Genomic DNA, 115343 nt, shown 5'->3' on the forward strand with positions numbered 1-115343 from the left:
GGGCCACCCCAACTTGCCAAAAACCCACAACAGTTGAGCCTCGCAATATGCGGAAGCTGAACCGGACAGCCGTGGGCCTGACCCGGCCATCCATCTCTTCGGTGCTTCAGAATGTGGATGCCCGGGTCAAGCCCGGGCATGACGAGAGACCAAAGATGCTCGCCTACCGCGACTGGGGATCCTCGCGCTGCTCGATCCGGTCCTTGTTGTTGACCTGCTCGTCTTCCGGCTTCACCACGTCGATGGTCTTGCCGGACTGATTGCCCGGATTGTAGTGATACTGGCCTTCCTGCTTCTCGCCGGGCTGCTTCTGGTTCGGATTGACGGTGTCGGCCATCGGACTCTCCTCGGGACGTGCCTGTTGTCCCGACGACAACAGTCCTGCACGAGCCGGGTTCCGCGGCCCCGTGCCGCAGGCGCGCACATCTCCCGCGCGGTTGCCGTCTTACCGTTCTGTGCGCGCCATCACTTAAACCGCGAGCCGTTTTTGTCATGATCCCCCGCATCGGCTGCATGGGGCAGCCTCACGCAATAAGGGACACGGTCATGACCACCAGCCTTCGCCTTCTCGCCGCCGCTGCCATCGTCGCCGCCACCGGCCTGCTCGCGTCGGCATCGACCTCGCCGGTCCAGGCGGGATGGGAGTGGCTCGGCAACAAGGACTACGTCCGCTGCCTGCAACTGTTCTACACCGGGGACTTCCTGATGCCGGCGAACGCCACCCCGGCCCAGCGTGCGGCGAAGCACGAAGCCGGCCGCCGCTATTGCAATCGCCAGTATTACGGCCACGACTGAGCTTGGCAGCCCAGGCGCAAGGCCGGAGCGAACGTCGCCCCGGCTCCTCTTGCGCGCCGCCTCACGCCCCCGTCACGCGCCAGATGCAGTTGCCGACATCGTCGGCGACCAGCAGCGAGCCGTCCGGGCCGATGACCACGCCGACCGGGCGGCCATAGGAGAAGCTCTCGTCCGGCGCCAGGAAGCCGGACAGGATGTCGCGCGCAGGTCCCGACGGCTTGCCGTTCTCGAACGGGATGAACACGACCTTGTAGCCGGACAGCTTGCTGCGGTTCCACGAGCCGTGCTGGCCGATCACCATGCCATCCGGAAAACCCGGGAGCGTGCCTGCGGGCAGCCAGCACAGGCCGAGCGAAGCCGTGTGGCCGCCGAGCGCGTAGTCCGGCGTCAGCGCGGTCGCGACCAGCTTCGGATCCTGCGGCACGCGGTCGTCGACCGTCCTGCCCCAGTAGCAATAGGGCCAGCCATAGAAGCCGCCCTCGCGCACCGAGGTCAGGTAGTCCGGCGGCGTCTCGTCGCCGAGCCCGTCGCGCTCGTTGACGACGGTCCACAGCACCTTGGTCGACGGCTCGAACGCCAGCCCCACCGCGTTGCGCAGGCCGGCCGCGAAGATGCGGCTCGCGCCGCTCGCGATGTCCAGCTCATAGATGCAGGCACGTCCCTCCTCGACCTCGAACCCCAGCTCGGCGATGTTGGTGAGCGAGCCGACGCCGGCATAGATCTTCGTGCCGTCGGGGCTGACCAGCAGGCTGCGCGTCCAGTGCCCGCCCGGCTTGAAATTCGTCAGCCGCTGGCCCTGCGCGGTGATGCGCTCGGCGCCCGCGCTATAGGGAAAGGCTGTGATGCCGTCGGTGTTGCCGACATAGAAGGTGCCGCCGACCAGCGCCATGCCGAACGGCTGGCTGAGATTCTCCATGAACGCATTGCGGCGCTCAGCGGTGCCGTCGCCGTCGGCATCGACCAGCCGCGTGATGCGGTTGGCGCTGACGCCGAGCGCGGCGGCGCGGCGCATCGTCGCCTGCATCGCGTAGCCGAACATGTTGCGCACCGGGCTCGGCACCTGCGTCGCTTCCGCGATCAGCACGGACTTGTCCGGCATTGCATAGATCCAGCGCGGATGATCCAGCCCGGTGGCGAACGCATTCACCTTCAGCCCCGCCGCGGCTACCGGCTTCTCGCCATCGCGCCAGCCGCGCGCCGTCGGCATCTTCAAGGTCGGCAGCATCCCCTGCGGCTTCGCTAGCGGAATCTGCGGCTGCGCCCCCCACGCCGGCGCCGGCGTCTCCCCCTGCAATTTGCGCCATTGCAGCGCCGCATTGCCAACCAGCGCGACACCGCGCGCGACGATCGAGGAGAGCGTGGTCATGGGAGTCCTGTGCGGCTTGGACAAACAGTGGGTGAGGGCCATCGCGAGACGGCGAGAAGGTCAAGCGGTTATGATCTACGATGCCTGTCGTGACAACTGCGTAGGCCGCGGACGGGGGCTGCGGAAACCCGGCGGACTTCAGCCATCAAGTGAGATGCCGGGCTCCCCTCCCCCTTGCGGGGAGGGGTTGGGGGTGGGGGGCCCCACGAGCGATGTGAGACGTTCAGAAGATATCCGCCTCTCCGAGATCCGCTCGCGAGCGGCCACACTGGCGAGCTTGGCCGCAGCAGCTTCGCGCACCGCATCGATCACTGCTTGGCGGAGACGTCCGCCTGCGGCAGGCTCCTCAGGGTGAGAGAGTGCGGAGGTCGTGCGGGGCGGCAGGAACGGGATTGGTGCAAAAGCTCTCACCATGCCGGAAAAGATTCGTATTGCGATTTTCCCGAAATCATGTTCTACTCCCCGCATCCCGTCCTCATGCAGAGGGGCGTACGCGTCGTCACGATACGTAGAGGCGGGGAGTGGTGGCCGCGGGCCTGTCAGGTGCTGATGCGCTGGACGATTGGCAGCTCGCGGACGGTCAAGCCGTGTGGTCCTGGCGCCCCGACGCTGGCGCCAAGCCTGGATGACATGACGTGTCATCAGGCGACGGGGGCAAACAAGCCGGTCCCCGGGGAGAGCACGGAGCAGCCGTTAAACCCATCGCGCAGGGAGGGCCGGGTCTGTCCGGCTGAACCTGTGGTTCCTGCCCCGTGCAATTTTTCCGCACGGGGGCCACGGGCCTCAGTCGAGGTCCGGCCTTCCCTGCGCCCTCGGCATTTCCGGAGGGTTCGTTGAGATCAATCCCGGGTGCGATCGCGCCGCGGGAGGTGTTGGTGTGTCTGCGTGCATCAGGGTCGACGTGCGGTGGCGCCGAGAGAGCCGCCGACGCGCCCGACATGGCCGCGGCCGTGGCGCCGTCATCGAATTGCGCTACACTGCTGTCACACGCTGCCGGCGCGTCGGCGGCCGGGCGACAATGGACGTCAGGAGGATGGACGGCATGACGGGGGTGATCAATTCAGGCGCAGCGCGATCATCTGCGTCAGGTGTCGCTCTCAACAGCGGACTCTCCCGATGACGTCGCTCGACAGGTCCGCCTTCACGCCGCATGCCTTGCGCGAGAGCGTGCTGAACGAGGTGCATGCGCGGCCGTTCACGCCGCTGACGCAGCCGGTGCTGGTGATCCGCTTCGCCTTCATGGCGAAAGGCGACAGTCCGGCGGTCGACCGCGCCAGCCTTGCCGCGTTCTGCGCACAGCATGGCGCGCCGGCGCCGGAGCCGGGCGTCAAGCATCACCAGGTCGATCTCGGCCCGGTCAGGCTGCGCTTCGAGCAGCATTCGGAATTCGCCACGCTCACCTGGATCTGGAGCCCGCCCGCGGACTCAGGCCCGCGCCGCTTCGGGGCCATCGCGCCCGAGCTGCAGGCGCTGATCGCGGCGCTGCCGCAGGCCGGCGAGCTCTTGGTCGCGGTCAAGCTGGAGGTCGAGAACGCGGCCGATCCGGTGGCGCGCGCCGAGGAGATCTTCGACAAGAGCAGCCTCGCCATCGTGACGATCAAGGGCAGCGCCGGCGCGGTCGCCTCCGATTTCCGTCTCGACGATGACGGCTTCACCCGCATCCTGGTCTGCGCCGAAGGCCCGACCCCGGAGCGGCTCGGCGCGCTGGTGCAGCGCGTGCTGGAGCTCGAGACCTACCGCACCCTGGCGCTGCTCGGCCTGCCGGCGGCGCTGGCGCTGGCGCCGGACGTCGACCGCATCGAGCGGCGGCTGGTCGAGGTGCTCGCGGAGATGCAGGGCGCGCAATCGTTCAAGCTCAACAACCACCTGCTACGCGAGCTGACCGAGCTCGAAGCGCTGCTGGAGCGCGGCGCCACCGGCAGCCTGTTCCGGTTCGGCGCCAGCCGCGCCTATTACGACCTGGTGCAGGCCCGTCTGGCGGTGATCGAGGGCGAGCCGGTTGCGCCGTATTCGAGCTGGTCGTCGTTCCTGGCGCGGCGCACCGCGCCGGCGATGCGCACCTGCAACGCGCTGGAGGGCCGGCAGTCCAACCTGTCGCTCAAGCTGGCGCGCGCCGCCGATCTGCTGCGCACCCGCGTCAATGTCGAGCTGGAGCAGCAGAACCGCGATCTCCTGCGCTCGATGAACGAGCGCACCAAGCTGCAGTTGCGCCTGCAGAGCACGGTCGAGGGCCTGTCGGTGGCCGCGATCGGCTACTACGTCGTCAGCCTGTTCGGCTATCTCGCCAAGGGCGCGCACGACACCGGCCTGCCGGTCGAGCCGACGCTGGCCACCGCCGCCTTCGTGCCGGCCGCGATCGCGCTGATCTGGTTCACGACCCATCAGATCCGCAAGCGGCACCTCAAGGAGGATCACGAGGCGGAGAAGGCCGAGCAGGAGTGAACGGCGGGGCGGCTTGCCAGCGCGCGGCCGGACGGCTAAGCGGCGGGCTGGTCAGCAAGAGGCGATGAGACGATGAGCGGTGCGACGATCGATGTCCTGGTTCACGCGGATGGTGCGGCGACGCGGCAGCGGATCAAGCTGAGCCGCCTCGTCATCGCCGGCTGGACCGGGCGCGATCCGGTCGCCCGCGACAAGCACATCGCCGAACTGGAAGAGCTCGGCATTCCCAGGCCCGCGACGACGCCGATCTATTACGAGGTCGCGGCCAGCCGGCTGACGACGTCGGACAGCATCGAGGTCAGCGGCGGCGACTCCTCCGGCGAGGTCGAGTTCGTGCTGGTGCAGGCGGGCGGACGGCTGCTGGTCGGCGTCGGCTCCGATCATACCGACCGCAAGGTCGAGACCTACAACATCACCGTGTCCAAGCAGATGTGCGACAAGCCGGTCGCGCCCGAGCTGTGGCTGGTCGACGACGTCGCCGCGCATTGGGACCGGCTGACGCTGCGCGCGTTCGCGACCATCGACGGCGAGCGCGTGCTGTATCAGGAGGGCGCGCTGAGCGGCATGCTGGCGCCCTTCGACCTGATCGCCCGCCGTTATGGTGAGGCCGGCCTGCCCGAGGGCACCGCGATGTTCGGCGGCACCTTTGCCGCCAAGGGCGGCATCCGCCCGGCCGACCGCTTCGATTTCGAGCTGGTCGATCCCGTGCTGAACCGCGCCATCCGCCACGGCTACGCGGTCGAGCAGCTCGCCATCGCCGGCTGATCGCGATCACGTTCGTGTGCGGCGGCAGAGGTTAACGAACGGGCCGCGGCGCGTCGTCGCGGTTTGGCTCCACCGATCACGGCGCGCGCGGGCGTTGCAATCGGCAAGGGCCTGTTAAGCAAGACCGCCTAGGGTGCCCGAGTGTGCCGAAGCGGACCAAAGCTTTGTTTCGCGTTCTGGTCCGGCACACGCCTGTCACGATCTGAGGCGCGATGCGTCTTGCCGATCCTTAACTGATCCTTACTTGTTAGCAGCGGATTCGACGGGTCGGAGGAGAAGGGCGATTAACTAGAAGTTTAGGATTGGGTTTGTGCGCGTGAACGTCTCCCTTAAGGGTTTTATTAAATACCCCGGGAATTGGGAGAGTGCGATGCGCGTCGCGATCGTCCACGATTGGCTTTACGTTCTCGGCGGCGCCGAGAAGGTCCTTCAGGAGATCCTGCGCTGCTATCCCGGCGCCGACGTCTTCACGCTGTTCGACTTGCTGCGTCCCGAGGACCGCGCCAAGCTGGGATTCGAGATGTCGCGCACCAGCTTCCTGCAGAAGATGCCGCTGTTGCGGAAGTATCACCGCTCCTATCTGCCGCTGATGCCGCTCGCGATCGAGCAGCTCGACCTGTCGAGCTACGACCTGGTGATCTCCTCGAGCTGCGCGGTGGCCAAGGGCGTTCTGACCGGGCCGGAGCAGCTGCACATCGCCTATGTGCATTCGCCGATGCGCTATGCCTGGGATCTGCAGCACCAGTATCTGCAGGAGAGCGGCTACGCCACCGGCGTCAAGGGCCTGATCGCCCGCGCCTTGCTGCACAAGATGCGGATCTGGGATGCCCGCACCGCGCACGGCCCCGACGCCATCTTCACTAATTCGCAGTTCGTCGCCCGCCGCATCAAGAAGATCTACGGCCGCGACGCCAAGGTGATCTACCCGCCGGTGACGATCGCGCAGCGCGCGGCGATCCTCCCGGTCGGCAACCACTTCCTCGCCGCGAGCCGGCTGGTGCCCTACAAGCGCATCGAGCCGATCGTGCGCGCCTTCAACACCATGCCGGACCTCGAGCTGGTCGTGGCCGGTGACGGTCCGGAAGCCGCGCGGCTCAAGGCGATCGCGGGGCCGAACGTGAAGTTCGCCGGCTTCGTGCCCGACAAGCAGTTGCGCGACCTCATGACCACCGCCCGCGCCTTCGTGTTCGCGGCGGAGGAGGATTTCGGCATCATTCCGGTCGAGGCGCAGTCCGAAGGCGCACCGGTGCTGGCGCTCGGCCGCGGCGGTGCGCGCGAGTCGATCCTCACCACGGGGCCGCGCCCGACGGGCATGTTCTTCGAGTCGCCCGAGCCCGAGGCGATCGCGTCTTGCGTGCGTGCGTTTGTGGCCAAGGAGAAGTCGATCTCGCGTCTCGATTGCCGCCAGCGCGCCGGCTTCTTCTCGGCCGAGCGTTTCCGCAGCCAGTTCGTCGCGGCGGTCAACGAGGAGATCGACAGTTTCCGTGCGGGACATCAGGGCCGCGCGACGCGGCTGATTGCGTAGTGTTGGATGTGGCGCGGGTGCAGATCATGAGGCAGGCGGCTCTTGGCGAGGCCTTGTCCGGCATTGACGTCGTCGCCCGGATCTGGCGCCGCCGCGGCGTGTTCGCCATCGTGGCCGGCGCCGTCCTCGCGCTCGCCGTGGCCGCACTCGTGCTGCTGCCGGTGCGCTATCTCGCCACCGCTTCGGTGATCATCGCCGAGCAGGAGCCGGGTGCCAACACCTCGGCGGCGTGGGCGCAGAAGATCGGCGATCCCGCCGACATGGAAAGCCAGCTCCTGGTGATCCGCTCGCCGCGCCTGCTGCGTCAAATCATGTCGTCGCCCGGCGTGGTCGACGCCGTGGTTGGCGAATGCGAGCGCGGCCGTCTCATGGGCTCGGCCGATGCGTGCCAGCGCCTCAAGACCGATCCGGGCGCGTTCATCGATCATGTCGACAGCCGCTTCAGCATCGCCTCGGCCGGCCGCTCGCGCGTCATCAACATCTCCTATCAGTCGAGCAGTCCCGAGGTCGCGAAGACGCTCGCCAACGCGTTGACGCAGACCTTTCTCGAGGACCAGCGCACCGAAGGCGCCAACAGCCGCGAGGTCGCGAGCTCCTGGCTCTGGAAGGAATTGAAGCAGCTCGACCAGCAACTGCGTGAGGCCGACGACAAGATCCAGAAGTTCCGCCGCACCAAGGGTCTGATGCGTGGCGCCAATGCGCCGATCTCCTCGGAGCGGCTGACCAGCATCGGCCAGCAGCTGTCGCAGGCGGAGGCCGCGCGCGCCGACGCTGCCGCGCGGCTGCAGGAGATCAAGTCGGAGCAGGAGCGCGGGCCGACCGACGCCCCGTCGGTGCTGCAGAGCCGCACCATCGCCGACCTCAAGCAGCAACTGACGACCGTGAGCGCGCAGCTCGCCAGCGCGACCGGCGTGCTCGGGCCGAAGCATCCCTCGATCCTGGCGCTGACGCGCGAGCAGGCGATCATCCAGCAGCGGCTGGTCGCAGAGATGCAGAGCATCGCGGCGAGCGCGCAGAAGACGTACGATGCCAACACCGCGCTGGTGGCCTCGCTGAAGAAGCAGATGGACGCGGCGAAGGCGGAGGCCGGCTCGGCCACGCTGGACGAGGCCTCCATCGAGAGCATGGTGCGCGACACCGAGATCAAGCGCCAGCAATATGCCGAGCTCTACAAGAAAGCGAGCGAGCTCGAGACCGAACGGCGCGTCCTGCGCGGCAGCACGCGTCTCGTCAGCCTCGCTGAGCTGCCGAGCAAGCCGTTCTTCCCGAAGAAGATCCCCTTCCTCGCCGCCGGCATGACGCTCGCGTTGATCTTCGGTGTCGGCGCTGCGCTGCTCGCCGATAAGCTCGGCGCGCGCCTGATCAGCCCGCCCGTGCCCGTCGCTCCGGAAGCGCCGGCCGAGCAGGTCGAGACGCCCGCTGTCGACGAGGCTCCCGCCATCGTCCCTGAATTGGCCGAGCGTGTGACCGCACCGGAGGCGGCGAAGCCACCGGCAGCGCCCGAACGAGGGTCTCATCTCCCGAGCGTCGCCGACGTTTCGATCCTGGCCTGCCTGCCGCGCCTGAAGAGCCTGCGTGAGATGTCGGCGCTCGGCGCGATCCTGCAGGGCCATCAACCGCTGGCGATCCCGCGCGTCTTGCGCCTCGCCTCCGAGGACGCTGATTTTCAGCACACGCTGCATGAGCTCGTCCACGAACTCGGTTTGAAGCGGTCCGCCCGATCGCAGCGCATCGTCGTGACCTCTCCTGATGCAGCAGATGGCAAGACGACCACGACCTGTGCGCTGGCAGAGCACCTCGCGGCCGCAGGCCGGCGCGTGCTGGTCGTCGAGTGCGACGTCTCGCATCCCGCCTTTGCCGAGATCATGGCGCTGCCGGCAAACCCCGGATGGGTCGGCGCGCTGGAGCGCGGGACGCCGCTCCGGGACATGGTTCTGCCCACCGCGCATCCCTCGCTCGACGTGCTGCCGGTTGGTGAGGCGACCGGTCCGGTCGGCGACATTCTCGACGCGATCAGCCTCGACGGTCTCCTCGCTGGTCTCGATGGCTATGATGCCGTGATCGTCGACACACCATTGCCGTCGCAACGGAACGACTTCCTTGCCGGTACGGACTGGGCGATCGTCTGCGTTCGCAGCGACCGGTCGTTGATCGAGCCGGCGGTCGCGACGGTGAACAGGAGCAGGGCGCTCGGAGCCCGCGATGTCGGCATCGTCGTCACCATGACCGACGTCGAGCACCGCAGCGCGCCTGTGGTCCAGACCGCGCCCGTGGCAGCCTACGCCGGAGCCGGGTGATGTCGACCGAGCGTGTCCTGTTCGTCGATCATACCGGGCAGATCGGCGGCGCCGAGCTGATCCTGCTCGATGTCGTCCAGGGCCGCAGGGATTCCGCGGTGTTCCTGTTCGAGCCGGGCCCGCTCGGCAAGGCGCTGGCTGAGCGTCGCATGCCGGTCATCACGTCGCGCTGGGGCCGCGGCCTGGGGCAGTTCAGACGCGACAGTTCGTGGCTCAAGGCGCTGCCGCTGTTCGGCAGACTCGCGGCGATCACCGCGGAGCTCGCGCATGTCGCACGCAAGCATGACGTCCTCTATGCCAATTCGCAGAAGGCCTTTGTCCTGTCGGCCATCGCCAACATCGCGGCACGGCGGCCATTGATCTGGCATCTGCACGACATCATCAGCCCGGCTCATTTCGGCGTGCTGCAGCGTCGCATGCAGATCTTTCTCGCCAACCGCTTTGCGGCGAAGGTCGTCGTCCCCTCCGAAGCCGCCGCAGCCGCCTTCATCGCGGCCGGAGGTCGACGCTCTCTCGTCGAGGTCGTGCCCAATGGTCTCGCCGTCGAACCCGTGCCGGCGTCGCGCCAGGAGCTGAGGCAGCGGCTCGGCCTGCCGTCGGGACCGCTGGTCGGCGTGTTCAGCCGGCTCGCGCGGTGGAAGGGACAGCATGTTCTGATCGAGGCGCTGGCCGATTTGCCGGGCGTGCACGGTGTCATCGTTGGCGACGCATTGTTCGGCGAGCAGGACTACGCGGCTGAGCTGAGACGGCTCGTTGCCGATCTCGGCCTCGGCGACCGCGTTCATTTCCTGGGACATCGCAGCGACGTGCCGCTGCTGATGCAGGCGATGGACGCGATGGTGCATCCGTCGATCGATCCCGAGCCGTTCGGCCGCACCCTGGTCGAAGCGATGCTCGCCGGCGTGCCGGTGATTGCCACTGACGCCGGCGCTGCGCCGGACATCCTCGAACATGGCCGGGCCGGTCTGCTCGTGCCGCCAGGTGATGCGCGTGCGCTGTCCGAGGCTTTGGACGCGGTGCTGGCTGAACCCGAGATCCTCGCGCCACAGCTCGACTACGCGTCGCGCCGCGCGCGCACCCACTACAGTCTTGCACGCATGCTGGACTCGATCGGGCTTCTGATCCGCAATGTCGGCGCGGGAGCGGCGGTGTGAGCACGATCGTTGCATCTGCCCCGTCCTCCGAGCGGTGTACGGTCGATCTCGTCGCAGACTGCGATTCGCTCGGCCCGACCCTCGCCATTCTCGCGCCAGTGCTGCCGTGGCCGAAACTGCTCGAGGACGGACAAGTCCCTGCGCGGTGGATAGGGCCGCAGGCCGTATCGGAGGGGATCGCATGAGCGCCTCCGGTCCTTCGCTCAAGCGCTTCAGTGCGCTGCTGATCAGCGGTGCGCTGGCCAGCAAGATGCTCGGCTTCGGTCGCGAGGTGCTGATGGCGCATGTGCTGGGCGCCTCGCTCGTCGCCGACGGCTTCCGCGCCGCCATGGCGGCCGTGCTCATCCCGCTCGCGTTCCTGCAGAACGAGAGCGTGCCGGCGATCATGATCCCGATGCATCGCGAGGCGCTGCAGCGGCCCGATGCCGCGCGCAGCCTCGGTGCGCTGACGATCGTCATTGCCGTCGTCTCGAGCCTGGTGACCGCGATCATCCTGCTGCTCGGTGAGCTCTGGGTGAACGCCGTCGTCGGCGGCTTCTCGGCGGAGGGGCGCGAGCTCACCTTGCACTTCGTGCGGATGATGGCGTTCGGCATGCCGGCCTCGGCGGTGCTCAACGTGCTTGCCGCCGGCGAGATCGCGCTCGGCCGCACGCGGTTGACCAATGTCCGTGCCAGCCTGCTCAACGTCGCGGTGATCGGCGGCATCGGCCTGCTGGTTCTGACCGGCGACGCCTACATGCTCGCCTGCGCCTTCACCGTTGCTTTCAATGGCCTCGCCGCCTGGGGCCTGTTGACGCTCTGGCGCGACGGCGCGCTGAGCGTCTCCGGCCTGACCGCCGGCATGGTGATCGAGAAGGGGTTCGAATTCTTCCGCCGGCTGCGCGTCCTGCTGGCGTTGCCGCTGGCGGAGCAGGGCAACGTCTGGATCGAGCGCTTCACGGCATCGCGGCTGACGACCGGCGCCGTTGCGTCGCTGGACTACGCGCGCTCGCTGACCGAGAGCGCGCTGCTGCTGATCAGCCAGCCGCTCGGCATGGCGGTGCTGTCGCAGCACGCCCCGCGCGATCCGCGCGCGCAGACCGAGGCGCTGCTGCGGCCGCTGCTCGCGCTGACCTTGCCGGCCTCGGCGTTCCTGCTGGTCTTCTCGACCGACATCGTCCGCTTGATCTATTTCCGCGGCGCGTTCGGCGACGAGGCCCTGCTGCTGACCTCGCATGCGCTCAAGGGCATCGCCTGCGGCGTCTGGGCTGCGACCCTCGGCTGGATCCTGATCCGTCTGCTCAATGGCGCGGGGCGCAACGGCGTCGCTGCGGTCATCATCGTCTCGGCCTATCTCGCCAACATGGGCTTCAACCTGCTGATGCCGCTGTTCGATCCGTCGCCGGCGGCCGGCATGCAGCTGCTCGGCGTTGGCGAAGCGATCCGCAGCCTCGTGCTGCTGTCGGGCGTGGTGTTCGTGCTCGGCGATGCGCGAAAGCTCCTGCTCGTGATCGGCCTGGCCCTGCTGCCGACCGCATTGATGGTCGTGCTCGGCCTGATGATTCAGACTTCCGTGCCGGGCCTGCTGCCGCGCCTGTTCGCCGGCGGATTGGCGTATCTGCTCTGCCTGGCCTTTGCGATCGGCATCCTGCTGCCGGCCGTGGTGGGCACGGCGCTCCGTCATGTTCGTCGTACGTTCAAGATGAAGGGAGAGCTGAGTTGACCCTGCTGGCCCTCGCTGCCGCCAAGGCGATGATGGCATCCGGTGCCTTCGTCCTTCCTGTCGCCAAGGCCGTCGATCGTGTGCTCGGCCCGCGCGGCTGCTGTTTGACGTTCCATCGCACCGCGCCGGCAGAGCAGTGGGAGCGTCTGCCCAATCGCGACTTCTACGTCGATGTCGACTTTCTCGATCGCTTCCTCGGCTATGTCCTCGACCAGGGTTGGGATATCGTGACGATCAGTGAGGCGCTGCGCCGGGCTGCAAGCGCCGAGCCGTCCGGCCGCTACGTCAACTTCTCGATCGACGACTGCTACCGCGATACGTGCGAGCTGCTGGTGCCGGTGTTCCGCAGGCACAAGGTGCCGGTGACGCTGTTCGTGACGACCGGGATTCCCGACGGCACCTTGCCGCTGTGGGCCGCTGGCTTGGAGGATACGCTGCGGCACAGGGGCCATGTCACGGTCGACGATGAGAGGATCGCGCTGTCGAGCGACGAGCAGCGCCGCGCGGTGTTCGCGCAGGTCGTCTCGCGCTGGGATGGCCCGCAGGCCGCGGATCGTTACGCCGCGTTCTGTGCCGCCAACGCCATCGACATCGAGGCGATGCATTGGAAACATGCGATCTCCTGGGACATGCTGGAAGGGCTGGCAGCCGATCCCCTGGTCGAGATCGGAGCTCACACCGTGTCGCATGCGCGCATCTCGTCGCTGTCTTCCGAAGACGCCCTGCGCGAGCTGGCCGGCGCGCGGCTGCGATTGAACGAGCGGCTCGGCATCGACGTCCGGCACTTCGCGTTTCCCTACGGGCGCGCCGCCGATTGCGGACCGCGGGACTTTGCGCTGGCGCGGCAGGCCGGATTTGCCAGTGCTGCCACCACCCGCAAGGGCCTCGTCAAAGCCGGGCAGGATGCGTTCTCGATTCCGCGAAACACCATGAATGGCGCGCATCGGACGCTGGCGGCGATGGAGCTGCATCTCACGGGCTTCAGCGGGACTGCAGCGAAGGTGATGGGCCGTGTCTAGCAGGGGACGCTTGCGGATCGTCTCGATTGCGCATCCGGCCACCAGCAGCGAGGCCGGCCGGCTGCGCTACCGCCATCTCGCGTCCCGGCCCGACGTCGAGCTGCATCTCGTGGTGCCCGAAGTGTGGAAGGAGTTCGGCCGCACCATCACTGCGGCTCACTCCAATGAAGGGTTTCCCATCCATCGCCTCCCGATCCGGCTCCCCGATGCGGGTCCGATGAAATGGTACCTGCACTTCTATCCGGCGCTGCGCCGCCTTTTGCGCGAGCTCGATCCCGACGTGATTCACCTTTGGGAGGAGCCCTGGAGCATCGTCGCGCTGCAGGCGCAGATGCTGCGTGGCCGTGCGGCGCTCGTGCTCGAGGTCGACCAGAACATCCTGAAACGGCTGCCGCCACCATTCGAGGCGATCCGCAAATTCGTCCTCGGCCGCACCGCTCATATCCTGTCACGCAGTCCCGATGCGGCCGAGGTCGTGAGGGCGTGTGGCTATACGGGTCCGGTGACGCCGATCGGCTATGGCGTCGATCTCGCGACCTTCATGCCGGCGGATGATCGATCGAATGCGACGGCCGGCTCGCCGCTGCGGCTCGGCTATGTCGGCCGGCTGGTGGTCGAGAAGGGACTCGACGATGCGCTCGAAGCGCTCGCGCGCAGCAAGTCGGCGGCGACGCTGAGCATCATGGGCGAAGGTCCGCACGAGCCGCATCTCCGCCGGCGCGTCGCCGAACTTGGCTTGGTCGGGCGCGTCACCATCCAGGGCTGGGCTGCACCCGCTGCGGTTGCGGCTTTTCTGCGCGGCCTGGACGCATTGCTGCTGCTGACGCGCACCACGGACGCGGTGCGCGAGCAGTTCGGCCGGGTGATCATCGAGGCCCAGGCCTGTGCCATCCCGGTGATCGGATCGACCTGCGGAGCGATTCCGGATGTCGTCGGCGACGGCGGCTGGATCGTGCCGGAGCGGGACCCCGGCAGCATGTGTCGGCTCATCCATGAGCTCAGCGGCCGGCGGGCGGAGCTCGCCGTTCGCAGTGAAGCGGCCCGCGCGAACGTGCTCCGGCGCTTCACCTATGAAGCGGTCGCGGCGGCGATTGAAACGGCATGCCGTGCGGCGCATCAGTCGAGAGCCGCATCCGGCCTCGCCCGCCCACAGCGGCTGCAGACGAATTAGCTAGGCCTTCACCGGCAGCGCCATCGCTGCGTGGCCAGGCTGTCGCTTGGCGGCATCGATCTGCTTGAGCAGTTCGATGTATTGCAGTCCGATCTGGTCCCAGCCATAGGTCTGCGCGGTCGCCCGGGCGCCGTCCTGCAGCCGGCGCATCAGCGCGGGATCGGCGAAGACGGAAGCGAGCTTGGCCGCGATATCGACGGCATCGGCCGTGATGCGGAAGCCGTCGACGCCGTCGTGCAGATAATCCTCGATGCCACCGACCGGCGTTGCGAACACTGGCACTCCGCAGGCCATGGCCTCCATGCAGACCAGCGAGAAGGTCTCATAGCTCGTGGGAAGCACGAAGGCGTCGGCCGCCGAGTACAGCGCGGGCATGTCCGAGCGTGAACCGGCGAAGATCAGTCGTTGCTGGGCGTTGCGCGTCAGCCTGCGGTAGGGCGCGGGATTGTCCGAGCCGACGACCAGCAGCCAGACGTCGTCGCCGAGCCGATCGAGCGCGCCGATCGCATGCGCCAGTCCCTTGCGGTTGAATTCGTGGCCGGCGAACAGCAGCAGGCGCGCATTGTCCGGGATGCCGAACTCACGCCGGATCGCCTGGCCGCTGGCGGTGTCGCGCTTGAAGCGCGCGAGATCGATGCCGTTGGAGATGACGTGGATGCGGGCGGCCGGCACGCGGAAGAAGCGCTGCAGCTCCGCGGTGACGCGGGAGGACACCGCCACGAACGCCCGATACCGCAGGCCTCCGATCATGAACCGGTCGCGCAGCGCGACCCACAGATGCATCGGGTTGAGCATCCAGCGCCAGCTGCCGGCGGCGCGCTTCTCGGCCAGGCTCTGCGCATTGACGGCATGCACGATCAGCACGTCGCCCTTGAGACTGTCGCCGTGGCTGACGACGACGGCGTCGGGGTGCCGCGCCAGCGCCCGTGTCGCGGCCACCGTGAACAGCGGCACGACGATGGCGCGGCCGATGTGCCGGAACAGTCCGCGCGTCGGAATCCGCGCTAGCCATGGCGCGACGCGCTCGACCCTGATCGTGTGCTCGAGATTGTCCGCGACGGTGCTTGCGAGCACGACGTTCGATAAACCATTCCGGCCGAAAACGCGCGCCAGCTCGATAGCGACGGTTTCCACGCCGCCGGCATTGCTTATCTCTTGAACGACCTGGACGATCTCAAACGTCATAACGGACATCTAAGGGATCAGACATTGCGACTTCGTTCCAATCTGCTGGTCATTAGCACAGCCCTTTTAACGTTTTTCACGTCGCCATGGCCGAGCGCTGTCCGCGCCGGCGAAACGAACGCCTCGGCACTGCGGATCGACGAGCGCATCGGCGGCGGCAATCTGGTCACGCATCTGGCCGGCAGGAGCAAGCAGATCTATCAGGCGCTGCACGGCGTTGGTGCCAGGATGGGGCGAATGGACTCCTATGGCTGGCGGACGCTGGCGCGGCTGCCGACACCGCACGATTTCGATGCCGCCATGCTGGAAGCGCACAAGAACGGTATCATGCCGCTGATCCTGCTGGAGTATGAAGGCAGCTATCAGAGCCTCGATCCACCGCAGCCGATCGGGTCCTATCAGGACTGGTTCGCGGCTGGGCAGGCGATGGCAAGACGTTTCCGTCCCGGTGGCGCTTGGGGCCGCGAAAACGGTATTCCCGATTGGGGTGCTACGGTCTTCACCGCAATCAACGAGCCCGATGTGCAGGCCACGATCCCGCGCCAGGACTATCACGACGCGCTGGCCGGACTTGCCGACGGTGTTCACAGCGTCGACCCCAAGCTGCGGGTGGTTCCCGGAGGCTTCGCCACCTGCAACTCGCATGGCGATGCGACGTTGCGCGGCTACGGTCCGGCGATCGCCGATCTGCTTGAGGACGGCCGTCTCGACGGCATCGACCTGCATACCTACTACAATGACAAATGGTATCCGATGACCCACGGCCGCGAGTTCTCGGTGCAGACCTGCTTCGACCGCATCAAGCGGGCGATGGGGCTGAGCCGCGACATCAACTTCTACGCCACCGAGTTCAACGTCGCGCGCGCCGGCGCGTGGGACAGCGAGCCGGACGCGGCGAGATTGTTTCTCAATGCGATCTGGGACCAGCTCGCGGTGGTCGGCAAGGACGGCCGCTCGCCGGTATCCGTGCTGGCGTTTCCGTGGAATCTTGGCGACACGCCCGATGTCGACGGCCTGGCCTATGCGATGGCGACGGGCAAGGATCCCTGGACCCCGGAGGCGCGCAGCCTCGTGGTGAAGACGGTGCTGCAGCTCGCCGGCCACATGAAGATCGTGTCCATCGACCGGCGGCTGGCGCTGTACACGCTGCGCGGAGCCGACGCCGATCTGATCGTGTGGCAGAACATTGCCGGCTGGACCGACCAGCCGGGGCGCGCGGTCGAGCTCGACCTGCCGACATGGACGCGCAGCCTTGAGGTCTGGGGCTGGGATGGCTTGCGGCGCCGGATCGAGGCGAAGCCCGGCCGCTTCTTCGTCGACGGTCTCAATGCCGATGAAACCTACATGTTTCGCATCCCGCGGCCGTGAGCGGCAGCGCCGTTCGCGACGATCATGTCGACGCTGATCGAAGCGTGACGGGTATGGCTCGCGCATTCCATTAACTGAAAAGTAAGGCCAGCAAGACGTGGTTCACTGCCGCCAAAGCCTTTTACGATAATTGCCGCCATGACGATCCCGCCACGCGACGGTGTGCTGGACCTCTCTCGGGTGATGCTGGAATGCAGCCAATCAAAAAAGCTGAGATTGCAAACGACAGGCCGGCGCCCGCGCGGGCCGTGACCGGCGTTCGCATCCGGGAGATCGGCGCGGCGGATCTGCCGGCGGTCGCCGCACTGCTGACGCGCGGCTTCGCCTTTCGCAGTGAGGCCTATTGGTTGCGCGGACTCGAACGCCACGCGGCGCGCCCGCGGCCGGCCGGCTATCCGGCGTTCGGCTATTGTCTCGACCATGGCGGGGTCCCCGTCGGCGTCATCCTGCTGCTGTTCTCCGCGCTCCGCATCGGCGGTGAGCCGATCGTCAGGGCCAATGTCTCGAGCTGGTATGTCGAGCCGGCGTTCCGTGCCTTCAGCTCGATGCTGGTGCGCGCGGCGACGCGCGACAAGACGGTGACCTATTTCAACATCACGCCGGCCCCGCACACCTGGCCGCAGGTCGAGGCTCAGGGCTTTTCGGTCTACTGCAAGGGACAGGTCTATGCCGCGCTGGCGCTGTCACGACCGCGCCCGGATGTCCGTGTCGATGAATTCTCCGCGGACAATCTGCACGGGCTGTCTCCCGACGAGGCCGAGCTGTTGCGGCAGCATGCGGAGTGGGGATGTCTCAGTCTCGTCGCGCGTGCGGCCGATGCGGCGTATCCGTTCGTGTTTCAGAAGCACCGGGTGATGAATGCGCTGCCGGTGTATCGCCTGCTGTATTGCCGGGATGTCGCCGACCTCGTGCGGCTGGCAGGCAACATCGGCTGGCTGCTGCTGCGGCGCGGCGGCCTGCTGGTGCGGCTCGATGCCAATGCGCCCATCGCAGGGCTGGCCGGCTGGTACTCGGACAAGCGCGGACGCAAATACGCCAAAGGGCCGCATCCGCCGCGTCTCGGCGATCTCGCCTTTACCGAGGCCGCGCTGTTCGACGGCTGAGAGGTGGCAATCGATTGGTTTGCGCGGTCCCGCTGCGGAGGCCGGGATACTGGCTCGCGTGGACCATGGGACCGATGTGACGGCACGCACAGTCTGGGCTTCCGGCATGCGCCATCCTCCTGGCAACGGAGGAGGTCATCCATGTCTTACGTTTTCGAACTCGCGCTGGCGGCGATGCTGCTGTTCTTCCTGTTCCTGCCGATCACCGATCGCAGGACGGTCATGATGAAGCTCTGCATGATCATGACAGTCGCCATCCTGTTCACGGTTACGCTTGCCATGCCGCATGGCGGCGCACCCTCCGCCCAGGCCCTGCTGCTGACGGCGAACTGATGCGGCGCGGGTGAGCTTGGGCCTTGGCGCTCCCTCATGAAGTTTGGACGAGGCGATCCGGACGGCATGGCTCGCCGACCGAGCGGCCGGTGGTTGGCAGTCCGGCCCTCATCGTGTAGCACCGGCTGAACGTCACGCTACGCTCAGGGGATCCGGATGCCTGCTCTTGCCCATGCGCTGCTTGCCGCCCTGAAGGACCACGGCGCCCGCGAGATCTTCGGCATTCCCGGCGACTTCGTGCTGCCGCTGTTTAAGGTCATCGAGGAGAGCAACATCCTGCCGAGCGTCACGCTGAGCCATGAGCCGGCGGTCGGCTTCGCGGCGGATGCGGCGGCGCGCTATCATGGCGGCCTCGGCGTCGCCGTCGTCACCTATGGCGCCGGCGCCTTCAACGTCGTGAACGCGGTCGCCGGCGCCTATGCCGAACGCTCGCCGGTCGTGGTGATCGCGGGCGCGCCCGGTGCGCGTGAGCGCGTCTCCGGCTTCCTGCTGCATCATCAGGCCCGCACCGTCGACACGCAGCTCGCGGTGTTCAAGGAGATCACCTGCGATCAGGCGGTGCTGAGCGATCCGGCCACGGCGCCGGCGCAGATCGCGCGCGTGCTGCGCAGCGCCAAGGAGATGTCGCTGCCGGTGTATCTCGAATTTCCGCGCGACATGGTCGATGCCGAGGTCGAGCCGGTGGCGCCGCTGCCGCCACGGCGGGCCAGCCGCGAGGCGCTCGACGAGTGCGTCGAGGAGATCCTCGCCCGCATCGCGCAGGCAGAGCGTCCCGTGATCGTCGTCGACGTCGAAATCCGCCGCTACGGCGTCGAGGACAGGATCGCCGCGCTGGCGCGCAAGCTCCGCCTGCCGCTCGTGACGACCTTCATGGGTCGCGGCCTGCTCGACAGGGCCGACGATGTCGTCGCCGGCACCTATCTCGGCGCCGCGGGCAATCCGGCGATCACGGAGCTGGTCGAGAATGCCGATCTTGTGCTTATGCTCGGCGTCATCCTCTCGGACACCAATTTCGCGCTGTCGAACCGGGCGCCGGACCCGCGCCGCATGATCCTGGCCGCCAGCCGCGAGGTCCAGATCGGCCATCACACCTATCGCGACATGCCGCTCGGCGATCTGATCGATGCGCTGGACGAGCGCGCGGCACCGCAGGCTGCGGCTCCCGGTCTGCCGCGGCAGCGCTCGGCGTATCCGCGTGGCCTGGCTGCCGATGGCGCGCCGATCGCGCCTTCGGACATCGCGACCGCGATCAACGACATGTTCGATCGCCATGGCCGGATGCCGATGACCTCCGATATCGGCGACTGCCTGTTCACGGCGATGGAGATCGACAACACGGCGCTGGCAGCGCCGGGCTACTACGCCGGGATGGGCTTCGGCGTGCCGGCCGGCATCGGCGTGGCCGCGACCGGGCTTCGTCCGCTGATCCTGGTCGGCGACGGCGCGTTCCAGATGACCGGATGGGAGCTCGGCAATTGCCGCCGCTACGGCCTCGATCCGATCGTCGTGCTGTTCAACAATTGCAGCTGGGAGATGCTGCGCGTGTTCCAGCCGGAGTCGCGGTTCAACGATCTCGACGACTGGCACTATGCCGACATCGCCAATTCCATCGGCGGCACGGGCGAGCGCGTCGCCACCCGCGGCGAACTGGTCGCCGCGCTGGAGCGCGCGGTGCATCGTCGGGGACGGTTCTCGCTGATCGAAGTGATGCTGCCGCGCGGCAAGACCTCGGACACGCTGGCGCGCTTCGTGGCGGGCTTCAAGTCGGCGCGGGAGCGTATGGCGCAGGGCTGAGGATCGGTCCAGGGGCCGCTTCGAACGCGCGGCCGTCAACCGGTTGCCGACCGCAGCACCGTCTTGATCGCATCGCGGCCCTTCCAGGCGAAATAGGTGAGGCGGCCGCCGAACGTGCGATGGCTGCGCAGCCTGTTCGAGCCGAGCACGTGTCCGACCTCTTCGGGGAAGCGCTTGACCTCGGCCTGTACCATCTTGTCGGTATTGGCCATGATGGCGTTCAGGCGCGTCCCCCAGTCCGAGTCCTCGATGCGATCGATGCGGACCTGGATCGCATATTCGATGTCATAGATGCTGGTCAGGATTTCCTTGGCGGTCACGACGCGGTTGTTCTTCAGCGCGATCCGGAGCGCGAGCCGCTTGTCCTCCAGCTGGTCGAGCACCATCGGCACGGTCATCGCGTAGGGTGCCGCGATGACGTCGGCGATGTTCTTCGAACGCGCCGCCTTCGTCGCCAGCCGCATCACCTGCCACGGCTCCTTCAGACGCTTGGCGACGAGCGTCAACGCAAAGGGCACGGCTTCCGGCTGCTTCTTGCGCAGCGCATCGAGCAGCAGCACCATCTTCTTCACCTGCGGATCGTCGAACTCCGCGATCCGGTCCGGCAACGAATCGGCGAACTTTGCAAGTTCCTCACGGGCGCGCAGCGCCTTCATCAGCTTCACGACGTCGTCGAACACCGACGGCGATGCCGTATAGGCCTTCAGCTTGCTGCGGACCTGCTCGATGCCTTCGGCGCGCGCCAGCGTGCCTTCCAGCGACTTCGTCACCTTGGTCTGGAACGCGCTCGCCGTCTGGCGGATCTCGCGCTGCTTGTCCGCGGCGATGAGGTCCTTCATCTGTGCGTTGTAGTCGCGCGCCATGGTCGGCAGCAGATCGCGCGAGATCCATTCCCAGATCGGCGTGAGGGAGCCGCGGGCAATGCGGCCCTCATTGGCATGCTCCGGCGATCCGTCGATGAGAAGCTGCTCGACCGGCATGAAGAAGTAGCGCGACGGATTGATGGTGCGGTGGCCGCCGGCGCCGTTGTTGTTGCGGATCTCGGCGCGCAGCCGCGCCTGGAGGTCGGCGGATCCCGGCATGTCGACGCCGCTCAGCTCCAGCCGTTCGAGCTCGCTGAGCAGACAGCTTCGTGTCAGCGGTGACAACCGCTGCAGGAATTCCCAGATCCGGTCGACCGGTCCCATTGGCGTCAGGCTGTCAGCTACATGTCAAGGTCGCTCGTCTCCACGGACGGGCACGGAACGCATGGAAGCACGAAACAGTTGGTGCGAAATTAATGTCAGTAAACAATCGTAGGAATGCGCGGCGTCTTGGACAGGCGCCGCCGCGCACGCCGGGGACGGTCTTCCGAAGCCCGGCATCGCGCACCGGCTTAACTATTTCGGCTTGCAACTTTCGGGAGAAAGTATCGACGGTTGCGCGAGTTGCCGGAGAAGCCCGTATTGCTACGGGCGGCAGAATTAACCATGTTAAAGTCGCTGTGGCGCCAGAATGAGGCATGGCACAGCTGAACAACAGCCTATCCGACGATCACGTCGCACCTGCTCCCGGCGGCCTGGAGGTTAACGACCCGGGCCTCCCGGCGCCCCGGTTGCGCGCCCCGGCCCCGCTTGCGGTGGGACAGCAGGACGACCGGGGCACGCTCGCCTTGGCTCGTCAACTGAACGGTTCGCTGACCGCGCTGATGCTCTACATGGAGGAGATCAAGCAGCGCAGTGACGAGATTGCCAGGACGCCCGGCGAGCGCCGGCATGTCCAGGTGGTCGTCGACAATGCGCTGCTACAGACCGAGCGGGTCTGCGCCCTGGTCAACCAGATGTCCGGCGCGCACGGGCAGTTCGGACCGTTGTCGCGGGCGGTGCCGGCTCACGAGCAGGGCGCGGCGTCCGCGCGACCGCCCGGCCGGGCCAGCAAGTCGCTGACCCCGCGCGAACACGAGGTCCTCAAGCTGATCAGCGAAGGCCATTCGAACAAGGAGGGCGCCTTGCGCATGGGCATCAGCCCCCGCACCTTCGAGAGCCATCGCGCCGAAGCCATGCGCAAGGTCGGCGCGCGCAACACCGCCGAACTCGTCCGCGCAGCACTCCTCAACCAGATCGGATGACGACGGACGAGCGCGAATGCCGCGCTCGCGCCTTCCACCCCGCGGTGCCCCCGCAACGCAGACAACGACAATTGGCGTCCGACCGGCTCGGTCGAACGCGCTGATTGCGGACGCGGACGTCCGTGCTGTCAGAAATAATCCTCGGCGAAGGGGCGAACCCGGGAGGTCGGTCGCAGCGGCGCTTGGGCTTTGGGCGGCGTCGGCACAATCGTAATGGTCCAGCGCGGCGGGACGCTCGCTTCCTTTTCCATGACTGAACGGACGTGGCCGGTGATCGTGGATCCGCCGGATTTCACGGTCGCGGTCCGGCCGTTGAACTGCGCAATTCGGAAACGCCTGACTTCCTTCTGGTCGGCGGTTTCAAAAGTAAACATGGGACACATCTCCTATGTGACCCCAAGTCTGGCAGCTCATGATTAGTTGATTGTGAAAATCGTGAGCCGTAGAAGTACGGCGTCAACCCATTGTAAGGGAATATGAAGATCAGGTTCGGCGAATCCGCGTCGTGAACGTCTCGTTTGCCATCTCGATCGTCCGAGCCCGTCCTCGTCGCCGCGGTGCGCCGTACGGGGACGTCGCGCCGATCGGCATGCGCCATGGAGGCCTGCGGCCTCCCCGCTTCAATATTGCAGCTCCTGGGCGCGGGCGGCGGCGTAGGCGGCCTCGATGTTGTCGAGCAGCTCGGCATACTCCCTGGCGGACAGGCGCGGCGCGCTCTTCTCGAGCGCGAGTGCGTAGGTTGCGAGCCGGCGGTACCCGAAGGTGCCGGCTGCGCTCTTCAGCGAGTGCGCCTCGCGGCCGATCTTGATGCGCTCGCCGTCGAGCGTCAGCTGGCGGAGCTGCTTCAGCCGCGCATCCGTTTCGCTGAAGAACACGTCGCGGATCTCCTGTGCTGCCTCGTCGCCGATCTCGCCGACCAGCTCGGCATAGGCTTCGCGGTCCAGCGCAGCTTCGGGAGCAATTTCGGTGTCGGCGGCAACGTCGGCGGCCGCGGCATCCGGCTGAGCCGGCACCAGCGGGGCGTCCGACGCCGCGGTTTCCGGCACCGGCACCGGAACGGGCAGGGGCAGCACGCGCAGGATCGCCTCCACGAGCGCTTTCTTGCGGGCCGGCTTGACGACGAAGTCGTTCATCCCGGCTTCCCGGCAGGCTCGGATATCCTCCATGAAGGCGTTCGCCGTGAAGGCGATGATCGGCACGTTGGAGCGGCGCTCGCCTCGCGCGCGAATGGTCCGGGTCGCCTGGAAGCCGTCCATCTCCGGCATGCGGACGTCCATCAGGATCAGGTCGTAGTTGAAGCGGCTGGCGGCGGTGACGGCCTCGGCGCCGTCGCAGGCCGTGTCGGTCTGGATGTCGAAATCCTTGAGCATCTTGGTCGCAACCAGGCGGTTGGTCGGATTGTCGTCGACCACGAGGACGCGCAGCGGCCGGCCGAACGCCGCGATCCGGTTCTGCAGCGAGGCGTAGATGCCGTCGTCGTTCTGCTCTGGCACCGCGACGGTCTCGGCAATCGGCAGCGTCAGGCGGAACGAGAACGTGGATCCGCTGCCCAGCGTCGAGGTGACCTTGATGTCACCCCCCATCTGCTCGATCAGTCGCTTGCAGATCGCGAGTCCGAGTCCGGAGCCGCCGAACCGGCGGCTGATCGAATTGTCGGCCTGGACGAAGTTCGCGAACAGCGAGCTGATCTTGTCGGCGGCAATGCCGATTCCGGTATCGGTCACCGTCCATTCCACGGTCGCCTTCTCGTCATCCTGCTCGATGCAGTGCGTCGTGACGACCACTTCGCCGGACGAGGTGAACTTGACCGCGTTGGAAACCAGGTTGAGCAGGATCTGGCGAATGCGGCCGGCGTCGCCGACCAGCGCCGGCGGCACGGATGGGTCGCCGACGCTCCTCAGCTTCAGGTCCTTGGCGGAAGCCCGCGGCCCGATGATGCTGAGCGTGTTGTGGACCAGGGCCTCGGCGGAGAAGGCGATGTCCTCGAGCGAGAGCTGGCCGGATTCGAGCTTGGAGAAGTCGAGAATGTCGTTGAGGATCTCGAGCAGATTGTCGCCGGCATTGTGGATCGCCACCACCGAGCGGCGCTGCTCGGGATCGAGATTGGTTTCCAGCAGCGTCGTGGCGAGGCCGAGCACCGCGTTCATCGGCGTGCGGATCTCGTGGCTCATCATGGCGACGAAGGTGGACTTCGCCGCGTTCGCGGCCTCGGCGGCCTCGATCAGGTGCTCGTGGCGTTCCCACCAGCGGGAGATCAGGACCGCGGCCGCGAGCACGGCCATCGCGCTCACCAGCGACACGATGACCAGAAGCGTCGCCATGTCACGCCAGGCCTTCAGGACGTCGTGCTCGAATACCGACACCACGATCATCGCGGGATAGTTGGGCAGCATCTTTGCGGCCCGCAGGCGCATCTCGCCGGTTCGTGCGGAGGGCTCGCGCAGCACGCCGCCGGCCGACAGCGCGCGCTGACCGAAGCCGGAGGTCGGCTTGCCGATCTCGCTCGTGGGCGGAAAATGCGCGAGCAGCGTACCGTCCTCGCGGACCAGCGATACCGCGGCATCGAGACCCTGCGCGGTGGAGCCGAAGAAGTTCTCCAGATAGGGCACGGACATGGCGCCGAGCATCATGCCCATGAACTTGCCATTGGAATCGTCGAGCCGGCGGGCAAAATAGATGTTCCAGGTGCCGTCGCCGCGGTTCTGAACCGGTGTGCTGAGGAACGTCTGCAGCGCAGGGTCGGCCTTCAGCGCCTTGAAGTAGTCGCGGTCGGCGATGTTGACGTCCGGGATCGGCCAGTAGCGCGAGAAGTTCAGGAGCCTGCCTTGTGCGTCGATCAGCGTCACCGCATCGATCTGCGGCAGTCCCGCGATTTTCTCCTTGAGCAGGAGGTGGGTCTGATGGTCTGACGCGACATTGCGATACGTCGCAGCGTCGATAGCGCCGCCGCGCACGAGGTAATCGCGCACGCTCGTGAGCACGAGGTCGACGGACTTCACCGAACGGTCGGCGTTCTCCGCCAGCGTGAGGCTATGGCGGCTGAGATCTTCCTCGGCGTGCTGAAGCGCGTTCTCGCGCAGGTTGGTGAGGAAGAAGAGGTTGCTGCCGGCAATGACGCAGATGAGGATCAGCGCGATCGCTGCAGGCGCTCCCAGAAAGCGCTTCTTTTTGCTCATCGCCTGCTACCAGCCTGCCGCTCTGAAAGCCGCCGGCGATCGGTCTCCTGCGCGATCTGCTTGAGAGCTTGCCGGAACCGCATCAGGCCGATCGGCGTCGAGAAGGGGGGAGCTATGTCGAGCTCGAGAACCCTCGGTGCCGGAGCGGTCGCCCAGGGAGGGGTAAGGCGTGACGCAGTCGAAGTCCCTCTTGTGCAGGACGAGCGAGGCGGCGTCGACCGAGCTCACGCCCGTCGTGGCGAGGCCGGCCTGGGCTGCAATCTTTCGCAAGATGGAAAGATGCACGGCGGCATCTTCGATCACGAGGAGTTCGTTGCGCATGAATTCCCTGTCCCGTTGCCACCCTGACATGGTCATCGGCAAGCAGGATTACGTCTATCGGCCGGCTCTGACCCCCTCGTAAATTTTGGTTTCCGTACGACTACGGGGAGAGGGCGGCGATGTATGCGTCCTACCGACGTCAACCGCGCGGAGTTCGTCAGCCAAAGAGAAAGCGGCCGGACACCGGTCCGGCCGCCGCGCAGGGCATTCAAAGGGAGTTCGGCTATTCGGCCGGGCCGAACACGGCTTCCATCTTGGTCTTGAGCGTCGCAGCATTGAACGGCTTGACGATGTAGTTGCTCACGCCGGCCTTCTTGGCGGCGATGACGTTCTCGGTCTTCGACTCGGCCGTGATCATGATGAACGGGGTCTTCGACAGTTCCGGGCTGGCACGCACCTCGCGCAGCAGGTCGTAGCCGGTCATCGGCTCCATGTTCCAGTCGGAGATCACGAGGCCATACTTCTTGGCCTGCATCTTGGAGAGCGCGGCCGATCCGTCGCTGGCGTCGTCGACGTTCTCGAATCCGAGCTGCTTCAGCAGGTTGCGGATGATCCGGATCATAGTGGCGTAGTCATCGACCACCAGGATCGGCATCGACAGATCAAAGGCCATGTCATTACTCCGCGCGTCTGGTCAAAAGCCGAACACGGGCGAGATATATCAGCACGAAGATTATTCGACGCTTCTTGGAACTCGCGCTCGTCAGCACGTCGACAATTATCAGCGCCCGTTGAACAGCGCGTTAATTCCGTCCGCATCGGTGATGGGGATCATGCGATGGGCCGTAGTTGTACGGAGGCAAGGGCGTTCGGCGAGGCGCCGGCGCGCGACGGCCGGAACGACGCCTGCCTACGGCAGGCTGCGTGGCCGGACCAGATTCTCGTAGTGGGCCTTCACGGCGCCGTAGCACTCACACGCCGTCCTCTTCAGCCCGTCCAGATCGATGATCTCGATATGGCCGCGGCTATAGTGGATGAAGTCGGCCTGCTGCAGCGTGCTCGCCACCAGCGAGACGCTGTTGCGACGGGCACCGATCATCTGCGCCAGGGACTCCTGGGTGATGTAGAGCTTGTTGCCGCCTGAAAGGTCATGCGTCTGCAGCAGGCAACGGGCGAGACGCGACTCGACGGTGTGGGCGGCGTTGCAACCGGCGGTCTGCTGACACTGCACGTATATGGCGAGTGCGTGGCGCAACATCAGCGCGCGAAACGAGGGGCTCTGTTCGGCGGCTGCCCGGACCCTGTCGATGTCGACGACCGATGCAGCACCGGGAACGAGGACCGCCGCGCTGTTCAGCACCACCGGATCGCTGCCTGCGAGCAGGGACATGCTTCCGAAGAGACTATCGCGACCGATCATGGCCACCTGAACGCGCTCTCCGCGCGCGAGGTTCACGACCAGCGAGATGACACCGCGATGGGGGAAGTAGATGCGTGTCAGCTTTTCGCCGACCTCGGCGAGAACGGAGTCTTGCACCAGATCCACGGTCCGCAGATAGGGTCGGATCAGCTCGAAATCATCGTCGGACAGCGACGACAGGAAGCCGTTCGGAGAACGCAAGCTGGGGTCCAAAGCCATCTCCTGCATTGCAGTAACGAAGCCTCGCAGATCTCAATGCCCTCATGGTTCCATAGAACTGCGTCCCATCCGCTGACAAGAAGAATCGCGGGTAATATTCCCAGTAAAGACCATTCGCTCCTGCTGTGTGCGTTGTCGTGCAGACGGGCGCGAATGCGCGTTGCGGATTCAAGCCATCAACGTGTGTGCGATGTGCTGGTCTGACCGCGCGCGGTTGTATACAGTCGGCACGCATCGGCCCCCGCTCGGCTCGTGAAGGCAGCGCAGCACGCTTGCGGCGAATGTCTCGTTGCTCCGGGCGCCGCAGCTCCGCCGGGCACGGCACCACGTAGCAAGCGCCGCAATTGACAGCGGACATCTTGAAGCCAAAATCGCTAATAAGCGCGCTGATTCGTTGACGGATCTTTTTCTGTCGGATGCAACTCTCGTCGCGAGTGGAGGCATCGGCCGGTGTCCTGCGACTGGCGGTGACGAGGTTGTCGTCATGGCAGGAGCAGGAGTCCGACTGATGCTGCATCCAGCCGGGGCGCGATCGATGGTCAGCGATGAGACTGAGCGCCAAGGCTGAGCGTCAAGACGAAGCTGAACATTGCAGCGGCGTCCGTTCATTTGCGTTCCGATAGCCCCGCCGTCCTCCCCCCCAAACAGGTATTGCAGGATTCATGGCTTCTTCCACCTACCAGCGGTCCAATCAGTCGCTGCCGAGCCCGAGCGCAGACATTCCGGCTGCAGCGACGCCCGACATCCATCCAGGGATGGCCATCGTCGGTCAGGTTGCCGGTGGCCTGCTGCACGACTTCAACAACATTCTGACCGTGATCACGGGGACCATCGACATCCTCGCCGAGGCGGTCGAGGACAAGCCCGAACTGGCGGCCGTCGCGCGTCTGATCGACGAGGCTGCGACCCGGGGCGCTCGATTGACGTCGCAGCTTCTGTCGTTCGCAAGGGGCCGGCCGCCGCAGCCATGTGCGGTGGAGTTGAACGAGCTCCTGGTCGACGTCGCTCGCCTGCTTCGTCCGACATTGGGCACCGGGGTCGAGGTGACGACATCGGTGAGCGCGGACGTGCCGGCCGTCTTCGCCGATCCGGGTCAGCTGATGGCGGCACTGCTGTGTCTTGCGATCGGTGCGCGGCATCGACTGGAGCATGGCGGCCGCATCGATATCCAGGCCAGGCGCATGAGGGCCGACGGCTCGGGCGCCGGCGGCAACTCCTCCGACGTGCAGATCGTGTTGACGGCGTCAGCGAGCGCGGCGGATGCGGCTCCAGCCGATGCGGTATTCTCGGAGATCCGGCTGGTCGAGGACTTCGTCAGGCGCTCGAATGGGCGACTGGAGCTGAAGGAGCCGCACGGCCCGGCCGCCAGCGTCGAGATCGTCCTCCCGTGCGCCGACCGCGCCCCCTCCTGACCTGCCACCCTTCCCCAAGCTCTTGGTTAGCGCTGCCTTAACGGTCGCACCGCGCATTGGCGTGGGCCGGCCGCAAGGCCTGCGTTTGCACGCCATTTTACCGCGAATTCCGGCGATCTGCGCGCATTTGATCGAGCTGATTAGCGGCCAATTAGCATTAACGGCGGCAGCGGACGCCCCGAGGGGCCGTTCCGAAGTCAATTTAACGAACGGGTAGGATTCCGCGGACCAGTCTGCGCCATCGCCGACAGAACGGTGCGGCGATGTCTACTCATGTTCATCCAGAAGGGAATGACAATGTCAGGTATCGTACTCTCTGCGTCGGTTCGCCAGAACCTGCTCTCGCTCCAGTCGACGGCTCAGCTCCTCGCGACCACGCAGAACAACCTCTCCACGGGCAAGAAGGTCAACTCGGCGCTCGACAATCCGACCAACTTCTTCACCGCCCAGGGTCTCGACAACCGCGCTTCCGACATCTCCAATCTGCTCGACGGCATCGGCAACGGCGTGCAGGTGCTGCAGGCCGCCAACACCGGCATCACCTCGCTGCAGAAGCTCGTCGACAGCGCCAAGTCGATCGCCAACCAGGTGCTGCAGAGCGCGGTGGGCTACTCCACCAAGTCGAGCGTGACCTCGGCAGCTCTGACCGGCGCGACCGCCACCGACCTGCTGGGCTCCAGCTCGACGGCGGTGACCGGCTCGGTCGTGCAGAACGACAACACGACTCCGGCGGCGATCACCGGCTCGACCAAGCTGTCGGGTACGTCGGGCAGCTCGTCGAACGACCTCGCCAGCGGCATCACCTCGGGTGAGACGCTGGTCGTCAACGGCACCACCTTCACCTTCGTCACCGGCACGTCCTCGACCGGCACGAACATCGGCATCGGCGACAGCGTCAGCAACCTGCTGTCGGCGATCCAGACCCAGACCGGCGTGACGGCGTCGATCACCGCAGGTGCGATCACCCTGACGCCGCCGGCGGCGGGATTGACGCTCTCGGGCAGCAGCGGCACCTTGGCCAAGCTCGGGCTGACTGCCGTCGGCGACGGCTTGTCGGGTCAGACCTTGACGGTCGGCGCCACAGGAGGTGGCACGGCGACCAGCATCACGTTCGGCCTGGGGACAGGGCAGGTCAAGTCGCTGAACGATCTCAACGCCAAGCTCGCAGCCAACAACCTGCAGGCCACCGTTGACTCGTCCACCGGCAAGATCTCGATCACCACGACCAACGACGCGGCTTCGGCCACGATCGGCGCGATCGGTGGTACGGCGGCTGCTTCCAGCCAGTCCTTCAACGGCCTGACGGCGGCGGCTCCGGTGGCGGACGCGACTGCTCAGACGCAGCGCGCGAGCCTGGTCTCCCAGTACAACAACGTGCTGGCGCAGATCAACACGACCGCGGCTGACGCCTCGTTCAACGGCATCAACCTGCTGAACGGCGACACGCTGAAGCTGACCTTCAACGAAACCGGCAAGTCGACGCTGTCGATCACCGGTGTCACGTTCAACTCGGCGGGCCTCGGCCTCTCGACGTTGACCTCGGGCACCGACTTCCTCGACAACAACTCGGCGAACAAGGTCATCGGCGTGCTCAACTCGGCGAGCTCGACGCTGCGCAACGAGGCCTCGACGCTGGGTTCGAACCTCTCGGTCGTGCAGGTTCGTCAGGACTTCAACAAGAACCTGATCAACGTGCTGCAGACCGGTTCGTCGAACCTGACGCTGGCCGACACCAACGAGGAAGCGGCCAACAGCCAGGCGCTGTCGACCCGCCAGTCGATCGCGGTGTCCGCGCTGTCGCTCGCCAACCAGTCGCAGGCGAGCGTGCTGCAGCTGCTGCGCTAAGGCGCGGACGGCACCCACGAATATCGGAGGCGGCGGGGCTTGCCCCGCCGTTTTCGGCTCTAGACTATTCGCAAATTGACGCCGCTCGGCTGCGGCGCCGGATCAGCCGGACAGCGAGCACGAGAGCAACGTCGTGTCGACGCGAGTGCAGCCTGCCGACGACGCCGCTCCCGAGAGGAGACTCCCGAGAGGAGCCTTCTGAGAGGAGACTGGGCCATGCCCCTGCGGGTCGAGCTGAAGCCTTTCGAGCGCATCGTGATCGGCGACAGTGTCATCGTGAATTCGAACACGCGCGCCCGCTTCATCGTCGAAGGCGACGCGCCTATCCTCCGCGAGCGTGACACCGTCACCGCCGAGACCGCCGATACGCCGGCCAAGCGCCTCTACCTCTGCGTCCAGACGATGTATCTGAAGAACGACGCGATCCGTTATCGCGCGTCCTATCTCGCCTGTATGAACGAGTTGCGCAGGGCGATTCCGGAAGCCGCCGGCCAAGCCGAGATGGTGGATCGCCATGTCACGGAAGGAGCGCTGTACAAGGCGCTGAAGGAGATCAGGGCGCTGATCGAGCGAGAGGATCGCGCAGTCGCGCCGGCAGAAGCGATGCCTTGACATTCCGGCCGCGGAAAGGGGCCGGGCTCACCTCAGCCTGAGAGGTCGGTGCTACGTCCGTATTAGCACGGACGATAAAATTAACGGGACGGATAAAAGCCCCACCTAACGATGGCTTGGACGAAAGTCTGTTCAGCCGAGTCGGCGAGGGCCGGGTATCGATCCGCGCTGCTGGTGAAGGCCGGGACCGACCGTCGCTCTGACAGGATCAGCGGTCGCCCCGTGACCGCGGCGCCAATTCTTGGAAGGCCAGTTTCATGGACGATCTGTTGCGTGAGTTCCTGACGGAGACCAGCGAGAGCCTGGATACCGTCGACAATCAATTGGTGCGGTTCGAGCAGGAGCCGAACAACGCCAAGATCCTCGATAACATCTTCCGGCTGGTGCACACGATCAAGGGGACCTGCGGTTTCCTCGGCCTGCCGCGGCTCGAGGCGCTGGCGCATGCCGCCGAAACCCTGATGGGCAAATTCCGCGACGGCATGCCGGTCACCGGCGAGGCCGTGACGCTGATCCTCACCACCATCGACCGCATCAAGGACATCCTGGGACAGCTCGAGGCCAACGAGGCCGAGCCGGAGGGCGAGGATCGCGACCTCATCAGCGAGCTCGAAGCCATGGTCGAGCGCGGCATGGCGGCCATGGCCGCCGGCGAGGCCGCGCCACCGCTCGCGCCCGCGGCGCCCGAACCGCCGCCCAAGCCCGCGGTGACGCACGGCTCGCTGATCGACCAGACGCTGGAGCGTCCGCTGCGTCCGGGCGAAGTGTCGCTCGACGAGCTGGAGCGCGCCTTCCGCGAGACCGCGATCGAGATGCCGCCCGCGCATGAGAAGGCGCCTGAGCCCAAACCCGCTGCCCCGGCGCCGGTCGCCAAGGCCGGGCCTGCCAAGGCGGAAGCAGAGAAGGCCGAGCCGAAGAAGGCGGCGCGGCCGAAGGCCAATGCCGACGGCGAGGTGCACGAGAACGACAAGGTCGCCAACCAGTCGATCCGCGTCAACGTCGACACGCTCGAACATCTGATGACGATGGTCTCCGAGCTGGTGCTGACGCGCAACCAGCTGCTCGAGATCGCCCGCCGCAACGAGGACACCGAGTTCAAGGTGCCGCTGCAGCGGCTGTCCAACGTCACCGCCGAGCTGCAGGAGGGCGTCATGAAGACGCGCATGCAGCCGATCGGCAATGCCTGGCAGAAGCTGCCGCGCATCGTCCGCGACCTCGCGACCGAACTCGGCAAGCAGATCGAGCTCGAGATGCACGGCGCCGACACCGAGCTCGACCGCCAGGTGCTCGACCTGATCAAGGACCCGCTCACCCACATGGTGCGCAACTCCGCCGATCACGGCCTGGAGACGATGGCCGAGCGCGCCGCGGCCGGCAAGGCCGAGCAGGGCACGATCCGGCTCTCCGCCTATCATGAAGGCGGCCATATCATCATCTGCATCGCCGACAACGGCCGCGGCCTCAACACCGAGCGCATCAAGGCCAAGGCCCTGGCGAACGGCCTCGTCACCGAGGCCGAGCTCGAGAAGATGACGGAAGCGCAGATCCACAAGTTCATCTTCGAGCCGGGCTTCTCGACCGCGGCCGCCGTCACCTCGGTCTCGGGCCGCGGCGTCGGCATGGACGTGGTGCGCACCAACATCGACCAGATCGGCGGCACCATCGACATCAAGTCGGTGGTCGGCGAGGGCACCTCGGTCACCATCAAGATCCCGCTGACGCTCGCGATCGTCTCGGCGCTGATCGTCGAAGCCGGCGGCGACCGCTTCGCGATCCCGCAATTGTCGGTCGTCGAGCTGGTGCGCGCGCGCGCCAACTCCGAGCACCGCATCGAGCGCATCAAGGACACCGCGGTCCTGCGCCTGCGCAACAAGCTCTTGCCGCTGATGCATCTGAAGAAGCTCCTGAAGATCGACGACGGCTCGTCGACCGATCCGGAGAACGGCTTCATCGTGGTGACGCAGGTCGGCAACCAGACCTTCGGCATCGTGGTGGACTGCGTGTTCCACACCGAGGAAATCGTGGTCAAGCCGATGTCGACCAAGCTGCGTCACATCGACATGTTCTCGGGCAACACCATCCTGGGCGACGGCGCCGTGATCATGATCATCGATCCGAACGGCATTGCGAAAGCGCTCGGCGCCGCCGGCTCGGCCTCGCAGGCGGTGTCCGACGAGCACGCCGCGCATCACGCCATCGGCGGCGAGCAGCTCACCTCGCTCCTGGTGTTCCGGGCCGGGACGGCGCAACCCAAGGCGGTGCCGCTGGCGCTGGTCACGCGGCTCGAGGAGATCGCGGCCGACAAGATCGAGATCTCCAACGGCCGCTACATGGTGCAGTACCGCGACCAGCTGATGCCCTTGGTGCAGATGGAAGGCGTGTCGGTGCAGACGTCGGGCTCGCAGCCGATCCTGGTGTTCGCCGACGAGACCCGCGCGATGGGCCTTGTGGTCGACGAGATCATCGACATCGTCGAGGAGCGGCTCAACATCCAGGTCTCCGGCGCCAAGGACGGCATCCTCGGCTCGGCGGTGATCAAGGGCCAGGCGACCGAGGTGATCGACGTCGGCCACTTCCTGCCGATGGCGTTCGCCGACTGGTTCATCCGCAAGGAGATGGCCACCGAGTCGCAGACGCAGTCGGTGCTGCTGGTCGATGACTCCCCGTTCTTCCGCAACATGCTGGCGCCGGTGTTGAAGTCGGCCGGCTACAAGGTGCGCACCGCGGCCTCGGCGCTCGAGGGCCTGGCCACGCTGCGCTCCGGGCACAGCTTCGACATCGTCGTCACCGACATCGAGATGCCGGAGATGAACGGCTTCGAGTTCACCGAGGCGATCCGCGCCGACCAGAACCTGAACCAGATGCCGGTCATCGCGGTGTCGTCGCTGGTGTCGCCGGCGGCGATCGAGCGCGGCCGCCAGGCCGGGCTCTACGACTACATCGCCAAGTTCGACCGGCCCGGCCTGATCGCGGCGCTGAAGGAACAGATCGAGGAACGGGCCCGCGCCGAAGCCAACCGGCGGGCCGCGTGACAGCAAGCGGACAGGAGTAGCGTGCGATGAGCAGCAAGATCGAAACCACCGAGGGCGCCGCCGTCGAATACGTCACCGCGATGATCGGCGGCCAGCTGTTCGGCCTGCCGATCTCCCGGGTCCAGGACGTGTTCATGCCGGAGCGGGTGACGCGGGTGCCGCTGTCATCGGCGGAGATCGCAGGCGTCCTGAACCTGCGCGGCCGCATCGTGACCGTCGTCGACATGCGGGCGCGGCTCGGCCTTGCCCGCGCCGAGGACGGCAAGCCGCCGATGGCGGTCGGCGTCGATCTGCGCGGCGAGTCCTATGGTCTCCTGATCGACCAGATCGGCGAGGTGCTGCGGCTGCCCGAGGAAGGCCGGGAGGAGAACCCCGTCAACCTCGACCCGCGCATGGCGAAATTCGCCGGCGGCGTGCACCGCCTCGACGGCCAGCTGATGGTCATTCTCGACGTCGATCGCGTGCTCGAGCTCCTGCCGAAGGCAGCAATCGCTGCCTAGCCCGTCAACCGTCCCATAGGGGAGACAACAATGAAGAGCTGTCTGGTCGTGGATGACTCCAGCGTCGTGCGCAAGATCGCACGCCGTATCCTGGAGGAGCTGGGCTTTTCCGTCGTCGAGGCGGAGGATGGCGAGCGGGCGCTCGAGATCTGCACCAAGAGCCTGCCGGACGCCATTCTGCTCGACTGGAACATGCCCGTCATGGACGGTTATGATTTCCTCGGGCGCCTGCGCCGGCTGCCGGGCGGCGAAGGCCCGAAGGTGGTGTTCTGCACCACCGAGAATGACATCGATCACATCTCGCGCGCGCTCAACGCCGGCGCCAACGAATACATCATGAAGCCGTTCGACAAGGAAATCGTCGCCGCCAAATTCCAGGAAGTCGGTCTCATCCAGGCGCTGTCAGCCGAATCCGCCTGATCCCTTCGTCTGCCCAGAAGAGGCCGCCCGTGAACCAGCCCGATTATGAGTTCCTGCGCAAACTGCTTCGAGACAAATCGGGTCTCGATCTGTCTGCCGACAAGCAATATCTGATCGAGAGCCGCCTGCTTCCGCTCGCGCGCAAGGCCGGCCTGGCCAGCATCAGCGATCTCGTCCAGAAGCTGAAGGACGGGTCGAGCGCCTTGATCAGCCAGGTCGTCGAAGCGATGACGACCAACGAGACGTTCTTCTTCCGCGACAAGGTCCCGTTCGATCATTTTCGCGACGTGATCATGCCGGAGCTCCTCAAGGCGCGCGCCAACCGCAAGTCGATCCGGATCTGGTGCGCCGCTTGCTCGACCGGCCAGGAGCCGTATTCGCTGGCGATGTCGCTCAAGGAGATGGGATCTGCGCTCAGTGGATGGCGCATCGAGATCATCGCCACCGATCTCTCCCAGGAGGTGCTCGAGAAGTCCAAGGCGGGTCTCTACAGCCAGTTCGAGGTGCAGCGCGGGCTGCCGATCCAGCTTCTGGTCAAATATTTCAAGCAGGCGGGCGAACTCTGGCAGATCAATTCCGACGTGCGCGGCATGGTCCAGCATCGCCAGCTCAATCTGCTGCACGACTTCTCCCAGCTCGGCACGTTCGACGTCGTGTTCTGCCGCAACGTGCTGATCTATTTCGACCAGGACACCAAGATCAACATTTTCGGCCGGCTCGCCAAGTTGATGGAGCCGGACGGCTTCCTCGTTCTCGGCGCCGCGGAGACCGTCGTCGGCCTCACCGACGTGTTCAAGCCCCTTACGGACCGGCGTGGCCTGTATCGCCCGAGCGGGATCGTTTCCGCGGCGAAGGCGCCGGCTCCGGGAATGCCCAGGATCGCGGCCGCGGGCAACTAGATGTTTCGGCAGCCCAATAGAGCAGGACGCGAAGATGTCTGACGACAACAAAGGTACGGAGCGCGTCACCTTCAGCCGCGGCTACGATGTCTGCATCATGGGCATCGACGGGACCTGGCGCAGGGACTGCCAGCTCAACGCCATCTCGGACAACGACGCGGTGCTGACGGTCGAAGGATCGATCCAGGGATTGAACCTGAAGGAGTTCTTTCTGCTGCTGTCCTCGACGGGGCTCGCCTACCGCCGCTGCGAGCTGGTCCGGGTCAACGGCTCCGAGATGGACATCCAGTTCATCAAGGGAAAGAACAAGAAGAAGCGCGGCAACGCCTCCGCCGGCCAGGAAGCGACCGTCAACTAGTTCGCCTTCCGGCGGCACGGCGCATTGCTCGCCCGCTGCTTGAGAAGCTTCCGCGCGCGGAGCGACGAAGAGACGCGCCAGCCCGGGTCCTGCGCAAGTCCTAAGACGGGTGGCGGCTTTTCGGAGAGCCGCTTTACGTCGCCGCAGGGTCGGACGTGTATGACAATGACGTCGGTCAAATTTCCAGGGACGGCCAATGCCGGTCATGAGTTCGGAACTTGCATCCAGCCGGTCGGAGCGCGCCGATGATGGCGAGCGGCGCGCGCTGCAGCTCTTGGTCGTCGACGACGACGCCGCGCAGCGGACGCTGATCGCGCTGGCGGCCAAGCAGGCCGGCCACGCCGTGACGGTCGCGGCCACGTGCAGCGATGCGATCCGCGAGGTGCGCAACAAGCGCTTTGACTGCGTCACGCTCGATCTCATGCTCGAGGACGGCGACGGGACCGAGGTCCTCAAGGTCATCGCAGATACCCGCTTCGCCGGTTCCGTGATCGTGATCAGCGGCATGGACGCGGCCAAGCGAATTGAGGCCCGGCTGTTCGCGCGCTCGCTCGGAATCGACCTGCAGAGCCTGCCGAAGCCAGTCGATCTGGCGGCGCTGCGCATCTGCCTGGCCAATCTCGGCAAGACTGCGCTCGGCCTGCCCGTGGTTCACACCTGGGGCGGCGTCGCAGCCGAAAGTGTTGCCGCGAAGCATCGGTCCTGAGAGAGCCGCATCGGCGCAAGCCGCCGTCCGGAGTGCACAATCCTGTGCAACGTCCAAATCCCGCCGATCTCTGATCAAAACGAGGGCAAGGCCGGCTGACGCCTGTACGTCTTGTGTCAAATGCCGTGCAGATTTTCGTGGACAGAGAGCCGTGCACGCGTCTGGCGCCGAGCATGTCTGTTCGGCGTGGTGCACGTCGGCAACGCTGATGCGATCAGAGTTTGATGTCGATCATGATGCTGTCGGCGTTGATGTGTTTTGCAAGGCAGCATGCTGCTCGAGACGACTGCCTTGAGATCGTGTCCAGATCGTGGTCTCGTGAAGGCGATCACCGATCTGCAGCTACTACTTGTGGGTTAGGATCATAAACCGTACAAATACGGGTGCCCAAAGCACCCGACGAGTATGGTATCATAAGACGCGCTTTCATTGTTTCTTCTCCTTTGCAAGAGCAATCGCCCATGGCCGAACAAACAACTTCCCGCGGTGAGATTTTTGTCGTCGATGACGACCCAGCCGTGCGCGACACCCTCTCGATGGTCTTGTCGGCAGGTGGGTATGAAGTGATCTGTTTTGCGGACGGCGCCGCGCTCCTGGCGGTGGCGCGGAGCAGGACACCGGCCTGCATCCTGCTCGATGTGCACATCCCCGGAAAGTCCGGTCTCGACATTCTCAGGGAATTGCACGGCGAGGACTATCCGGCTCCGATCTTCATGATCTCAGGCCAGGGCGACATCCCGATGGCCGTGAATGCGATCAAGAACGGGGCGCTCGACTTCATCGAGAAGCCGTTCCGCGGCAGTGAGATCGTGGCCCGTCTGAACGAGGCGATTGGCGCGTTCGCGCGGCGGCAGAAGGAGAATGCCTCGCCGAAGATCGGCTCGCTGCATTTCCCCGGCCGCGAGCCGCTGACGCGGCGCGAGCGCGAGGTCCTGGAACAGTTCACGGCGGGGGCCTCGAACAAGGAGGCGGGGCGCACGCTGGGCATCAGCCCGCGCACGATCGAGGATCACCGCGCCAACATCATGAAGAAGCTCGGCGCGCGCAACGCGGCCGATCTGATCCGCATCGTGATGACGGCGTCGCGCGCCAATTGAGCCGATGGCCGGGCCGCCCGCACGTGGCCGCGCTCTGGAGCAGCGGCAATCGCAGGCGCAGGCCGCGTCGGTCAGGCCGCATTGGTCAAGCCTCGCTTTTCAAGCCTCGGTCGCGGCGAGCGCCTTGCGGATCATCCTGGCCAGCTCGGATTTGCGGTACGGTTTCGGCAACAGAAGAATTCCTTCGTCGAGCCGGCCGTGATGCACCACGGCATTCTCGGTATAGCCGGAGGTGAACAGGACCCGCTGCGTGGGACGAAGCCGCTGGATCTCGGATGCGAGCTGGCGGCCGTTCATCGTCCCCGGCATGATGATGTCGGTGAAGAGTAGATCGAACGGCTCTCCGGCATTGGTGATAGCCAGCGCTTCGGCGGCATTGGCCGCCTCCAGCGTCGCGTAGCCCAGCGCATGGAGCTGGGCGAGAACGTAGCCGCGCACCAGCCGGTCGTCCTCCACCACCAGGATTGTCTCCTGGCCGCCCTGGATCGCCGGCGCGGCGCCCGATGGCTGCGTGATCGCTTCTTCGCTGCCCGGCGGCAGGTACATCCGGATCGTGGTGCCGTGGCCCTCTTCGCTGTAGATCCTGATGTGGCCGGCCGATTGCTTCACGAAGCCGTACACCATCGACAATCCGAGCCCCGTCCCCTTGCCCGGCCCCTTCGAGGTGAAGAACGGATTGAACACCTTGTCGATGATGGCGGCGGGAATGCCGCTGCCACTGTCGCTCACCGCGATCATCGCGTAGCGACCGGGCCGCACGTCGTCGTAGAGACTTGCGTAGTTCTCGTCGAGGTCGGCCCAGCCGGTCTCCAGGATGAGCTTGCCGCCATTCAGCATCGCGTCGCGGGCATTGAGCGCGAGGTTGATGACCGCCGTGGCGAGCTGGTTCGGATCGACATGCGCCACGCAGGTCTCATCCTGGAAGACGGACTCGATCTCGATCTGCTCTCCGAGCGTCGGCCGCAGCAGCTTGGCCGTGTCGATCATCAGCGTGTTGACGTCGACCTCGCGCGGCTGCAGCGGCTGTCGGCGCGCAAAGGCGAGCAGATGCTGGGTGAGATCGGCCCCGCGCGCGGCGGCCTCGTCGATCATCCTGGTGATCGCGGCGAGCTGCGGCTCCTTGGCCACGGCAGCGGCGAGAATCTCGATCGTGCCGGTGATCACGGTGAGGATGTTGTTGAAGTCGTGTGCGATGCCGCCGGTGAGCTGGCCGATCGCCTCCATCTTCTCGGACTGGCGGATCCGCTCCTCGGTCGCGATCTTGTCGGTGAGGTCGCGGAAGAAGCCGTTCAGCACGACACCGTTGCGGGTCCTCAGCGCGGTCACGCTGAGCTCGGCCTTGAACTCGCGGCCGTCGCGCCGCTTCACCATGACCTCGCGTCGGCGGCCGCCCCCGAGCGCGCTCGCTTGTCCGGTCATCAGGATACGGCCGAGCGCGGCGCGCAGCTCCTCGCCGACATCCCCGACCGTGATCACGTCGAAGACGTCCTTGCCGATGATCTCGGCGCGCGACCAGCCGAAGATCTTCTCGGCCTGGGAGTTCCAGTTGAGAATGGCGCCGTTGTCGTCGACCTGGACGAAGGCATCGAGCGCGGTCTCGATGATGTTGCGGGCGAGCTGTTCGCTTTCCCGCAGCGTCTCCTGCGCCAGCCGGCTCTCGGTCATGTCGCGGCCGATGAAGAAGTGGCGCTGCACCGGCTCCGACCAGTTCGAGGTCCAGGACAGCGTCACCACGCGGCCGTCCTTGTGGACGTAGCGGCAGTCGGAGGTGCGCGCCCGAAGGCCGAGGCGCGAGGCACGCAGCTCCTCGCGTGCTTTGAGCAGATCGTCCGAGTGGATGAAATCCGCGCCGCTGCGGCCGATCATCTCGGCTGGCGTATAGCCGAGAATCGTCTCCACGCTCGGTGAGACCTGAATCAGGATGCCATTGCGGTCGGTGATGAGGATCAGGTCCTGCGACGTCTCGAAGATGCGCCGCCGCTCCTCGGTCTGCTGGCGCAGCGCCAGCTCGGTCCGGCGGCTCTCGGTGACGTCGCGTGCGATCTTGGAGGCGCCGATGATCTGGCCCGTCGGTGATTTGATCGGCGAGACGCTGAGCGAGACCTGGACCAGCTCACCGTCCTTGCGGATCCGCACCGTCTCGAAATGCTGGATCCGCTCGCCGCGCGCCACGCGCACGAGGAAGTCCTGGGCCTCGGGCATGCGCTCGGGCGGCACGAGGAAATCGGCAAGGCGGCCCACGGCCTCCTCGGCGGAGTAGCCCAGCATGGCCTCGGCTGCCGGATTCCAGGCGGTGATGGTGCCGTCCAGCGACAGCGTCACGATCGCGTCGTTCGACGATTCCACCGCGGCACTGTAGAGCCGTTCGCGGGCGGCGAAATGGTCGCGCGCCGCTTCGGTCAGGTAATGCTCCTGGACCTCGCGCTCGAGCTCGGCGGTCTTGGTGCGAACCTCGTCCAGCACGCGGGCGAAGGCCCGCGCCAGCACGCCGGTCTCGCCGACCGCCTCGAGCGGGATATTCACCGTCTCGCCGCGCCCCACGCCCTCGACGGCCTGGGTGAGCTGGTTGATCGGCCGCGTCAGCGAGCGCGCGACCACGAAGGCGAGCGCGGCCGCGCACAGCATTGCGATCAGGCCGACCTCGATCGCCGTCTTGCGGATGGCGAGGGCGGGCGCCATGAAGGCGGTGTTCGGGATCGTCTCGATCACCGCCACCCATTCCTGTCCCGCGAGCAGCGCCGGCGCGAAGGCGACGCCGCCGGGACGATCGGCCTCGTCGTGCAGGATCTGCGCGAAACCCTCGGCGCTGCCGGTTGCGCCTGCGAGCGTCGGAAAATCGTCCTGCCATCGCGTCGATCGGCCGCGTTTCGAGGCGAATTCCCGGTCTGATTCGGGATGGAAGAGATAGTCGCCGCGGGCGTTCACGACATAGAGCTGTGCGCCCGGGCGGGCCGCCGTGCGCAGATGCGCGAACACCGGGCGCATGTCGAGATCGACCATCAGGATCGCGAACGGCTTGCCGTCCGCCCCGAACACCGGCGTGCCGACGCACAGCATCGGCACGCCTGTCTTGGGGTCCGTCGTGTTGCCGTCGAGAATGATCGGCGACAGCCGGATGCCGCCGGGCGGCAGGCTCAGCGTCTCCTTGATGTAGTTGCGCTCGCCGCGCGTGATCAGCTCGTTCTCCGGAACGATCCGCACCGTGTTGCCCGGCCCGAGCCGGTCGACCCGGATCAGCTCGCGATAATCGTTCTCGATCCCGACCAGGCGGATCATCGCGTAGGTCTGCTTGGCCTGCAGCTCGGCGAAGTAGCGCGTTGCGACCCGCTCGCGCCACGACTGCGCCGGCAGCCCTTCGCGGGGATCGGGAGCCCCCGTCTTCAGTGTGCGTATCAATGTTGCCAGATTCGGCGAGGCGCGATAGCCGTTGATGTCGTTGCGGGCGCTGCCGACATAGTTTTCGAGCTCGGTCGCCATCAGGCGCGAATGCGACTCGATTCGATCGAGCGCGCGCGGCAACAGCGCCCGCTCGAGGCTGCGATAGCCGAGCCAGCCGACGGCGAACACCGCGATCGCGACCAGCAGGATCATCGCGATCGCCAGCCGCGTCGTCAGCGTGAGGCGCCCGCCGAACCGCGAAGCCTCGCTCGCGCGCTGCGCGCTGCTGAGCAGCAGCCCTTCGGTTCGGCCGTCAGGATTTCGGAACAGCATCTTGGCCTGGCCGGGGTCGAGTAGCCCGATCGCCTGCCGATGCCAGGCATTCGGAAACCATCGTCAGGAGGGCTGCCGGTTTGAACGGTTTGGGCAACGCGGAAACCGCTCCGAGCTTGGTGGCCATGGTAAGATAGTCGGGCTCAGACATCGAGGCCGGGGTGTGGGAACGTCCCGAGGTCATGATGATCGGAACACCCGGCGTGTGCCTGAGGATCATGCGCATCGCCTCCAGCCCGTCCATGCCCGGCATGAAGATGTCCAGGATCACCAGGTCAAAGCTCTCGCTCTTGAAGCGGACGAGCGCCTTCTGGCCGTCGCCGGCGATGCCGACGACGTGACCGGCCCGTTCGAGCACGCGCTGAATTGTCAGCTGCATGAGCGGATCGTCGTCCACGACCAGAATCTTCGCCACGCTCCGCATCTCCCGATTGGCTGGCAGCAAGACCAACGGTCAGTTGTAAGGTTTTGCCCAATTCGCGGCGCGCCGCAAGCGTTTCGCCGGACAAGTCACATGCAGGATGGGACGCGGGCAGACACCGCTGTTCCGGACGCGCCAATCGGGAGACAATCCGGGCGCCTTGCGTTGCGGGAGCGAGGCGTGTGCTCGAACGGCGTTCTTGCCTGCATTTGAGGCATTCGCGCCGTGGTTGTAAGGCTGGAACGCTTCACATTCGATTAATCTGGGTGATGGACGATTTGCCAGGGCTCCTGTTTTGCTCGTATCGGCGTGCCACTAGCCGCTGAGATAGTCCGGCCAGCGGCCCCGAATGGTCGCGAGGTCGCTCAGCGTGCCGGTCAGGTGCTCGCGCAGATGCGTCTGCGCGTCGTCCGGGCGGCCCGCGGCGATCGCGTCGACGATCTGCTTGTGGTGGCGCAGGATCGTCTGCGCCTTGCCGGGGGACGGCAGATGCAGCCGGCGCAGCCGGTCGATGTGACCGCTGCGGCTCCGCACCAGGGTCCACAGCTCGTGCTTGTCCGCGGCGGTGTAGAGCCGCTCGTGGAATGCGTTGTCGACCACCGTGAATGACGCGAAGTCGCCGTCCCTGGCGAAGCGCCGCTGCTGGGCGATCAGCGCGTTCAGCTCGTCGATCGGGGCCGTCGCAGGCCGCAGCGCGAGCAGGCGCACGATCTCGAGCTCCAGCGCCTGGCGCAGGAACTGCGCCTGCTGCGCCCGACCAACATCGATGCGGCTGACCAGGGTCGCGTGCTGCGGGAACACGTCGACGAGGCCTTCTTCGGCGAGGCGCATCAGCGCGTCGCGGATCGGCGTCGAGCTGAGGCCGAACTCGGCCTGCAGCGCCGGCCGCGACAATGGTGCTCCCGGTGGCAGCGCCAGGGCGATGATCTGGTCGCGCAACCGCTCGAAGACCTGCGGTGCCGCGCGCCGGCTCGGATCGAGCCGTTCGGGCGGTAGAACCGCAGCAGGCGTCGCAGGCAATGCCATGGGGTCGGACGTCCGGCTCGAATGTCGCAGGGGGAGAACAGCCCTTGTCAGAGATGCACTAATGCATTAGTGCATCTCCCCGCCGGCCGTCAAGAAGGAGCCGGCACGCGAGGAGGGATGTCCCATGTTCGAGAAGTTCGCGCGCTCGGCCGCACGAGCCGCCGGCCTGCTGGCCGCGCTGCTGGTCGCGCCGGCCTGGAATGACGCCGCGCAGGCCCAGCAGAAGACCGAAATCTCGCTGTCGCGCCAGCCCGGCATCTTCTACATGCCGAGCCACATCATCGAGAAGAACAAGCTGATCGAGAAGCATGCTGCCGCGCTCGGCGTGCCCGGCGTCACCACCAAATGGCTGACCTTCTCCGGCGGCGGCGCGCAGACCGATGCGCTGCTGTCGGGCAGCGTCGACATCCTCAACACCGGCACCGGCAATCTGCTGCTGCTGTGGGATCGCACCCGCGGTGGCGTGAAGGGCATCGTCGCGACCTCGGCGCAGCCGATGACCCTGATCAGCCGCGATCCCAACATCAAGTCGATCAAGGATTTTGGCCCCAGCGACAAGATCGCGGTGCCGACCGTGAAGGTCTCGACCCAAGCCATCGTGCTGCAGATCGCGGCCGCCGAGGCGTTCGGCGCCGATCAGTGGAACAAACTCGACGCCAACACCGTGCAGCTCGGTCACCCCGACGCCTATACGGCGCTGTCGAATCCGCAGCACGAGGTGCACAATCATTTCTCGATCCCGCCCTACACGTTCCTCGAATTGAAGAACGTGCCCGGTGCGCATGTCGTGCTGAATTCGGCCGACGTGATGGGCGGGCCGCTCAGCCAGGCGCAGTTCTTCACCACGACGAAGTTCGCCGACGCCAATCCGAAGATCATCCAGGCGGTGCGCGACGCCACCAAGGAAGCGCAGGACTTCATCCGTAGCGATACGAAAGCGGCGGTTGATATCTACAAGGAGATCACCGGCGACAAGACCTCGGTCGAGGACCTGCTTGCCTGGCTCAAGGAGCCCGGCATGATGGAATGGAATCTGGAGCCGCAGGGCACGATGAAGTTCGCCGCCCATCTCGCCAAGATCGGCACCATCAAGACCCAGCCAAAGGCCTGGACCGACTATTATCTGCCGGTCGCGCATGATCTGAAGGGCAACTGATGTCCGCGCTGCTCGACGTCGATGGCGTCACCCTCCGCTACAAGACCTCCAGCGCGGTGATCACCGCGACGGAGCGGGTCGGCTTCTCCGTCGACCGCTCCGACCGCTTCGTGCTGCTGGGGCCGTCGGGATGCGGCAAGTCGACCTTGCTGAAGGCGGTCGGCGGCTACATCAAGCCGAGCGAAGGCCGGATGCGCATCAACGGCCGCGAGATCACCGGGCCCGGCGCCGACCGCATGATGATCTTCCAGGAGTTCGACCAGCTGCTGCCCTGGAAGACCGTGCTCGCCAACGTCATGTTTCCACTGCTGACGGCGCGACGCATGCCGCGCAAGGAGGCCGAGAGCCGCGCCCGCGCCTACATCGAAAAGGTCGGGCTGACGCGCGTCGTCGATGCCTATCCGCACACGCTGTCGGGCGGCATGAAGCAGCGCGTCGCAATTGCCAGGGGCATGGCGATGGAGCCGGACATCCTGCTGATGGACGAGCCGTTCGCGGCGCTCGATGCGCTGACGCGGCGGACCTGCCAGGACGAGCTGCTGCAGCTCTGGAATGAGACCAAGTTCACGGTGCTGTTCGTGACGCATTCGATCGCGGAGGCGATCAAGATCGGCAACCGCATCCTGCTGCTGTCGCCGCATCCCGGCCGGGTCAAGGCCGAGGTCATCGATGTCGACAAGGTCTCGGCCGAGGACGGCAGCGCGGCGCGCCTGGAGAAGCAGATCCATGATCTCTTGTTCTCCGAACCCGCAACGACGCATTGAGGACGGTGCCCATGGCTGAAGCCAAGATCATCCTGCGTGATACGTCGGCCGCGAGCGCTGCGCCTGCAGATGTCGCGCGCAAGCTCGGCGTGCTCGAACTGCTGTGGAACGACGGCTTCGTGCGCAAGACCCTGATCATTGTCCTGCTCGCCGCGATCTGGCAGGCCTATGGCAGCTATCTCGACAATCCCCTGCTGTTCCCGACCTTCTCCGACACCATCGCGGCGCTGTGGGAGAAGGTCCGCGACGGCACCATTCCGATGCGCGTCTGGACCTCGCTGAAGGTGCTGTTCATGGGCTATGCCGCCGGCATCGTTCTCGCGGCGATCCTGACTGTGCTCGCGATCTCGACCCGCATCGGCACCGATTTCCTCGAGACGATCACGGCGATGTTCAATCCCTTGCCGGCGATCGCGCTGTTGCCGCTGGCCCTGATCTGGTTCGGGCTCGGCAGCGGCAGTCTCGTGTTCGTGCTGATCCATTCGGTGCTGTGGCCGGTCGCGCTCAACACCCATTCGGGCTTCAAGAGCGTGTCGAACACGCTGCGCATGGTCGGCCGCAACTATGGCCTCACCGGCTTCTCCTACGTGATCCGCATCCTGATCCCGGCGGCGTTCGGGGCCATCCTCACCGGCCTGAAGATCGGCTGGGCCTTTGCCTGGCGCACCCTGATTGCCGCGGAGCTGGTCTTCGGTGTCTCCTCTGGCCAGGGCGGTCTCGGCTGGTTCATCTTCGAGAACCGCAACCTGCTCGAAATCCCGGCGGTGTTCGCCGGCCTCCTGACCGTGATCCTGATCGGTCTCGTGGTCGAGAACCTGATCTTCCGGACCATCGAGCGCAAGACCGTCCTGACCTGGGGCACCCAATCATGACCGACCGCAAGCAACCCGATCAGCTGCGCAGCGCGCGCTGGTTCGCGCCCGACGATCTCCGCTCCTTCGGCCATCGCTCGCGCGTGATGCAGATGGGCTACGCCCAGGAGGAATGGAAGGGCCGTCCGGTCATCGCCATCGTCAACACCTGGTCCGACGCGCAGCCCTGTCACATGCACTTCAAGAGCCGCGTCGACGACGTCAAGCGCGGCGTGCTGATGGTCGGCGGCTTCCCGATCGAGCTGCCGGCGCTGTCGCTGTCGGAGTCGCTGTTGAAGCCGACCACGATGCTCTATCGCAACATGCTGGCGATGGATGTCGAGGAGCTCTTGCGCAGCCATCCCGTCGATGGCGTGGTACTGATGGGCGGCTGCGACAAGACCACGCCGGCGTTGCTGCTCGGCGCCACCAGCATGAACCTGCCGGCGATCTATCTTCCCGCGGGGCCGATGCTGCGCGGCAATTGGAAAGGCAAGACGCTCGGCTCCGGCTCCGACGCCTGGAAATACTGGGACGAGCGCCGCGCCGGCAAGCTGTCGGACGCCGACTGGAATGCGATGGAGGCGGGTATCGCCCGCAGCCACGGCACCTGCATGACCATGGGCACGGCGTCGACCATGACTGCGATCGCGGAAGCGATCGGCATGACCCTCCCGGGCGCCTCGTCGATCCCCGCCGCCGATGCCGAGCACATCCGGATGAGCTCGGAATGCGGCCGCCGCATCGTCGAGATGGTGTGGGAGGACCTGACGCCGTCGAAGATCCAGACCAAGGCCGCGTTCGAGAACGCGATCGCGGTGGCGATGGCAATGGGTTGCTCGACCAACGCCATCATCCATGTGATCGCGCAGGCGCGCCGCGCGGGTGCAGACATTGGCCTCGATGATTTCGAGGCCGCGAGCCGTAAGGTGCCGGTGCTCGCCAATGTGCGGCCGAGCGGCGACACCTATCTGATGGAGGACTTCTACTACGCCGGCGGCTTGCCGGGGCTGATGAACCGGATGACGGAGCACCTCCATCTCGACTGCCTCACCGTCAACGGCTGTACGCTCGGTGACAACATCGCTGGTGCCGGCGTCTACAACGACGATGTCATCCGTCCGCAGTCCAACCCGATCTACCGCGAGGGCGCACTCGCCGTGCTCAAGGGCAATCTTGCGCCGGACGGCTGCGTCATCAAGCCTTCGGCTTGCGAGTCACGCTTCCTCAAGCATACCGGCCCGGCGCTGGTGTTCGACGACTATCCGTCGATGAAGAAGGCGATCGACGATCCCGATCTCGATGTTACCGCTGATCATGTGCTGATCCTGCGCAATGCCGGGCCGCAGGGCGGCCCGGGCATGCCGGAATGGGGCATGCTGCCGATCCCGACCAAGCTGGTGAAGCAGGGCGTCCGCGACATGGTGCGCCTGTCGGACGCTCGCATGAGCGGCACCAGCTACGGCGCCTGCATCCTGCACGTATCGCCAGAGTCCTATATCGGCGGTCCCCTGGCGCTGGTGCGCAACGGCGATCTCATCACGCTCGACGTCGCCGCCCGCACCATCGATCTCGACGTTCCCGAGGACGAGCTGGCCCGCCGCCGTGCCGAATGGCAGCCGCCCACGCCGCGCTTCGAGCGCGGCTATGGCTGGATGTTCGCCCGCCACATCAGGCAGGCCAATGATGGCTGCGACTTCGACTTCCTGGAAACCGGCTTCGGCGCGCCGGTGGGCGAGCCGGCTATTTATTAGTTAGTGATTGTCGTTCCTAGGCAGGCGAAGCCTGAGTCTGGAACTTCGAGATTGGGATTCGAGCTATCACCGCAACAAAGGTGCGCTCCCTCCCCCCTTGTGGGGGAGGGCTGGGGAGGGGGGGAGCCCCAAGCGACACCATTGATGTGGGCCCCACCCCCAACCCCTCCCCGCAAGGGGGAGGGAGCGCAGCGAGCAAGACCAAGACATGACCAGACTCAGCACCGCCACCCGCAACAAGCTCAAGACCGTCTCGACCGCGACCGTCGCCACCGCGCTGTTCAAGCGCGGCCTGCGCATCCAGTGCATCCAGAACGTCCATCCGCTCAGCCCGGCGCAGCCGACCATGGTCGGCGAGGCCTTCACGCTGCGCTACATCCCGGCGCGCGAGGATCTCAACACGATCGAAGTGTTTCGCGACCGCGGCCATCCGCAGCGCAAGGCGGTCGAGGATTGTCCGCCCGGCGCCGTGCTGGTGATGGACAGCCGCAAGGACGCGCGCGCTGCTTCGGCCGGCGCGATCCTGGTCAGCCGGCTGCAGCAGCGCGGCGTCGCCGGCGTCGTCACCGACGGCGGCTTCCGTGATGCCGCCGACATCGCGAGACTCGGCATCCCCGCCTTCCACCAGCGCCCGAGCGCGCCGACCAATCTCACCTTGCATCATGCCATCGAGATCAATGGCCCGATCGCCTGCGGCGACGCCCCGGTGTTTCCCGGCGACGTCATCCTCGGCGATTCCGACGGCGTCATCGTCATCCCAGCCCATCTCGCCGACGAGATCGCGGACGAGACGTTCGAGATGACCGCGTTCGAGGATTTCGTTGCCGAGGAAGTTGCCAAGGGCCGCTCGATCCTCGGCCTCTATCCGGCAACCGACCCGCAGACGCCCGCCGACTTCGCGGCATGGCGCGCGAAGAACAACAGGTAGCCGCTCCAAATTCCGGTGTCGTCCCTGCGAACGCAGGGACGACACCGTTGTTGTGGCGCGAGCGTACCACAAAGCGCCGAAAATGCCCGCCCATCCAGCGAGAGCTGCAAGCCTGACATGCGGCTGAATCGCCACGTGCGCTGTTGACCGGGCGCTCCGCGCTGGTCACGGTGGCCGGCCCTCATAGCCGCTCCGTGCCCCATGCTCTCCATCGCCTCCCTCTGGATTCCCTTCACCCTGGTCGCCGCCGCCGGCCAGGTCGCGCGCAACGCGATGCAGCGGTCGCTGACGGCGAAGCTCGGCACCTGGGGTGCGACCAATATCCGCTTCCTGTTCGGCTTTCCGTTCTCGCTGGTGTTCCTGACCGTGGTGCTGCTGGCCACCGGCGACCATCTGCCATGGCCGCCTGCTGTGTTCTGGCCGTGGCTGCTGCTCGGCGCGCTCAGCCAGATCATCGCCACCGGGCTGATGCTGCTGGCGATGACCGATCGCTCGTTCGTCGTCACCACCGCCTATCTGAAGACCGAGGCGATCCAGACCGCGATCTTCGGCTTCATCTTCCTCGGTGATCCGCTCTCGCTGCCGAAGCTGGTCGCCATCCTGATCGCCACCATCGGCGTCGTTATCACCGCGCTGCGTCCCGGTGGCGAGAAGGGCTTCGCAGAGTTGAAGCCGACGGTGACCGGACTCGTCGCAGCCGCCGCGTTCGCCTTGTCGGCCGTCGGCTTCCGCGGTGCCATCATCACCGTCGACGGCGTCTCCTTCGTCACGGCGGCGTCCTACACGCTGGTCTGGGGCCTGTTCGTGCAGACGGCGCTCCTCACCGTCTATCTGCTGGCGCGCGCCCCCGGCATCCTGCGCGGGATCCTGTCGCTGTGGCGGCCGTCGATGATGGCCGGCTTCGTCGGCGCCTTCGCGTCGCAATTCTGGTTCCTGGCGTTTGCGCTGACCGCGGCCGCCAATGTCCGCACGCTGGCGCTGATCGAGGTGCTGTTCGCGCAAGGCGTGTCGTACTACTCGTTCAAGCAGCCGGTTTCGCTGCGCGAGATCGGCGGCATCGCGCTGATCGTCGCCGGGGTGGCGCTGCTGATCGCGGTGTAGTCAACCCTTGAGCGCGATCAGCACGGCACCGGCCGCGATCAGCGCGATGCCGATCCAGCCCTGGGGACTCGGTCGCTCGCCGAGAAACACGGCCCCGAACAAGGCGACCAGCACGACGCTGAGCTTGTCGATCGGCGCGACCAGCGTCGCCGGCCCGAGCTTCAGGGCGCGGAAATAGCACAGCCACGAGGCGCCGGTGCCGAGCGCCGACAGCGTCAGGAAGAGCCAGCTCTTCATCGAGATCGGGCCGGGGCTCGTCAGCTGGCCGGTCGCGAACAGGATCAGCGCCAGCGTCACCAGCACGATCGCGGTGCGGATCAGCGTGGCGAGATCGGAGTTGAGACCCTCGACGCCAACCTTGGCGAAGATGGCGGTGAGGGCCGCGAACAGAGCCGAGAGGAGGGCCCAGAGCTGCCAGGAGGAGGAGAGGGGGAACATCTCATCTCTCGGAGGAAGGTCGCAGTTGAGGTCGAGACATTTCAACCGTCATTGCTTCGCGGCGCTCGCAATGCCGGAAAGATTGCCGAGATCGTGCGCGCATCACTGCCGGCTGCCGCCGAGTGACGAGCCCCGCCGGTCAATTCCGGTCGTCGGGCAGCACCGGGATCGGCGCGACCTCGATGCCTTCCTCGATCAGTTCGCGGGCCTCGTCGAGCGAAGCCTCGCCATAGATCGGCCGGTGCTCGGTCTCGCCGTAATGCATCTTGCGCGCCTCCGTCGGGAAACGCTCGCCGACATCGTCGGCGTTCTTGACGATGTGGTCGCGCAGCTCCTTGAGCTTGGCGCGCAGCTCGCGCTCCTGCGCCATCATCAGCGACGTCGATCCGGGCGGAATGACCTCCTGGGCGGGCGTCGGTACCGGAGCAGGCGCGGCAGGCACGGGCGCCGCGTCGCGGCCCTTCTTGCTGACGATGCGCGGCGCCATGATCGCCTTCTCGATCTTGGTCGAGCCGCAGGCCGGGCATTCCACCAGCTTGCGCTTCACCTGCGAATCGTAGGCCGAGGAACTCTGGAACCAGCTTTCGAACGTGTGGTCACGCTCGCAGCGCAGCGCGTAGCGGATCATGCCGAGCCCCGCACCAGGTGCAGATAGTCCGGACCCGCGTTGGGGTCGGCGATGCCGAACCGGCGGCCGTGCTGCAGCGAAGGAATGGTCTGGCGCACGCTCTCGACCCGCGCGGGATCGATCCGCGCCATGATGACGCCGGGCTCGACGCCGCCCTCCGCGAGGATCTCGCCCCAGGGATCGATGATCAGCGAATGCCCGAAGGTCTCGCGCTTGTTCTCGTGCACGCCGCACTGGGCGGCGGCGAACACGAAGCAGCCGGTCTCGATGGCCCGGGCGCGCAGCAGAGTGTGCCAGTGCGCCTCGCCGGTCTTGCGGGTGAACGCTGAGGGCACGCTGATGAACGAGGCGCCGCTCTCGGCCAGCGCGCGATACAGCGCCGGGAAGCGCACGTCGTAGCAGATCGTCAGCCCCAGACGGCCCCAGGGCAGATCCGAGATCACGGCCGTCTCGCCCGGCTGATAATTGGCGGACTCGCGATAGCTCTCGCCGCCCGGCAGGTCGATGTCGAACATGTGGATCTTGTCGTAGCTCGCCAGCACGTTGCCGTCGGGCCCGATCAGGAACGAGCGGTTCACGGCCTTGTCTGCCGAGAAGCGCAGCGCCAGCGATCCGATGTGCAGATGGATGCCCAGCTCCTTCGCGAGCGCCTGATAGGCCTTGAGAGAGGGATCGTCCGCCTCGCTCTTGAGCTGCTCGAACAGCGCCGTCCGGTTGAGCTGCATCATGTTGCTCACTTCCGGCGTCTGGACGTACTCCGCGCCCTGCGCCACCGCTTCCCGGATCAGCCTTGTGCCCTGCTCGAGGCTCGGCTCGGGCAGGAGCGAGGTGCGCATCTGCACCATGGCGGCGGTAAAGCTGCGGTCGTTGCTCATGATGTCGCCTTGTCTCCCGCCAGCATGGCGTCGAGCCTGCCCTCGCGATCGAGCGCATAGAGATCGTCGCAGCCGCCGACATGGGTCTGGCCGATGAAGATCTGCGGAAAGGTCGAGCCCGGGCCGACACGATCATACATCTTCTGCCGAATCGTCGGATCCCTGCCCGCGTCATGCTCGGTAAAGGGAACGTTCTTGCGGGTCAGGAGCGATTTGGCGGCCGTGCAGTAGCCGCACCCCGGACGGGTATAGATTTCGATCGCAGCGGTCATGTCGCGCTCAGCTGTTTCGGAACGACAGATTATATGGGGGCGCGGGGGGCATCGACAACCCGGGCGAAGACCAGCACGCTGACCTCGGCCGCCTTGGCGCGCAGCAGAGCGCGGGCGCAGGCATCCACCGTCGCGCCGGTGGTCAGCACGTCGTCGACGATCACGATGCGGCGCCCCTGCACGTCATGCAGGCGGTCTGAAGATACCTGGAATGCGCCCTGCACATTGCTGGCGCGCTGGGCGCGCGACAAGCCGACCTGCTGCTCGGTGGCGCGGACACGGCGCAGCGTATCGCCGCTCATTCGGACGCGGCTACAGCGGGCGACCACCCGGGCAAGGGCGCCGGACTGGTTATAGCGGCGGGAAAAGCCGCGCCGCCAATGCAGGGGCACGGGGACCACGAGGTCGGCTTCGGCCAGCAGCTCACGGCCGGCGCGGGCCATCCAGCGTCCCATGATCGGCGCCAGATCGGTGCGATCCTGATATTTCAGCTGATGCACCAGGGTGCGTGCGACCTCGTCATAGCGCACCGCCGCGCGGGCGCGGGCGTAAGCCGGCGGCGCCGCGATCGCTTCCATCGACAGCAGCTCGGGGCCGGGATCGTAGACGAAGGGGATGCCGAGCTTCGGGCAATACGGCCGCTCGATGAACGATAATTTGCCCCAGCAGGCGGCGCACACGCCCTCGCCGTCGACCGGCGCGCGGCAGGCGATGCACAGTGTGGGGAGCGCGACGTCGAGTGCGAGCTTCGCGACATGCGCGAGACCGCCGTGCAGCGCGCCTACGGCTGCACGAAGTCGTCCGACGCTGATTGGAGCAAACGTCACGCCCATGTGTTGAGGCTAGCGTCGCAACCCGCGCCGCTCAAGCGGCGCATTGCCCGGCCACCAGGATCGGCGTAACCAGCCCCGATGACCCAGCCCGCGACAGCTCCCATTCTGTTCGACCGTCCCCTGCTTGCGCAGCGGCAGCGGCGGGCTGCGGGCGCGCCCGAGACGTTCCTGCTGGAGCGCGTCGCCGAGGACATCGCGGACCGCCTCGCCGCGGTGAACCGGTCGTTCGATGCGGCCGCCGATATCTGGACGCCCGGCGCCGGTTTGGCGCCACATCTCACAGGCGGTGTTGCGCAACTGGCCCATCTGGCGGCGCCCGCCACGGCGGATGAGACGCTGCCGCTGGCGCCGCAATCGCTCGATCTGGCGCTGTCGGCGCTGGCGTTCCAATTCGTCAATGACCTGCCCGGCCTGCTGGTGCAGGTTCGCCGGGCCTTGCGCCCAGATGGTCTGCTGCTTGCGGCGATGATCGGCGGCGATACGCTGACCGAGCTCCGGCAATCCTTCGCGGCCGCCGAGGCCGAATGCGAGGGCGGTGTGTCGCCGCGTGTCGTCCCGTTCGCCGATCTGCGCGATGTCGGCGGGCTGTTGCAGCGTGCCGGCTTCGCGCTGCCGGTCACCGATGTCGACCGGGTCGTGGTGCGCTATGCCAGTGCGTTCGGCCTGATGCAGGATCTCCGCCGCATGGGCGCGACCAACAGTCTGGTCGAGCGCCGCCGCACGCCGCTGCGTCGTGCGACCTTGCTGCGAATGGCCGAAATCTATGCCGAGCGCTTCGCCGATCCCGACGGCCGCATCCGCGCCACCTTCGATATCGTCTGGCTGTCCGGCTGGGCTCCGCACGAAAGCCAGCAGAAGCCGCTAAAGCCGGGATCGGCGACCGCCAGCCTGGAAGCGGCGGTGAAGCGAGTGCCCCGCGGCTAACCTTTCGCTACGATGGATGCACCCTGCCCATGCGAGCGCTGCCAGGAAGGTTTGCCCCATGTTCATCAACATCGATCACGTCGTCATCTACGTCGGCGACCAGCGAGCCGCGCTGGACTTCTACGTCGGCACGCTCGGCTTTGAACTGCGGCACTGCTCGACCGGTGGAATCCTCTATTGGGGATATCACCTGAGCGTCGGCCTGCCAGGAAGCAGCACCACCCTGCAGCTCGCATTGCGGCCGCCCGGGGATGACAGGCGCAACGCCCCTGTCATGCTCATCTGCGCGGAGCTAAGCCAGACTTATCAAGCTCTGCTTGCAAGGGGCGTCCAATTCCATAACCATCTCGTCGGCGGAATCGAGTTTGTGTCGTTCTTCGATCCGGACGGCAATGAATTCTACCTGTCCGACAACAACCGGAGCTGGATCGATGACAACGCCCTCATGCGGCTGAAAAAAGGGATTCCGGACGGGCCATGAAGCTCGTGGGCGCCTGTGCAGCTCACATCAACAGATCGATCAGATGCGGCAGCAGCGGAATGTCCGCGGGCGGCATCGGATAGTCGCGCAGCTTGTTCGGCCGCACCCAGGCCAGTTGCTGGCCCTCGCGCGCGGTCACCAGGCCTTCCCAGCGCCGGCAGATGTAGAGCGGCATCAACAGATGGAACGTCTCATAGGCGTGGCTGGCAAAGGTCAGCGGCGCGAGGCAGGCCTCGCGCACGGTGATGCCGAGCTCCTCGTCGAGCTCGCGGATCAGGCTCGCTTCGGGGCGCTCACCCGGCTCGAGCTTGCCGCCGGGAAACTCCCAGAGTCCCGCGAGCGTCTTGCCGGGCGGCCGCTGCGCCAGCAGCACACGATTGTCGGCGTCGACGAGCGCGCAGGCGACGACGAGCGTGAGTTTCAGGTCGGGCATGATCCGATCGGTTGCGAGAGGGATGCGCCGGTCCGAGAACCAGGCACGCTGTTGAGGGAATTTTAACCTAGGCCGTTTCGCGCCCCGTTTCCACGGTTGAAATAAGCCAACCTTAATGGCCGGCCGCGTATTTTCACGGGTGAACGCCGTGGCCTCCTCATGGTTTGTTAGGCATCATTCATGCGAATTCTATCTAGCCTGCTCGGCCGCCTGCGCCGCGACGTCAGCGGCAACGTCGCAGTGACGTTCGCGATCGTCTGCGTTCCGCTGATCACCGCGGTCGGCTGCGGCGTCGACTACAGCCGCGCCAACCAGATGCGCGCCAAGCTGCAGGCGGCGGTCGACGCTGCCTCGGTCGGCGCAGTGTCCCGCACCGCGCCGGCCTTCATCGCCGCGGGCACGATGACCTCGGACGGCGTGATTGCCGCCGGCAACGACGACGCGGCAAAGATCTTCAACGGCAACATGTCCGGCACGTCGGGCTATACGCTGACCAGCCTGACGCCGGAGGTGAAGAAGGCCGGCTCGGTGCTGACCGCCACCGTGTCGTTCTCGGCCACCGTGCCGATGATGTTCATGAACATCGTCGGGTTCAAGACCATGGCCCTGCAGGGCTCGTCGACGGCCAAGGCTTCGATGCCGCGATACATCGATTTCTACCTGCTGCTCGACAATTCGCCGTCGATGGGCGTGGCGGCGACGCCGGCGGACGTGACCAAGATGGTCAATGCGACCTCCGACAAATGCGCCTTCGCCTGCCACGACTACAACGACGCCAACAACTACTACAACCTCGCCAAGACGCTCAACGTCACCACCCGGATCGACGTGCTGCGCAACGCCACCCAGCAGCTGATGGACACGGCGCAGCAGACGCAGACCTATACGAACCAGTTCCGCATGGCGATCTATGATTTCGGCGCGGCGTCGAAGACGATCGGATTGCGGGCGCTGTTTTCGCTGTCGTCGAGCCTGTCCAGCGCCAAGAGCGCGGCGGGCAACATCGACCTGATGGGCGTCTACGGCAACAATGACGCCTACACGGCCGACAAGGATACGCCGTTCACCTCGGTATTCCCCGCCATCAACAACGAGATCGCGACGCCCGGCGACGGCACCACCGGCTCGCCGTTGAAATACCTGTTCTTCGTCTCCGACGGGGTCGCGGACGAGAGCAACGCGTCCTGCCTGAAGCCCAAGGCCAGCGGCAATCGCTGCCAGTCGCCGATCAATCCGGCGCTCTGCACCACGCTCAAGAACCGCGGCATCAAGATCGCCGTGCTCTATACCACCTATCTGCAGCTGCCGACCAACAGCTGGTACATGAGCTGGATCGATCCTTTCAACAAAGGACCGTTCGGTCCGTCGCCGAACAGCGAGATCGCGCAGAAGATGCAGGCCTGCGCCTCAGACGGCTTCTACTTCGAGGTCTCGCCGACCCAGGGCATCGCCGAGGCGATGAAGGCCCTGTTCCAGAAGGCGGTCGCCGACGCACGGATCGCGAGCTGATCAAAACGCCCCCCGGAAGCGCGCCGGCATTTGCGCGCTTCCTTGCCGCGGTCGGTTGCGGAATCAGGACCGGTAGTCGCCGTTGATCGCGACATACTCCTTGGTCAGGTCGCAGGTCAGCACACGGTCGCGGCCCTTGCCGAGGCCGAGCGCGACCTTGATCTGCACCTTCTGCGCCTTCATCGCCTCGGAGACTTCCGCCTCGTCATAGGACGGATCGCGCGCGCCCTTCGATGCGACGCGGATACCGTTGAACGAGATCGAGAGCTTGTCGCGGTCGGCCGGCTCGCCGGCCTTGCCGACCGCCATCACCACGCGGCCCCAGTTGGCGTCCTCGCCGGCGATCGCGGTCTTCACCAGCGGCGAGTTGGCGATCGACATCGCGATCTTGCGCGCCGACGGCTTGCTCTTGGCGCCCTCGACGATGATCTCGACCAGCTTGCGGGCGCCCTCGCCGTCGCGCGCGACCTGCTCGGCGAGGTCGGCCAGCACGGCGTTGAACGCCTTGACGAATGCTTTGGCGCGCGGATCGCTGGCGCGGCTGATCTTCGGCGCGCCCTTCGCCGCGGCGGCGCCGGTGGCGAAGGCGAGCAGGGTGTCGGAGGTCGAGGTATCGCCGTCGATCGTCACCGCGTTGAAGGTGTCCTCGACGCCGGCCTTGAGCAGCGCCTGCAGTGCGGGGGCCGTGATCGGCGCATCAGTGAAGATGAACGACAGCATTGTCGCCATGTCTGGCGCGATCATGCCGGCGCCCTTGGCCATGCCGTTGATCGTCACCCTGGCCTTGCCGAGCTTCACGGTGGCGGTCGCCACCTTCGGGAAGGTGTCGGTGGTCATGATGGCGCGCGCCGCGCCCATCCAGTCCTCAGGCGCCGCGGTGCCGGCCAACCCTTCGAGCACGCCGTCGAACTTGGTCGCATCCAGCGGCTCGCCGATCACGCCGGTCGAGGCCAGGAAGATCTCGTCCTGCTTGCAGCCGACCGCCTTGGCGGCGATCGCCGCCGTCAGCGCCGTCGACTGCTTGCCGGTCTTGCCGGTGAAGGCGTTGGCGTTGCCGGAGTTGACCACCAGCGCGCGCGCCTTGCCGCCCTTCAGCTTGGCGCGGCACCATTCGACCGGAGCGGACGGGCATTTCGACAGCGTGAACACGCCGGCCACCGTGGTGCCGGGATCGAGCAGCGCCAGCAGCACGTCGGTGCGGTTCTTGTAGCGGATGCCGGCCGCCGCAGTCGCGAGCTTGACGCCCGCAATGGCGGGCATGTCGGGGACATCGGTCGGGGCGAGCGGGGAGACGGCTGAGGACATCGGAGGGCTTCCGGCAGAGGATGAGCGGGAAGCGCTCTGTATCATCCTCGTCAACGTTGTGGGAGTGGATGTCTCCACGCCCACATCTGTCATCCCCGCGAAAGCGGGGATCCATAACCACAGGGCTCAGTTGTGAGGCGCGGTACTGGCCGCGGGCCCGTTTCCAACATCACGCGGTATGGGTCCCCGCGTTCGCGGGGACGACGCTGTTCATGACGTGAGTATGTCGCGTCTCAAGCCAAGTGGCGATGCCGCTTACTTCTTCGCCGGCTCGGCCGGCTTCGCATCGGCGGGCTTGGCATCCGCCGGCTTGGCCGCGTCGGTCGCGGCCGGCTTGTCCAGGCGCTCGATCTTGGCGGCCTCGCGCAGCTTGCCGACGTAGTCGGCCTGGGCCTTGCGGGTGACGTAGGTCTCGATCTGGCCCTTGACCTGGTCGAACTCCGGCGGCTTGCGGCTGCGCTTTTCCTCGACCTTGATGACGTGCCAGCCGAACTGGGTCTTCACCGGATCGGAGATCTTGCCCGGCTCCAGCGAGAAGGCGACGTTGGCGAATTCCGGCACCATCTGCTCCTTGGTGAAGAAGCCGAGGTCGCCGCCGTCCGAGGCGCCGGGATCCTTGGACTTCTTCTTGGCGAGCTCGGCGAAATCGGCGCCCTTGGCGAGCTCGGCCTTGACGGCCTTGGCCTCGTCCTCGGTCTCCACCAGAATGTGGCGGGCGTGGACCTCCTGTTCGCCGCCGATCTGCTTGGCGGCTTCCTCATAGACCTTCTTCATCGCGTCCGGCGTGGTCGCGGCCTTGCCCTCGGTGGCGAGCAGGCTGTCCATCAGCAGCCGGTTGCGGGTGAAGGCGAGGCGCTTCTTGAACTCCTCGGTGTCGGCGACCTTCTTGTCCTCGGCCGCCTTGGCGACCAGCTTCATGTCGATCAGGAACGACAGCACGTTCTCGTCCTTGGTCGCCGGATCCATCTGCGCGAGGCTCTGTCCGAGCTCCTCCTCGGCGAGCGTCACGTCGCTCTTGCGGATCTCGGCGCCGTTCACCTTGGCCAGCACCGGGTTGGCATCGTCGGCGGCGCGTGCGGGCGCGGCAAGCAGGGACAACGCGAGACTTCCGGCGAGAGCGGTGGCAAGGCCGAGGCGCAGGCCGGTTTTCGTAACCGGGAACGACGTGGTCATGGAAAATCCTTGTTGAAGAAGAGGGGGCTCGAGGGGGAGGCCTCAGGGCGGCCGGGACACTCGCCCAATCGCCGGGCCTTGGCAACGCGAAAAGTCTGTCAATTTCGTGAAATCGGCGACATGTTGGCGGCGACGGCCCGCCGTCGGGCGCCGTTGACAACGTTCCCCCCCAGCCATATCTCTCCCCGGTCGCTTCAAGGGCGATAGCGCTTATTTTGCTGCGTTTTTGGCCGTTGAACCCTGGTTTGCCTGTCTCCCACTCATCTGGCGGACGCCGCCCGGCGCCGAAGGTCGAGGCTGGCGCGGGTGCTGCGGTGCATCACGTCGGGAACAGCAAACCCAAACCACGAGTTACGGCTGCTACGCAGACCCCATAGAGGCAGGATTTCAGCAATGATCGGCGCGCTCGCCCGCAAGCTATTCGGCTCCGCCAACGACCGTCGCGTCAAGGGCTACCAGTCCCGTGTCAACGCCATCAACGCGCTGGAGCCGGAGCTCGCCAAGCTGACCGACGAGCAGCTCAAGGCGCGCACCGAGGAGTTCAAGACGCAGCTCGCCGACGGCAAGACCCTCGACGATATCCTGGTCCCGGCCTTCGCCACCGTCCGCGAGGCCTCCAAGCGCACCCTCGGCCAGCGCCATTTCGACGTCCAGCTGATCGGCGGCATGGTGCTGCACGAGGGCGACATCGCCGAGATGAAGACCGGCGAAGGCAAGACGCTGGTGGCGACCCTCGCGGTCTACCTCAATGCGCTGGCCGGCAAGGGCGTCCACGTCGTGACGGTGAATGATTACCTCGCCCGCCGCGACGCCGGCTGGATGAGCCAGATCTACGGCTTCCTCGGCCTGACCACCGGCGTGATCGTGCACGGCCTCGACGATGCCGAGCGCAAGGCGGCCTATGCGTGCGACATCACCTACGGCACCAATAACGAATACGGCTTCGACTATCTCCGCGACAACATGAAGTACCGGCTGGAGGAGATGGTCCAGCGCGGGCACTTCTTCGCCATCGTCGACGAGGTCGACTCGATCCTGATCGACGAGGCGCGCACGCCGCTGATCATCTCCGGCCCGCTCGACGATCGCTCGGAGTTCTACAACACCATCGACACCTTCGTGCCGAAGCTCGACAAGACCGACTACGAGGTCGACGAGAAGCAGCGCACGGTGACGCTCACCGAAGCCGGCATGGAGAAGATCGAGACCCTGCTGCGTGACGCCGGCCAGCTCAAGGGCGACTCGCTCTACGACGTCGAGAACGTCTCCGTCGTCCATCACATCAATCAGGCGCTGCGCGCACACACGCTGTTCACCCGCGACAAGGACTACATCGTCCGCGACGGCGAGGTCGTGATCATCGACGAATTCACCGGCCGCATGATGCCGGGCCGGCGCTATTCGGAAGGCCTGCACCAGGCGCTGGAAGCCAAGGAGCATCAGCCGGTTCAGCCCGAGAACCAGACGCTGGCCTCGATCACCTTCCAGAACTACTTCCGCATGTACGCCAAGCTCGCCGGCATGACCGGCACGGCCGCCACCGAGGCCGACGAGCTGTTCGACATCTACAAGCTCGAGGTGCTGGAGATCCCGACCAACCTGCCGGTCGCGCGTCTCGACGAGGATGACGAGGTCTATCGCACCCAGCAGGAGAAATACGCCGCAATCCTCGCCGAGATCGAGCGAGCGAATTCGCGCCTGCAGCCGGTGCTGGTCGGCACCGCCTCGATCGAGAAGTCCGAGGTGCTGGCCGCCTACCTGAAGCAGCACGGCTACAAGCAGATCGATTTCGGCAGCGAGCGCGCGCTCGACAAGCTCTATGCGGCGGCCCGTGCCGGCAAGCCCGCAAAACTGTTCGCGGTGCTGAATGCGCGCTTCCACGAGCAGGAAGCCTATATCGTGGCGGAAGCCGGCGTGCCCGGCGCGATCACGATCGCGACCAACATGGCCGGCCGCGGCACCGACATCAAGCTCGGTGGCTCCTTGGAGATGCGCATCCAGCAGGAGACCGGTGGCATTACTGATGAGGCCGAGAAGGCCGCCAAGATCGAGCAGATCAAGGCCGACATCGCCTGCTTCCGCGAGATCGTTTTGAAGGCCGAGGAGACGGTCGAGATCGAGCCGGCCAAGGGCTCGAAGCCTGCCAAGACCGTGACCAAGCCGGGCGGCCTCTACATCATCGGTTCCGAGCGCCACGAATCCCGCCGCATCGACAACCAGTTGCGCGGCCGCTCAGGCCGCCAGGGCGACCCCGGCCGCTCCAAGTTCTTCCTGTCGCTGGAAGACGATTTGATGCGGATCTTCGGGTCCGACCGGCTCGACAGCATGCTGACCCGGCTCGGCCTGAAGGAAGGCGAGGCCATCATCCATCCCTGGATCAACAAGGCGCTGGAGAAGGCGCAGCAGAAGGTCGAGGCGCGCAACTTCGACATCCGCAAGAACCTCCTGAAGTTCGACAACGTCCAGAACGACCAGCGCAAGGTGATCTTCGACCAGCGCGTCGAGCTGATGCAGGACGAGAGCGTCGTCGAAACGATCACCGACATGCGCCATGCCTTCATCGACGATCTCGTCAGCAAGCACGTGCCCGAGCATGCCTATGCCGAGCAGTGGGACGTCGCCGGCCTGAGGGAGGAGCTGAAGCGCGTGCTCGACCTCGACCTGCCGGTCGATGAATGGGCGAAGGAAGAGGGCATCGCCGACGAGGAGCTGCTCAAGCGCATCGAGACCCACGCCGATGAGCGCATGGCCGCCAAGGTTGCGCAATGGGGCCCCGACGTGATGCGCTACGTCGAGAAGACGATCCTCTTGCAGACGCTGGACCATCTCTGGCGCGAGCACCTGGTGATGCTCGATCATCTGCGCCAGGTCATCGGCTTGCGCGGCTACGGCCAGCGCGATCCGTTGCAGGAGTACAAGTCGGAAGCCTTCACGCTGTTCGAGGCCATGATCGCGCATCTGCGCGAGGCCGTCACCGCGCAGCTGATGCGGGTCGAGATCGTGCCGCCGGAGGAGCAGCAGCAGGTGCTGCCGCCGATGCAGGCGCACCACGCGGATCCCAACACCGGCGAGGACGAGATGGCCTTCGCCAACGTCTCCCTGGTGCCGTCCTCGGGCGCCGCCCCGGTCCCAGCCGAAGCGCGCAACCCGAACGACCCCACGACCTGGGGCAAGATCGGCCGCAACGAGGACTGCCCCTGCGGCTCAGGCAAGAAGTACAAGCACTGCCACGGGAAGTACGCGTAGGCGCGGGTCTGCGCGCGGCGGTCTCTCCATTGTCGTTGCGAGCGAAGCGAAGCAATCCATAGTCCCGCCCGCGACTCTGGATAGCCTCGCAGCGCTCGCAATGACGCTGTTGATCGAGCTGTGTGCCGAACCCACCGCCGTCATCCCGGCGAACGCCGGGATCCATAACCGCAGGCCGGCGTGCTTGCGCACACTGCTCGCTCCAGCATGCCGCCTCACACCTGCTGGCAGCATGGGGCTGAGATCAGCGCACGGCGACGCGCGCGTGATGCTGTGCTTACGAGCGGCCGTGCTGCGTCCAGCCCGACGTCCACTTTCGGATGCGCGCGGCGGAGCGTTGCAGGTTGCCGGCCTTGAGCTCGCCGGAGCAGACGGCGGCGGTCAGCGCGCGATTGATCTCGCGGCCGACGTCGGAGGTCTGATCCGCGTCGCTCAATTTGGTGAACATGATGATATCCGCGCCCGCCTTGACCGCGTCGATGGCGGCGGCGGCCGGCGGCTTGGCATCGAGGATGGCTTTCATGGCGAGATCGTCCGTCATCACCACGCCGTCGTAGCCGAGGTCGCGGCGCAGCAGGCGATCGATCGCATGTCCGTCGCTCTGGGTGGCAACGCCGCCCCATCGCCGGGAATTCGCCAGATGTCCGACCATGATCGCCCCGGCGAGCCCTCGCCTCATCAGCCGCCGGTACGGCTTCAACTCTGCTGGTGACCAGGTGGTTGTGACGTCGGCAATGCCGGCATGGCTGTCGGCGGTCGATGATCCATGCCCGGGAAAATGCTTGAGCACCGTCAGGATGCCTTTTTTTCGGTGCGCCTGGATGAACGCCGCCGCATAGCGCACGACGGCGTCGGAGTCGGCGCCATAGCTGCGTTGCCGCTGCCCGATGATCGGGTTCGACGGGTTGGTGTTGAGGTCCACCACCGGCGCGAGATTTATGTTGATGTGCAGCGTCGCGAGCTTTTCGGCGAGCGCGGTGTAAGCGCTTCGCGCCGCCGTGATGGAGCCGCGAGCGACCTCTGCGGCCGGCGGTGTTTCCGCAAGGCCGACATTCGATCCGAGCCGCTCGACCGTACCGCCTTCATCGTCGATGGCGATGAACGGAGGAGACGCGCATTTGCATGATCGGATCCGGTCGATCATCGCGGTGAGATCATCCGATGTTCCGACGTTGCGGCCGAGGATGACGACGCCGCCGATCAGCCCCTCCTCGAGATCGGACAGGACTTGCTGAAATCCCGGATCCGATGTCTTGGTCCCGAAGAAACCGGCCATGATCATCGGGCCGACCAGTTGCGCGGTTGCCGGTCTCTTGCTGCAGTCGGCAGCAAGGCCGGTCTGACCCGACAGCGTCAGGAATGCGGCCGCCAGGGACCGTCGACCAAATCGTCGGAGCATGGCGATCCCCGCTTGGCGGCTGTTTCGGCGACTCAGGTTCACCGGTTCAGATCACGTCGCTGACCGCAGGACTCAGATCGCCGCCAGACCGCCGACCCTTGCCCCTTCCGCAATCGTCCGCGGCGCCGCGTTCAGCTGCTCGATCGCAAAGCCGGCCGCCTTCTTGTAGCCGGCCATGAACGCGTCGCGTTCGGCCGGCGGGATCACGTCATCAATGTTCGTGAACTTGCCCCCGCAACGCTCGTCCACCAGATTGAGCAGGCCGAACGGTCCGGCGCCGCGGTTGCGCAGGATGACCTGCGAAATCGGGCCGCACAGTTTCTCGTCATAGGCCGCGAGCGCGGCCGGCGTCACGCCATGCGCCAGCAGGCAGGCGCCGAGCACGCGCGCGTCCACGATCGCCTGGCTGGCGCCGTTGGAGCCGGTCGGATACATCGCATGCGCGGCGTCGCCCATCAGCGCCACGGGGCCGTCGACCCAGGTCGAGACCGGATCGCGGTCGATCATCGGGTTCTCGTAGGCGCCGTCGGCGCCGGCGATCAGCGCGGGCACGTCGAGCCAGTCATAGGTCCAGCCGGCGAAATGATGCGCGAACTCAGCTACCGGCACCTGCCGGAACCAGCCGGTCTGCTTCCAGCCCTCGGTGTTGTCCATCGTCACTTCCGCGATCCAGTTGATCAGCGCCAGTCCGGTCTTCGGATCGGGATGCGAGATCGGATAGACCACGACGCGATGGCGGTGGGTGCCCAGCCCGACGAAGGACGAGCCGGTGCGCATCGGCTTCGCCCAGGTGACGCCGCGCCACATCACGGCGCCGCCCCAATGGATCGGCGGCTGCGTGGGATGCATCTGCGCCCGGATCGCCGAGTGGATGCCGTCGGCGCCGATCAGGAGCCGCCCGCGCTGCTCGGAGCGCGAGCCGTCGGCATGCTCGACGCGGGCCATCACCGCCCCATCGGCATTCTTGTCATATCCAGTGACGCGGCTGCCGAGCCGCACGGCGTCGCGCCCGGCACGCTCCACCAGCCGGCTGTACAGCAGCATGTGCAGCTTGCCGCGATGCACGGCATATTGCGGCCAGTCGTAGCCGGCGAGCAGGCCGCGCGGCTCGGAATAGATGTCGTTGCCGTTCAGCCCGACCAGCGCCCATTCCTTCGCGGGGACGCCGACCTGGTCGAGATCGGCAGCGCCGATGCCGAGGTCGTAGAGCTCGCGCACCGCATTGGGCTGCAAATTGATGCCGACGCCGAGCGGCCGCATCTCGCGCACGCTTTCATGGACGATGCAGGGCACGCCGATCTGCTGCAGGGTCAGCGCCGTCGCCAGGCCGCCGATGCCGCCGCCGGCGATGATGACAGGGAGGTCGGTCATGGGCATGGTCCGTCGCGCGTGAACTCGGAAAACAAGGCTCGCAAGGAGGGTCAAAGGGCATGGGGGCGCGGGCGCTGCAGCGCGCGCGGGAATCGCCTCCCCTCGATCCACGACAGGCATCGTCTGCCGGTCTGATGGGAAAAGGCCTAGTTCAGAAGGCGCGCGGAGACAAGGGGAATGGGCTCTCCGTGCAGGTATGATAGGCTGGCGCCATGTGGCGCCGATGTCTCGTATTGTCTCTGTCCCTGCTTCTCTCTTTTGCTGGGAGCCTAGCCATGGCCTTCGACATCGAGGCTCATCGCGGCGGCCGCGCTCTGTTTCCGGAGAACACGCTGCAGGCCTTTGCCGCTGCGCTGGCAATGGGTGTCGACACGCTCGAGCTCGATATCGGTGCCACTCGCGATGGCGTGCTCGTGGTCTCGCATGAGCGGCGCATCAATCCGGATCTCGCCCGCGATGCCGCCGGCAACTACGTCGCTCAGCCCGGGCCGCTGCTGATCGAGCTGCCGCTCTCGGAGGTGCAGTCCTACGACCTCGGCCAGATCCGTCCAGGCAGCGACTACGCCAGGCAGTTTCCGGAGCAGCGGGCCTTGTCGGGTGATGTTCCTCCGCCGTGCATTCCGACCCTGAAACAGCTCATCGATCTGGTGCGCAGCGCGGGCAACACGCATGTGCGCCTCAACATCGAGACCAAGCTCGATCCCCATCATCCCGAGGAGGCGCCCGATCCGGAACGCTTCGTCACGCTGCTGCTCGATCTGCTGAAGGCGGAGGCGTTCACCGACCGCGTCATGGTCCAGTCGTTCGACTGGCGCACCCTGCAGCTGGTGCAGCAGCGTGCGCCCGAGATTCCGACGGTGTATCTGACGATCCAGCGCGGCAGGTCGCCGAACGTCTCTCTCGCACAGGCCACGCATTGGACTGCCGGCTTCAACCCCGCCGATCACGGCGGCTCGCTGCCGCGCACAATCCGCGCGGCCGGCGGCAAGGTGTGGTCGCCCTATTTCGCCGATGTCACGCCCGAGCTGATCAGTGAGGCGCATGCGCTCGGCTTGCGAGCCGTCGTGTGGACGGTCAACAAGCCCGAGGACATGGCGCGGCTGATCGATATCGGAGCCGACGGCATCATCTCCGATCGTCCGGATCTGTTGCGCAAGGTGGCGGTCGAGAAGGGCGTCTTATGGCCCGCGGCATCGCCCGGCGAGCCAAAGTAGAAACGGACGGCGGCAGCCGTCCGCCTCAACAAATCCCGTGCGTGCGAGCCCGCGGTCTCAGAATCGATAGTTCACGCCGAGCGTTGCGGCGTGCATGCGGTCGCTGACCTCGAAGCCGGTGATGTTGACGACCGGGGCCGTGTTGGTCATCGTGATGCCGCGGGTGCCGAAGTCATAGTAGTTGTATTCGACATTCGCCGACCAATGCGGCGCAAAGGCCCACTCGACACCGCCTCCGACGGTCCAGCCGGGCCGCGTCGACGTCGTGCTCGGATCGACCGCATCTCCCGCCGGCAGGATGAACGGGTCCTCATTGCGCTCGCGGGTCCATGCAGCACCGCCGCCGGCATAGACCAGCCAACGCTCGCCATAGATGTAGCCGAGCCGAACCGTTGCTGAAGCCAGGACATCGTTCGTTGTGATGAATTGCGAGGGGCGGACCGCTCCGGTGATGCGGTTCCGCACTGAGCCGGGATGACTTGTTCGCAGCGTGCTCCAGGAAGCGCGGGCTTCGGCGCCGATCGCCCAGTTGGGCGCAAACTGGTAGTCGCAGCCGATCTGGCCGCCACCGACAAAGCCTGCGGCATCGTAGTCCCTTGAGACGCCGAGATCATTCGTCGTCCGATCGTCGCTGACCAGTCCGCCGAGATGGCCACCGACGAAACAGCCGGTCCAGGTGAACTTGATGGGAGCTGCCGGGGGGCTGGCCTTGAGCGGCAGATCGGCGGCGAACACAGTCGAGGCGGTGAAGGCAATCGCCGCCGTACCCAGTAGAACTCTCAGCATTCCCAGAATTCCTCAGCTTCCCGCCGAGGTGGTAACATGCAGCGGTCGAACTGCATGTAGTTCGACCGCAACATTCCGCAAAATTACCGAGCCCCCCACTTGGGGCTCTTGCTCTGCCGGTGCTCACCCCATCACCACCTCGTGCCGGATCACGAACGGCGCCAGCAGCGTGTGCACCTCGTTCTCGATCGCCTCCCGGCTCTCCGCCGGCACGTTGCGCAAGGTCACCGTGGCGAGGCTGCCGTGGCTGCCATGGGCGCCGACCTTGACGCTGCAATCGATGCCGCGGTCGGTCAGTTGCGACAGCACCTTGGTGAACACGCGCGCCGCGGCGTCCCAGCGCAGCTGCGGCTTGAACACCTTGCCGACGCCGGTCACCGGCATCGGATCGATCGGGATGATCTGCACCGGCACTGCGGCGCGCTCCGGCGTGCGCGCGCGCACCCAGTCCTCCAGCTCGCCCGGCTGCACGGCAGCACCGGGCTTGAGCTGGACATAGCCGATCGGCAGCTCGCCGGCGTAAGCGTCGGGCTGGCCGACCACCGCGGCGAAGCCGACCGAAGGATGCTGGAACAGGATCTCCTCGATCGGCGCCGGATCGATGTTGTGGCCGCCGCGGATCACGAGATCCTTGGCGCGGCCGGTGATCCACAGGAAGCCGTCGGCGTCGAGCCGGCCGAGATCGCCGGAGTTCACCCAGTGGCCGTCGACGAAGGCGCCCTTGTTGTGGACGTCGTCGAGATAGCCGGAGAACACGCCGGGCCCGGCCATGATGACGACTCCGATCTCATCCGGTGCGCAATCGCGCTCGTAACGGCCATCGGCGTCGAGCTTGACGATCCGCACCTTGGCGTAAGGCAGGGGCAGGCCGACCGAGCCGAGCCGGATCGGCTGGTCCGGATAGGCCATGGTGTGCACGCTCGCGGTCTCGGTCATGCCGTAGACTTCGATCACCGGCAGCTTGAGCTTGTCCATGATCGCCTGTCCGACCGCGACCGGAATCGCCGAGCCGCCGCCTGCGGCGTAGCGCAGGCTGGAGATGTCGGCATCGCCCTGCGGCACCGCGAGCGTCGCCGCCAGCACGGTCGGCACGCTCGATAAGGTCTCCGGCTTGAAGCGCTCGACCAGGCCCCAGATGTTGCGCACCGCATTCGGATTGCGCCAGCCGGCGCCGGAGAGCACGACGAGGCAGCCGCCCGCCGACAGCGTCTGCAGCGCCTGGGTCAGCGATCCCCCGACATGAAACAGCGGCATGCCGAACAGCAGGGTACCGCCGGGCTTGGCCTTCAGGATCAGGTTGACGCCCCAGGCCTGATAGACCTGATTGCCATGGCTGTGGCGCACCAGCTTCGGCGTGCCGGTGGTGCCGCCGGTGTGGAAATAGGCGGCGGTGTCGCTCGCCTTGATCCGCCGGCCGCTGACCAGATGATCGCTCGGCTGCGGCCCGATCAAATCGTTGAAGGCATGAATGCCGTTGGCAGGATCACCGCCGCCGCCATGCACCTGCACGATCGCCTTGAGGTGCTTGAGGCCGCCGCGCACCTTCTCCACCTTCTGCCAGATGTCGGTGCCGGGCAGGGGACCGAGCGCCACCAGCACCTTGGTCTTGGCGGCATCGAGAATCTCGGCGATCTGGTGCGGCTCGAGCAGCGGATTGACCGGGTTGGCGATGCCGGCCGCCTCGGCGCCGAACAGCGTGACGAACGCGTCCGGCACCAGAGGCAGCATGAAGCTGACGACGTCGTCGGGGCCGACGCCGAGCGCATGAAACATGTTCGCGGCCTGCGTCACCCTGGCGACGAAGTCGCGATAGGAGATCACGACCGGCGTATCGGCGGGATCGGCATTCTGCAGAAACTGGATCGCCGGCGCGTCCGGATTGGCAGACGCGCCGCATTTCAGCGCCTCATAGGTGCTCCGCGCGGCGATGCGTTCATCATACGGCGTCTGCTCGAAGGCGCGGATGTCAGCGGTGCTGGCGAATGTCGGATAGTCGCTGCCGATGGCGCGATCGAGCAGATGAATGCCCATGGCCTGTCCTCCCGGTGTCGTGTCCTCGTCCGGCCGATGCGGCCGGTGATCGCGCGCGGGCTCTGTGGCCCGTTTGTCGCGATCGCGAGAGGACAGGATGAGCGAGGATTCGTCTTGCGTCTATCCCGGTATGATGGGGACTCCGGGAGAATTGTCGCAGCAACGCTGCGCTGCAGCGTTAGTTGGGGAGAAGCGCGCTGTCGCTCACCCGGATCGAGCCCCGCCATGCGCTGTGCGATACAGCGCCCTCTCCCACAAGGGGAGGTGGCGCATTAACGCGCACCGCGAATCGATCGTTCAAGCAGCGCCTCCTCAGCTCGCCGCGTCGATCAAATTCTCGAGCAGCCGCTTCAGCTCGCCGGTGGCCTTGTCGCCATAGTTCTCCAGGATGTGCGCTTCCTGGCTGGCCGCCAGCGAGTTCAGCCGCTTGCACAGCGCCTTGCCATGGTCGCTGATGAACATCAGCACCTTGCGGCGGTCGTGGGCGTCCTGGCGACGGTAGACCAGCGAGTCGGACACCATGCGGTCGATCATCTTGGTCAGGGTCGGGTGGTTCAGCAGCACCGCGTCGGCGAGGTCGCCCATCGAGTGTCCCTCGCCGTCCGAGAGCACCTTGAGGATGCGCCACTGCTCGACGGGCACGCCTTCCGTGCTGAGGCGCGATTCCAGCTGCCGGTTGATCTCCCGGTTGGCCTGCGCGAGCAGATAGGCGAGATGTTCGGTGAGGGGGGTGTTGGGATGGGGCGGTTTGGCCACGATGAACTTCGCTTGCGGTCCCGGCTTGAATGAATGTCCGGCAGTTGCTGCCCGATCTATATGCATCCCAATTCTTGAACATTCAACATTTTCGAATAGGATATTTGCCGAACGCGTGCTGATTTTGACGGCGTATGACCGCCGGCCCACAATGGGCCAGACACGGTTGCGGCCAAGGAGTGGGTGTGCTCTCGACAGGATCTGTCACGGCCGGGCGTTTCGGTCTGCCGCCATCCCTGCTGTTCAGGAGCCCGCCCCGGCGGGCCGGCCTTCCTGCACTCGCCCCCTTCGATCCCGACCGTCTCCAGCGGCGCGGCTCCCGGAGCCGGCTGCGCATCGGCAACTTCCTCACCTTCTCCGGCTCGCCCGGCATCTGGGGGCCGGCCGCGACCAACAGCGCGCTGCTGGCGGTGTCCGAGATCAACCGCCGCGGCGGCATCCTCGGCCGCGAGATCGAATTGTCGTTCTACGATTCCGGCGGCCCTGTGGCCGAGGTGGTCGAGCGCGCCAGGGATGCCCTCGAATTCGACGATATCGACGTCGTGACGGGCTCGCATATCAGCGCGGTCAGGCTGGCGCTGCGCCGGCTCACCCGCGGCCGCATCCCCTATGTGTATACGCCGGTCTATGAAGGTGGCGAGCGCACGCCCGGCGTGATGGCGATCGGCGAGACGCCGCACAGCCAGACGCGCCCTGCCATCCACTGGCTGGCGGAGAACAAGCGCGCCCGGCGCTGGTACCTGATCGGCAGCGACTATGTCTGGCCGTGGCAGTCGCATCTTCAGACCAAGACCTACATCACCGAGGCCGGCGGCCAGGTGGTCGGCGAGGAGTTCGTGCCGGTGGGCGAGGATGATCACCAGGCGCATCTGGCGCGCATCCGCGCCGCCCGGCCCGATGTCGTGCTGGTCTCGCTGATCGGCACCGACAGCATCACCTTCAATCGCGCCTTCGGCGAGTCGGGCCTCGCCGCGACCACGCTGCGTCTCGCCGGCGCGGTGGACGAAACGGTGCTGCTCGGCATCGGCGCCGACAACACCGAGAATCTGTATACCTCTTCCGGCTATTTCAGCTGCATCGGCTCCAAGGCCAATGACGCGTTCATAAGCCGCTACACCGCCATGTTTGGCGCCCAAGCGCCGCCGGTCGGATCGGTCGGCCAGTCGAACTACGAGGGCCTGCGCTTCCTGAAGGCCGCCGCCGAGCGCGCCGGCTCGCTGTCCCTGCGACCGCTCGCTGCCGCCGGCCGCAACATCGTCTATTCCGGCGCGCGCGGCGAGGTGACGATCCGGCAGGGCCGCGCCGGCATGGCGATGCATCTCGCCGCGGCCGACGGGCTCGATTTCAAGATCATCCGAACGTTCTGAGACGTCCGCCTGCTCAGGCAGCCGCAGCGCTCTTGGCAGGCGCGCGCGCCGGCGCTGTCGGCACGTCGCGGATCATCCGGCTGATCGCCTCCTGCGGCATCGGCTTGCCGAACAGGAAGCCCTGCACGCTGCTGCAGCCCTCCTCGCGCAGGAAGGCGAGGTGCTGCTCGGTCTCGACGCCCTCGGCCAGCACGGGGATGTTGAGGCTGCGCCCGAGCAGCAGGGTCGCCTTGACGATCGCCGCGGCGTGCACGCTGGTCTCGACCGACTGGATGAAGCTCTTGTCGACCTTGATCTTGTCGAACGGAAACACCTGCAAGGTCGACAGCGACGAGTAGCCGGTGCCGAAATCGTCCATCGCCACCGTGACGCCGATAGCCTTCAGCGCCTGCATTACCTGTAGCGCGTGCTGGCGGTCGGCGATGATGCCCGTTTCTGTCAGCTCGATCTCCAGCCGCTCCGGCGCCAATCCGGTCTCGCGCAGCACCTCGGCGACGCGCTTCGGCAGGTCGTGGTTGAGCTGCATCGGCGCGACGTTGACGGCGACCTTGAACGGCTGGCTCCAGCTCGCGGCGGTGGCGCAGGCGGTGCGCAGCACCCAGTCGCCGATGTCGACGATCAGCCCGGTTTGTTCGGCCATCGGAATGAAATCGTTCGGCGGCACGCGGCCCTTCACCGGGTGATTCCAGCGCAGCAGCGCCTCGAAGCCGATGATGCCGCCGCTCTGCGTGTCGTTCTGCACCTGGTAGTGCAGCTCGAACTCGTTGCGCACCAGCGCGCGCTTGAGGTCGATGGCGAGCTCGGCGCGGCGCCGGCTGGCCTCGTCCATCGACGGCTCATAGGTGCAGATCTTGCCCTGGCCGAGACTCTTGGCGCGGTACATCGCGAGGTCGGCGCGGGTGAGCAGCTCGTCGGCGGTGAGGCCGTGGTCGGGATGCAGCGCGATGCCGATGCTGCAGCCGACCGAGAGGCTGCGTTCCTCCCACTCGACAGGCGCCAGCACCAGCGTGCGCATCCGCGCGGCGAACTTCGCCGCCTCGGTGCGCGCGAAGATCTCGCTCTTGACGGCGACGAACTCGTCGCCGCCGATCCGCGCCAGGAACTCGCCGGGCTGCAGCGTCGATGCAATACGCTGCGCGATCATCGTCAGCACCGCATCGCCCGCGGCATGGCCGTGGGCGTCGTTGATGTCCTTGAAGCGGTCGAGGTCGATCGCGAGCACCACCAGGTGCGCCGTCTCGTCGCCGTCGGTCAGCAGCGGCGCCAGCCGATGGCCGAGGCCGTTGCGGTTGGGCAGGCCGGTCAGCGGATCCTGCAACGCGAGCTGCCGATAGCCTTCGACAGCCTCCTGCGCCGCCTGCAGATCGATCATATAGGCCGAGGCGGCCATCGCCATGATCAGGCCGATGCCGGTGACGATGCTGATCAGCATCACGCTGTCGGACAGCGATTGCACGGGCGCGTCGATGCCGGCCATCGGCGCCAAGGTCAGCGCAGCCATGCCGGTGAAATGCAGGCTCAGGATCGCGAGCACCATCGCCAGCGAGCTGCCATATTTGCAGAACCGCGTGACGGGACGGGCGATGCGGTTGGCGGCGACGGCGCCGAAGCCCGTCGCCAGCGCGACCGAGAGCCAGATCGCCGGCGCGTGCCAGGTTCGGATGCCGTCGAGATTGAGCGCGCCCATGCCGGTGTAATGCATCGCGGCGATGCCCAGCCCGAACACGGCGCCGCCGGCCTCGATCAGCGGGCCGCGCCGCGTTCGCGTGGTGATGAAGAAGCCCAGCCAGGAAAACACCACGGCGAGGCCGAGCGAAGCGAACGTGAGTCCCGCCTCGAACGAACGGTTGCCGGATGCGTCATAGCCGAGGATGGCGGCAAAATGCGTCGTCCAGACCGTGCCGCCGGCGACCAGCCCGGCCAGGAACAGCAGATGGAAGCGTCGCAGGCCGGTGTTGCGGCGGACGCGCGCCAGCAGCCGCATCGACAGCAGGGAGCCGAGCACGCAGACCAGCAGCGCGGCGGCGACGTAGCGCAGATCATGATCGGCGGGCAGGCAGGACAGAATCGTCAACATCGGCAATTTACCTCACGCAGCCAGCTACGCTCCGCGGCGGGACGGGTTTTGGCGCGCGCGGAATCGCGGTTAGCGAAGCGTCAACGCGGGCAGCACCTCTGCCCGCGTTGAGTCATGCACGAGGTTGGACAGCCGATGATTAAGCCGCCGGCCGCCGGCGCTGGGTTTCGCCATGGAACCTGGGACATCGTGACGAAACTGCCAACGCCATGCACGACTCTTTGCGGAGCTGGAACACGCAGGACTATTTGCTGGCGACGTTGCCGGGCAGCGCGTAGGCCCGCACATAGTCGCCGAGCTTGGTGCCGAACGAGCCGTGCCCGCCATCGACGGTGACGACATACTGTTTGCCGCCGGCCTCGTAGGTCATCGGCGTCGACTGGCCGCCGGCCGGCAGCCGGTCCTGCCACAGCAGGCGGCCGTCCTTGACGTCGAAGGCGCGGATGTAGTCGTCCATGGTGCCGGTCAGGAAGGCGACGCCGCCCGCAGTGACCATCGGGCCGCCGAGCATCGGTACGCCCAGCTTGAACGGCAGCGGCAGCGGCGCCTGGTCGCGGATGGTACCGACGCGGTGCTGCCAGACGATCGCGTTGGTCTTGAGGTCGATGGCGGCGAGACTGCCCCAGGGCGGCGCCATGCAGGGGATGCCGAGCGGCGACAGGAAGATGCCAAGCGAGACGCCGTAGGGCGTGCCGTACATCGGCTGCACGCCGAGCTCGGTGCCCGGCGGATGCGCGGCGTTGGGTTCGGCCGGATTGTCCTTGCCGCGCGGCACCAGCCGCGACACGAACGGGATCGACTGCGGATTGGCGATCGCGATCTTCCGAACGGGATCGATGGCGATGCCGCCCCACTCGAACATGCCGAAATCGCCGGGATAGACCAGGGTGCCCTGCTCGGACGGCGGCGTGAACGGACCTTCGTAACGAAGCCGCTTGAACATGATGCGGCACGCCAACTGATCGAACATCGTCGCGCCCCACATCTGCGCGCCCGAAAGCTCCTGGCGCGGCCGGAAGCTCAGTTCGGAGAACGGCTGCGTCGGCGACAGCCGGTCGCCGGGCGCAGCACCCTGCGGCACCGGCTTCTCCGGCGCGGGGACCAGCAGATGCCCGTCGCGGCGATCGAGCACGAAGATGTTGCCGGTCTTGGCCGGCACGTAGATCGCCGGCACCACGCCGTCCTTGCCGGGCATGTCGACCAGGCTCGGCTGCGACGGCATGTCCATGTCCCACAGATCATGATGCACATTCTGGAACGACCAGCGCAATTTTCCCGTGGCGATGTCCAGCGCCACCAGCGCCGAATCATAGCGCTCGTTGTCGGCCGAGCGGTTGCCGCCCCAGATGTCCGGCGAGCTCGAGCCGAGCGGGATGTAGACCAGGCCGAGCGCCTCGTCGGCCGCGCCGACGCTCCAGCCGTTCGGCGAGCCCGGCGTGAAGTGATGCGTGGCCGACGGCATCTCGTTGGGATCGGGATTGCCGGGATCGAACGCCCACAGCAGCTTGCCCGTGTAGACGTCGAAGCCGCGGATCGCGCCCGACGGCACCTTGTTGGAGTAGTTGTCGATCACGGCGCCGGCCATGATCACGACCTTGTCGGTGACGACCGGCGGCGAGGTGCCTTCGTAGAAGCCGAGCGTGGTGATCTCGTTGCCGGCCTTGAGATCGATCTGGCCGTGCTCGCCAAAGCCCTCGCATGGCTTGCCGCTGTCGGCGTCGAGCGCAAACAGCCTTCCGTCATTGGTCGGCAGGAAGATGCGCCTGGCGCATTCCGTCGGGGCCGCCGCGCCTGACACGTCGACCGCGCCCGGCTTGGTCTCGTGATAGGCCACGCCGCGGCAGGTCATGTGCTGGAAATTCTTGTGATGTTCGATCTGTGGATCAAACTTCCAGCGCTGCTTGCCGGTGGCGGCATCGAGCGCGAACACGATCTGATGCGGCGAGCAGGTGTAGAGCAGATCGCCGATCTTCAGCGGCGTGACCTCGTTGGTGAACTCGTCGGGATCGTCGGGCCCTTTGCGGTCGCCGGTGCGGAATTCCCAGGCGAGCTTGAGAGTCTTCACATTGTCGGGTGTGATCTGCTTCAGGCTCGAGAAGCGCGTGCCGAAATTGGTCGCGCCATAGGCGGTCCAGTCCGCCTGCGCCTCGGCTGGCGCGGTATCGGTGCCGGCCGTCGCCGCCGCGGCCTGCGGCAGCGCGCCATCGGCGCCGAAACGATCGCCGCGCAGGGAGGCGCCGAGCACGACCACGGCCACCGCAAGCACGGCCACGAGCCCCCAGCGCGCCGCGCGCATGTCGCCCACCAGATGCGCCGTGATGAATGGCAGCAGCAGCCAGACGCCGAGCGGCACCAGCACGTCGCCGCGCGGCGCCAGCGACCAGAAATCCAGCCCGACCTCCCAGATCGCCCAGATCATCGTGCCCAGCAGCAGCGCCGCATAGATCCACAGCGCCGCCGCATGCCGCCGCCACAGCAGCACCGCGACGACCAGCAGCGCGAGGCCTGCGACCAGGTAATACGGTGAGCCGCCGATCGCGGCGAGCCACGCCCCGCCGGCGAGCAGCGCGAGGCCCATCAGGCCGACAACGATCGCGGTGAAGGTGAGCAGCGGCGCGCGCTGCAGATGGCGGGCTGCGGCCATTGCGCGGCTCCAGGCTGATGATGACAGGCCGCGGCGCGACGCCGCAGCCGCGTCATGAACGGCGAGGAAGGGCGGAAGTTCCTGGCCGTGCAGGGCACGGGATGGGGCCACCGCGCGGTCGCCGATCTCCCTCCCGGCACACGGCCTTTTGCGCGCCTTCCGTGGCCGGAACGGGTTGCCGCTCCATGACGAAATTAATACGATCCCATGTCGTTCACATGAAAATTGGAGTGCCCGGATGCGTGCGCAGTCGCGAGCCCTGTCGAACCCGGTCGCCCTGTGGTGGGCGATGCTGACGCTCGTCAGCCTCGCCAACATCGTGTTCTGGTTCATCCTGTACCGCCAGCTCAACGGCGGCAGCAGTTCGGCGGGGCAGGCGTCCCAGACCGGTTCGATGCTGGCGCTGTCGGCGGCCTATGTGTTCGGCTGCGCCTTCCGCTCGGTGCTGCCGCGCGCCGACGTGCAGCGCATCTGCCTGGTCGACAGTTGGCTGTCGAGCGTGTTCGTCGGCCGCACCGTGGCGACCATCGCCGAGATCGCCTTCGCGGCACAATGGGCCATCATCCTCGCGCAGCTCGGCGCCATCGCCGATGCCGAGACCGCGGTGAACATGGCCCGTATCATCGTGCCGCTGATCGTCATCGCCGAGATCTGTTCCTGGTACGCTGTCGTCACCCGGAATTTCCTCTACAACGCGATCGAGAACTCGCTGTGGGCGGTGGCCTTCCTGCTCGTCGGCATCGGGCTCGGCCGGCTGCTGCCGGAGTTCGATGGCGTGGTGCGCGGCCTGCTGATCGCGGGCCTCGTCGGCATCGCCTGCTATCTCGCCTTCCTCGTCGTGATCGATGTCCCGATGTATGTGAAGCGCTGGCGCATCGAGCGCGCCGCCGGCACGCCGCTGCTGCATCCGCTCGCCGGCCTGCGCGACTCCGCCACGCGCTGGACCGTCACCCACGAGTTCGAGCACTGGAAGGAAGAGATCGCCTGGATGTCGCTGTATTTCAGCGCCGCGGTCTGGGGCTCGCTGGCGCTGTGCGCACTCTCGGCAATGAACGATCACCTGCCGCGTGATCGCGCGCAGGCGACCGGCGCGCCGCCGGCCATCGTCCAGCAGAGCGCCGATCGGTCCTGACGCGACATCCCGCCGTGACGGTCACGGCGGGATGTCCCGCTTGCCTCAGCCATGCATCGCGAAGTGATGCGAATCGTCCATCTGGACGATGTGGCTGTAGTCGGCGTGCGGCGCATCGTGCACGGCCACCGGCGCGTGATCGAAATTCGGCGGCACGATGCCGGTGTTGCCGGGGTGGCCATGGTCGCCGAAATTGTCGACGATGATCGGGTTGTGCGACGAGCCTTCGCCGTGCAGCGGACCGGAGCCGAACCCCGAGCCCAAGCCCGAGCCCTGGCCACCCTGGGCGTTGTCGCCCGACTGCTGGATCGCCGAGGCGATCGAGTCCCAGAACCCGCCATGGCTGCCGCCCTCGGACCCGCCATGGGCCACCGCGATGCCGTCGCCGCGCAATCCGTCCTGCGCCAGCTTGAAGATATCGCCGATCGCAGCGCCGAGATCGCCATGGCTGAGGTCGTTGACCAGCGAGCCGAGGTCGTGGCCGATCGCGTCGAGCTGCTGACCCAGCGAGTGGCTCAAATCGCCCGCGGTCTGTGCCAGCCCGTTGAGGCCTTCGCCGACGAAGTGGCCGACGCCATCGACGATTCCGGTGCCGACCGCATCGGCGCCGTGCGCGATGCCGGAGATCGCCTCGCCGATCGGTCCGCCGATCAGGTGGCCGGCCGCCGACGCCGTGTCGGTGACCACGCCGATGGCCCCGTCAGCCACCGCCACGCCGGCGTCGAAGCCGCCCTTCACCACCGCGCCTGCGGCGTCGAGCGCGTCCATGCCGACCTCGCCGGCCGTTCCGACGATGGTGCCGGCCATGTCGAGCGCGCCGTGGCCGACTGCGCCCGCTGCCTCCAGCCCGGCCTCGCCGAGGCCGACCGCGGTGTGCGCGAGGTCGCCGGCGACGTCGAGGGCGCCATGCGCCACGTCGCCACCGACCTTGAGCCCGCCGTCGACGATGTCGCCGCCGATATGTTTGACGTCGTTGATGACGCCGTCGAGGTCGCCATGCACCAGGTGACCGACGCCGGACGCCACGTCGCTCACGACGTTGACGCCGGTGTGGAGGACGTCGCCGCCGACATGGACCACGGTCGACGCGACGTCGCCGACGGTGTGAAGCAGGCCGCCGCCGATCGCCTCGGCGCCGTGCCCGATCGCGCCGAGCACGCCGCCCACGGTATGGATGGCCTCGCCGCCGAGCGCGCCGATGCCGTGCACCACGCTGCCCACGGCATGCGCCGCATCGCCGGCGACGTGCTCGACCGTGTTGACCACGGCGCCCGCCGCGCCGCCGACCGCACCCGCCACATCCTTCGCGACGTCCTTCACGACATCGACGGCGGAACTGACGGCATCTCCGATATCATCCCAAAAGCTCATGACCTGCTCCTCTCGGTTGCGTCACCTCGCCTCGGGTGACGCGCCGTTTGTCGCAGATCGCGTCCGCGCGCTCCGTGCGCGACATCACGCAGGCTGAAAGGTGGCAGGGCTCCGGCGCGAAGCCTGTCGGCAAGACCAGGCCATCCACGTCCTCGGGGGCCGCGGGGAGGGACATGCGTGGATGCCGGCGCAGGTCGCGCAACTCATTAGCAGGCGCTGATCGCGGTCATTCAGGGGAGCGTCGGTGTGATGCTCAGCGGCGGTTCAGGCGTGGCCGATCCAGCCATGCCAGGTCAGCGCGGTGAAGAACGGACGGGCATCGCGAAAGCCGCCGCCGCGCAGGATCGCCTCATCGTCCTCCGGACTGAGCATGTTGACGCTGGCATCGATGGTCGCGCGCATCGTCCTCGCCTGCTCGGGGTCGGTGCCCGACGCAACGGCGTAGGCCGCGTAACGGTCCAGCCACAGGGCCCGCTCAGTCAGCTCCTTCGGCAGGCAGCTATGGGCGACCACGAACGGCGCGCCAGGGCGGAGCCGGTCGTGCACGGCGCGTACTGTCTGCAAACGCTCCGGCGCTGCCAGAAAATGCAGCGTCAGCAGGCAAGTCGCCGCGTCGAACGGGCCGGCCGGCGCGGCGTCGATGATGCCCTCGATCAGTTCGACTCGGCTCATCCGCGCGCCGAGCCTGCGTTCGGCGAGTCGCAGCATCTGCGGCGCCGGATCGACCCCGACGAAGGTCCACGATGGGTGCGCTTCGGCCAACGCATCGAGCTCGAGCCCGCCGCCCGCGCCCAGCACGAGCACCCGCGCATGGTCGGGCGCCCGCTCGGCCAGCAGAACCGCCGTCATGCGGTGCAGCCCGTCGAGACCGGGCACGAAGCGCCGTGGACCATCGGTGTAGCGCGCTACGAATTCGGGATCGGAAAACGCGCGGATGAACTGCTGAGCGCCGTCGGCAATGTCAGCCGGCATGACAAATGTCTCCCTTGCGAGGTCGCTTGCGTCGTTCGAGGCGGTCGTGGAAATCAGCGCTCAGCGCCGCCAGCGTGATGGCACCGAGACGGGACAGCAGCAACGTCTCGGCGGCCCGGATGGAGGTGTCGAGCGCGGCATTGACCGCCTGCTCGACGAGACAGTTGGGATTGTCGCTCCGATGGCCGATCGCGAACAGCGACGGACGTCCGAGCGAATCGTAGACGTCGCGCAGGGTGACGGCCGCCAGATCGCGGGCGAGCGTCCAGCCGCCGCCATGGCCTTTCTCGGAGCGCACATAGCCGCTGTCCCGGAGCCCCGCCATGATTCTGCGGATCACGACCGGGTTGGTCTGCATCATCGCTGCGAGCGCCTCGGAGGTGACCGGACCGTCGTGCTCCGCCATGTGGAGCAGGACATGGAGGATGCCGGACAACTGGCTGTTGGGTCTCATGTAACTTTTAATATGACATGATGCCCGGAACGTCAACCGGCCTGCCTTCGTGCGGCCTTGGGCGATGCTGTCGTGTCTGCCCGTCGGGCGACTCGGTCCTGCTGCTCGTCGCGAATGCGGGCGCGTTCATTCCCCCGATCCGCCGCAAAGTCTCTGGCGCGGAAAACCGGATTTCGCCTGCGCGTTCAGGCTGATTTGGGCTGTCCAGTCCCGTGAGCAAAAATATTCCGCTTCGCAATTTCGGAAATTCGTGATCTATTCATTCCATCCCGCCCCATCGACGAGGGGCGCTGCGCGGTCGTCACGAAGCGTGGAGTGCGGGATGTGATGGGCGGGCCGGTTTGCAGCGTGACTTGATCGCGCCGACGAACAACACCGGTCCGTACGGTCAAGTCGCGTGGTCCTGGCCTCCCGACGCTGAGGTCAAGCCGGCTGATGATGCCTCGTGCATCCCGCCGGTGATGGGGGCAAGACAGCCCGGTCCCCAGGGAGATCGCGAAGCAGCCGTTCAAACCGTCGCGCAGGGAGGGCCGGATCGTCCGGCTGGACCTGTGGTTCCTGCCGCCTGCATTTTTTTCGCAGGCGGGCCACGGGCCTCAGTCGAGGTCCGGCCTTCCCTGCACCCTCGGTCTTGAAGAGGGTGAGATCGATGCATCGCTCGGACGCCGAATGCGCCGCGAGAACAGAGACGCGCATCCCCAGATGCAGTTTGAGATCGTTGACCACGACGGCACCACGAACGCGGTGCTTCCCCTCCAGGGGAGGGTGGCGTCATGCGTTCGGATCGGCTCTTCCGAGCCGGCGGCGCCGACGTCCTACCTACTTGAATCCCGAAAACCGGCTGTCGAACGAGTTCGACTGCAGCACCGGGACGGCGCCGGAGACCAGCGCGGTCTGGGTCTGGGCGGGAGCCGAGGCGGTGGTGGCCGGCGCCTCGCTGGTCGCGGGCTTGAACGGCGGCCGCGCGGCAGCCTGCCGGGTCTCGGCGGGCTTGGCCGCGACCGGCTTCGGCGCTGGCTTGGTCTCGGCGGGCTTCGCCTCTGCGGTCTTGCTCGGCGCGGGCTTGGCTGTCGCCGTGCTCTCAGCCGCCGCATTGCCGCCGATCCCGACCTTGCGGGCGAGGCTCGACATGAAGCTCGGCTTCTCGGGCGCGCTGACGGCCGCCACGCGGGTCGACGGCGCGCTCACCGGCGCCTCCGCGGCACTGGCCGGCATCGCGACCTCGTCGGCGCCGGGCGCGCGCGGCGGGTTGACGTGACCGGGGATCGTGCCTGGCGCGGCCTGGAAGTTGGCGAGCGACAGGCCCGGCGCCTCGCCGGCGTCGGACAGGCCGGTGGAGGCTCCGGGCACGCGGCTGGCGAAGATCGGATTCATGCCGCCGTCGATGCCGGTGTTGAGCTTGGCGACCGGCGTGCCCTTGGCGACGAGCTTGGCATATTCCGCCTCGTCGGCCTGCTGCTTGTCGCGCACGGCGGCGGTGATCTCGTCGGGCACGACATAGGCCGGGCACTTGGCAGAGGCGTCGAACACCGGATCATGCGTCGCGCCCGGCGGCTTCTGGGCGTTGAAGACGTATTTCTTCTCGCAGAAGTCGACCTTCGGCTCCTGCCGCGTGACCTCGAAGGCGTCGTAGCCTTCCTTGATCATGCGCCAGAACGGCATGTTCGGATTGTTGCGGTGCCTCGCCATGTTCACCGGCGTCATCCGGAACGGATAGGCCTGGAACTGGAAGGCGCGCTGGCCGCCGAAGAACGACTCGCGCCCGAGCGCATAGATCTCGGCGATCTGCTCGTCGGTCATCGCGAAGCAGCCGCGCGAGGAGCAGTCGCCATGCACCATCAGCTGCGAGCCGGTGCGGCCGAGCGCCTTGTCGAACGCGTTCGGATAGCCGGTGTTGAACGACAGATAGTAGGCCGATTGCGGGTTCATCTGGCTCGGATTGATCGAGTAGAAGCCCTCCGGCGCCTGGCGGTCGCCCTCGCGCACTTTGGGTCCAAGATCGCCCGACCAGCGGCAGATCGGATAGGTCTTGAGCAGCGCGAACTTGCCCGAGCGGTCCTGCTTCCAGACCTCGAGCTCGGCCTCCTGCTTGAAGACGCGGACCAGGATCGGCGACTGCAGATCCATATCCTTCTCGCCCATCGTCGCGACGAGCTTCGGCGGTACCGGCTGGTTGGCCTTGGCGTTGGTGGCGAGTCCGACCTGATCGCTGTTGCAGCCGGTCAGCAGCGCACCGGCGGCCAACGCCGCCGAGGTCAGGAGAACCCGGACGAAAGCGCGGTTGATCAAAGCAAAGCTCCCCGCAAACCCCGCATGCCGCAACACCCCAGTCTCATCTCACCCGATCGGCCCGAAAGCTGGATAAATCACGGGTCGACCCTGCGTCATGCCGTCAAACCATTGATTAAAATTGTAGCCTTTGACCCCAGGCCTCGCAACCCGCGCTCCGGCGATGCCACCTGGCCCCGGCCGCCTTGGTCAACAACTTCTAAACAGCAGACCCCGTCGGCGGGGCCGAAATGCGGCCAAACGGCTGGAAAGACTCACAAAACCGCGAGCGCCGAGGCCCGGGCGCAAGCCCGGTCAGCCGAGCTTGCGGCCGATCTCGATGAACTTCTGCCGGCGCTGCTTGCGGATGGCGTCGGCGTCGAGGCCCTTCAGCTCGTCGAGCGCCTGGGCGATCGCCTCGCCGGTCGCCGCGATCATTGCTGCGGGATCGCGGTGGGCGCCGCCGACCGGCTCCTTGAGAATGGTGTCGACCACGCCGAAGCGGAGCATGTCCTGGGCGGTGATCTTCATGCTGTTGGCGGCTTCCTGCGCCTTGGTGCCGTCGCGCCAGAGGATCGAGGAGGCGGCTTCCGGCGAGATCACGCTGTAGATCGCGTGCTCCAGCATCAGCACCCGGTTGGCGGTGGTCAGCGCGATCGCGCCGCCCGACATGCCTTCGCCGGTGATGATCGCGATGTTCGGGACGCCGAGCGCCAGGCAGGCGTCGGTCGAGCGCGCGATCGCTTCGGCCTGGCCGCGCTCCTCGGCGCCGATGCCGGGATAGGCGCCGGCGGAATCGACCAGCGACAGCACGGGGATGCCGAAGCGCTCGGCCATCTCCATCAGCCGGACCGCCTTGCGGTAGCCTTCGGGACGGGCCATGCCGAAATTGTGTTTGAGCCGGGACTCGGTGGTGGCGCCCTTTTCCTGGCCCATCACGCAGATCGGCTCGCCGCGGAAGCGGCCGAAGCCGCCGAGCAGAGCGGCGTCCTCGCCGAACTTGCGGTCGCCGGCGAGCGGGGTGAACTCGGTGATCAGCCCGCCCACGAAGTCGGTGAAGTGCGGCCGCTGCGGATGGCGGGCCACCATGGTCTTCTGCCACGGCGTGAGCGTGGCGTAGAGCTCGGCCAGCGCCTGGCCGGCCTTCTCCTCGATCCGGCTGACCTCCTCGCCGATATCGGTGCCGGAGGCGGCCATCGCCCGGAGTTCGTCGACCTTGGAATCGAGCTCGGCAACAGGCTTTTCGAAATCGAGGTAGCTGCGCATGGGATCCGGCATGGAAGAGCTGAAGGAAGAGCGCTGGGAGACGAAATCGGTTCGGCCTTCGGACCTGAAGCCGAACGACTTCAGGAGCTTAGGGTACGATCGGTGCCCAGCCTCCAGGCATCGCGCCGGGATCGCGGGCAGGATGGCGCTCTTTCGGGGCAGACGGGCGCGAAGTCAAGCCGGCCGGGCGTCACGCCGGCGGATTTGGTTTCGGGAAGGTGTGAAGCGAGGTCAGGTCTCGGCCAGCGGGTGCAGGTCGCGGACCAGGCTCTTGAGGCGCTCCTCGACCACGTGGGTGTAGATCTGGGTGGTCGAGATGTCGGTGTGGCCGAGCAGGGTCTGCACGATGCGCAGGTCGGCACCGTTGTGCAGCAGATGGCTGGCGAAGGCGTGGCGCAGCACGTGCGGCGACACCAGCCGGGCGGGCAGGCCGCTGGCCACCGCGAGTTCCTTGAGGTCGCGGGCGAAGTGCTGGCGGGTGAGGTGGCCGCTCTCGCCGAACGAGGGAAACAGCCATTTGCCGAATGTCGCACTGGCCTTCTTCTCAGGCTTCAGCGCATCCAGGGCGGCGAGATAGTCGGCCATCGCCTGGCGCGAGGCCTGGTTCAGCGGCACCAGCCGCTCCTTGTTGCCCTTGCCGCGCACCACGATCATGCGGGCGTCGTTGCGGGCCGCGGTGCGCGGCAGCGCCACCAGCTCGGAGACGCGCAGGCCGGTCGCGTACAGCACCTCGAGCAGGCAATACAGCCGCAGCGCGCGCAGCCGCTGCGCCGGCGAGGCCTCGCCGACCTCGGAGAGCTCCTTGGCCCTGGTCAGCATCCGGTCGACATCGCCGATCGACAGCACCTTGGGCAAGGAACGGCCGCGTTTCGGGCCGGACAGGATGGCGGCGGGATCGTCGCTGCGGATGCGCTCGCTCAGCAGGAAGCGGAACAGGTGCCGCATCGCCGACAGCCGCCGCGCCACGCTGGAGGACTTGAAGCCCCTGGTATCGAGGTCGGCGAGATAGTCGCGCAACGCCTGGGTGTCGGCCGTGGCGAAGCTGTTGGCCTTGCCGCCGAGAAATTCGGAGAGATCGGTGAGGTCGCGGCGATAGGCGTCCAGCGTGTTCTGACCGGCGCCCTGCTCGGCGGCCATCATGTCGAGGAACAGGCTCATCAGCCTGGCGTCGGAGGCCTTGACCTTCATGTCGTGAAATCCGCTGCGTCCGAGGCGATCGAATCACTACGAGGTATTCGCCGGGGCACATCGAGCGGTGACTGCAAATCTGGCCGATATCGCGGCGCCCGGCCACCTCAGAGAAGCGCAAAATGCTTAATCAATGCCGTGTGGCTTTTGAGTTCGCGCTCGCGTGCCGGATCATTTCTTCTGGAACTTGTCCGGCGGGATCGTCACCGTCATCTCCCGCGATTTGGGACTGACGAAATTCGCCAGCGCGTAGATCGCGCCATAGACCACGCCGACGATGACGGCGATCACGGTCAGGAAGCGGAACAGGCTGGGCATCGGGGTCGCGCGGGCCACCAGGGAAGGAATAGTTTCATCCAACATGTTCGCACCCGGCTGGCAAGTCCGGCGCTCTCCACCGTTCGTCCGGAGGTCGGTTCTGCTTGCTCCCTCATTCCGGGGCGGCGCGCGCAGCGCGGCGAGCCCGGAATCCATCACCGCGGGACGACGTCGTCGGCGAGATGCCAACAGCCAGCCTGCCTCACACAGCATCCTGTGGGTATGGGTTCCGGGCTCGCGCTGCGCGCGCCCCGGAACGACGTCCGCGGGGAGAACCGGTTGCGTGTCGCGGAACAGGATGCCTTTGAAAGCAGCAGGGGCTGGGTTAGAAGCCTTCATATGACCGACACGTCCCAACCCGCTGCAAGCCCAGCCGCTCCGGAGGCCGCGATTCTCGCAGGCCTCGGCAAGCGGCTGATCGTGCTGGTCGGCATGATGGGTGTCGGCAAGTCGACCGTGGGCCGGCGGCTCGCGGCGCGGCTGCGGCTGCCCTTCGTCGATGCGGACACCGAGATCGAGACCGCGGCCGGCATGACCATACCGGAAATCTTCGAATCGCGCGGCGAGGACTATTTCCGGAACGGCGAGGCCCGGGTGATCGCCCGGCTGCTCGAAAACGGGCCCGGTGTGCTGGCAACCGGTGGCGGCGCCTTCATGCGCGAGGAGACGCGGCGGCGCATCCATGAGAAGGCGGTCTCTGTTTGGCTGAAGGCCGATGCCGACGTGATCATGCGCCGCGTCCGGCGGCGGGCCGACCGGCCGCTGCTGCAGACCGCCGATCCCGAAGGCACGGTCGCTCGCCTGCTCGTCGAGCGCGAGCCGGTCTACCAGCTTGCCGATCTCACGATCTGCTCGCGCGATGTGCCGCATGATCGCGTTGTCGAGGACTGCATTGAGGCGCTGCAGGCGTTCTTCTCGCCACCGGAGACCGAGGCGGGGCCGGCCGGACCGCAACCCGATCCAGTTCAACCCGATCCTCCGCACGCGATGGGCGCGCTCCGATGACAGCACCTCTGAAGCATTCCGATCCGATCATCGTCGACGTCGCGCTCGGCGAGCGCGCCTATGACATCGTCATCGGCCGCGGCGTGCTGGCTTCGCTCGGCCAGCGCATCGCGGCGCTGCGGCCGGGCGTGCGCACGGCCATCGTCACCGACCGTACCGTGGCCGCGCATTGGCTGAAGCCGACCGAGGCGATCCTGGCGGAGGCGGGCATCCCGGCGTCCACGATCGTGGTCGATGAGGGCGAGGGCTCCAAGACCTATGCCGGCCTGGAGAAGGTCAGCGAGGCGCTGATCGCTGCCAGGATCGAACGCAACGATCTGGTCGTCGCGCTCGGCGGCGGCGTGGTCGGCGATCTCGCCGGCTTCGCGGCCGCCATCCTGCGCCGCGGCGTCGATTTCGTGCAGGTGCCGACCTCGCTGCTGGCGCAGGTCGACAGCTCCGTCGGCGGCAAGACCGGCATCAATTCGCCCCAAGGCAAGAACCTGCTCGGCGCCTTCCATCAGCCGGTGCTGGTGATCGCCGACACCGCCGTGCTCGACACCCTGTCGCAGCGCCAGTTCCGCGCCGGCTATGCCGAGGTCGCCAAATACGGCCTGCTCGGAGATGCCAGCTTCTTCGCCTGGCTGGAGGCCAATCACGCCGACATCGTCAGAGGCGGCGCGGCGCGCGAGCATGCGGTCGCGACCTCGTGCCGCGCCAAGGCCGCGATCGTCGCCCGCGACGAGCGCGAGACTGGCGACCGCGCGCTGCTCAATCTCGGCCACACCTTCGGCCATGCGCTGGAGGCCGTCACCGGCTTCTCCGACCGCCTGTTCCACGGCGAGGGCGTTTCCGTCGGCATGGTGCTGGCGGCGCAGTTCTCGGCCGAGCTCGGCATGCTGCCGCCGGACGACGTCGTGCGCATCGAGCGTCACCTTGCTGCGGTCGGCCTGCCGACCCATCTGCAGGACATCGCCGGCTTTGCCCAGGAGGGGATCGGCGACGCCGACCGGCTCTTGGCCTTGATGGCGCAGGACAAGAAGGTCAAGCGCGGCAAGTTGACCTTCATCCTGATGGAAGCCATCGGCCGCGCCGTCATCGCGAACGACGTCGATCCGGCGCGGGCCCGCGACTTTCTCCAGGCCAAATTGCGCAGCAGAAGCTGATCCCGGGCTTTACGCCGTATTGAGCAGTGCCAACGGATCATCGGCTGCCTCCCTCCAGAGCGACATCGGCGTCATGGACTGGTTCACACTCTCCGTCGTCATTCTCCTCCTCGCCGCCTCCGCCTTCTTTGCGCTGAGCGAGACCGCGCTGACCGGCGCCTCTCGCGCCTCGATGCTGCGGCTGTCGAAGCAGGGCAATCGCGATGCCGACGTGGTGTCGAGCCTGTTCGACACGCGCGAACGGCTGATCGGCGCGCTGCTGCTCGGCAACAACATCGCCAATATCGGCGCCTCCGCGCTGGCGACCGGTATTTTCACCGCCTGGTTCGGTGAGGTCGGCGTGCTCTACGCGACCGGCGTGATGACCGCGCTGGTCGTGATCTTTGCCGAGGTGCTGCCGAAGACGATCGCGATCAACGCGCCGGATCGCGTCTCGCTCGCGGTCGCCAGGCCGATGCGGGCGGCGGTGATCGTGCTCGGTCCGGTGCTCGCCGTGATCGAAGCGATCGTGCGCGGGCTGATGCGGCTGATCGGCTTCAAGGTCGGGGCCAATCAGCCGATCCTGTCGCCGACCGAACGCCTGCGCGGCGCCGTCGATCTGTTGCATCATGAAGGCAAGGTCGAGAAGCAGGATCGCGACATGCTCGGCGGCCTGCTCGATCTGCGCGAATTGCAGGTGTCCGACGTCATGGTCCACCGCACCGAGATGGTGATGGTGAATGCGGACCTGCCGCAGGAAGAACTGGTGCGCGAGGTGCTCGCCACCGAATACACACGCATCCCGCTGTGGCGCGGCACGCCGGAGAACATCATCGGCGTGCTGCATGCGAAGGACCTGCTGCGTGCGATCCGCGCCGCCGAGGGCGACGTGTCGCACATCGACGTTGCTTCACTGGCGCTGCCGCCGTGGTTCGTACCCGAGATGCGGTCCGTGTCGGAACAGCTGAAGGCGTTCCGCCGGCGCAAGACGCATTTCGCGCTCGTGGTCGACGAGTATGGCGAGGTCGAAGGCATCGTCACGCTGGAGGATATTCTGGAGGAGATCGTCGGCGACATCTCCGACGAGCAGGATGTGCAGGTCGCGGGTGTGCGCGTGCAGCCGGACGGATCCGTCGTCGTCGATGGCTCAGTGCCGATCCGCGATCTCAATCGCGCGATGGACTGGACGCTGCCCGATGAGGAAGCAACGACAGTTGCCGGTCTCGTCATTCACGAGGCGCGTTCGATCCCCGAGCGCGGCCAGAGCTTCACGTTCCACGGCTTCCGGTTTCGCGTGCTGCGCCGGGAGCGCAATCGCATCACTGCGCTGCGCATCGTACCGGTGCCGCGCGGCGAAACCGAGGAGACGCGGCCGCGCCGTGCAGGCACGGCGTTCTAGCCAGAGCATGATCCGGAAAAGTGGAAGCCGGTTTTCCGAAGAGATCATGCTCAAACAAAGCGATGGGATCAAGCCTCGCCCGGCGCCTTCGCATGCAGCGCGAGCGCGTGCACCGAGCCGGCAAGTTCCGCTGCCAATGCGGCGTTGATCAGGCGGTGGCGATCGACACGGCTCTTGCCCGCGAAGGCCTGCGACACAATATACACGCGGAAATGGGTCTCACCGCTCGGCTGATGGCCCATATGGCCTTCATGCAGATGTGATTCGTCCTGAACATCGAGGCTTTCGGGCGAGAAAGCTTCGCGCAACTTTTTGATGATAGCATCTCGGGTCCGCATGGTCTCTGGAAATACGCATCAAATTATTTTTCGTCAATCGGCGGTCCCCGCCCGAGGTATTCGCAATGTCAAGACTTGAAGCTTTTCGCGTTGCGTAGTCAAAGTCCGCCATGCCGATCGATTCAAACAAATTCTTCGACTCCATCCGCATCAAGCCCAAGAAGGCGGCTGCGCGGCAGCCGGTGGTGCGCGAGGAGGCCCAGCCCTGTCAGTGGCCGGACTGCAAGAACAAGGGCTCGCATCGCGCGCCCAAGGGACGCGAGAACGCGCGCGAGTATTGGCACTTCTGTCTCGATCACGTGCGCGAGTACAACCAGTCCTATAATTTCTTCTCGGGGATGAACGCCGAGGCGGTCGCGCGCTATCAGAAGGATGCGCTGACCGGACACCGCCCGACCTGGAAGATGGGGGCCAACACGTCGGCCAAGCGCGGCACCGGCAGCGCCGAGGGCGATCTTGGCGATGCCGCCGATCCGTTCAGCGTATTCGCCGAGATCAACGGCCGCGGCAGCTGGCGTCCGGATCCCCGGTCGGCCCCCAAGGCCGAGACGCGCAAGGTGTTCAACGCCGAGCGCAAGGCGCTGCAGGTGATGGGCCTCGGTCCCGACGCGACGCTGGAAGATGTCAAGGTCAAGTACAAGGCGCTGGTGAAGCAGCACCATCCCGATGCCAATGGCGGCGACCGCTCCACCGAGGATCGCCTGATCGAGATCATCAAGGCCTACAACTACCTGAAGACGGTGGTGAAGGGCTGACGCGCGGCAGCGCGTGAGGCTGCCGCGCGTTGCGTCGAAGGTCTCAGGGCTTCGGCCCGATATAGGCCGAGCTCGGCCGGATCAACCGCCCCGTCCGCTGCTGCTCCCGCGCATGGGCGGTCCAGCCGGCGGCCCGCGCCACCGCGAAGATCGGCGTGAACGCCTGGCGCGGAATCTTCAGCGCATCGAGCAGGATGGCGGTGAAGAACTCGACATTGGTGTCGAGCGCCCGCTCCGGATTCTTCCGCCGCAGCGCCTGGCGGATGTAAGCCTCCACCTCGCTCGCAAACGGCAGGTCGGCGCCGCTGCCCGCCAGCCGCTCGATCGCGGCCTTGAGCACGTCGGCCCGCGGATCGCGCACGCGATAGATCCGATGTCCGAACCCCATCAGTCGCTCGCCGCGGCCGAGCGCCGCGTCGACCCACGGCTTGATGTTCTCGCGCGTGCCGATCGCGTTGAGCATCTCTAGCACCGGCTCCGGCGCCCCGCCATGCAGCGGGCCGGTGAGCGCGCAATAGCCGGCGGTCACCGATGCGAACAGGTCGGCCTGGGTCGAGGCGACGACGCGCGCGGCGAAGGTCGAGGCGTTCATGCCGTGATCGCTGACGGTGACGAGATACGTGTCCAGCGTCGCCACCTCGCCAGCCGCAGGCGTATCGCCGCGGACCATGCGCAGGGTGTCTGCGGCGTGGCCGGCGTCAGGATCGGGCGCAATCGGCTGTGCTCCCTGTGCGCGCTGGACCAGGGCGCCGGCGATCACCGGGCAGGCGCCGACGATCGTGGCTTCGTCGTCGAGCCCGGGCTCGGACCGCAGCGCCGCGATGGCGGCGCGGAAGCCGTCGATGATCGACAGGCCGGAGGTCGCGGCGAGCAGCTCGGGCAGCCGCGTAAAGGCGCGCGCGCGGGCCTGGCCGAGGCTGGCACGGACATCCGCCTCGCCGACGCTGCGCTTCGTCGCCGCGCTCCATAGTCGGGCAGTCACGCCCTCGAAGCCGCTGGCGGCGGCGAGGTCAGCCACACGCGCTCCGGCGATGATGAGCTCCCCCTGCTGGCCGTCGACGTGGCTGAGCACGGTCTCGGCGGCGGCGATTCCGTCGAGGCCGATGGGGGTCTTGCCGAGCTGGATGGTCATGGCGGGTCTCCTTCGAGAAATGGTCACGCTGCCAAGATCCGCCCAGTCGACAACTTGATCAATCTTGATTAAGCTGATCAATATGAAAAAAGACAGCGGTCTTTACCTATCTGCGCGCGAAGCTTCGGCTGAACTGGCGATCTCGCCGGCCACCCTCTACGCCTATGTCAGCCGCGGACTGGTCCGCTCCGAGCCGTCGCCGAATTCGCGCAGCAACCGCTATCGCGCCGAGGACATCCGGGCCCTGAAGGAGCGGCGCGCACCGGCCCCCGAGCCGCGCGCCTTCCGCAGCTTCGATGCGGACCTCCCCGTGTTCGATTCCGCCGTGTCGACAATCACCGAAGCCGGTCCGATCTATCGAGGCGTCAATTGCGTCGACCTAGCCGTGCGCGGCACGCTGGAACATGCTGCGACCCTGCTGTGGGACGTGACCGCGCTCGATCCGTTTGCGCCGGGCAACCTTCCGGCCGTGTCGGAGGAGATGGGTTTCATCGCCGATGCCGCGCGGCGCGCGGCGCCGATCGACCGGGCCATCGCGGTGCTGGCGCTGGCGACACATGCCGATCCCGCGGCGTTCAACCGCGCTCCCGATGGTCGGGCGCTGGTCGGCGCGCGCATCGTCCGGCTGGTGGTCGCAACCATGTTGAACCAGCCCGCCTCAGCCGATCCGCTGCATGTTCAGGTCGCGCGGAGCTGGGCGCCCGGACATGAACATGCGCCGGACCTGATCCGCCGCACCCTGGTGCTGCTGGCCGATCATGAGCTGAACGCGTCGACCTTCACCGTCCGCTGTGCGGCGTCGACGGGCCTCAGTCTCTACGATGCCGTCATCGCGGGTCTTGCGGCGCTCAAAGGACCGCAGCACGGCGGCGCCGGCGTCCTGGCGTCGCAACTGGTGAAGACCCTCGTTGATCGCGATGTCGCGCCGCTGATCCGCGAGCGGGTGGCGCTCGGCGAGCGCTTCGCCGGCTTCGGCCACGGCGTCTACAAGCACGGCGACCCCCGCGCCATCTCGCTGCTGGAGGCGCTGACGCGCGCCGGCGCGCCGCGCAAATTCACCCGCGAGGTGCCGGAGCGGATCGCCGAGGCGACCGGCGAGTTCGTCAATATCGACTATGCGCTGGCGGTGCTGGTGCATAGCCTGCGGCTGCCTGCCGGCAGCGAGCTGGCGCTGTTCGCGATGGCACGCTGCGTCGGCTGGCTCGCCCATGCCTGCGAGCAGCTGCAGCACGGCCGCCTGATCCGCCCACGTGCTCGCTATATCGGACCCGCACCCGGCCGCGGAGCCATGTTGGATGCGCTGTAGCGTTCTAATCCGTGACGCCAGCGGCGAGCTCAGACTCGCGCCGCTTCCGCACCAATCTGAGGACCAGCCAGACCACGATCGTGCCCGCGACAGCCGCGATGATCCAGGTGGACTTGGCGATATGGCTATGATGCGGAATCCCGCCATAACGGTGCAACAGCTGCACCGCAAAGACGCCGGGCAGGACGTGGGCGCAGGCCCACAGCGCGATGGCTGGGATGTTCACGGCGTAGAAGCGCAGCGGAGGGATGTCGAGCGCGCCGGCCGTGATCGGCACGACGGCTCGGATCGGCGCGACAAAGCGGGCGAAGAAGATCGCCAGGGTGCCGAACCGGTGGAAGAAGGCCTCGCTCTGCGCCACCAGGCGCGGATAGTTCGAGAATGGCCAGTTCGCCAGGATCTCGCGCTGCCGGCGATGGCCGACCCAGAACGCCCCGCCGTCCCCGAGCACCGCGCCCAGGACGGCCGCCGCCAGCACCCATTGCAGGGTCAGCTCGCCGCCCGGAATCAGCGCGCTCAGCGCCAGGATGATGGTCGTGCCCGGAATCACCGAGCCCACGATCGGGATCGCCTCCAGCAAGGCGGCCAGAAACAGGGTGAGATAGGCCAGTCCCGCATGCGCTGAGACAAAGGCAATGAGTGGGTCGAGCAGATGGGCCACGCGGTTCCTGTTGGTGGAGAGGGTGGGGCGGGGACTTCCCGATAAGTAGGAACCCCGGCCCCGGGTGCCACGTCGAGATTCCTGGGAAGAGCCGGTGGGCGAAAAGGTGGCACGATTCGCAGGGCAGCCTTCCGAAAACGGCCACCCATGCCTATCTCGATGATATAACGACGGAACTTTGATCAAGGCTTAGGCTTCTGCCCGCGCGTGCTCTCTGCTAGGCTGGCGTCGAAGCCCTTCAACCGCAGCCAAACATGAAATCTGGTTTCGGGAATGCCCGGGACCTCGGAGGATGAATGACGACCGCCGCTACGACCAATGCGCAGGAGATGACCGGTGTGCCCGACATGAAGGTGTCGGTGCGGCAGGTGTTCGGGATCGACAGCGACCTTGAGGTGCCGGCTTTTTCAGCGACCGACCCGCACGTTCCCGAGGTCGATGCCGATTACCGCTTCGACCGCGCCACCACGCTGGCGATCCTGGCCGGCTTCGCCAAGAACCGCCGCGTGATGGTGACCGGCTACCATGGAACGGGCAAGTCGACCCATATCGAGCAGGTCGCGGCGCGGCTCAACTGGCCGTGCGTGCGGGTCAATCTCGACAGCCACATCAGCCGTATCGACCTCGTCGGCAAGGACGCGATCGTGGTCAAGGACGGCAAGCAGGTGACCGAGTTCCGTGACGGCATCCTGCCCTGGGCACTGCAGCACAACGTCGCGCTGGTGTTCGACGAATACGACGCCGGCCGTCCGGACGTGATGTTCGTGATCCAGCGCGTGTTGGAGGTGTCGGGCCGCCTGACGCTGCTCGACCAGAACAAGGTGATCAAGCCGCACCCGGCATTCCGCCTGTTCGCGACCGCCAATACGATCGGCCTTGGCGACACCTCGGGCCTCTATCACGGCACCCAGCAGATCAACCAGGGCCAGATGGACCGCTGGTCGATCGTGACCACGCTCAACTACCTCGCCCATGACGAGGAGGTCGAGATCGTGCTGGCCAAGGCCAAGCACTATCAGAACGCGCAGGGACGCGACATCGTGAACAAGATGGTGCGGCTCGCCGACCTCACGCGCAACGCCTTCGCCAATGGCGATCTGTCGACGGTGATGAGCCCGCGCACGGTGATCACCTGGGCCGAGAACGCCGAGATCTTCGGTGACATCGGCTTCGCCTTCCGTGTGACGTTCCTCAACAAGTGCGACGAGCTCGAGCGTCCGCTGGTCGCCGAATTCTATCAGCGCTGCTTCAATGCGGAGCTGCCGGAATCCTCCATCAACGTGGCGCTGAGCTGACACAACGGCGTGGTCCCGGCCTCGGGCCGGGACCCATACGCCGCGGCCTCTCTCGTGGGGTGATGCGGGAGAGCGAGTGCGAACAAACGAACGCCGGTGGTTATCGGGCCTGGCGTTCGCCGGGACGATAGCCGCAGGAACCAGATGACCACACCGAGCAACAAGCCCCGTCCTGGCGTCAAGGAAGCACCGACCGAACCTTTCAAGAGGTCGGTCACGGGGTGCCTGCGCGCGATCGCCAGGGCGCCTGAGCTCGAAGTCTCCTTCGCGGCCGAGCGTCCCGGCCTTGCGCCGGGCAAGGCCCGGCTGCCGGAGCCGGCGCGCAAGATGACCAAGCGCGACGCCGCCGTCGTGCGCGGCCATGCCGACTCGATCGCGCTGAAGCTCGCCTGCCACGATCCGAAAATCCATCGCAAGCTGATCCCGGGCAATCCGCAGGCGCGTGGCGTGTTCGAGGCGGTCGAGCAGGCGCGTGTCGAGGCGATCGGTGCAAAACGCATGGCCGGCGTCGCCAAGAATCTCACGGCGATGCTCGATGATCACTTCCATCGCGGCAAATATGACGAGATCACCGACCGTGCCGACGCACCGCTGTCGGATGCGTTGGCCATGATGGTGCGTGAGCGCCTCACTGGCATGGCGCCGCCGAACGCGGCGCGCAAGGTGGTCGATCTCTGGCGTCCGTTCCTGGAGGACAGGATCGGCCAGCGTCTCGATGAGCTCGGCCGCTTCACCGAGGATCAGGCGAAGTTCGGCGACCTCGTGCACGATCTCTTGTCGGCGCTGGATCTCGGCGACGAGCGCAACGCCGATTCCGAAGAGGACGAGGACAACGACGACAGCCGCGACGGCGACAACGACCAGTCCGGCGCCGAGGGCTCGCCCGAATCCGACGCCGCGCAGGAGATGAGCGCAGACCAGGCGCAGACGACGTCGGACGAGATGTCGGAGAGCGCGATGGAGGCCGCCCAGGCTTCGGCGTCCGACACGCTCGACGACGGCGAGCTCGGCGACGACGAGACGCCGGGCGAGGCGACGCGTCCGAACCGCGGCGGCGCCAACGAGCCGCGCGGGCCGGAATATCACGCCTTCGCGCCGAAGTTCGACGAGGTCATTGCCGCGGAAGACCTGTGCGACCATGACGAGCTGGAGCGGCTGCGCTCCTATCTCGACAAGCAGCTCGCACATCTGCAGGGCATCGTGGCGCGGCTCGCCAACCGGCTGCAGCGCCGGCTGATGGCGCAGCAGAACCGCGCCTGGGAGTTCGATCTCGAGGAAGGCATCCTCGATCCGGCGCGGCTGTCGCGCGTGGTCATCGACCCCTATCAACCGCTGTCGTTCATGCGTGAGAAGGAAGCGACCTTCCGTGACACCGTGGTGACCCTGCTGCTCGACAATTCCGGCTCGATGCGTGGCCGACCGATCACGGTGGCCGCGACTTGCGCCGACATCCTCGCCCGCACGCTGGAGCGCTGCGGCGTCAAGGTCGAGATCCTCGGCTTCACGACGCGGGCCTGGAAGGGCGGGCAGTCGCGCGAGGCGTGGCTTGCCGCCGGCAAGCCGGCCAATCCCGGCCGCCTCAACGATCTCCGCCATATCATCTACAAGTCGGCCGATGCGCCGTGGCGGCGGGCGCGCAAGAATCTCGGCCTGATGATGCGCGAGGGGCTGTTGAAAGAGAACATCGACGGCGAGGCGCTCGACTGGGCGCACAAGCGCCTGCTCGGGCGTGCCGAGCAGCGCAAGATCCTGATGATGATCTCGGACGGCGCGCCGGTCGATGACTCCACGCTGTCGGTCAATCCCGGCAACTATCTCGAGCGGCACCTGCGCCACATCATCGAGGAGATCGAGACCCGCTCGCCGGTCGAGCTGATCGCGATCGGCATCGGCCACGACGTCACCCGCTACTACCGTCGCGCGGTGACCATCGTCGATGCCGAGGAGCTCGGTGGCGCCATCACCGAGAAGCTCGCCGAATTGTTCACGGAGACCCACGCGGCACCGCAGCCTGCGCCGGGACCAAAGCGCAGGCTGCATTCGTAAGCGGCCGTCGGCCGGCTGCGTCTCCTCCGTCTTGGAGGAGGTGGGGGAGGGGGCTCCGCTGACGATGTCGCTGCAGGCGATTGCCGACCGCAGGCGCTTTCTCGCGCTGACAATCGGCGGAGTGTCGGCATTCGCATGGTCCAGGACGGCTCGCGCGCAGCTTGCGCCGGCGCCGGTCCGCGGACGCGTCACCATCGACGAGCACTCCGTCACATCGGCGGTCAAGATCGAGGTCAACGCGCGACCGCTGCCCTCGTTCGACCTCCGTGATCGGACGCATCTGCGCTTCGGGATGCTGCAATATCGCAGCGGCGTGGCGCTGACCTCGTCTTTTCCCGGCTTCGGTGGCCTGTCCGGCATCCGGCTCGATGCCAAGGGTGAACGCTTCCTCGCGGTCAGCGACAAGGGCGGCTGGTTCACCGGCCGCATTGCCTATTCCGGTCGCGAGATCGCGGGGCTCGCCGACGTCGAAGCGGCGCCGCTGCTTGGTCCGGACGGACGGCCCATCACCGATCGCGGTTGGTATGATTCCGAGTCGCTCGCGCGCGATGGAGACATCGTCTATGTCGGCCTCGAACGCGTCAACCAGCTCCTGCGCTACGACTTCGCCAAGGGTGGAACCGGCGCGCGCGGCGAGATCGTGCCGCTGCCGCCGGCCGCCAGACGGCTGCCCCACAACAAGGGACTGGAGGCGTTGGTGATCGTGCCGAAGGGCCTGCCGCTCGCCGGCACCCTGATCGCGCTGTCCGAGCGCGGTCTGGACGCGAACGGCAACCTGCTGGCCTTCCTGATCGGCGGGCCCGCCGCGGGACAGTTCAGCATCGTCCGGAGCAATGATTTCGACGTCAGCGATGCCGTGCTGCTGTCGTCAGGCGATCTGCTGGTGCTCGAACGCAAGTTCTCGCTGTTCAACGGGGTCGGCATTCGAATCCGCCGACTGACGCTCGCGCAGATCGCGCCGGGCGCGCTGGTCGATGGTCCGGCGATCTTCTCCGCCGATCTCGGCCAGGAGATCGACAATCTCGAGGGCATCGATGCGCATGTCACGCCGGACGGCGAGACCGTGCTGACGCTGGTGTCCGACGACAACTTCTCGATGATCCAGCGCACGCTGCTGCTGCAGTTCACGCTGATGGAGTGAGCAGCGATACCGCTGCGGCGGCTCGCGTTGACCGCGGCTCGTCCATGATCGACACTCGCGGCCATCGGATCATCGCGTCAACCGTCACAACCTGGAACTCAGCATGAGCGCCCTGTTCACTCCGATCAAGCTGCGCAGCCTCGAACTCGCCAACCGCATCATGGTGTCGCCGATGTGCCAGTACTCGGCCGAGAATGGCGTGGCCAATGACTGGCACTTCACCCACATCAACACGCTGGCGCTGTCGGGCGCGGCGATGTTCTGTATCGAGGCGACGCATGTCGAGCCGATCGGGCGCATCACGCCCGGCTGTCTCGGGCTGTGGGACGATGTGACGGAAGCTGCGTTGAAGCCGATCCTGGCCTCGGTTCGCAAACATTCGAAGACCGCGGTTGCGATGCAGCTCGCCCATGCCGGCCGCAAGGGCTCCAGCTACAAGCCGTGGGATGGCGGACAGCAGATTCCGCTCGCGGACGGCGGATGGCAGACGGTCGCGCCATCGGCCTTGCCGCACAAGGAGGGCGAGTTCGCGCCGGAGGCGCTCGATCTCGCGGGCCTGGCCCGCATTCGCGATGCGTTCGTTTCTGCAGCGCAACGGGCGTCGCGCCTCGGCATCGACGCGATCGAGCTCCACGGCGCGCATGGCTATCTGTTGCATCAGTTTCTGTCGCCGATCGCCAACCAGCGCACCGACAGCTATGGCGGGTCTCTGGAGAACCGCATGCGCTTTCCGCTCGAAGTTTACGATGCGGTGCGCGCCGTCTTGCCTGCGGACAAGCCGGTCGGCATGCGTGTCTCGGCCACCGACTGGGTCGACGGCGGCTGGGATCTCGAGCAGACCATCATATTTGCGCAAGAGCTGAAGCGCCGCGGCGCCGACTGGATCGACGTCTCCTCGGGCGGCGTGTCGCCGTTGCAGAAGATCGCCCTCGGACCCGGCTACCAGGTGCCGTTTGCCGCGGCCGTGAAACAGGCGACGGGGCTTCCGACCATGGCGGTCGGTCTCATCACGCAGGCGCAGCAGGCCGAGGAGATCGTGGCCTCGGGCAAGGCCGACATGGTCGCGCTGGCCCGCGGCATGCTCTATGACCCGCGCTGGGGCTGGCACGCGGCAGCGGAGCTCGGCGGACAGGTCGCCGCACCTCCGCAATATTGGCGCTCGCAGCCGTCGACGCAGAAGGAGTTGTTCGGCAAGACGACGTTCGGCGCACGCTGACGTGCAATTGATGACCGCAATGTTGCGCACCAGCGTTGCAAAATTCTGCGGTCATCATTCCGCCCGCGACACGGCTGACGATTGTCGCTGTCGGACGAAGTGCTAGACTTCGCAGACCACGTGCGGCGATGCCGACTCGTCTGGTCGTGTTTCGTCTCGCGTGACGATGAGCGCATCACAAAGATGCGCCGCAATACAAACGCGAGAGGAAAGCGCCATGGAAATCGGATACTTCACGATGCCCTCGCATCCGCCGGAGTGCGGATTGAAGGAGGGGCAGGAATGGGACCTGCAGGTCCTGCGGTGGCTCGACGAACTCGGCTATCAGGAAGCCTGGATCGGCGAGCATCACACCGCGCCCTGGGAGCCGCACCCGGCACCTGATCTCATTCTGGCGCAGGCCTTCCGTGAAACGAAGAACATCCGGCTTGGGCCGGGCGGCTTCCTTCTGCCCTATCATCACCCGGCCGAGCTCGCCAACCGCGTTGCGATGCTGGATCATCTGTCCGACGGCCGGCTCAATTTCGGCATTGCCGCATCCGGTCTGCCGAGCGACTGGGCGATGTTCAACGTCGACGGCATGAGCGGCCAGAACCGCGAGATGACGCGCGAGGCGCTGGAGATCATCCTGCGTCTGTGGACCGAGCCGGCACCGTTCACGCACAAGGGCAAATACTGGACGGTGACCAAGCCCGACGTGATGTTCGACTTCCTCAAGCCGCACATCAAGCCGGTGCAGGCGCCGCATCCGCCGATCGGCGTCGCGGGCCTGTCGAAGAACTCCGACACGCTCAAGCTCGCCGGCGAGCGCGGCTTCATCCCGATGAGCCTCAACCTCAACCCGGCCTATGTGTCGTCGCACTGGGACTCGGTCGAGGCCGGCGCGGCCAAGTCCGGGCGAAAGCCCAGCCGCAATGACTGGCGGCTGGTGCGCGAGGTGTTCGTCGCCGAGACCGACGAGGAAGCCTGGCGCTTGTCCTCCGGCGACATGATGGGGCGGATGATGGGCGAATATTTCCTGCCACTGCTCGGCCATTTCGGCTTCAAGGACTATCTGAAGCACTCACCCGAGGTGCCGGATTCCGACGTGACGGTGGACTATTGCGCCAAGCGCAACTGGATCATCGGCTCGCCGGCCACGGTGACCGAGAAGATCGAGAAGATCTGGCACGAGGTCGGCGGCTTCGGGACGCTGTGCGTGTTCGGCTTCGACTACAAGCACAAGCCGGAAGCCTGGCACAACTCGCTGCGCCTGTTGAAGCAGGAGGTGATGCCGAGATTGAGCCACCTCAATGCCGGCCTGACCAAGGCCGCCTAGTAACGTCCTAGTATCTTGGCGCCAGCATTCCCCCTCCCTTTCGGGCAATGCTGGCGTCAAAAGAAATGTAGCTAAAATTTTCGCGCGAGTGCAGCTTCAGATTTGACGTTTGGGTGACGGTCTTGCCGTTAGGACGGATCCAGGCGTCGAATCCGCTGCATGCGCGTGGCGGGTCTGACATCTGGGGGCAGGTCATGCGGTTTCGCGTCAGGAAGTTTGCCCATATCCTCGAACGCTCGGGTCTGGCTCTGGCAGGCGCCGCCTGCGGCGTCTTCGTCGGGGCCCATGTCGGCTCCAGCGTTCCGTTGCTGACCACGCAGGGCTTCCTGATCGTGATGATGCTGTCTGGGGCGCTGGGCTTCTATCTCGGCATCGACACGCCGCAACTGCCTTTTCATCCTCATGACGAGAACTCGCCGACGGAGACGAAGATCGACACGGCCGAATTTCTGAGCGCCGTCGGGACCTTCCTCGCAACCCTCACAGCGTTCTTCGCCGTTGCCATCATCATCCTGCGCGAAGATCCGCACATCGTCTGGACGTCGCTGATCATGGTCGGCTGGATCATCGGCGTGATCATGCAGATCGTTGCCGGCGCGATCGCGCGTCTGCGGCGCTGATTTTCCCTGTTCAATTTTTGGGCTGACGCTGTCGCGAGTTTCATCTTGCGGCGAACGGGTGGCGCATAGGCTCCTCGTTGAGTTCTGCTCTGCGGAACTAACTGATACTGAGCAGCGACGGCACCGTCGGCGAGCCAACTTGCCGGCCGGTGATCCGGCAAATGATCAGGCTGCATTTCGGCGCGGAGTCGCGACAAAGCCGGCGTCCATGCGCCCAGAGCAAGCGCAGCATCAAAACGCCGCATGGCGATTCCGCGCGCTTTGGCGCGCTTGATGCATCGCAGGCGGCAAGGACATTTGGGAAGCTCATCATGTTGAAACGAGTGCTGTTGGGTCTGGTCATCGGCTGCGGTCTGTCCGTGGCGCAGGCGGAGGAGCCGAAGGTCGGCGGCGTTGTCAATGCCGTCATTCAGCCCGAGCCGCCGGGCCTGATGCTGGCGATGGTCCAGAACGGCCCGACGCAGATGGTCGCCGGCAACATCTTCGAGGGCCTGCTGCGCTACAGCCCCAAGCTCGAGCCGCTGCCCGGCCTCGCCGAGAGCTGGACGATCAGCGCGGATGCCAAGGTCTACACCTTCAAGCTCAAGCCTGGCGTGACCTGGCACGACGGCAAGCCGTTCACGTCGGCCGACGTGCTGTTCTCGATCGAGATGCTGAAGCAGACGCATGCACGCGCCCGCAACAACCTCGTGATGGTCGAGAAGGTCGAGGCGCCGGACGATCTCACGGTGGTGTTCACGCTGAAGGAGCCGTTTGGCCCCTTCATCGGTATTTTCGAGGTCGGCTCGATGCCGATGGTGCCGAAGCACCTGTATGAGGGCACCGACTACAAGACCAATCCGAATAACAACGCGCCGATCGGCACCGGTCCCTTCATGTTCAAGGAATGGCAGAAGGGCTCCTTCATCCGGATGGTGAAAAATCCCAACTACCACGAGAAGGGCAAGCCCTATCTCGACGAGGTCTACTGGCAGATCATTCCCGACGCCGCGGCGCGTGCGGTTGCCTTCGAGACCGGCAAGGTCGATGTGCTGCCGGGCGGCTCGATCGAGAATTTCGACGTGCCGCGCGTCTCCAAGCTGCCGGGCGCCTGCGTCACCGGTGCCGGCTGGGAGTTTTTCTCGCCGCTGGCCTGGATGTGGCTCAACAACCGGCATCCGATCCTGGCCAACAAGAAGGTGCGCCAGGCGATCATGTATGCCATCGACCGCGACTTCGCCAAGGACGTGATCTGGAACGGCCTCGGCAAGGTGGCGACCGGTCCGTCGGCCTCGACCATCAAGTTCTATTCCGATGACGTGCCGAAATATCCGTACGATCCGGCCAAGGCCAAGGCGCTCTTGAAGGAAGCCGGCTACAAGGGCGAGAAGATCCGCATGCTGCCGCTCGCCTATGGCGAGACCTGGCAGCGCTGGGGCGAGGCGGTGAAGCAGAACCTGCAGGATGTCGGCATGAACATCGAGACGATCGCGACCGACGTGCCCGGCGGCAACCAGAAGATCATGGAGTGGGACTACGACATCGCCTTCACCTATCTCTATCAGTACGGCGATCCCGCGCTCGGCGTGTCCCGCAACTACATCACCTCGGCGATCGCCAAGGGCCAGTTGTTCAACAATGTCGAAGGCTATTCCAATCCGGAAGTGGACAAGCTGTTCGCCGAGGGCGCGACGGCGCCGACCGACGCCAAGCGCAAGGAGGCCTATGACAAGGTGCAGAAGATCCTGGCCGAGGACGTGCCGGTGGCCTGGCTGCTCGAGCTCCAGTTCCCGACCATCACCAAGTGCAAGGTGAAGAACCTGATCACCACCGGCATCGGCGTCAACGACGGCTTCCGCGACGCTTGGCTCGACAAATAGCGGTGCACTCCGGGGCGCGGCCATGATCCCCGCGCTCCGGTGCTTCGCTGTCCTCCCGAGCTGACCTTCACGGACCTTTCATGCTCTCCTTCATCGCTCAGCGCGTCGTGAAAGGCATCATCGTCCTTCTCGCCATCATCGTGCTGAATTTCTTCCTGATCCGGCTGGCGCCGGGCGATCCGGCCGTGGTCATGGCCGGCGAGGCCGGCGCCTCCGACCAGATCTTCGTGGCGCAGTTGCGCGAGAAGTTCGGCCTCGACCGTCCGCTGCCGGAGCAGCTGCTGATCTACGTCAAGGGCATCGCCAGCCTCGATCTCGGCTTCTCGTTCCGCCAGCAGGCGCCGGTCGCCAGGCTGATCGCCGAGCGGCTGCCGGCGACGCTGCTGCTGACGCTGACGGCGTTCGCGATCTCGCTCGGTCTCGGCATCCTGTTCGGTGTGCTCGCCGCGCGCTTCGCCGGCACCATCCTCGACACCGCGATCACGGTGCTCGCGCTGATCTTCTACGCAACGCCGCTGTTCTGGATCGCGCTGATCGCGATCCTGTTGTTCTCGGTCTGGGTCGATTGGCTGCCGAGCTTCGGCTATGAGACGATCGGTGCCGGCTATACGGGAGTCCGCCACGCGCTCGACGTCGCCGCGCATCTCGCCATGCCGGCTGCGACGCTCGGGCTGTTCTTCATGGCGACCTACACCCGCATGACCCGCGCTTCCATGCTCGAGGTCAAGCGGCTCGATTTCGTCAAGACCGCGCGCGCCAAGGGGCTGCGCGACGGCGTCATCCTGCGCCGCCACGTGCTGCGCAACGCGCTGCTGCCGGTGGTGACCCTGGCTGGCGTTCATGCCGGCACGCTGGTCGGCGGCGCGGTCTTGACGGAGACGGTGTTCGCATGGCCGGGCATCGGCCGGCTGATGTACGACGCGCTGATCCAGCGTGACTACAATCTCCTGCTCGGCGTGTTCGTGGTGTCCTCGGCCATGGTGCTGATCTTCAACCTCGTCACCGACCTCGTCTACCGTCTGGTCGATCCGCGCATCGAGTACGCCTCATGAGGCAGTTCTGGCGCACCATGCTGCGCAGCCCGAGCGGCGTCATCGGGCTGATCATTCTCGTGCTCGCGATCGTGATCGCGGTCGCCGGACCGCTCTACTTCCCGAACTCGCCGTGGCGCATGGTACAGCGGCCGTTCGTTCCGCCGTTCACGCTGTCCAAGGTCCCGCTCGGTACCGACGCGCTCGGGCGCGACGTGCTGGCCGGCCTGATCTTCGGGGCTCGCGTCTCGCTGCTGGTCGGGCTGGTCTCGACGCTGGTGGCGCTGATCGTCGGCGTGCCGCTCGGCGCCATCGCCGGCTATTTCGGCGGCCGTGTCGACGACGCGCTGATGCGCTTCACGGAGTTCTTCCAGACCATCCCGAGCTTCGCGCTCGCGATCGTGCTGGTGGCGATCCTGCAGCCCTCGATCTATTCGATCGTCGCCGCGATCGGCCTCGTCAGCTGGCCACCGGTGGCGCGTCTCGTCCGCGGCGAGGTGCTGAGCCTGCGCACCCGCGAATATGTCCAGGCTGCGGTCGTCACCGGCCAGAGCAATGCCTGGATCATCTGGCGCGAGATCCTGCCCAACGCGCTGTCGCCTGTCATCGTGCTGGCCTCGCTGATGGTCGCGACCGCGATCCTGCTGGAATCCTCGCTGTCGTTCCTCGGGCTCGGCGATCCCAACCTGATCTCCTGGGGCTACATGGTCGGCGCCGGCCGCACCGTCATTCGCCAAGCGTGGTGGATCACGGTGTTTCCCGGCGTCGCGATCCTGCTGTCGGTGCTCGGCCTCAATTTGATCGGCGAGGGCCTGAACGATGCGCTCAATCCGCGCCTGTCGCGCGAGGGCAGGTGAGCGAATGGCAAATCCCGTCGTTGCCATCAGGAACCTGCGCATCGCCTTGCCCAAAGGCGCCGAGCGCACCCACGCGGTCGACGGCGTCTCGTTCGATCTCACCGCCGGCAGGATCGTCTGCGTGGTCGGCGAATCCGGCTCGGGCAAGTCGATGTGCGCGCACGCGCTGCTCGGGCTGCTGCCCGATACGGTGAACGTCGAGAGCGGCGAGATCCGCTTCGAAGGGCACGACCTGCTTGCCGTCGATGAGGACGGCTGGCGCGATCTGCGCGGTCGCCGCATCGCCATGGTGTTCCAGGAGCCGATGACCGCGCTCAATCCCTTGATGCGCATCGGTGACCAACTGATGGAGGTGTTCGAGGCGCATGATCTGCTGAGCCCCCGCGAGCGCCGCGCCAAGGCGCTGGCGCTGGTGCGCGAGGTCGGGCTGCCCGATCCCGAGCGGATCATCCGCGCCTATCCGCATCAGCTCTCCGGCGGCCAACGCCAGCGCGCGATGATCGCAATGGCGCTGGCGCTCGAGCCGGCGGTGCTGGTCGCTGACGAGCCGACCACCGCGCTCGACGTGACGACCCAGGCGCAGATCCTCAAGCTGATCCGTAGCCTCCAGGCCAGCCACAACATGGCGGTGATGTTCATCACCCATGATTTCGGCGTCGTCGCCGACATCGCCGACCAGGTGGTCGTGTTGCGCCATGGCAAGGTGGTGGAGGAAGGCGCGGCCGAGTCCGTGCTGGGCAATCCGCAGCACGACTACACCAAGGCGCTGCTCGCCGCGGTGCCCTCTTTCGATCCGCCGCCGCGGCAATCCCGCGAGGACGTTCCGAAGGCGATCGACGTGATCGGCCTCGACAAGACCTATGTGACGCCGACCGGCTGGTTCCGCCCGAAGCGCGAGACGCGCGCTGCGCATGCGGTCAATTTCGCGATCCATCAGGGCGAGACGCTCGGCCTCGTCGGCGAGTCCGGCTCGGGAAAGTCGTCCGTCGCGCGTCTCGTGATGCGGCTGATCGAGGCCGATCGCGGCACGGTGCGGATCGGCGACGTCGATCTCACGGCGCTGGAGGGCGGCGCCTTGCGTGCGCAGCGTCATCGCATCCAAATGATCTTCCAGGATCCGTTCGCCTCGCTCAACCCGCGCCGCAAGGTCGGCCGCATCATCGCCGACGGCATGGTCGCGCGCGGCACGCCGCTCGATGCCGCGCTGAAGCGCGCCCAGGAGCTGCTCGGCATGGTCGGGCTCGACGCGGGCGCGATCGGCCGCTATCCGCACGAATTCTCCGGCGGCCAGCGTCAGCGCATCGGCATCGCGCGCGCGCTCGCGCTCGATCCGGAGATCATCGTCGCGGACGAAGCGGTGTCGGCGCTCGACGTGTCCGTCCAGGCGCAGGTGCTGCGGCTGCTGGAAGATTTGAAGGCGCGCCTTGGTCTGTCGATGCTGTTCATCACGCATGACCTGCGGGTGGCCGCGCAGATCTGCGACCGGATCGCCGTCATGCAGAAGGGCGAGATCGTCGAGCTGAAGCCGACCGCCGCGCTGTTCGCCAATCCCGAACACGCCTATACGCGCGAGCTGCTCGCTGCCGTTCCCGGCCGCAAGCACGGAATGGCGTGATTGTGCGTAAACCGACCGCCGGTCGGAACCATGGCGCATCGTGCCGGGCCGGGTTCAATTACTTGCAACATCTTCGGCGTATTTGGATTATAATAGCATTGGACCCCGATGGGGCCGCAGGGTGGTCGCCCGAGCTGTTGCGCGCCAAGACAGCGGGCGCGTGCTCCCTCTACCCGAGGCCGTCATTGAACCGTGCCCATGCTGCGCCAGTCTCGACAGGATGTAGCAGCGGCGTTCACCATCCCAACGAGGACTCTCATCATGTCGGAGCGCAAGCCAACGGCCGCCGTGCGCGAGGCTCAAAAAGCCTTCAAGCCGGCCGAGCCGACGAGAAGCGATTATGAAAAGGCACAGGCCGCTTTCGATCAGAATCGCGAGCGACTGAAGGCCGAGCGCTTGGCGCGTGAAGCGGCCGACGGCGCCGGCAAACAGCCGAAGAAGCTGGCGTGAACCGCCAGCCTCTTCCCGTCGATTTCGGCGGGCATGCCGTCGCTCGCTCAGCTGCGCGGGGGCGTAGCGTTAAGCTGGTCCTGCGGCCGTTCACGATCGGTGCGCGTCGAGGTCGTTGAGGGAAGCGCGCCCGGCCGCGCTGCAGGTACCTTCTTGACCGGCGCCGGCAGCAAGCCTTCGCGGATGGCCTGCTTGCGCGCGACTTTGCGTTGGCGCCTGATCGCATCGGATTTCTCGCGCGTCTTGCGCTCCGATGGCTTCTCGTAGGATCTACGGCGCTTCATCTCGCGGAATACGCCTTCGCGCTGCATCTTCCGCTTCAGGATGCGCAACGCCTTCTCGACGTCGTTGTCACGAACAAGAACCTGCAAAAGTGTCCTCCTTGTCTTCATCTCTATCGATGAAATTCGGTTGGCGAAGCCGATCGGCGCTGCGGCGGGGAGAGCGGCGCGCTCAGCTGAGCGGCACCAATGAAACGTGTTGCTCACAATGTGATGAGGCACGATGCGTGCGAGACACGGTGATCCCCTTCGTCGGAAGGCGGGAGCACGAGTGTCTCTCAGCCATCGATGGCCAGGCCGTTACCGATGGTGCTGTGAAGATAAGGGCAATCTGCTGATATTGCCAGCGCGAGCCGACTCAACGGTTCCGGCCCTCGGCAAACTATATTCGCCGCGCGGCCTTGTAATCCCCCAGAAAATCTCTACCTTGAGGTAGTTCGATTAGCCGCTGTGCCTTTCTGAATGTGCCTGTGGGCTATTTCCAAAAGTCATCGCTCAGTTGAATGAGATCGCGTGATGGTCGCGCGATGAATGATTTGGAGATAGACATGCAGGGTACCGTCAAGTGGTTCAATGGCCAGAAGGGCTTTGGTTTCATTCAGCCGCAGGATGGCGGGAACGACGTGTTCGTTCACATCAGCGCGGTTGAACGCGCTGGTCTCGCCGGTCTGGCTGAGGGCCAGAAAGTCAGTTTTGAGGTCAAGACGGACAAGATGCGCGGTAAAACCAGCGCAGAAAATCTCGCGCTGGTCTGATCGCACTGATCTGACGTCTCTGACGTCTTAGGTCATTTCACGGATGTACTGAAATGGCCGGTTTGCCCGCTCGATCCTGTATTGAGCGGGCTTTCTGCGTCTCGACGGTAACCCGCATCTCCGGAAGGATCAGTCGATGGCCACCAAGAAGATGTCAGAGCGCTCCCCCGAAAGCATTGCGCGGTCAGAGCGCCAGCGCGTCGCCGCCGAGGACGGGGCGAAGGCGCGCGCCGAATGGGATCAGCGCGCGACGGCGGTCCGCAAGAACATGGAGCGGCTGCGCGTGTTGCGGCTCGCCAAGGAAGCAGAAGCTGCGCAAGCGGGTTCTGATGCGGCGCCTGCGCCGAAGCGGCGCAAGAAGGTCGTTCGCTAGGGCTGCTTCATCTCGCCTTCCGGCGTCGGGTGCCCGGTGGAATTGTCGGAACTTCGTTGCCGGTGCTCGAACAGACGGGCGATCCATGCCTGATTACTACGCCCCAACCGTGTCCCGCGTACAGACCCGACCTTCGTACCGAGGAGGCTGACGTGGCCAAGCCGACCGCTACAGACGTTCGCATTGCCAAGGATGAGACGCAGCGTGGAGCCCAGACGATCGCATTCGCGCTCGCAATCGGCGCCACACGGCAGGTCTGTCATCTCGAGACCTGCTTCTGCACGCGCAACCAGGCGTTCGCCTATCTGCAACGGAACCGCACGGCGTTCGAGCAGATGGCGCGCGAGCAGTTTGCCCGTGGCGAGGTGACCGACGGCGTCATCCATCTGCGCATGATCTGAGGCGATCCGCCACACGCGGGCCTCCGAAGGCCGTGCTCGACGCGCAACGCGCTGTTGCTGCTACTCCGCCTTCTGTTTGACCGGAAGCGGAATGCGCTCATAGGACGCGGGCAGGTTGACGGGGCGATAGTCCTTCGATTCCGCGATCCGCATCAGCACGCTCTCATGAACGAAGGCGCCGTCGGGGATGAAGCGCGGTTCGCCATTCGGAATGTAGAAGCCGAAATGCGCCTTGCGTTCCGGCCATTCCTTGTACGTCGCGCTCTTCGGCAGCCATTCGAGCACCCGCCAGGCCGCTGTCATCGAATCGTGCAGCGGTCCCTGGACGCTCGGCGCCACATAGGAGAACGGACTGTTCTTGCGCTGCACGCCCCAGGCGAGCTGATTCACCGTGCGCGGATTGACCGTCAGCCCGGCCTCGACCGCCTCGTCGATCATCCACAGCAGCGGATATTTCGAAGCCGCCGACCGGACCTCGGGATAGCCGCCGCCGACGTCGGAATGCACGCCGGCGAACCACACCTGTTTGGCGTCCTGCGGTCGCGCCTGCGCCTTGTTGAAGCGGTTCGGCGTGAAGGTCTGCGGCATGCCCCACGGCTTCAGCCGGAACATGCAGCGGCGCTCGTCGATCGCCGCAGCCTGGCGGAAGATCTTCACGCTCGGGTTCTCGATCGTGAAGGCGAGCTCCTCGAGGCTCGGCAGCGCGAACAGCCGGTCGGTGCGCGGCACGATCACGCTCGCCACCGTGTCCCACACGCCGACGAAATGGATTGTCGGCCAGCGCGCCGAGGTGATCCGCGCGAACTGCGCGGCGTGGTCGTCGCGGCTCTCCGGGATCGGCCCGTCCTCCTCGGTGCTCTCGAGCTCCTTGGTGATGCCGCGCCCGGCCTTCGGATTGTCCGAGGAGTACTTCTTGTAGGCGATCACGCCCGGGCCGACGAGATTGATCTGACCCGGCGAGATCAGCCCGATCTTGTGGATCAGCCCGGCCAGCACGCGCACGGTGTAGGCGCCCCGCGAGAAGCCGAACAGAAAGATGCGGTCGCCGTCCTCGTAATGCGTGGCCAGGAAGGAGTAGGCGTTGATGACGTTGTCGTCGAGGCCGTAGCCGGTCGCGAGCCCCAGCACCATGTTGAAATTGGCCTTGAAGCGGTGCCAGGTGTCGGGCTGGGTCAGCGTGCCGACGCCGGGATCGTAGAATACGGCCTGATGCGGTGTCGTCTTGTCGGTCTTGCGCAGGCAGCGATAGAGCTTGAGTACGTTCGAGATGTTCTCGCTGATCTCGTTGCCGGTGCCGTCGCAGCAGATGACAATATTCTTCATGGCAAAGGAATGTCCGCAATAATGCTACCGCAACGAGTGTAGAGCATCCGGCTGGTGTTGGGGAGGTCGGTTCCCTATGGCACTTCGTCTGGGTCGCTGTTGCGCGCGGCGCGGCCGACATGGCGGAGTGACTGCTGGACGCCGTTGTACGAACGGATGGTCACCCGACCTGTCCTGCCGCCCCGCGCCGGCTGCCTTGTCCAGAGTTGTCAGTTGGTCACGGCATCCGCAAGCAAAACGGCCGGATCTCTCGACCCGGCCGTTTCGACATCTCGTTCAGCTCGAAGCCCCGCTCGTGACGCGTCCGGCTTCTGCATCAATCTTGAATTTCGGTTGGCTCTCTCAGCTCGCCTTCGCGACCGGGGCAGCGTCCGCCGCCTTCTTCTCGATGGCGCGCTTCAGCTCCAGCGCGCGCGGCGACAGGGTCGCGGCGTTGGCCTTGAGCAGATAGGCGTCGAGGCCGCCATTGTGGTCGACGCTCTTGAGCGCGTTAGTCGAAACGCGCAGGCGCACGTTGCGGCCGAGTGCATCCGAGATGAAGGTCACGTTGCACAGGTTCGGCAGGAAGCGCCGCTTGGTCTTGATGTTGGAGTGGCTGACCTTGTGGCCAACCTGGGGACCCTTGGCCGTCAGTTCACAGCGCCGCGACATGGCAATAAATCCTCTCTCATCCCCGCACCCTTCGTCCGCCTATGTCGGCGGGCCGCGGGGGTCCAAAACTCGTCCAGCTCGTCTCTGGGAGATGCGGTCCTATAGGGGGGATGCGGCTTTTCGTCAAGGTTTTGAAGGCCGCAGCAAATACAGGGAGCCGGGCCGGCGAACCCGGAGGACGCGACCCATGCCTCCTCCTGGTCGGGCCGAAATCGCCGACCAGCAGAAAAGCAGGCGTGTAATCAATAGTATAGCCGGCAGTTTAGACCATATAAAGGGCGCATTCGGACGTGATGGATGGATATCCCGCGAACGGTCCGGAATGGCGGCATGCTGGCGCGGTCGGAGGTTCGCGGCTCGGTTCCGGCAGCGCTGCGGACGACGGTTCTGAGTGCTGTTCAGGCGCAAAGCGCTGGACAAACCGCCATTGTCGGACGGTTCGCGTTGTTTGAAGGCGTTTTTGGCTTAAGTAGCAAGGACGGCGCGTCGGATCGGTCCGGCGCTCAGGCAGGCGGATCGGCAGGATCATTCGTCACGTGACCATCATCTCGGTTCCCTCATTTCTCTCGGGCCGCCTGGCCGCGGCCGGGGCAGCGCTCTGCCTGTTGTTGCTGGCGCAAGGCGCCCAGGCGCAGGCTCGGTTGGACGCTCAATACGAGGCTTCCCTGGCCGGCATCCCCGTCGGCAAGGGCACCTGGGCGGTCGAGATCGGGGATGATCAGTATGGTGCTGCGGCTCAGGGCGGCACCGCCGGCCTGCTCAAGAGCTTCTCGCAAGGATCAGGCACGGGCTCGGTGCAGGGACGCGTCGTCAACGGCGCCCTGGTCGGCCAGAGCTACCAGGCCTCGACCTCCACGGGAAAGAAATCGGAGCAGATCCGCATCAATCTGCAGAACGGCACCGTGAAGGACTTCGCCATCGAGCCGGCGCCTCCAGTCGATCCCGACCGCATTCCGGTGACGGATGCCCACAAGCGCGGCGTGCTCGATCCGATGACGGCCTCTCTGGTGCGGGTGCCGGGCAATGGCGAACTGCTGTCGCCGGACTCCTGCCGCGGCGCTGCGCCCGTGTTCGACGGCCGCATGCGCTACGAGCTCAAGCTCGACTACAAGCGCATGGAGAACGTCAAGGCTGACAAGGGCTATCGCGGTCCGGCGCTGGTCTGCGCGATCTACTTCACGCCGGTCGCGGGCTACATCCCGGACCGGCCGGTCATCAAATATCTGGCTCAGGCCCGCAACATGGAGATCTTCTTCGTGCCGATCGCCGGCACCCGCGTGCTGGTGCCGTTCAAGATGGTGATCCCGACCCCGCTGGGGACCGCGATGCTGGAGGCGACGTCGTTCATCACCCAGGCGGCGCCGCACGTCGCCAAGACCCAGTAGCGCCTCGTATCGCTGCTCCTCCACATCCGAATCTCGTCGCTGTGGCACGGCCCCGTCAGCGGCTGAGCCGCAACAGCGGCCGTGGCGTGAAGGTCTGGCGGCATGCCGTCCGCTCTCGCTTGAATGCGATGGAGATTCCGCGTGGACCTCCGATTTGCCGGTCCCCGTATGGATGCTGTCTGCTGCGCGTGAATCCGTTTGACTCTTCCCTGATTCTGATTCGACTCGGGACGCCCTGAAATGCGCGCCAGTTCCATCGCGAAAGCGTTGCTTGTGGAGCCCGCGAAAACTTGATCTAGTGCTGGCTTGATCGCAGAACGCGAGATGTTGCGGTGAACGAAGCCTGAAAGCCGACAGAGTCAGCGATTCCTTCGCGATTCGTTCTCAAGGCGTTCCGAAGCTTAAGCTGCGGCACTATATGCGTCACAATGTGAGACAGGGGTCAGCATCTCAGCCTCTCCAGACACACGACAATTCCGCATCCGTCGCGCGTGAACGACGCGCTTCCAACGCCGGCTTCGAGACCCACATTTAACGAATGGCTTTTTCGTCCTCTTCGGCTGCCTCGCCTTTCGAGCGCACGTCCGACCGTGCTCCCGGAAGCGGCGTCACCGCCGTGCTCGGCCCCACCAACACCGGCAAGACGCATCTGGCGATCGAGCGCATGCTCGCGCATTCCTCCGGCATCATCGGACTGCCGCTGCGGCTGCTCGCGCGCGAGGTCTACAACAAGATCGCCGATCGCGTCGGCAGCGAGGCCGTCGCGCTGATCACCGGCGAGGAGAAGATCAAGCCGAAGAACCCGCGCTATTGGGTGTCGACGGTCGAGGCGATGCCCAGGGATCTCGACGTGTCGTTCCTGGCCGTCGACGAGATCCAGATCGCGTCCGATCTCGAGCGCGGCCATGTCTTCACCGACCGCATCCTCAATCGCCGCGGGCGCGACGAGACGCTGCTGCTCGGGGCTGCGACGATGCGCCCCATCATCGAGCGGCTGTTGCCCGGTGCGTCGATGGTGACACGGCCACGATTGTCGCAGCTCGAATTCGCCGGCGACCGGAAGATCACGCGGCAGCCGCGCCGGACCGCCATCGTGGCGTTCTCGGCTGACGAGGTGTACGCCATCGCCGAGCTGATCCGCCGCCAGCATGGCGGCGCCGCTGTGGTGCTGGGATCGCTGTCGCCGCGCACGCGCAACGCGCAGGTGGCGATGTTCCAGAACGGCGACGTCGACTATCTCGTCGCCACCGATGCGATCGGCATGGGGCTCAATCTCGACGTCGATCACGTCGCCTTCGCATCCGACCGCAAATATGACGGCTATCAGTTCCGCCGGCTCACGCCGTCGGAGTTTGCCCAGATCGCCGGCCGTGCCGGACGCGCGACGCGTAACGGCACGTTCGGCACCACCGGACGTTGTGCGCCGTTCGAGCCCGAGCTGGTCAATGCGCTCCAGAACCACACCTTCGATACCGTGAAGGTGCTGCAATGGCGCAACTCCAGGCTTGATTTCGCGTCCTTGAGCGCGCTCCAGGTCTCCCTGGCGATTACGCCGGGGCATGACGCGCTGACGCGCGCGCCGACCGCGGAGGATCTGCGCGTGCTCGATCATGCCGCGCGCGATGCCGAGGTGCGCGACATGGCGCATGGCGCTGAAGCGGTCGAGCGTCTCTGGGAAACCTGCCAGATTCCCGACTATCGCAGGCTGTCGCCGGCTGCCCATGCGGAGCTGGTGACCACCGTGTTCGGCTTCCTGATGCAGAAGGGGCGTATTCCGGACGCCTGGTACGCGGCCCAGGTCGATCAGGCCGACCGCGTCGATGGCGACATCGATACGCTGTCGGGGCGGATTGCACAGATTCGCACCTGGACCTTCGTGGCCAACCGGCCCGACTGGCTGCGCGACCCTGATTATTGGCAGGGGATTACCCGCGAACTCGAAAATAAATTGTCAGACGCCCTTCATGAACGGCTCACGGAGCGTTTCGTTGATCGTCGTACCAGTGTATTGATGCGGCGCCTGCGGGAGAACAGTGTTTTGAATACGGAAATCGGCAAGACCGGCGAAGTGATCGTTGAAGGGCACGCGATCGGCCGCCTGGATGGATTCACCTTCGCGCCCGACGCCGCCGAAGCCGGCTCGGAGGCCAAGGCCTTGCAGGCTGCTGCCCAGAAGGCGCTGGCCGGCGAGATCGAGGCGCGCGCCGAGAAGCTGTCCGGCGCGCCCGACGAGCACATCGTGCTCACCGCCGACGGCACGATGCGCTGGACCGGCGACGCGGTCGCCAAGCTGGTCGCGGCCGACGACGCGCTGCATCCGCGCCTGCGCATCATCGCCGACGAGCGGCTGACGGGTGCTGCGCGAGACAAAGTCCAGGCGCGGCTCGATCTGTGGCTGAAGACGCATATCGAGAAGCTGCTCGGCCCGCTGTTCGAGCTGTCCAAGGCCGAGGACATCACCGGCATCGGCCGCGGCATCGCGTTCCAGCTCGTGGAGGCGCTCGGCGTCATCGAGCGCGCCAAGATCGCCGCCGAGATGAAGGATCTCGACCAGCCGTCGCGCGCCACCTTGCGCAAATATGGCGTGCGCTTCGGGGCCTATCACATCTACGTCCCGGCACTGCTCAAGCCGGCGGCGCGCGCGCTCGCCGCGCTGCTGTGGGCCGAGAAGCAGGGCAATGTCGACATGTCCGCGCTGACCGGCGCCCAGCATCTGGCGAGCTCGGGCCGTACCTCGTTCCCGGTCGACAAGGCGCTGCCGCGCGATGCCTATCGCGTGCTCGGCTATAAGCAGGCCGGCGAGCGCGCCGTGCGCGTCGACATCCTGGAGCGGCTGGCGGACCTGATTCGTCCCGCCCTGGCCTGGCGCGACAATGCGCCGGGCGAGAAGCCGGCCGGCGCCTTCGACGGCCGCGGCTTCGTGGTGACGCAGGCGATGACCTCGCTCACCGGCTCGGCCGGCGAGGACTTCGCCTCCATCCTGCGCGCGCTCGGCTATCGCATGGAGAAGCGTCCGCCGCTGCCGCCCAAGCCGATTGAGAAGCCCGTCGAGGCTGCTGCCATCGCGGAAGCTGCTGCTGCCGAAGCCGCTCCGGCAGATGCGCAGGCTGTGCCGGGCGAGGACCTCGCAGTTGTCGCCGGCGAGCCGGCCGACGAGCAGGTTCCCACCGTCGCGGAGGCCGCCGTCGCTCCGGTGACCGAGCAGGCCGTCGCCGTGCCCGCGATGGTCGGTGAGGAGCAGCCGGAAACCACGTCGGGATCGGCCCTGGCATCGCTGCCGACCGTCGATTTCGTCACGCCGGATGTGGCGGACGCCGCTTCCATGGCCGAGACGGCTGCCGACAGCGTCGTCGCCGAGGCGGAAACCGCCGTCGCTGCGGATGCGCCGCAGCCAGAAGCCGCGGAGGCCGTTGCGAACGAGGCAACAAGCATCGGCGACGCTTCGGCTGAAGCTGCCGCGGCGGAAACTGCTGCTGGATCGACCGCCACCGAGGCTTCTCCCGCCGAGGCCTCGCCTGCTGCCGAGCCCGTCCTGGTCGAGGTCTGGCGGCCGGGCGGGCGGTCGGAGGAGCGCAGGCCGCGCCACGACCATCATCATCGCGGCCGGCCCAACCGTCCGCAGCATGAGCGCGGGCAGGGGGGCGGCGGCGGTCAGGCATCGGCCGGGACCGCTCCGGCCGAGGGCGGCGAGGCGCGCGAGCGCCATCACCGCGGCCATGGCCGGCGCGACCGGATGAAAGAGTTCGGCAAGGACTTCCGCAAGGGCCCGCCGGAGGCGGGTGCGGCGCCAGCCGAGGGCGCATCGGCGCCGGCGCGCGAGGATCGCGGGCCGCGCCGCGATCATGATGCCAAGGGGCGCGACCAGAACCGGGATCGCAACAAGGGCGGCAAGTTCGGGGGCGACCGCGAGGGGCGCGGTGGCCGCGACTTCGGCAAGGGCGGCCGCGACAAGCGCGACAGCGGCCCGGCGCTGCGGCCCTACGCATCGAGCAGCGGCGGCGGCCGGGATCGCGACCGTCCGGTCGATCCCAATTCGCCGTTTGCCAAGCTTGCTGCGCTCAAGGAGCAGCTCGCGGGGAACAACCGCAAGGACTGAGCGGCAAGATCGGTTGGCAAGATTGGTTGGAAGGACAACGCCGACGTCCGACACCCCGTCAGAGCGCCAGCGCATCGACAAATGGCTGTGGCATGCGCGGCTGGTGAAGGCGCGCACCAGCGCCGCGGCGCTGGTGTCGTCGGGGCATGTCCGGGTCAATGGTGTGCGCGAGACCTCGCCGGGCCATGGGGTGAAGACCGGTGATGTGCTGACCATCGCGCTCGATCGCAGCGTGCGCGTGCTCAAGGTGACCGGCTTTGCCGCGCGTCGCGGCGACGCCGCGTCCGTGCGCGGGCTCTACGACGACCTCGAAGGTCGCGGCCGAAGTTGATTGGTTGCGCCGGCGCAATTCCAATTCAGTTCTTCGCCCCGCTTCACTTGCGG

General features: G+C 66.3%; 98 protein-coding genes and 1 pseudogene. 59 read left to right on the forward strand and 40 right to left on the reverse strand.

Annotation, left to right across the window (positions count from 1 at the left end):
* Positions 1 to 163: 163 nt before the first annotated feature.
* Complete coding sequence (locus tag QX128_RS28225; RefSeq protein WP_316239149.1) at positions 164 to 337, reverse strand: hypothetical protein; 174 nt, start codon at positions 335 to 337, stop codon at positions 164 to 166.
* Between the two features lie 209 nt (positions 338 to 546).
* Here QX128_RS28225 and QX128_RS28230 point away from each other — a divergent pair, with 209 nt between their 5' ends.
* On the forward strand, positions 547 to 795 hold the full coding sequence (locus QX128_RS28230) for a hypothetical protein (protein ID WP_316239150.1): 249 nt from the start codon (positions 547 to 549) through the stop codon (positions 793 to 795).
* 61 nt (positions 796 to 856) lie between these two features.
* On the opposite strand, the gene QX128_RS28235 is transcribed toward QX128_RS28230, so the two are convergent.
* Positions 857 to 2161 carry a sorbosone dehydrogenase family protein gene (locus QX128_RS28235; RefSeq protein ID WP_316239151.1) on the reverse strand — a complete coding sequence of 435 codons (1305 nt, stop codon included), beginning with the start codon at positions 2159 to 2161 and terminating at the stop codon, positions 857 to 859.
* A gap of 1116 nt (positions 2162 to 3277) precedes the next feature.
* Here QX128_RS28235 and QX128_RS28240 point away from each other — a divergent pair.
* The 8 genes from QX128_RS28240 (at position 3278) to QX128_RS28275 (ending at position 14236) form a co-directional block, all read left to right on the forward strand.
* Complete coding sequence (locus QX128_RS28240; protein WP_316180394.1) at positions 3278 to 4603, forward strand: DUF3422 domain-containing protein; 1326 nt, start codon at positions 3278 to 3280, stop codon at positions 4601 to 4603.
* Between the two features lie 72 nt (positions 4604 to 4675).
* Positions 4676 to 5368: a DUF2848 domain-containing protein gene (locus tag QX128_RS28245; RefSeq protein ID WP_316239152.1), complete on the forward strand. Its 693-nt coding sequence runs from the start codon at positions 4676 to 4678 to the stop codon at positions 5366 to 5368.
* A gap of 370 nt (positions 5369 to 5738) precedes the next feature.
* Positions 5739 to 6893, forward strand: coding sequence for a glycosyltransferase (locus QX128_RS28250; RefSeq protein WP_316239153.1), 1155 nt, complete (start codon positions 5739 to 5741; stop codon positions 6891 to 6893).
* Positions 6894 to 6919: 26 nt separating this feature from the next.
* Positions 6920 to 9190, forward strand: coding sequence for an exopolysaccharide transport family protein (locus QX128_RS28255; RefSeq protein WP_316239154.1), 2271 nt, complete (start codon positions 6920 to 6922; stop codon positions 9188 to 9190).
* Entirely contained in the window at positions 9187 to 10344 is a 1158-nt protein-coding gene (locus QX128_RS28260; RefSeq protein WP_315800649.1) for a glycosyltransferase, read from the forward strand. Before QX128_RS28255 ends, QX128_RS28260 begins: the two co-directional genes overlap by 4 nt.
* Positions 10345 to 10525: 181 nt before the next feature.
* Positions 10526 to 12046 (forward strand): lipid II flippase MurJ, encoded by a 1521-nt coding sequence (locus QX128_RS28265; RefSeq protein WP_316239155.1) that lies wholly within the window; start codon positions 10526 to 10528, stop codon positions 12044 to 12046.
* Positions 12043 to 13065, forward strand: a complete 1023-nt coding sequence (locus QX128_RS28270; RefSeq protein WP_316180403.1) for a polysaccharide deacetylase family protein — start codon at positions 12043 to 12045, stop codon at positions 13063 to 13065. The genes QX128_RS28265 and QX128_RS28270 overlap by 4 nt, the downstream gene beginning before the upstream one ends.
* Positions 13058 to 14236 carry a glycosyltransferase gene (locus tag QX128_RS28275; RefSeq protein WP_316239156.1) on the forward strand — a complete coding sequence of 393 codons (1179 nt, stop codon included), beginning with the start codon at positions 13058 to 13060 and terminating at the stop codon, positions 14234 to 14236. Before QX128_RS28270 ends, QX128_RS28275 begins: the two co-directional genes overlap by 8 nt.
* Here the strand turns inward: QX128_RS28275 and QX128_RS28280 are convergent, their stop codons facing one another.
* Positions 14237 to 15421 (reverse strand): glycosyltransferase family 4 protein, encoded by a 1185-nt coding sequence (locus QX128_RS28280; protein WP_316239157.1) that lies wholly within the window; start codon positions 15419 to 15421, stop codon positions 14237 to 14239.
* Positions 15422 to 15568: 147 nt separating this feature from the next.
* On the opposite strand from QX128_RS28280, the gene QX128_RS28285 reads away from it, so the two are divergent.
* The 4 genes from QX128_RS28285 to ipdC all read left to right on the forward strand — a co-directional run bounded on the left by QX128_RS28285 (position 15569) and on the right by ipdC (position 20019).
* Complete coding sequence (locus tag QX128_RS28285) at positions 15569 to 16789, forward strand: hypothetical protein (RefSeq protein WP_315800920.1); 1221 nt, start codon at positions 15569 to 15571, stop codon at positions 16787 to 16789.
* Positions 16790 to 16980: 191 nt separating this feature from the next.
* The gene (locus QX128_RS28290) at positions 16981 to 17892 is read left to right on the forward strand and encodes an acyl-CoA acyltransferase (protein ID WP_315800644.1); all 912 of its coding nucleotides are present in this window, start codon (positions 16981 to 16983) and stop codon (positions 17890 to 17892) included.
* 141 nt (positions 17893 to 18033) lie between these two features.
* Positions 18034 to 18225: a hypothetical protein gene (locus QX128_RS28295; RefSeq protein ID WP_315800643.1), complete on the forward strand. Its 192-nt coding sequence runs from the start codon at positions 18034 to 18036 to the stop codon at positions 18223 to 18225.
* A 156-nt stretch (positions 18226 to 18381) separates the two neighbouring features.
* Positions 18382 to 20019 (forward strand): indolepyruvate/phenylpyruvate decarboxylase, encoded by a 1638-nt coding sequence (ipdC, locus tag QX128_RS28300; protein WP_315800642.1) that lies wholly within the window; start codon positions 18382 to 18384, stop codon positions 20017 to 20019.
* 35 nt (positions 20020 to 20054) lie between these two features.
* On the opposite strand, the gene QX128_RS28305 is transcribed toward ipdC, so the two are convergent.
* On the reverse strand, positions 20055 to 21206 hold the full coding sequence (locus QX128_RS28305) for a hypothetical protein (protein ID WP_315800641.1): 1152 nt from the start codon (positions 21204 to 21206) through the stop codon (positions 20055 to 20057).
* Positions 21207 to 21520: 314 nt separating this feature from the next.
* On the opposite strand from QX128_RS28305, the gene QX128_RS28310 reads away from it, so the two are divergent.
* Positions 21521 to 22126, forward strand: coding sequence for a helix-turn-helix transcriptional regulator (locus QX128_RS28310; RefSeq protein ID WP_315800640.1), 606 nt, complete (start codon positions 21521 to 21523; stop codon positions 22124 to 22126).
* Positions 22127 to 22254: 128 nt separating this feature from the next.
* On the opposite strand, the gene QX128_RS28315 is transcribed toward QX128_RS28310, so the two are convergent.
* The 5 genes and pseudogenes from QX128_RS28315 to QX128_RS28335 all read right to left on the reverse strand — a co-directional run bounded on the left by QX128_RS28315 (position 22255) and on the right by QX128_RS28335 (position 27196).
* Positions 22255 to 22500, reverse strand: a complete 246-nt coding sequence (locus tag QX128_RS28315; RefSeq protein WP_006614403.1) for a hypothetical protein — start codon at positions 22498 to 22500, stop codon at positions 22255 to 22257.
* 246 nt (positions 22501 to 22746) lie between these two features.
* A complete protein-coding gene (locus QX128_RS28320) occupies positions 22747 to 25302 on the reverse strand; it encodes a hybrid sensor histidine kinase/response regulator (protein WP_316239158.1) in 2556 nt (851 codons plus the stop codon).
* Positions 25299 to 25623: pseudogene (locus QX128_RS28325) on the reverse strand (response regulator). Before QX128_RS28325 ends, QX128_RS28320 begins: the two are co-directional and overlap by 4 nt.
* Before the next feature lie 223 nt (positions 25624 to 25846).
* Positions 25847 to 26236 carry a response regulator gene (locus QX128_RS28330; RefSeq protein WP_008968243.1) on the reverse strand — a complete coding sequence of 130 codons (390 nt, stop codon included), beginning with the start codon at positions 26234 to 26236 and terminating at the stop codon, positions 25847 to 25849.
* Between the two features lie 237 nt (positions 26237 to 26473).
* Positions 26474 to 27196: a Crp/Fnr family transcriptional regulator gene (locus QX128_RS28335; protein ID WP_315800638.1), complete on the reverse strand. Its 723-nt coding sequence runs from the start codon at positions 27194 to 27196 to the stop codon at positions 26474 to 26476.
* Positions 27197 to 27864: 668 nt separating this feature from the next.
* Between QX128_RS28335 and QX128_RS28340 the strand changes: the two genes are divergently transcribed.
* The 10 genes from QX128_RS28340 to QX128_RS28385 all read left to right on the forward strand — a co-directional run bounded on the left by QX128_RS28340 (position 27865) and on the right by QX128_RS28385 (position 38083).
* Complete coding sequence (locus QX128_RS28340; protein ID WP_316239159.1) at positions 27865 to 28614, forward strand: histidine kinase dimerization/phospho-acceptor domain-containing protein; 750 nt, start codon at positions 27865 to 27867, stop codon at positions 28612 to 28614.
* 297 nt (positions 28615 to 28911) lie between these two features.
* The gene (locus tag QX128_RS28345) at positions 28912 to 30459 is read left to right on the forward strand and encodes a flagellin (RefSeq protein ID WP_316239160.1); all 1548 of its coding nucleotides are present in this window, start codon (positions 28912 to 28914) and stop codon (positions 30457 to 30459) included.
* A gap of 216 nt (positions 30460 to 30675) precedes the next feature.
* Positions 30676 to 31071, forward strand: coding sequence for a flagellar biosynthesis repressor FlbT (flbT, locus tag QX128_RS28350; protein WP_315716969.1), 396 nt, complete (start codon positions 30676 to 30678; stop codon positions 31069 to 31071).
* Positions 31072 to 31328: 257 nt separating this feature from the next.
* Positions 31329 to 34103, forward strand: a complete 2775-nt coding sequence (locus QX128_RS28355) for a hybrid sensor histidine kinase/response regulator (protein WP_316237639.1) — start codon at positions 31329 to 31331, stop codon at positions 34101 to 34103.
* 26 nt (positions 34104 to 34129) lie between these two features.
* The gene (locus tag QX128_RS28360) at positions 34130 to 34603 is read left to right on the forward strand and encodes a chemotaxis protein CheW (RefSeq protein WP_315800634.1); all 474 of its coding nucleotides are present in this window, start codon (positions 34130 to 34132) and stop codon (positions 34601 to 34603) included.
* A 30-nt stretch (positions 34604 to 34633) separates the two neighbouring features.
* Positions 34634 to 35023: a response regulator gene (locus QX128_RS28365; RefSeq protein ID WP_315716971.1), complete on the forward strand. Its 390-nt coding sequence runs from the start codon at positions 34634 to 34636 to the stop codon at positions 35021 to 35023.
* Between the two features lie 29 nt (positions 35024 to 35052).
* On the forward strand, positions 35053 to 35922 hold the full coding sequence (locus tag QX128_RS28370) for a protein-glutamate O-methyltransferase CheR (RefSeq protein WP_315800633.1): 870 nt from the start codon (positions 35053 to 35055) through the stop codon (positions 35920 to 35922).
* A 34-nt stretch (positions 35923 to 35956) separates the two neighbouring features.
* On the forward strand, positions 35957 to 36280 hold the full coding sequence (locus QX128_RS28375) for a PilZ domain-containing protein (RefSeq protein WP_315800632.1): 324 nt from the start codon (positions 35957 to 35959) through the stop codon (positions 36278 to 36280).
* A 196-nt stretch (positions 36281 to 36476) separates the two neighbouring features.
* Entirely contained in the window at positions 36477 to 36986 is a 510-nt protein-coding gene (locus tag QX128_RS28380; RefSeq protein ID WP_315800631.1) for a response regulator, read from the forward strand.
* 461 nt (positions 36987 to 37447) lie between these two features.
* Positions 37448 to 38083 (forward strand): response regulator transcription factor, encoded by a 636-nt coding sequence (locus QX128_RS28385; protein ID WP_315717165.1) that lies wholly within the window; start codon positions 37448 to 37450, stop codon positions 38081 to 38083.
* A 99-nt stretch (positions 38084 to 38182) separates the two neighbouring features.
* Here the strand turns inward: QX128_RS28385 and QX128_RS28390 are convergent, their stop codons facing one another.
* The 3 genes from QX128_RS28390 to QX128_RS28400 form a co-directional block, all read right to left on the reverse strand.
* Complete coding sequence (locus tag QX128_RS28390) at positions 38183 to 41794, reverse strand: PAS domain S-box protein (RefSeq protein ID WP_316239161.1); 3612 nt, start codon at positions 41792 to 41794, stop codon at positions 38183 to 38185.
* Positions 41775 to 42209 carry a response regulator gene (locus tag QX128_RS28395; RefSeq protein WP_315800629.1) on the reverse strand — a complete coding sequence of 145 codons (435 nt, stop codon included), beginning with the start codon at positions 42207 to 42209 and terminating at the stop codon, positions 41775 to 41777. Before QX128_RS28395 ends, QX128_RS28390 begins: the two co-directional genes overlap by 20 nt.
* A gap of 321 nt (positions 42210 to 42530) precedes the next feature.
* Positions 42531 to 43241, reverse strand: a complete 711-nt coding sequence (locus tag QX128_RS28400; RefSeq protein ID WP_315800628.1) for a GntR family transcriptional regulator — start codon at positions 43239 to 43241, stop codon at positions 42531 to 42533.
* 124 nt (positions 43242 to 43365) lie between these two features.
* On the opposite strand from QX128_RS28400, the gene QX128_RS28405 reads away from it, so the two are divergent.
* The 6 genes from QX128_RS28405 to QX128_RS28430 all read left to right on the forward strand — a co-directional run bounded on the left by QX128_RS28405 (position 43366) and on the right by QX128_RS28430 (position 49795).
* Entirely contained in the window at positions 43366 to 44397 is a 1032-nt protein-coding gene (locus QX128_RS28405) for an ABC transporter substrate-binding protein (RefSeq protein WP_315800627.1), read from the forward strand.
* Complete coding sequence (locus QX128_RS28410; RefSeq protein WP_315800626.1) at positions 44397 to 45161, forward strand: ABC transporter ATP-binding protein; 765 nt, start codon at positions 44397 to 44399, stop codon at positions 45159 to 45161. Before QX128_RS28405 ends, QX128_RS28410 begins: the two co-directional genes overlap by 1 nt.
* 11 nt (positions 45162 to 45172) lie before the next feature.
* Entirely contained in the window at positions 45173 to 46033 is an 861-nt protein-coding gene (locus QX128_RS28415; RefSeq protein WP_315800625.1) for an ABC transporter permease, read from the forward strand.
* Positions 46030 to 47766 carry an L-arabinonate dehydratase gene (gene araD, locus QX128_RS28420; protein ID WP_316239162.1) on the forward strand — a complete coding sequence of 579 codons (1737 nt, stop codon included), beginning with the start codon at positions 46030 to 46032 and terminating at the stop codon, positions 47764 to 47766. The genes QX128_RS28415 and araD overlap by 4 nt, the downstream gene beginning before the upstream one ends.
* Positions 47767 to 47974: 208 nt before the next feature.
* On the forward strand, positions 47975 to 48694 hold the full coding sequence (locus tag QX128_RS28425) for a ribonuclease activity regulator RraA (RefSeq protein ID WP_316239163.1): 720 nt from the start codon (positions 47975 to 47977) through the stop codon (positions 48692 to 48694).
* Between the two features lie 201 nt (positions 48695 to 48895).
* Positions 48896 to 49795, forward strand: a complete 900-nt coding sequence (locus tag QX128_RS28430) for an EamA family transporter (protein WP_315800622.1) — start codon at positions 48896 to 48898, stop codon at positions 49793 to 49795.
* Here QX128_RS28430 and QX128_RS28435 read toward each other — a convergent pair whose 3' ends face one another.
* The 5 genes from QX128_RS28435 to QX128_RS28455 all read right to left on the reverse strand — a co-directional run bounded on the left by QX128_RS28435 (position 49796) and on the right by QX128_RS28455 (position 52841).
* The gene (locus tag QX128_RS28435) at positions 49796 to 50233 is read right to left on the reverse strand and encodes an EamA family transporter (protein WP_316216851.1); all 438 of its coding nucleotides are present in this window, start codon (positions 50231 to 50233) and stop codon (positions 49796 to 49798) included.
* 139 nt (positions 50234 to 50372) lie between these two features.
* Complete coding sequence (locus QX128_RS28440; protein WP_316182887.1) at positions 50373 to 50861, reverse strand: DUF1178 family protein; 489 nt, start codon at positions 50859 to 50861, stop codon at positions 50373 to 50375.
* Positions 50858 to 51736, reverse strand: coding sequence for a carbon-nitrogen hydrolase family protein (locus tag QX128_RS28445; protein WP_316182888.1), 879 nt, complete (start codon positions 51734 to 51736; stop codon positions 50858 to 50860). The genes QX128_RS28440 and QX128_RS28445 overlap by 4 nt, the downstream gene beginning before the upstream one ends.
* Positions 51733 to 52008, reverse strand: a complete 276-nt coding sequence (gene grxC / locus QX128_RS28450; RefSeq protein ID WP_316216850.1) for a glutaredoxin 3 — start codon at positions 52006 to 52008, stop codon at positions 51733 to 51735. The genes QX128_RS28445 and grxC overlap by 4 nt, the downstream gene beginning before the upstream one ends.
* Before the next feature lie 29 nt (positions 52009 to 52037).
* Entirely contained in the window at positions 52038 to 52841 is an 804-nt protein-coding gene (locus QX128_RS28455; RefSeq protein ID WP_315800617.1) for a ComF family protein, read from the reverse strand.
* Positions 52842 to 52919: 78 nt separating this feature from the next.
* Here QX128_RS28455 and QX128_RS28460 point away from each other — a divergent pair, with 78 nt between their 5' ends.
* Positions 52920 to 53765: a methyltransferase domain-containing protein gene (locus QX128_RS28460; protein ID WP_316239164.1), complete on the forward strand. Its 846-nt coding sequence runs from the start codon at positions 52920 to 52922 to the stop codon at positions 53763 to 53765.
* A 58-nt stretch (positions 53766 to 53823) separates the two neighbouring features.
* A complete protein-coding gene (locus tag QX128_RS28465) occupies positions 53824 to 54246 on the forward strand; it encodes a VOC family protein (RefSeq protein WP_316239165.1) in 423 nt (140 codons plus the stop codon).
* Positions 54247 to 54268: 22 nt separating this feature from the next.
* On the opposite strand, the gene QX128_RS28470 is transcribed toward QX128_RS28465, so the two are convergent.
* Entirely contained in the window at positions 54269 to 54679 is a 411-nt protein-coding gene (locus QX128_RS28470; RefSeq protein WP_315800615.1) for a (deoxy)nucleoside triphosphate pyrophosphohydrolase, read from the reverse strand.
* Positions 54680 to 54859: 180 nt separating this feature from the next.
* Here QX128_RS28470 and QX128_RS28475 point away from each other — a divergent pair, with 180 nt between their 5' ends.
* The gene (locus QX128_RS28475) at positions 54860 to 56188 is read left to right on the forward strand and encodes a TadE/TadG family type IV pilus assembly protein (RefSeq protein WP_316239166.1); all 1329 of its coding nucleotides are present in this window, start codon (positions 54860 to 54862) and stop codon (positions 56186 to 56188) included.
* Positions 56189 to 56251: 63 nt separating this feature from the next.
* Here QX128_RS28475 and argJ read toward each other — a convergent pair whose 3' ends face one another.
* Entirely contained in the window at positions 56252 to 57493 is a 1242-nt protein-coding gene (gene argJ / locus QX128_RS28480) for a bifunctional glutamate N-acetyltransferase/amino-acid acetyltransferase ArgJ (protein WP_316239167.1), read from the reverse strand.
* 255 nt (positions 57494 to 57748) lie between these two features.
* On the reverse strand, positions 57749 to 58666 hold the full coding sequence (locus QX128_RS28485) for a peptidylprolyl isomerase (RefSeq protein WP_316216846.1): 918 nt from the start codon (positions 58664 to 58666) through the stop codon (positions 57749 to 57751).
* Between the two features lie 393 nt (positions 58667 to 59059).
* On the opposite strand from QX128_RS28485, the gene secA reads away from it, so the two are divergent.
* On the forward strand, positions 59060 to 61912 hold the full coding sequence (gene secA / locus QX128_RS28490; RefSeq protein WP_316239168.1) for a preprotein translocase subunit SecA: 2853 nt from the start codon (positions 59060 to 59062) through the stop codon (positions 61910 to 61912).
* Between the two features lie 277 nt (positions 61913 to 62189).
* Here secA and QX128_RS28495 read toward each other — a convergent pair whose 3' ends face one another.
* Together QX128_RS28495 and QX128_RS28500 are read right to left on the reverse strand one after the other, a co-directional pair.
* Positions 62190 to 63311 (reverse strand): glycoside hydrolase family 3 N-terminal domain-containing protein, encoded by a 1122-nt coding sequence (locus QX128_RS28495; protein ID WP_316239169.1) that lies wholly within the window; start codon positions 63309 to 63311, stop codon positions 62190 to 62192.
* A gap of 72 nt (positions 63312 to 63383) precedes the next feature.
* Positions 63384 to 64682 (reverse strand): flavin-dependent oxidoreductase, encoded by a 1299-nt coding sequence (locus tag QX128_RS28500; protein WP_316239170.1) that lies wholly within the window; start codon positions 64680 to 64682, stop codon positions 63384 to 63386.
* Between the two features lie 275 nt (positions 64683 to 64957).
* Here QX128_RS28500 and QX128_RS28505 point away from each other — a divergent pair, with 275 nt between their 5' ends.
* Positions 64958 to 65896 (forward strand): glycerophosphodiester phosphodiesterase, encoded by a 939-nt coding sequence (locus tag QX128_RS28505; RefSeq protein ID WP_316239171.1) that lies wholly within the window; start codon positions 64958 to 64960, stop codon positions 65894 to 65896.
* Positions 65897 to 65953: 57 nt separating this feature from the next.
* Here QX128_RS28505 and QX128_RS28510 read toward each other — a convergent pair whose 3' ends face one another.
* The 3 genes from QX128_RS28510 to QX128_RS28520 all read right to left on the reverse strand — a co-directional run bounded on the left by QX128_RS28510 (position 65954) and on the right by QX128_RS28520 (position 69469).
* A complete protein-coding gene (locus QX128_RS28510; protein WP_316239172.1) occupies positions 65954 to 66682 on the reverse strand; it encodes a porin family protein in 729 nt (242 codons plus the stop codon).
* Positions 66683 to 66805: 123 nt separating this feature from the next.
* Positions 66806 to 68713, reverse strand: coding sequence for an acyl-CoA synthetase (locus tag QX128_RS28515; protein WP_316239173.1), 1908 nt, complete (start codon positions 68711 to 68713; stop codon positions 66806 to 66808).
* A 312-nt stretch (positions 68714 to 69025) separates the two neighbouring features.
* Positions 69026 to 69469 carry a MarR family winged helix-turn-helix transcriptional regulator gene (locus QX128_RS28520; RefSeq protein ID WP_315735215.1) on the reverse strand — a complete coding sequence of 148 codons (444 nt, stop codon included), beginning with the start codon at positions 69467 to 69469 and terminating at the stop codon, positions 69026 to 69028.
* Positions 69470 to 69654: 185 nt separating this feature from the next.
* Between QX128_RS28520 and QX128_RS28525 the strand changes: the two genes are divergently transcribed.
* On the forward strand, positions 69655 to 70836 hold the full coding sequence (locus QX128_RS28525) for a substrate-binding domain-containing protein (protein WP_316239174.1): 1182 nt from the start codon (positions 69655 to 69657) through the stop codon (positions 70834 to 70836).
* 13 nt (positions 70837 to 70849) lie between these two features.
* Here the strand turns inward: QX128_RS28525 and QX128_RS28530 are convergent, their stop codons facing one another.
* Positions 70850 to 72913, reverse strand: a complete 2064-nt coding sequence (locus QX128_RS28530) for a putative bifunctional diguanylate cyclase/phosphodiesterase (protein ID WP_316239175.1) — start codon at positions 72911 to 72913, stop codon at positions 70850 to 70852.
* Positions 72914 to 73157: 244 nt separating this feature from the next.
* Positions 73158 to 75557: a membrane-bound PQQ-dependent dehydrogenase, glucose/quinate/shikimate family gene (locus QX128_RS28535; protein WP_316239176.1), complete on the reverse strand. Its 2400-nt coding sequence runs from the start codon at positions 75555 to 75557 to the stop codon at positions 73158 to 73160.
* Positions 75558 to 75795: 238 nt separating this feature from the next.
* Here QX128_RS28535 and QX128_RS28540 point away from each other — a divergent pair, with 238 nt between their 5' ends.
* On the forward strand, positions 75796 to 76689 hold the full coding sequence (locus QX128_RS28540) for a hypothetical protein (protein WP_315800602.1): 894 nt from the start codon (positions 75796 to 75798) through the stop codon (positions 76687 to 76689).
* A gap of 45 nt (positions 76690 to 76734) precedes the next feature.
* Here the strand turns inward: QX128_RS28540 and QX128_RS28545 are convergent, their stop codons facing one another.
* From QX128_RS28545 to QX128_RS28575, 7 genes are all read right to left on the reverse strand, one after another.
* Positions 76735 to 78060 (reverse strand): hypothetical protein, encoded by a 1326-nt coding sequence (locus QX128_RS28545; RefSeq protein ID WP_316239177.1) that lies wholly within the window; start codon positions 78058 to 78060, stop codon positions 76735 to 76737.
* Between the two features lie 264 nt (positions 78061 to 78324).
* Positions 78325 to 79032: a class I SAM-dependent methyltransferase gene (locus QX128_RS28550; protein WP_316239178.1), complete on the reverse strand. Its 708-nt coding sequence runs from the start codon at positions 79030 to 79032 to the stop codon at positions 78325 to 78327.
* The gene (locus QX128_RS28555) at positions 79022 to 79486 is read right to left on the reverse strand and encodes an Rrf2 family transcriptional regulator (RefSeq protein WP_316239179.1); all 465 of its coding nucleotides are present in this window, start codon (positions 79484 to 79486) and stop codon (positions 79022 to 79024) included. The genes QX128_RS28550 and QX128_RS28555 overlap by 11 nt, the downstream gene beginning before the upstream one ends.
* A gap of 819 nt (positions 79487 to 80305) precedes the next feature.
* The gene (locus tag QX128_RS28560; protein ID WP_316182907.1) at positions 80306 to 81775 is read right to left on the reverse strand and encodes a L,D-transpeptidase family protein; all 1470 of its coding nucleotides are present in this window, start codon (positions 81773 to 81775) and stop codon (positions 80306 to 80308) included.
* Positions 81776 to 82069: 294 nt separating this feature from the next.
* Positions 82070 to 83032 (reverse strand): acetyl-CoA carboxylase carboxyltransferase subunit alpha, encoded by a 963-nt coding sequence (locus QX128_RS28565; protein ID WP_315800597.1) that lies wholly within the window; start codon positions 83030 to 83032, stop codon positions 82070 to 82072.
* Between the two features lie 219 nt (positions 83033 to 83251).
* Complete coding sequence (gene xerD, locus QX128_RS28570; RefSeq protein ID WP_315800596.1) at positions 83252 to 84208, reverse strand: site-specific tyrosine recombinase XerD; 957 nt, start codon at positions 84206 to 84208, stop codon at positions 83252 to 83254.
* Positions 84209 to 84379: 171 nt separating this feature from the next.
* The gene (locus tag QX128_RS28575; protein ID WP_315800919.1) at positions 84380 to 84526 is read right to left on the reverse strand and encodes a histidine kinase; all 147 of its coding nucleotides are present in this window, start codon (positions 84524 to 84526) and stop codon (positions 84380 to 84382) included.
* Positions 84527 to 84865: 339 nt separating this feature from the next.
* Between QX128_RS28575 and QX128_RS28580 the strand changes: the two genes are divergently transcribed.
* The 3 genes from QX128_RS28580 (at position 84866) to QX128_RS28590 (ending at position 88054) form a co-directional block, all read left to right on the forward strand.
* A complete protein-coding gene (locus tag QX128_RS28580) occupies positions 84866 to 85531 on the forward strand; it encodes a shikimate kinase (RefSeq protein ID WP_316239180.1) in 666 nt (221 codons plus the stop codon).
* A complete protein-coding gene (gene aroB, locus QX128_RS28585) occupies positions 85528 to 86676 on the forward strand; it encodes a 3-dehydroquinate synthase (RefSeq protein WP_316239181.1) in 1149 nt (382 codons plus the stop codon). The genes QX128_RS28580 and aroB overlap by 4 nt, the downstream gene beginning before the upstream one ends.
* 73 nt (positions 86677 to 86749) lie before the next feature.
* A complete protein-coding gene (locus QX128_RS28590; RefSeq protein ID WP_315800593.1) occupies positions 86750 to 88054 on the forward strand; it encodes an HlyC/CorC family transporter in 1305 nt (434 codons plus the stop codon).
* Positions 88055 to 88122: 68 nt separating this feature from the next.
* Here QX128_RS28590 and QX128_RS28595 read toward each other — a convergent pair whose 3' ends face one another.
* On the reverse strand, positions 88123 to 88392 hold the full coding sequence (locus QX128_RS28595) for a BolA family protein (protein ID WP_315752308.1): 270 nt from the start codon (positions 88390 to 88392) through the stop codon (positions 88123 to 88125).
* Between the two features lie 110 nt (positions 88393 to 88502).
* Here QX128_RS28595 and QX128_RS28600 point away from each other — a divergent pair, with 110 nt between their 5' ends.
* Positions 88503 to 89147, forward strand: a complete 645-nt coding sequence (locus QX128_RS28600) for a J domain-containing protein (protein WP_315800591.1) — start codon at positions 88503 to 88505, stop codon at positions 89145 to 89147.
* 43 nt (positions 89148 to 89190) lie between these two features.
* Here QX128_RS28600 and QX128_RS28605 read toward each other — a convergent pair whose 3' ends face one another.
* Positions 89191 to 90279, reverse strand: coding sequence for a citrate synthase/methylcitrate synthase (locus tag QX128_RS28605; RefSeq protein WP_316239182.1), 1089 nt, complete (start codon positions 90277 to 90279; stop codon positions 89191 to 89193).
* A gap of 82 nt (positions 90280 to 90361) precedes the next feature.
* Here QX128_RS28605 and QX128_RS28610 point away from each other — a divergent pair, with 82 nt between their 5' ends.
* Positions 90362 to 91585: a citrate synthase family protein gene (locus QX128_RS28610; protein ID WP_315800589.1), complete on the forward strand. Its 1224-nt coding sequence runs from the start codon at positions 90362 to 90364 to the stop codon at positions 91583 to 91585.
* Positions 91586 to 91589: 4 nt separating this feature from the next.
* Here QX128_RS28610 and QX128_RS28615 read toward each other — a convergent pair whose 3' ends face one another.
* Positions 91590 to 92246, reverse strand: coding sequence for a DedA family protein (locus QX128_RS28615; RefSeq protein ID WP_315800588.1), 657 nt, complete (start codon positions 92244 to 92246; stop codon positions 91590 to 91592).
* A gap of 296 nt (positions 92247 to 92542) precedes the next feature.
* Here QX128_RS28615 and cobS point away from each other — a divergent pair, with 296 nt between their 5' ends.
* The 11 genes from cobS (at position 92543) to QX128_RS28670 (ending at position 105694) form a co-directional block, all read left to right on the forward strand.
* Complete coding sequence (gene cobS, locus QX128_RS28620; RefSeq protein ID WP_315800587.1) at positions 92543 to 93541, forward strand: cobaltochelatase subunit CobS; 999 nt, start codon at positions 92543 to 92545, stop codon at positions 93539 to 93541.
* Between the two features lie 144 nt (positions 93542 to 93685).
* Positions 93686 to 95587: a cobaltochelatase subunit CobT gene (gene cobT, locus QX128_RS28625; protein ID WP_315800586.1), complete on the forward strand. Its 1902-nt coding sequence runs from the start codon at positions 93686 to 93688 to the stop codon at positions 95585 to 95587.
* A 64-nt stretch (positions 95588 to 95651) separates the two neighbouring features.
* Positions 95652 to 96728, forward strand: a complete 1077-nt coding sequence (locus tag QX128_RS28630) for an esterase-like activity of phytase family protein (protein ID WP_316239183.1) — start codon at positions 95652 to 95654, stop codon at positions 96726 to 96728.
* 103 nt (positions 96729 to 96831) lie between these two features.
* Complete coding sequence (locus QX128_RS28635; protein WP_316239184.1) at positions 96832 to 97944, forward strand: NADH:flavin oxidoreductase/NADH oxidase; 1113 nt, start codon at positions 96832 to 96834, stop codon at positions 97942 to 97944.
* 217 nt (positions 97945 to 98161) lie between these two features.
* Positions 98162 to 99262: an LLM class flavin-dependent oxidoreductase gene (locus QX128_RS28640; protein WP_315800583.1), complete on the forward strand. Its 1101-nt coding sequence runs from the start codon at positions 98162 to 98164 to the stop codon at positions 99260 to 99262.
* Positions 99263 to 99456: 194 nt separating this feature from the next.
* Entirely contained in the window at positions 99457 to 99882 is a 426-nt protein-coding gene (locus tag QX128_RS28645; RefSeq protein ID WP_315800582.1) for a hypothetical protein, read from the forward strand.
* A 311-nt stretch (positions 99883 to 100193) separates the two neighbouring features.
* Positions 100194 to 101741 (forward strand): ABC transporter substrate-binding protein, encoded by a 1548-nt coding sequence (locus tag QX128_RS28650; RefSeq protein ID WP_316239185.1) that lies wholly within the window; start codon positions 100194 to 100196, stop codon positions 101739 to 101741.
* Between the two features lie 80 nt (positions 101742 to 101821).
* Positions 101822 to 102793: an ABC transporter permease gene (locus QX128_RS28655; RefSeq protein ID WP_315800580.1), complete on the forward strand. Its 972-nt coding sequence runs from the start codon at positions 101822 to 101824 to the stop codon at positions 102791 to 102793.
* Positions 102790 to 103629, forward strand: a complete 840-nt coding sequence (locus tag QX128_RS28660; RefSeq protein ID WP_316182914.1) for an ABC transporter permease — start codon at positions 102790 to 102792, stop codon at positions 103627 to 103629. The genes QX128_RS28655 and QX128_RS28660 overlap by 4 nt, the downstream gene beginning before the upstream one ends.
* A 4-nt stretch (positions 103630 to 103633) precedes the next feature.
* Complete coding sequence (locus QX128_RS28665) at positions 103634 to 105244, forward strand: ABC transporter ATP-binding protein (RefSeq protein WP_316239186.1); 1611 nt, start codon at positions 103634 to 103636, stop codon at positions 105242 to 105244.
* A 261-nt stretch (positions 105245 to 105505) separates the two neighbouring features.
* Positions 105506 to 105694, forward strand: a complete 189-nt coding sequence (locus QX128_RS28670; protein ID WP_316239187.1) for a hypothetical protein — start codon at positions 105506 to 105508, stop codon at positions 105692 to 105694.
* A gap of 47 nt (positions 105695 to 105741) precedes the next feature.
* Here QX128_RS28670 and rpsU read toward each other — a convergent pair whose 3' ends face one another.
* A complete protein-coding gene (gene rpsU, locus QX128_RS28675) occupies positions 105742 to 106065 on the reverse strand; it encodes a 30S ribosomal protein S21 (RefSeq protein WP_316239203.1) in 324 nt (107 codons plus the stop codon).
* 458 nt (positions 106066 to 106523) lie between these two features.
* On the opposite strand from rpsU, the gene QX128_RS28680 reads away from it, so the two are divergent.
* The 3 genes from QX128_RS28680 to QX128_RS28690 all read left to right on the forward strand — a co-directional run bounded on the left by QX128_RS28680 (position 106524) and on the right by QX128_RS28690 (position 107504).
* On the forward strand, positions 106524 to 106730 hold the full coding sequence (locus QX128_RS28680) for a cold-shock protein (RefSeq protein ID WP_315715242.1): 207 nt from the start codon (positions 106524 to 106526) through the stop codon (positions 106728 to 106730).
* A gap of 136 nt (positions 106731 to 106866) precedes the next feature.
* Complete coding sequence (locus QX128_RS28685; protein ID WP_316239188.1) at positions 106867 to 107103, forward strand: transcriptional regulator; 237 nt, start codon at positions 106867 to 106869, stop codon at positions 107101 to 107103.
* Between the two features lie 152 nt (positions 107104 to 107255).
* Positions 107256 to 107504, forward strand: coding sequence for a hypothetical protein (locus QX128_RS28690; protein ID WP_315800575.1), 249 nt, complete (start codon positions 107256 to 107258; stop codon positions 107502 to 107504).
* A 60-nt stretch (positions 107505 to 107564) separates the two neighbouring features.
* Here QX128_RS28690 and QX128_RS28695 read toward each other — a convergent pair whose 3' ends face one another.
* Both QX128_RS28695 and rpmB read right to left on the reverse strand, forming a co-directional pair.
* The gene (locus QX128_RS28695) at positions 107565 to 108827 is read right to left on the reverse strand and encodes a DUF2235 domain-containing protein (protein ID WP_315800574.1); all 1263 of its coding nucleotides are present in this window, start codon (positions 108825 to 108827) and stop codon (positions 107565 to 107567) included.
* 342 nt (positions 108828 to 109169) lie between these two features.
* Entirely contained in the window at positions 109170 to 109478 is a 309-nt protein-coding gene (gene rpmB, locus QX128_RS28700) for a 50S ribosomal protein L28 (protein ID WP_172114511.1), read from the reverse strand.
* 608 nt (positions 109479 to 110086) lie between these two features.
* Between rpmB and QX128_RS28705 the strand changes: the two genes are divergently transcribed.
* From QX128_RS28705 to QX128_RS28715, 3 genes are all read left to right on the forward strand, one after another.
* Positions 110087 to 110863, forward strand: coding sequence for a DUF3108 domain-containing protein (locus QX128_RS28705; protein WP_315800917.1), 777 nt, complete (start codon positions 110087 to 110089; stop codon positions 110861 to 110863).
* A gap of 538 nt (positions 110864 to 111401) precedes the next feature.
* Entirely contained in the window at positions 111402 to 114959 is a 3558-nt protein-coding gene (locus QX128_RS28710) for a helicase-related protein (RefSeq protein ID WP_316239189.1), read from the forward strand.
* Positions 114960 to 115032: 73 nt separating this feature from the next.
* Positions 115033 to 115290: an RNA-binding S4 domain-containing protein gene (locus QX128_RS28715; RefSeq protein ID WP_315800916.1), complete on the forward strand. Its 258-nt coding sequence runs from the start codon at positions 115033 to 115035 to the stop codon at positions 115288 to 115290.
* Positions 115291 to 115343: the final 53 nt, after the last annotated feature.

This window comes from Bradyrhizobium sp. SZCCHNR1015 (assembly GCF_032489875.1).
GTDB lineage: Bacteria > Pseudomonadota > Alphaproteobacteria > Rhizobiales > Xanthobacteraceae > Bradyrhizobium.

Bases quoted from the DNA above. Each gene is read 5' to 3' on its own strand.
- QX128_RS28225 (WP_316239149.1), bottom strand. From the start codon at position 337: ATGGCCGACACCGTCAATCCGAACCAGAAGCAGCCCGGCGAGAAGCAG.
- QX128_RS28230 (WP_316239150.1), top strand. From the start codon at position 547: ATGACCACCAGCCTTCGCCTTCTCGCCGCCGCTGCCATCGTCGCCGCC.
- QX128_RS28235 (WP_316239151.1), bottom strand. From the start codon at position 2,161: ATGACCACGCTCTCCTCGATCGTCGCGCGCGGTGTCGCGCTGGTTGGC.
- QX128_RS28240 (WP_316180394.1), top strand. From the start codon at position 3,278: ATGACGTCGCTCGACAGGTCCGCCTTCACGCCGCATGCCTTGCGCGAG.
- QX128_RS28245 (WP_316239152.1), top strand. From the start codon at position 4,676: ATGAGCGGTGCGACGATCGATGTCCTGGTTCACGCGGATGGTGCGGCG.
- QX128_RS28250 (WP_316239153.1), top strand. From the start codon at position 5,739: ATGCGCGTCGCGATCGTCCACGATTGGCTTTACGTTCTCGGCGGCGCC.
- QX128_RS28255 (WP_316239154.1), top strand. From the start codon at position 6,920: ATGAGGCAGGCGGCTCTTGGCGAGGCCTTGTCCGGCATTGACGTCGTC.
- QX128_RS28265 (WP_316239155.1), top strand. From the start codon at position 10,526: ATGAGCGCCTCCGGTCCTTCGCTCAAGCGCTTCAGTGCGCTGCTGATC.
- QX128_RS28280 (WP_316239157.1), bottom strand. From the start codon at position 15,421: ATGACGTTTGAGATCGTCCAGGTCGTTCAAGAGATAAGCAATGCCGGC.
- QX128_RS28290 (WP_315800644.1), top strand. From the start codon at position 16,981: ATGCAGCCAATCAAAAAAGCTGAGATTGCAAACGACAGGCCGGCGCCC.
- QX128_RS28295 (WP_315800643.1), top strand. From the start codon at position 18,034: ATGTCTTACGTTTTCGAACTCGCGCTGGCGGCGATGCTGCTGTTCTTC.
- ipdC (WP_315800642.1), top strand. From the start codon at position 18,382: ATGCCTGCTCTTGCCCATGCGCTGCTTGCCGCCCTGAAGGACCACGGC.
- QX128_RS28305 (WP_315800641.1), bottom strand. From the start codon at position 21,206: ATGGGACCGGTCGACCGGATCTGGGAATTCCTGCAGCGGTTGTCACCG.
- QX128_RS28310 (WP_315800640.1), top strand. From the start codon at position 21,521: ATGGCACAGCTGAACAACAGCCTATCCGACGATCACGTCGCACCTGCT.
- QX128_RS28315 (WP_006614403.1), bottom strand. From the start codon at position 22,500: ATGTTTACTTTTGAAACCGCCGACCAGAAGGAAGTCAGGCGTTTCCGA.
- QX128_RS28320 (WP_316239158.1), bottom strand. From the start codon at position 25,302: ATGAGCAAAAAGAAGCGCTTTCTGGGAGCGCCTGCAGCGATCGCGCTG.
- QX128_RS28330 (WP_008968243.1), bottom strand. From the start codon at position 26,236: ATGGCCTTTGATCTGTCGATGCCGATCCTGGTGGTCGATGACTACGCC.
- QX128_RS28340 (WP_316239159.1), top strand. From the start codon at position 27,865: ATGGCTTCTTCCACCTACCAGCGGTCCAATCAGTCGCTGCCGAGCCCG.
- QX128_RS28345 (WP_316239160.1), top strand. From the start codon at position 28,912: ATGTCAGGTATCGTACTCTCTGCGTCGGTTCGCCAGAACCTGCTCTCG.
- flbT (WP_315716969.1), top strand. From the start codon at position 30,676: ATGCCCCTGCGGGTCGAGCTGAAGCCTTTCGAGCGCATCGTGATCGGC.
- QX128_RS28355 (WP_316237639.1), top strand. From the start codon at position 31,329: ATGGACGATCTGTTGCGTGAGTTCCTGACGGAGACCAGCGAGAGCCTG.
- QX128_RS28360 (WP_315800634.1), top strand. From the start codon at position 34,130: ATGAGCAGCAAGATCGAAACCACCGAGGGCGCCGCCGTCGAATACGTC.
- QX128_RS28365 (WP_315716971.1), top strand. From the start codon at position 34,634: ATGAAGAGCTGTCTGGTCGTGGATGACTCCAGCGTCGTGCGCAAGATC.
- QX128_RS28375 (WP_315800632.1), top strand. From the start codon at position 35,957: ATGTCTGACGACAACAAAGGTACGGAGCGCGTCACCTTCAGCCGCGGC.
- QX128_RS28380 (WP_315800631.1), top strand. From the start codon at position 36,477: ATGCCGGTCATGAGTTCGGAACTTGCATCCAGCCGGTCGGAGCGCGCC.
- QX128_RS28385 (WP_315717165.1), top strand. From the start codon at position 37,448: ATGGCCGAACAAACAACTTCCCGCGGTGAGATTTTTGTCGTCGATGAC.
- QX128_RS28390 (WP_316239161.1), bottom strand. From the start codon at position 41,794: ATGCTGTTCCGAAATCCTGACGGCCGAACCGAAGGGCTGCTGCTCAGC.
- QX128_RS28400 (WP_315800628.1), bottom strand. From the start codon at position 43,241: ATGGCATTGCCTGCGACGCCTGCTGCGGTTCTACCGCCCGAACGGCTC.
- QX128_RS28405 (WP_315800627.1), top strand. From the start codon at position 43,366: ATGTTCGAGAAGTTCGCGCGCTCGGCCGCACGAGCCGCCGGCCTGCTG.
- QX128_RS28410 (WP_315800626.1), top strand. From the start codon at position 44,397: ATGTCCGCGCTGCTCGACGTCGATGGCGTCACCCTCCGCTACAAGACC.
- QX128_RS28415 (WP_315800625.1), top strand. From the start codon at position 45,173: ATGGCTGAAGCCAAGATCATCCTGCGTGATACGTCGGCCGCGAGCGCT.
- araD (WP_316239162.1), top strand. From the start codon at position 46,030: ATGACCGACCGCAAGCAACCCGATCAGCTGCGCAGCGCGCGCTGGTTC.
- QX128_RS28425 (WP_316239163.1), top strand. From the start codon at position 47,975: ATGACCAGACTCAGCACCGCCACCCGCAACAAGCTCAAGACCGTCTCG.
- QX128_RS28430 (WP_315800622.1), top strand. From the start codon at position 48,896: ATGCTCTCCATCGCCTCCCTCTGGATTCCCTTCACCCTGGTCGCCGCC.
- QX128_RS28435 (WP_316216851.1), bottom strand. From the start codon at position 50,233: ATGTTCCCCCTCTCCTCCTCCTGGCAGCTCTGGGCCCTCCTCTCGGCT.
- QX128_RS28440 (WP_316182887.1), bottom strand. From the start codon at position 50,861: ATGATCCGCTACGCGCTGCGCTGCGAGCGTGACCACACGTTCGAAAGC.
- QX128_RS28445 (WP_316182888.1), bottom strand. From the start codon at position 51,736: ATGAGCAACGACCGCAGCTTTACCGCCGCCATGGTGCAGATGCGCACC.
- grxC (WP_316216850.1), bottom strand. From the start codon at position 52,008: ATGACCGCTGCGATCGAAATCTATACCCGTCCGGGGTGCGGCTACTGC.
- QX128_RS28455 (WP_315800617.1), bottom strand. From the start codon at position 52,841: ATGGGCGTGACGTTTGCTCCAATCAGCGTCGGACGACTTCGTGCAGCC.
- QX128_RS28460 (WP_316239164.1), top strand. From the start codon at position 52,920: ATGACCCAGCCCGCGACAGCTCCCATTCTGTTCGACCGTCCCCTGCTT.
- QX128_RS28465 (WP_316239165.1), top strand. From the start codon at position 53,824: ATGTTCATCAACATCGATCACGTCGTCATCTACGTCGGCGACCAGCGA.
- QX128_RS28470 (WP_315800615.1), bottom strand. From the start codon at position 54,679: ATGCCCGACCTGAAACTCACGCTCGTCGTCGCCTGCGCGCTCGTCGAC.
- QX128_RS28475 (WP_316239166.1), top strand. From the start codon at position 54,860: ATGCGAATTCTATCTAGCCTGCTCGGCCGCCTGCGCCGCGACGTCAGC.
- argJ (WP_316239167.1), bottom strand. From the start codon at position 57,493: ATGTCCTCAGCCGTCTCCCCGCTCGCCCCGACCGATGTCCCCGACATG.
- QX128_RS28485 (WP_316216846.1), bottom strand. From the start codon at position 58,666: ATGACCACGTCGTTCCCGGTTACGAAAACCGGCCTGCGCCTCGGCCTT.
- secA (WP_316239168.1), top strand. From the start codon at position 59,060: ATGATCGGCGCGCTCGCCCGCAAGCTATTCGGCTCCGCCAACGACCGT.
- QX128_RS28495 (WP_316239169.1), bottom strand. From the start codon at position 63,311: ATGCTCCGACGATTTGGTCGACGGTCCCTGGCGGCCGCATTCCTGACG.
- QX128_RS28500 (WP_316239170.1), bottom strand. From the start codon at position 64,682: ATGACCGACCTCCCTGTCATCATCGCCGGCGGCGGCATCGGCGGCCTG.
- QX128_RS28505 (WP_316239171.1), top strand. From the start codon at position 64,958: ATGGCCTTCGACATCGAGGCTCATCGCGGCGGCCGCGCTCTGTTTCCG.
- QX128_RS28510 (WP_316239172.1), bottom strand. From the start codon at position 66,682: ATGCTGAGAGTTCTACTGGGTACGGCGGCGATTGCCTTCACCGCCTCG.
- QX128_RS28515 (WP_316239173.1), bottom strand. From the start codon at position 68,713: ATGGGCATTCATCTGCTCGATCGCGCCATCGGCAGCGACTATCCGACA.
- QX128_RS28530 (WP_316239175.1), bottom strand. From the start codon at position 72,913: ATGTTGACGATTCTGTCCTGCCTGCCCGCCGATCATGATCTGCGCTAC.
- QX128_RS28535 (WP_316239176.1), bottom strand. From the start codon at position 75,557: ATGGCCGCAGCCCGCCATCTGCAGCGCGCGCCGCTGCTCACCTTCACC.
- QX128_RS28540 (WP_315800602.1), top strand. From the start codon at position 75,796: ATGCGTGCGCAGTCGCGAGCCCTGTCGAACCCGGTCGCCCTGTGGTGG.
- QX128_RS28545 (WP_316239177.1), bottom strand. From the start codon at position 78,060: ATGAGCTTTTGGGATGATATCGGAGATGCCGTCAGTTCCGCCGTCGAT.
- QX128_RS28550 (WP_316239178.1), bottom strand. From the start codon at position 79,032: ATGCCGGCTGACATTGCCGACGGCGCTCAGCAGTTCATCCGCGCGTTT.
- QX128_RS28555 (WP_316239179.1), bottom strand. From the start codon at position 79,486: ATGAGACCCAACAGCCAGTTGTCCGGCATCCTCCATGTCCTGCTCCAC.
- QX128_RS28565 (WP_315800597.1), bottom strand. From the start codon at position 83,032: ATGCCGGATCCCATGCGCAGCTACCTCGATTTCGAAAAGCCTGTTGCC.
- xerD (WP_315800596.1), bottom strand. From the start codon at position 84,208: ATGAAGGTCAAGGCCTCCGACGCCAGGCTGATGAGCCTGTTCCTCGAC.
- QX128_RS28575 (WP_315800919.1), bottom strand. From the start codon at position 84,526: ATGCCCAGCCTGTTCCGCTTCCTGACCGTGATCGCCGTCATCGTCGGC.
- QX128_RS28580 (WP_316239180.1), top strand. From the start codon at position 84,866: ATGACCGACACGTCCCAACCCGCTGCAAGCCCAGCCGCTCCGGAGGCC.
- aroB (WP_316239181.1), top strand. From the start codon at position 85,528: ATGACAGCACCTCTGAAGCATTCCGATCCGATCATCGTCGACGTCGCG.
- QX128_RS28590 (WP_315800593.1), top strand. From the start codon at position 86,750: ATGGACTGGTTCACACTCTCCGTCGTCATTCTCCTCCTCGCCGCCTCC.
- QX128_RS28595 (WP_315752308.1), bottom strand. From the start codon at position 88,392: ATGCGGACCCGAGATGCTATCATCAAAAAGTTGCGCGAAGCTTTCTCG.
- QX128_RS28600 (WP_315800591.1), top strand. From the start codon at position 88,503: ATGCCGATCGATTCAAACAAATTCTTCGACTCCATCCGCATCAAGCCC.
- QX128_RS28605 (WP_316239182.1), bottom strand. From the start codon at position 90,279: ATGACCATCCAGCTCGGCAAGACCCCCATCGGCCTCGACGGAATCGCC.
- QX128_RS28610 (WP_315800589.1), top strand. From the start codon at position 90,362: ATGAAAAAAGACAGCGGTCTTTACCTATCTGCGCGCGAAGCTTCGGCT.
- cobS (WP_315800587.1), top strand. From the start codon at position 92,543: ATGACGACCGCCGCTACGACCAATGCGCAGGAGATGACCGGTGTGCCC.
- cobT (WP_315800586.1), top strand. From the start codon at position 93,686: ATGACCACACCGAGCAACAAGCCCCGTCCTGGCGTCAAGGAAGCACCG.
- QX128_RS28630 (WP_316239183.1), top strand. From the start codon at position 95,652: ATGTCGCTGCAGGCGATTGCCGACCGCAGGCGCTTTCTCGCGCTGACA.
- QX128_RS28635 (WP_316239184.1), top strand. From the start codon at position 96,832: ATGAGCGCCCTGTTCACTCCGATCAAGCTGCGCAGCCTCGAACTCGCC.
- QX128_RS28640 (WP_315800583.1), top strand. From the start codon at position 98,162: ATGGAAATCGGATACTTCACGATGCCCTCGCATCCGCCGGAGTGCGGA.
- QX128_RS28645 (WP_315800582.1), top strand. From the start codon at position 99,457: ATGCGGTTTCGCGTCAGGAAGTTTGCCCATATCCTCGAACGCTCGGGT.
- QX128_RS28650 (WP_316239185.1), top strand. From the start codon at position 100,194: ATGTTGAAACGAGTGCTGTTGGGTCTGGTCATCGGCTGCGGTCTGTCC.
- QX128_RS28655 (WP_315800580.1), top strand. From the start codon at position 101,822: ATGCTCTCCTTCATCGCTCAGCGCGTCGTGAAAGGCATCATCGTCCTT.
- QX128_RS28660 (WP_316182914.1), top strand. From the start codon at position 102,790: ATGAGGCAGTTCTGGCGCACCATGCTGCGCAGCCCGAGCGGCGTCATC.
- QX128_RS28665 (WP_316239186.1), top strand. From the start codon at position 103,634: ATGGCAAATCCCGTCGTTGCCATCAGGAACCTGCGCATCGCCTTGCCC.
- QX128_RS28670 (WP_316239187.1), top strand. From the start codon at position 105,506: ATGTCGGAGCGCAAGCCAACGGCCGCCGTGCGCGAGGCTCAAAAAGCC.
- QX128_RS28680 (WP_315715242.1), top strand. From the start codon at position 106,524: ATGCAGGGTACCGTCAAGTGGTTCAATGGCCAGAAGGGCTTTGGTTTC.
- QX128_RS28685 (WP_316239188.1), top strand. From the start codon at position 106,867: ATGGCCACCAAGAAGATGTCAGAGCGCTCCCCCGAAAGCATTGCGCGG.
- QX128_RS28695 (WP_315800574.1), bottom strand. From the start codon at position 108,827: ATGAAGAATATTGTCATCTGCTGCGACGGCACCGGCAACGAGATCAGC.
- rpmB (WP_172114511.1), bottom strand. From the start codon at position 109,478: ATGTCGCGGCGCTGTGAACTGACGGCCAAGGGTCCCCAGGTTGGCCAC.
- QX128_RS28710 (WP_316239189.1), top strand. From the start codon at position 111,402: ATGGCTTTTTCGTCCTCTTCGGCTGCCTCGCCTTTCGAGCGCACGTCC.